The 86,010-nt window shown below is 72.4% G+C and carries 78 protein-coding genes (1 of these 78 running past the window's edge); 31 read left to right on the forward strand and 47 right to left on the reverse strand.

What is annotated here, in order from left to right; genetic code table 11:
* From ACIQOE_RS36160 to ACIQOE_RS36170, 3 genes are all read right to left on the reverse strand, one after another.
* Positions 1-358, reverse strand: the start of a protein-coding gene (locus ACIQOE_RS36160; protein WP_401416135.1) for an anhydro-N-acetylmuramic acid kinase. The gene continues 863 nt to the left of window position 1, outside the view; 358 of the gene's 1,221 nt are visible here — the first part of the coding sequence; it begins with the start codon at positions 356-358; the stop codon falls past the left edge of the window.
* 136 nt (positions 359-494) lie between these two features.
* On the reverse strand, positions 495-2,060 hold the full coding sequence (locus tag ACIQOE_RS36165) for a sodium:solute symporter (protein WP_362650466.1): 1,566 nt from the start codon (positions 2,058-2,060) through the stop codon (positions 495-497).
* Between the two features lie 8 nt (positions 2,061-2,068).
* Positions 2,069-3,070 (reverse strand): N-acetylglucosamine kinase, encoded by a 1,002-nt coding sequence (locus ACIQOE_RS36170; protein WP_401416137.1) that lies wholly within the window; start codon positions 3,068-3,070, stop codon positions 2,069-2,071.
* A 211-nt stretch (positions 3,071-3,281) separates the two neighbouring features.
* Between ACIQOE_RS36170 and ACIQOE_RS36175 the strand changes: the two genes are divergently transcribed.
* Both ACIQOE_RS36175 and murQ read left to right on the forward strand, forming a co-directional pair.
* A complete protein-coding gene (locus ACIQOE_RS36175) occupies positions 3,282-4,226 on the forward strand; it encodes a MurR/RpiR family transcriptional regulator (RefSeq protein WP_351324516.1) in 945 nt (314 codons plus the stop codon).
* A gap of 66 nt (positions 4,227-4,292) precedes the next feature.
* Positions 4,293-5,210 carry an N-acetylmuramic acid 6-phosphate etherase gene (gene murQ / locus ACIQOE_RS36180; protein WP_401416139.1) on the forward strand — a complete coding sequence of 306 codons (918 nt, stop codon included), beginning with the start codon at positions 4,293-4,295 and terminating at the stop codon, positions 5,208-5,210.
* Positions 5,211-5,339: 129 nt separating this feature from the next.
* Here the strand turns inward: murQ and ACIQOE_RS36185 are convergent, their stop codons facing one another.
* Positions 5,340-6,302 carry a right-handed parallel beta-helix repeat-containing protein gene (locus ACIQOE_RS36185; RefSeq protein ID WP_365556159.1) on the reverse strand — a complete coding sequence of 321 codons (963 nt, stop codon included), beginning with the start codon at positions 6,300-6,302 and terminating at the stop codon, positions 5,340-5,342.
* A 364-nt stretch (positions 6,303-6,666) separates the two neighbouring features.
* On the opposite strand from ACIQOE_RS36185, the gene ACIQOE_RS36190 reads away from it, so the two are divergent.
* The gene (locus ACIQOE_RS36190; protein ID WP_351324520.1) at positions 6,667-7,125 is read left to right on the forward strand and encodes a MaoC family dehydratase; all 459 of its coding nucleotides are present in this window, start codon (positions 6,667-6,669) and stop codon (positions 7,123-7,125) included.
* 16 nt (positions 7,126-7,141) lie between these two features.
* On the opposite strand, the gene ACIQOE_RS36195 is transcribed toward ACIQOE_RS36190, so the two are convergent.
* Positions 7,142-8,257 (reverse strand): sulfotransferase domain-containing protein, encoded by a 1,116-nt coding sequence (locus ACIQOE_RS36195; RefSeq protein WP_401416240.1) that lies wholly within the window; start codon positions 8,255-8,257, stop codon positions 7,142-7,144.
* Positions 8,258-8,582: 325 nt separating this feature from the next.
* Here ACIQOE_RS36195 and ACIQOE_RS36200 point away from each other — a divergent pair, with 325 nt between their 5' ends.
* A complete protein-coding gene (locus tag ACIQOE_RS36200) occupies positions 8,583-9,671 on the forward strand; it encodes a phosphatidylinositol-specific phospholipase C domain-containing protein (RefSeq protein ID WP_351324522.1) in 1,089 nt (362 codons plus the stop codon).
* Positions 9,672-9,812: 141 nt separating this feature from the next.
* Here ACIQOE_RS36200 and ACIQOE_RS36205 read toward each other — a convergent pair whose 3' ends face one another.
* Positions 9,813-10,574, reverse strand: coding sequence for a hypothetical protein (locus tag ACIQOE_RS36205; RefSeq protein WP_401416143.1), 762 nt, complete (start codon positions 10,572-10,574; stop codon positions 9,813-9,815).
* A gap of 202 nt (positions 10,575-10,776) precedes the next feature.
* Here ACIQOE_RS36205 and ACIQOE_RS36210 point away from each other — a divergent pair, with 202 nt between their 5' ends.
* Positions 10,777-11,592 (forward strand): class I SAM-dependent methyltransferase, encoded by an 816-nt coding sequence (locus ACIQOE_RS36210; protein ID WP_365573323.1) that lies wholly within the window; start codon positions 10,777-10,779, stop codon positions 11,590-11,592.
* Between the two features lie 46 nt (positions 11,593-11,638).
* Here the strand turns inward: ACIQOE_RS36210 and ACIQOE_RS36215 are convergent, their stop codons facing one another.
* The 4 genes from ACIQOE_RS36215 to ACIQOE_RS36230 form a co-directional block, all read right to left on the reverse strand.
* A complete protein-coding gene (locus ACIQOE_RS36215; RefSeq protein ID WP_351324526.1) occupies positions 11,639-12,721 on the reverse strand; it encodes a glycoside hydrolase family 25 protein in 1,083 nt (360 codons plus the stop codon).
* A gap of 258 nt (positions 12,722-12,979) precedes the next feature.
* Complete coding sequence (locus ACIQOE_RS36220) at positions 12,980-13,711, reverse strand: SDR family oxidoreductase (RefSeq protein ID WP_401416146.1); 732 nt, start codon at positions 13,709-13,711, stop codon at positions 12,980-12,982.
* Between the two features lie 19 nt (positions 13,712-13,730).
* A complete protein-coding gene (locus ACIQOE_RS36225) occupies positions 13,731-14,606 on the reverse strand; it encodes a DUF427 domain-containing protein (RefSeq protein ID WP_401416148.1) in 876 nt (291 codons plus the stop codon).
* A gap of 42 nt (positions 14,607-14,648) precedes the next feature.
* Positions 14,649-15,518 carry an alpha/beta fold hydrolase gene (locus ACIQOE_RS36230; protein WP_401416151.1) on the reverse strand — a complete coding sequence of 290 codons (870 nt, stop codon included), beginning with the start codon at positions 15,516-15,518 and terminating at the stop codon, positions 14,649-14,651.
* A 154-nt stretch (positions 15,519-15,672) separates the two neighbouring features.
* On the opposite strand from ACIQOE_RS36230, the gene ACIQOE_RS36235 reads away from it, so the two are divergent.
* The gene (locus ACIQOE_RS36235) at positions 15,673-16,188 is read left to right on the forward strand and encodes a CGNR zinc finger domain-containing protein (protein WP_401416154.1); all 516 of its coding nucleotides are present in this window, start codon (positions 15,673-15,675) and stop codon (positions 16,186-16,188) included.
* 108 nt (positions 16,189-16,296) lie between these two features.
* Here ACIQOE_RS36235 and ACIQOE_RS36240 read toward each other — a convergent pair whose 3' ends face one another.
* Entirely contained in the window at positions 16,297-17,148 is an 852-nt protein-coding gene (locus ACIQOE_RS36240; RefSeq protein ID WP_401416156.1) for a methyltransferase, read from the reverse strand.
* A 292-nt stretch (positions 17,149-17,440) separates the two neighbouring features.
* On the opposite strand from ACIQOE_RS36240, the gene ACIQOE_RS36245 reads away from it, so the two are divergent.
* The 3 genes from ACIQOE_RS36245 (at position 17,441) to ACIQOE_RS36255 (ending at position 20,494) form a co-directional block, all read left to right on the forward strand.
* Positions 17,441-18,109 (forward strand): hypothetical protein, encoded by a 669-nt coding sequence (locus tag ACIQOE_RS36245; RefSeq protein ID WP_351324534.1) that lies wholly within the window; start codon positions 17,441-17,443, stop codon positions 18,107-18,109.
* Between the two features lie 391 nt (positions 18,110-18,500).
* Positions 18,501-19,391, forward strand: coding sequence for a CAP domain-containing protein (locus ACIQOE_RS36250; protein WP_401416159.1), 891 nt, complete (start codon positions 18,501-18,503; stop codon positions 19,389-19,391).
* A gap of 137 nt (positions 19,392-19,528) precedes the next feature.
* Positions 19,529-20,494 carry a DUF1152 domain-containing protein gene (locus ACIQOE_RS36255; protein ID WP_365556176.1) on the forward strand — a complete coding sequence of 322 codons (966 nt, stop codon included), beginning with the start codon at positions 19,529-19,531 and terminating at the stop codon, positions 20,492-20,494.
* Positions 20,495-20,507: 13 nt separating this feature from the next.
* Here ACIQOE_RS36255 and ACIQOE_RS36260 read toward each other — a convergent pair whose 3' ends face one another.
* Together ACIQOE_RS36260 and ACIQOE_RS36265 are read right to left on the reverse strand one after the other, a co-directional pair.
* The gene (locus tag ACIQOE_RS36260) at positions 20,508-21,119 is read right to left on the reverse strand and encodes an FAD-dependent monooxygenase (RefSeq protein ID WP_365556178.1); all 612 of its coding nucleotides are present in this window, start codon (positions 21,117-21,119) and stop codon (positions 20,508-20,510) included.
* Positions 21,120-21,276: 157 nt separating this feature from the next.
* Positions 21,277-22,254, reverse strand: a complete 978-nt coding sequence (locus ACIQOE_RS36265) for a helix-turn-helix domain-containing protein (protein WP_363019958.1) — start codon at positions 22,252-22,254, stop codon at positions 21,277-21,279.
* Between the two features lie 361 nt (positions 22,255-22,615).
* Here ACIQOE_RS36265 and ACIQOE_RS36270 point away from each other — a divergent pair, with 361 nt between their 5' ends.
* A complete protein-coding gene (locus ACIQOE_RS36270) occupies positions 22,616-23,566 on the forward strand; it encodes a LysR family transcriptional regulator (RefSeq protein WP_401416162.1) in 951 nt (316 codons plus the stop codon).
* Positions 23,567-23,581: 15 nt separating this feature from the next.
* On the opposite strand, the gene ACIQOE_RS36275 is transcribed toward ACIQOE_RS36270, so the two are convergent.
* From ACIQOE_RS36275 to ACIQOE_RS36285, 3 genes are read right to left on the reverse strand one after another with little or no spacing between them, the layout of a single operon-like run.
* On the reverse strand, positions 23,582-23,989 hold the full coding sequence (locus ACIQOE_RS36275) for an arsenate reductase ArsC (protein ID WP_365556184.1): 408 nt from the start codon (positions 23,987-23,989) through the stop codon (positions 23,582-23,584).
* Positions 23,990-24,012: 23 nt separating this feature from the next.
* Positions 24,013-24,750 (reverse strand): MIP/aquaporin family protein, encoded by a 738-nt coding sequence (locus ACIQOE_RS36280; RefSeq protein WP_365556186.1) that lies wholly within the window; start codon positions 24,748-24,750, stop codon positions 24,013-24,015.
* Entirely contained in the window at positions 24,747-25,121 is a 375-nt protein-coding gene (locus ACIQOE_RS36285) for a metalloregulator ArsR/SmtB family transcription factor (protein ID WP_365556187.1), read from the reverse strand. Before ACIQOE_RS36285 ends, ACIQOE_RS36280 begins: the two co-directional genes overlap by 4 nt.
* Positions 25,122-25,225: 104 nt before the next feature.
* On the opposite strand from ACIQOE_RS36285, the gene arsM reads away from it, so the two are divergent.
* On the forward strand, positions 25,226-26,023 hold the full coding sequence (arsM, locus tag ACIQOE_RS36290) for an arsenite methyltransferase (RefSeq protein ID WP_401416166.1): 798 nt from the start codon (positions 25,226-25,228) through the stop codon (positions 26,021-26,023).
* Positions 26,024-26,073: 50 nt separating this feature from the next.
* On the opposite strand, the gene ACIQOE_RS36295 is transcribed toward arsM, so the two are convergent.
* A complete protein-coding gene (locus ACIQOE_RS36295; protein WP_401416168.1) occupies positions 26,074-28,740 on the reverse strand; it encodes an ABC transporter substrate-binding protein in 2,667 nt (888 codons plus the stop codon).
* Between the two features lie 208 nt (positions 28,741-28,948).
* A complete protein-coding gene (locus tag ACIQOE_RS36300) occupies positions 28,949-29,434 on the reverse strand; it encodes an HIT family protein (protein ID WP_401416171.1) in 486 nt (161 codons plus the stop codon).
* Positions 29,435-29,561: 127 nt separating this feature from the next.
* On the opposite strand from ACIQOE_RS36300, the gene ACIQOE_RS36305 reads away from it, so the two are divergent.
* The gene (locus tag ACIQOE_RS36305) at positions 29,562-30,332 is read left to right on the forward strand and encodes a maleylpyruvate isomerase N-terminal domain-containing protein (protein WP_365556194.1); all 771 of its coding nucleotides are present in this window, start codon (positions 29,562-29,564) and stop codon (positions 30,330-30,332) included.
* 149 nt (positions 30,333-30,481) lie between these two features.
* Positions 30,482-31,345, forward strand: a complete 864-nt coding sequence (locus tag ACIQOE_RS36310; protein ID WP_399009049.1) for an LLM class flavin-dependent oxidoreductase — start codon at positions 30,482-30,484, stop codon at positions 31,343-31,345.
* A 35-nt stretch (positions 31,346-31,380) separates the two neighbouring features.
* Here ACIQOE_RS36310 and ACIQOE_RS36315 read toward each other — a convergent pair whose 3' ends face one another.
* The 3 genes from ACIQOE_RS36315 to ACIQOE_RS36325 form a co-directional block, all read right to left on the reverse strand.
* Complete coding sequence (locus tag ACIQOE_RS36315) at positions 31,381-31,725, reverse strand: ANTAR domain-containing protein (protein WP_351324552.1); 345 nt, start codon at positions 31,723-31,725, stop codon at positions 31,381-31,383.
* A gap of 209 nt (positions 31,726-31,934) precedes the next feature.
* Complete coding sequence (locus ACIQOE_RS36320; protein WP_365556198.1) at positions 31,935-32,552, reverse strand: NAD(P)H-binding protein; 618 nt, start codon at positions 32,550-32,552, stop codon at positions 31,935-31,937.
* Between the two features lie 53 nt (positions 32,553-32,605).
* On the reverse strand, positions 32,606-33,442 hold the full coding sequence (locus tag ACIQOE_RS36325) for an inositol monophosphatase family protein (RefSeq protein ID WP_401416176.1): 837 nt from the start codon (positions 33,440-33,442) through the stop codon (positions 32,606-32,608).
* A gap of 127 nt (positions 33,443-33,569) precedes the next feature.
* Here ACIQOE_RS36325 and ACIQOE_RS36330 point away from each other — a divergent pair, with 127 nt between their 5' ends.
* Positions 33,570-34,490 (forward strand): LysR family transcriptional regulator, encoded by a 921-nt coding sequence (locus ACIQOE_RS36330; protein WP_401416179.1) that lies wholly within the window; start codon positions 33,570-33,572, stop codon positions 34,488-34,490.
* 71 nt (positions 34,491-34,561) lie between these two features.
* Entirely contained in the window at positions 34,562-34,717 is a 156-nt protein-coding gene (locus tag ACIQOE_RS36335) for a DUF6131 family protein (protein ID WP_351324556.1), read from the forward strand.
* Between the two features lie 205 nt (positions 34,718-34,922).
* On the opposite strand, the gene ACIQOE_RS36340 is transcribed toward ACIQOE_RS36335, so the two are convergent.
* Both ACIQOE_RS36340 and ACIQOE_RS36345 read right to left on the reverse strand, forming a co-directional pair.
* Positions 34,923-35,945, reverse strand: a complete 1,023-nt coding sequence (locus ACIQOE_RS36340) for an NAD-dependent epimerase/dehydratase family protein (protein WP_401416182.1) — start codon at positions 35,943-35,945, stop codon at positions 34,923-34,925.
* Between the two features lie 77 nt (positions 35,946-36,022).
* A complete protein-coding gene (locus ACIQOE_RS36345; RefSeq protein WP_351324560.1) occupies positions 36,023-37,072 on the reverse strand; it encodes an aldo/keto reductase in 1,050 nt (349 codons plus the stop codon).
* Positions 37,073-37,146: 74 nt separating this feature from the next.
* Here ACIQOE_RS36345 and ACIQOE_RS36350 point away from each other — a divergent pair, with 74 nt between their 5' ends.
* Positions 37,147-37,683 carry a TetR/AcrR family transcriptional regulator gene (locus ACIQOE_RS36350; RefSeq protein ID WP_401416186.1) on the forward strand — a complete coding sequence of 179 codons (537 nt, stop codon included), beginning with the start codon at positions 37,147-37,149 and terminating at the stop codon, positions 37,681-37,683.
* A 120-nt stretch (positions 37,684-37,803) separates the two neighbouring features.
* Here ACIQOE_RS36350 and ACIQOE_RS36355 read toward each other — a convergent pair whose 3' ends face one another.
* On the reverse strand, positions 37,804-39,948 hold the full coding sequence (locus ACIQOE_RS36355; protein ID WP_401416189.1) for an MMPL family transporter: 2,145 nt from the start codon (positions 39,946-39,948) through the stop codon (positions 37,804-37,806).
* A 220-nt stretch (positions 39,949-40,168) separates the two neighbouring features.
* Positions 40,169-40,675, reverse strand: a complete 507-nt coding sequence (locus ACIQOE_RS36360) for a helix-turn-helix domain-containing protein (RefSeq protein ID WP_351324565.1) — start codon at positions 40,673-40,675, stop codon at positions 40,169-40,171.
* Positions 40,676-40,855: 180 nt separating this feature from the next.
* Here ACIQOE_RS36360 and ACIQOE_RS36365 point away from each other — a divergent pair, with 180 nt between their 5' ends.
* Positions 40,856-42,805 (forward strand): hypothetical protein, encoded by a 1,950-nt coding sequence (locus ACIQOE_RS36365; protein WP_401416191.1) that lies wholly within the window; start codon positions 40,856-40,858, stop codon positions 42,803-42,805.
* A gap of 184 nt (positions 42,806-42,989) precedes the next feature.
* On the opposite strand, the gene ACIQOE_RS36370 is transcribed toward ACIQOE_RS36365, so the two are convergent.
* The gene (locus ACIQOE_RS36370) at positions 42,990-44,576 is read right to left on the reverse strand and encodes an MFS transporter (protein WP_401416193.1); all 1,587 of its coding nucleotides are present in this window, start codon (positions 44,574-44,576) and stop codon (positions 42,990-42,992) included.
* Between the two features lie 131 nt (positions 44,577-44,707).
* On the opposite strand from ACIQOE_RS36370, the gene ACIQOE_RS36375 reads away from it, so the two are divergent.
* Positions 44,708-45,295 (forward strand): helix-turn-helix domain-containing protein, encoded by a 588-nt coding sequence (locus tag ACIQOE_RS36375; protein ID WP_399009068.1) that lies wholly within the window; start codon positions 44,708-44,710, stop codon positions 45,293-45,295.
* A gap of 11 nt (positions 45,296-45,306) precedes the next feature.
* On the opposite strand, the gene ACIQOE_RS36380 is transcribed toward ACIQOE_RS36375, so the two are convergent.
* The 6 genes from ACIQOE_RS36380 to ACIQOE_RS36405 form a co-directional block, all read right to left on the reverse strand.
* Positions 45,307-46,377 (reverse strand): DUF6215 domain-containing protein, encoded by a 1,071-nt coding sequence (locus ACIQOE_RS36380; protein ID WP_401416196.1) that lies wholly within the window; start codon positions 46,375-46,377, stop codon positions 45,307-45,309.
* Between the two features lie 122 nt (positions 46,378-46,499).
* Positions 46,500-47,003 (reverse strand): nuclear transport factor 2 family protein, encoded by a 504-nt coding sequence (locus tag ACIQOE_RS36385; RefSeq protein WP_351324571.1) that lies wholly within the window; start codon positions 47,001-47,003, stop codon positions 46,500-46,502.
* A gap of 210 nt (positions 47,004-47,213) precedes the next feature.
* Positions 47,214-49,277, reverse strand: coding sequence for an NAD-binding lipoprotein (locus tag ACIQOE_RS36390; RefSeq protein WP_401416198.1), 2,064 nt, complete (start codon positions 49,275-49,277; stop codon positions 47,214-47,216).
* A gap of 202 nt (positions 49,278-49,479) precedes the next feature.
* Positions 49,480-50,436 carry a hypothetical protein gene (locus ACIQOE_RS36395; RefSeq protein WP_365572584.1) on the reverse strand — a complete coding sequence of 319 codons (957 nt, stop codon included), beginning with the start codon at positions 50,434-50,436 and terminating at the stop codon, positions 49,480-49,482.
* A gap of 94 nt (positions 50,437-50,530) precedes the next feature.
* Positions 50,531-51,709, reverse strand: a complete 1,179-nt coding sequence (locus ACIQOE_RS36400) for a DUF2306 domain-containing protein (protein ID WP_365556223.1) — start codon at positions 51,707-51,709, stop codon at positions 50,531-50,533.
* Positions 51,710-51,805: 96 nt separating this feature from the next.
* Positions 51,806-52,336, reverse strand: coding sequence for a PadR family transcriptional regulator (locus ACIQOE_RS36405; protein ID WP_351324579.1), 531 nt, complete (start codon positions 52,334-52,336; stop codon positions 51,806-51,808).
* A gap of 180 nt (positions 52,337-52,516) precedes the next feature.
* On the opposite strand from ACIQOE_RS36405, the gene ACIQOE_RS36410 reads away from it, so the two are divergent.
* Positions 52,517-52,999, forward strand: a complete 483-nt coding sequence (locus ACIQOE_RS36410; RefSeq protein WP_390632823.1) for a hypothetical protein — start codon at positions 52,517-52,519, stop codon at positions 52,997-52,999.
* Here the strand turns inward: ACIQOE_RS36410 and ACIQOE_RS36415 are convergent.
* Positions 52,993-55,170, reverse strand: a complete 2,178-nt coding sequence (locus ACIQOE_RS36415) for an acyltransferase family protein (RefSeq protein WP_401416201.1) — start codon at positions 55,168-55,170, stop codon at positions 52,993-52,995. The two genes, ACIQOE_RS36410 and ACIQOE_RS36415, sit on opposite strands and share 7 nt — an antisense overlap.
* Before the next feature lie 181 nt (positions 55,171-55,351).
* Between ACIQOE_RS36415 and ACIQOE_RS36420 the strand changes: the two genes are divergently transcribed.
* On the forward strand, positions 55,352-56,053 hold the full coding sequence (locus ACIQOE_RS36420; protein ID WP_365556227.1) for an RNA polymerase sigma factor: 702 nt from the start codon (positions 55,352-55,354) through the stop codon (positions 56,051-56,053).
* Positions 56,054-56,100: 47 nt separating this feature from the next.
* Positions 56,101-56,940 (forward strand): CU044_5270 family protein, encoded by an 840-nt coding sequence (locus ACIQOE_RS36425; protein WP_365572575.1) that lies wholly within the window; start codon positions 56,101-56,103, stop codon positions 56,938-56,940.
* Between the two features lie 64 nt (positions 56,941-57,004).
* Here the strand turns inward: ACIQOE_RS36425 and ACIQOE_RS36430 are convergent, their stop codons facing one another.
* Complete coding sequence (locus ACIQOE_RS36430) at positions 57,005-58,318, reverse strand: FAD-binding oxidoreductase (protein ID WP_401416203.1); 1,314 nt, start codon at positions 58,316-58,318, stop codon at positions 57,005-57,007.
* Positions 58,312-59,211 (reverse strand): LLM class flavin-dependent oxidoreductase, encoded by a 900-nt coding sequence (locus ACIQOE_RS36435; protein ID WP_401416205.1) that lies wholly within the window; start codon positions 59,209-59,211, stop codon positions 58,312-58,314. The genes ACIQOE_RS36430 and ACIQOE_RS36435 overlap by 7 nt, the downstream gene beginning before the upstream one ends.
* Before the next feature lie 64 nt (positions 59,212-59,275).
* On the opposite strand from ACIQOE_RS36435, the gene ACIQOE_RS36440 reads away from it, so the two are divergent.
* On the forward strand, positions 59,276-59,620 hold the full coding sequence (locus ACIQOE_RS36440; RefSeq protein ID WP_351324588.1) for a helix-turn-helix domain-containing protein: 345 nt from the start codon (positions 59,276-59,278) through the stop codon (positions 59,618-59,620).
* An 18-nt stretch (positions 59,621-59,638) separates the two neighbouring features.
* On the opposite strand, the gene ACIQOE_RS36445 is transcribed toward ACIQOE_RS36440, so the two are convergent.
* From ACIQOE_RS36445 to ACIQOE_RS36455, 3 genes are read right to left on the reverse strand one after another with little or no spacing between them, the layout of a single operon-like run.
* Entirely contained in the window at positions 59,639-61,849 is a 2,211-nt protein-coding gene (locus ACIQOE_RS36445; RefSeq protein ID WP_401416207.1) for a xanthine dehydrogenase family protein molybdopterin-binding subunit, read from the reverse strand.
* Positions 61,846-62,835 carry an FAD binding domain-containing protein gene (locus ACIQOE_RS36450; RefSeq protein ID WP_401416209.1) on the reverse strand — a complete coding sequence of 330 codons (990 nt, stop codon included), beginning with the start codon at positions 62,833-62,835 and terminating at the stop codon, positions 61,846-61,848. Before ACIQOE_RS36450 ends, ACIQOE_RS36445 begins: the two co-directional genes overlap by 4 nt.
* A complete protein-coding gene (locus ACIQOE_RS36455; protein WP_351324593.1) occupies positions 62,822-63,352 on the reverse strand; it encodes a (2Fe-2S)-binding protein in 531 nt (176 codons plus the stop codon). The genes ACIQOE_RS36450 and ACIQOE_RS36455 overlap by 14 nt, the downstream gene beginning before the upstream one ends.
* Before the next feature lie 272 nt (positions 63,353-63,624).
* On the opposite strand from ACIQOE_RS36455, the gene ACIQOE_RS36460 reads away from it, so the two are divergent.
* Both ACIQOE_RS36460 and ACIQOE_RS36465 read left to right on the forward strand, forming a co-directional pair.
* Complete coding sequence (locus ACIQOE_RS36460; RefSeq protein ID WP_401416211.1) at positions 63,625-64,473, forward strand: oxidoreductase; 849 nt, start codon at positions 63,625-63,627, stop codon at positions 64,471-64,473.
* A gap of 74 nt (positions 64,474-64,547) precedes the next feature.
* Positions 64,548-65,435, forward strand: a complete 888-nt coding sequence (locus ACIQOE_RS36465; RefSeq protein WP_399009084.1) for a helix-turn-helix domain-containing protein — start codon at positions 64,548-64,550, stop codon at positions 65,433-65,435.
* 64 nt (positions 65,436-65,499) lie between these two features.
* Here ACIQOE_RS36465 and ACIQOE_RS36470 read toward each other — a convergent pair whose 3' ends face one another.
* The gene (locus ACIQOE_RS36470) at positions 65,500-66,144 is read right to left on the reverse strand and encodes a TetR/AcrR family transcriptional regulator (protein WP_365556246.1); all 645 of its coding nucleotides are present in this window, start codon (positions 66,142-66,144) and stop codon (positions 65,500-65,502) included.
* 222 nt (positions 66,145-66,366) lie between these two features.
* Between ACIQOE_RS36470 and ACIQOE_RS36475 the strand changes: the two genes are divergently transcribed.
* On the forward strand, positions 66,367-68,772 hold the full coding sequence (locus ACIQOE_RS36475) for a PAS domain-containing protein (protein WP_401416214.1): 2,406 nt from the start codon (positions 66,367-66,369) through the stop codon (positions 68,770-68,772).
* Positions 68,773-68,837: 65 nt separating this feature from the next.
* Here the strand turns inward: ACIQOE_RS36475 and ACIQOE_RS36480 are convergent, their stop codons facing one another.
* Complete coding sequence (locus ACIQOE_RS36480) at positions 68,838-69,488, reverse strand: lysophospholipid acyltransferase family protein (RefSeq protein WP_365556249.1); 651 nt, start codon at positions 69,486-69,488, stop codon at positions 68,838-68,840.
* A 68-nt stretch (positions 69,489-69,556) separates the two neighbouring features.
* A complete protein-coding gene (locus ACIQOE_RS36485; protein ID WP_401416217.1) occupies positions 69,557-70,303 on the reverse strand; it encodes a beta-glucanase in 747 nt (248 codons plus the stop codon).
* A 546-nt stretch (positions 70,304-70,849) separates the two neighbouring features.
* Between ACIQOE_RS36485 and ACIQOE_RS36490 the strand changes: the two genes are divergently transcribed.
* The 4 genes from ACIQOE_RS36490 to ACIQOE_RS36505 all read left to right on the forward strand — a co-directional run bounded on the left by ACIQOE_RS36490 (position 70,850) and on the right by ACIQOE_RS36505 (position 76,783).
* Positions 70,850-71,944 carry a DUF1996 domain-containing protein gene (locus ACIQOE_RS36490; protein ID WP_351324605.1) on the forward strand — a complete coding sequence of 365 codons (1,095 nt, stop codon included), beginning with the start codon at positions 70,850-70,852 and terminating at the stop codon, positions 71,942-71,944.
* A 13-nt stretch (positions 71,945-71,957) separates the two neighbouring features.
* On the forward strand, positions 71,958-73,724 hold the full coding sequence (locus ACIQOE_RS36495) for a discoidin domain-containing protein (RefSeq protein WP_362649371.1): 1,767 nt from the start codon (positions 71,958-71,960) through the stop codon (positions 73,722-73,724).
* A gap of 82 nt (positions 73,725-73,806) precedes the next feature.
* Positions 73,807-74,847 carry a LacI family DNA-binding transcriptional regulator gene (locus ACIQOE_RS36500; RefSeq protein ID WP_351324608.1) on the forward strand — a complete coding sequence of 347 codons (1,041 nt, stop codon included), beginning with the start codon at positions 73,807-73,809 and terminating at the stop codon, positions 74,845-74,847.
* A 229-nt stretch (positions 74,848-75,076) separates the two neighbouring features.
* A complete protein-coding gene (locus tag ACIQOE_RS36505) occupies positions 75,077-76,783 on the forward strand; it encodes an MFS transporter (protein ID WP_351938165.1) in 1,707 nt (568 codons plus the stop codon).
* 66 nt (positions 76,784-76,849) lie between these two features.
* Here the strand turns inward: ACIQOE_RS36505 and ACIQOE_RS36510 are convergent, their stop codons facing one another.
* The 6 genes from ACIQOE_RS36510 to ACIQOE_RS36535 all read right to left on the reverse strand — a co-directional run bounded on the left by ACIQOE_RS36510 (position 76,850) and on the right by ACIQOE_RS36535 (position 83,991).
* A complete protein-coding gene (locus ACIQOE_RS36510) occupies positions 76,850-78,988 on the reverse strand; it encodes a LamG domain-containing protein (protein WP_401416221.1) in 2,139 nt (712 codons plus the stop codon).
* Positions 78,989-79,119: 131 nt separating this feature from the next.
* Positions 79,120-79,950, reverse strand: coding sequence for an arylamine N-acetyltransferase (locus ACIQOE_RS36515; RefSeq protein ID WP_401416223.1), 831 nt, complete (start codon positions 79,948-79,950; stop codon positions 79,120-79,122).
* Positions 79,951-80,088: 138 nt separating this feature from the next.
* Positions 80,089-81,762: an esterase-like activity of phytase family protein gene (locus ACIQOE_RS36520; RefSeq protein WP_401416226.1), complete on the reverse strand. Its 1,674-nt coding sequence runs from the start codon at positions 81,760-81,762 to the stop codon at positions 80,089-80,091.
* 96 nt (positions 81,763-81,858) lie between these two features.
* Complete coding sequence (locus ACIQOE_RS36525) at positions 81,859-82,797, reverse strand: L,D-transpeptidase (protein WP_362649492.1); 939 nt, start codon at positions 82,795-82,797, stop codon at positions 81,859-81,861.
* A gap of 205 nt (positions 82,798-83,002) precedes the next feature.
* Complete coding sequence (locus tag ACIQOE_RS36530; protein ID WP_351324616.1) at positions 83,003-83,248, reverse strand: DUF5133 domain-containing protein; 246 nt, start codon at positions 83,246-83,248, stop codon at positions 83,003-83,005.
* A 197-nt stretch (positions 83,249-83,445) separates the two neighbouring features.
* On the reverse strand, positions 83,446-83,991 hold the full coding sequence (locus tag ACIQOE_RS36535) for an EF-hand domain-containing protein (protein ID WP_401416228.1): 546 nt from the start codon (positions 83,989-83,991) through the stop codon (positions 83,446-83,448).
* 290 nt (positions 83,992-84,281) lie between these two features.
* Between ACIQOE_RS36535 and ACIQOE_RS36540 the strand changes: the two genes are divergently transcribed.
* On the forward strand, positions 84,282-85,100 hold the full coding sequence (locus ACIQOE_RS36540; protein WP_365556260.1) for a ricin-type beta-trefoil lectin domain protein: 819 nt from the start codon (positions 84,282-84,284) through the stop codon (positions 85,098-85,100).
* A gap of 83 nt (positions 85,101-85,183) precedes the next feature.
* Positions 85,184-86,010, forward strand: an 827-nt coding sequence (locus tag ACIQOE_RS36545; protein WP_401416242.1) for a ricin-type beta-trefoil lectin domain protein, incomplete at its 3' end; no start/stop codon positions are given.

Raw genomic sequence — 86,010 nt, forward strand, 5'->3', positions numbered from 1 at the left:
AGGCGGGCTGGCCGAGTTGGAGCGTGCCGCGGACGGTGCCGTCCTCCACCCAGTGGTACATGGTCTGGCCGTGGGAGACGACGAGGTCGGCCGTGCCGTCGCAGAGTTCGCGCAGCGCGCGGCCGGCGGCGTCGGCGAACGCCTGGCCGATGCCGGTGTCCAGCGCGCAGACGGTCCGGACGGTCGTCCCGGCCGGCGGGAGGGTCGCCGCGATCAGGGCGCGCAGGTCGTCCTGGTAGGGGACGGAGAGGTGTCCGAGGGGCCGCAGGAGCAGGGTGTCGCCGTCCAGGGTGAGGTCCGCGGCGGCGGCCTCGATGGCGTCGTACGAGGTGCCCGACATCAGGCCGATCACGCGCACGGTGCCTCCCGGTGCGCGGTCCGCCGCGCGGGCGGGGTCGGCTGCTGCTGCGGCATGGCTGCTCCCTGAGGTGGTCGGAACGGGGCGGGTGCGGGGCCGCGGCGGCGGCCCCGCACCGGGTGGGGTGGACGCGCCGTCACTCCTGGCCGGCGGCGACGGCGACCCGCTCGGGGCCGGGATCGCCGTCGCCGGCGGGCAGTTCGGCCGGTTCGGGGGCGCGGTGGAACAGACTCATCACGCCGCCGACGACGAGGGTGATGACCACGCCGATCGGGACGAGCCACTGGGCGGCGATCGCCGTGGGCACGGTGGCACCGGCGACGGTCACGTCGATCTTCACGCCGCGCACGATGTAGGTCATGACGCCGACCGTCACCAGGAAGGCCACCACGGAGTCGACCTCGTTGGCCCGCCGGACGAGCCTGCCGAGCAGGAACGCGCCGAGCAGGGCGCCGTAGGTGTAGCCCGCGATGGTCAGGCCGGTGAGGTAGACGTTGCCGGTGCTGGCGCTGAAGGCGCAGGCGAAGATCGCCATCAGGACCGCCCACACCAGGGTCATCACCCGGGCGAGCTTCAGCAGCGACTCCTCGGAGGGGGTGCTGCGGAAGAAGCTGTGGATGATGTCGGCGACCGTCGAGTTGGACATGGAGTTCAGGGCCGAGGACAGCGAGCCCATCGCGGCGCCGAGTATGCCGGCCACGAGCAGGCCCGAGATCACCACGGGCAGGCCGTGCAGGATGAAGTTCGGGTAGAGGTTGTCGGAGCTGGCCAGGCCGAGCGACTTGAAGTCCTTGCCGTTGTTGTACGACCAGAGCAGGGCGCCGACGAGGGAGAAGGCGGCGAACTGGAGGGTGACGAAGATGCCCGAGGCGATCATGGCCTTCTGGCCGTCGCGCAGCGAGCGGGTGGCCAGGACGCGCTGGACGATCAGCTGGTCGGAGCCGTGGCTGGCCATCGCGAAGATGGCACCGCCGATGATCGCCGTCGGAAGGGCGAACGGGCTGGTGAGGACGTGCGCCAGGTCGAAGTTGGTGTCGAAGAGCTTGAAGTGGCCCGAGTGCAGGGCGCTGGAGAAGCCGTCGGCGCCGACGTGGCCGGAGAGCACCGCGATGGCGAGGATCGCGCCGCCCAGGTACAGGCCCATCTGGATGGCGTCGGTCCAGATGACCGCCTTGATGCCGCCGAGGTAGGTGTAGACCACGGTGATCACCGTGAGCACGATGATGATGACGCGGTATCCGGCGTGCACGCCGAACTCGTCGAGCAGCAGCTTGATCGGGATGGCGGAGGCGAAGAGCCGGACGCCCTCGGCGAGGAGCCGGGTGAAGACGAACGTCACGGACGCCAGGCCCTGGAGTTTCAGCCCGAATCTGCTGCCGAGGTACTGGTAGGCGCTGACGAAGCCGCCGCGCTTGTACAGCGGGATCAGCACGGTGGCCACGACGACGCGGCCGATGACGTAGCCGAGGGCGAGTTCGACGTTGCCGAAGCCCTGCCCGCTGTACGCCCCGCCGGGCACGCTGATGACGGTGAGCACGCTGGTCTCGGTGGCCACCACGGAGAACGAGACGGTCCACCACGGCATGTGGCCCTCACCGACGAAGTAGTCCTTCGCGGTCTTCTGCCGGCCGGCCAGGCGCAGTCCGATCCAGGCGATCGCCACCAGATAGACGACGATCACCACGAGGTCGAGTTGGCGCACGCTCACTCCTAAACATCGGCCGGCGGGGAGACCGGCGGGGAGAGGACAGGGGTAGGGGACGTCGTCCGCCGTACGCGGACGACGTGGGGTTCGTGCGGTGCCGACGCGTCCAGCGCCAGCAGGCGTGCGCCGTCCAGCGGGTCCCCGAGCGGGGGCACCGCCTTCAGGGGGCGCGGGGACCCGGCGAGCGCCGACGTGAGCGGACCGAGGAGCGGGTCGCCCAGGCCGGTGAGACCGCCGGTGATCGTGACGGGGAGGACGTCGTCGCCGCCGACGCGGCGAGCGGCGGCGAGCACGGCCTCGCCGAGTGCGGTGGCCGCCTCCCGCACGATCGCGGAGGCCGCCGGGTCGCCCGCGGCGGCGGCGCGGGCCACGTCGGGGGCGAAGGTCGCGGCGGTGCGCGCGGGGTTGCCGTCCCGGCCGAGCGCCGAGGGCAGCCGGTCGGGGTCGCCGAAGCGTGCCCGGGCGGCGGCCAGCAGTGCGGTGTCCGGGCCGCGGCCGTCGTGGGCGCGCAGTGCGGCGCGCAGTCCGGCGGCGCCGATCCAGGCGCCGCTGCCCTCGTCGCCGAGCCAGGGACCCCAGCCGTCGACGCGGGCGTAGGAGCCGTCCTCGCCGATGCCGATGGCGACGGAACCGGTGCCGATCGCGAGGACCACTCCGGTGCGCCCGCCGAGGGCGCCGGCGTGCGCGGTGACGGCGTCGCTGGTGACGGCCACCTCGTCCGCGGGCAGGTCGTCGAGGAGCCGCCCGGCCAGTTCCCGTGCGGCGTCCGGCGCGGCGGCCGCTCCCGCGGCCCCGACGCAGACCGACGCGAGCCGCAGCGGTCCGGGAAGGAGCGGCAGGACGGCGGCCCGTACGGCGGCACGGGCCAGTTCCACTCCCTGGTCGGCGGCGAGCCCGGGAGCTCCGGGCACCTCGTGGACGCCCGGGGCGGGATCGGCGCCGTCGTGCCACAGCACGGCACGGCAGCCGGTCTTGCCCAGGTCCACCGCCACTGCTGCTGTCTTCACGGCACACCTTCGTGTCTGCACGGATCCGTCGCGGCTGACGGTCATGGGACGGCCACAGGCACGATGACCGGCGCGGATCGCGGTGCAGCGAGTATCGGAAGGCCGACATCCGTATGTCAATAAGTAACGTCGTGCAATTGAGTACGTAAATTTTTGACGCACCGCGAACGGCATGGTTACTGTGTCGCCACCCACTCAGGAGGGACGGCCCATGGCCCGCCAGGAACCACCCAGAAGCGCCCAGCCCGCAGAAGACAGCTCGCCTGCCGCGACCCTGGCGCGGATCCGCGCGGCCCTGCCGTCCCTGGCCCCGTCGGAACGTCGGGTGGCCGAGGCCGTCCTGGCCGATCCCGGGCAGGCGTCGGAGCTGTCCATCAGCGCCCTCGGCAAACAGGCCGACACCTCGGTGGCGACGGTGATGCGCTTCTGCCGCGCGATAGGCGTCGGCAACTACCCCCAGCTGCGCCTGGCGCTGGCGGCGGCCGCCGCCCATGAGCACGCCGTGGGCGGCGAGCGCCCGGCTCCCGGCACCGACATCAGTGCCACCGACAGCCTCGCCGACATCGTCGGAAAGATCATCTACAACGAGGTGCGCGCGCTGGAGGACTCCGGGGCGGAACTGGACATCGAGGTGCTCGGCCGCGCGGTGGACGCCCTCGCGGGCGCCCGGCGCATCGACATCTTCGGCGTGGGTGCCAGCGCGTTCGTGGGCCAGGACCTCCACCAGAAGCTGCACCGCATAGGCCACATCGCGTTCATATGGACGGACCGGCACGCGGCCCTCACCGCGGCGGCCCTCCTCGGGCCGGGCGACGTCGCCCTGGCCGTCTCCCACTCCGGGGAGACCGAGGACACCGTCGAGCCCCTCCAGGCCGCCGCCGAGCGCGGCGCCACCACGATCGCCCTCACCAACGTCCCGCGCTCCACCCTCGCCGAGAACGCGGACCTCGTCCTGACGACGTGCGCCCGGGAGACCCCCTTCCGTTCCGGGGCGACCGTCAGCCGCATCGCACAGCTCGCCGTCGTCGACTGCCTGTTCGTGGGTGTCGCCCAGCGGTCCTTCGACGCCACGACCGTGGCCCTCCAGAAGACCTACGGGGCCGTACAGCGCCGCAAGCGCCGGCAGCCGCCGCGCCGGACACCGTCCGGCACCTGACCACCACCCCTCCCCCACCCTCTCCCGCACCGCCTTGAGCACCACCCCCGAAAGGACGACCGCGCCGTGGACCTCAGCACGCTCGGCTCACTCGCCGCACTCGGCACCGAGACCCGCAACGAGCGGACCGCCGACCTGGACCGCATGCCGGTGACCGAACTGCTCTCGGTCATGAACGCCGAGGACCAGACCGTCGCCCTCACGGTGCGCGACGCGCTCCCGCAGATCGGTGCCGCCGTGGAGGCGATCACCGAGTCCCTGCGGCGGGGCGGACGGCTCATCTACATAGGCGCCGGCACCAGCGGCCGGATCGGCCTGCTCGACGCCGTCGAGTGCCCGCCCACCTTCGGCACCTCCCCCGAGCAGGTCGTCGGCCTGCTCTCGGGCGGCCCCGGCGCCTTCGTCGTGGCGGTCGAGGGAGCCGAGGACGAGCCCGCGCGAGCGGTCACCGACCTGGACGAGATCGGCGTGAACGACCGGGACACCGTCGTCGGGCTCGCCGCGAGCGGACGCACCCCGTACGTCGTCGGCGGGCTGCGGCACGCGGCGGCCAAGGGCGCGGTCACGGTGTCGGTCGCCTGCAACCGGGACGCGGTCGTCAGCCGGTACGCCGACTATCCGATCGAGGTCCCCACCGGACCCGAGGTCCTCACGGGGTCGACCCGCCTCAAGGGCGGCACCGCCGAGAAGATGGTCTGCAACATGCTCTCGACCGCGGCGATGGTCCGCATCGGCAAGGCCTACGGCAACCTCATGGTCGACGTGAAGGCCAGCAACGACAAGCTCGTCGACCGCGCCCGCCGCATGGTCGCCGAGGCCACCGGCGCCGACCACGACAGCGCCGCCGAGGCCCTGCGGGCGGCGGGCGGTCACGCCAAGACCGCGATCGTCATGCTGCTCGCCGGCATCTCCGCGCAGGAGGCCGCCCGGCGCCTGGACGCGGCCCGCGGCGACACGCGGACGGCCATCGGCCTCGCCGGCTGAGGGCGGGTTGCCGTCGCGCCGGGCGCCTCGGCGGCGGTCGCGGAACCACCGGACCGCCGGCCCGCCCGGCGGTGGACGGGGCCGGCGGTCCGCGCGGCCGGCTACGACGTGACGGCTACGGCGTGACGGCTACGGCGTGACGGCTATGTTCGTCAGCCCCTTGCCGCCGGTCACCGTGTTCCCCGCGTACACCGTCGTCCGGCAGGACGAGGTGGCGTTCGTGACGTCGATGGCCAGCTGGGTCGATCCCGTCGCTCCGCTCAGGGACGACTTGTTGTCCCTGAAGACGGTGCCGCAGCCCCAGCCCGACTGCTGCGTGTGGGTCTGGTAGCCGTCGTTCATCGTCTTCGTGCCCGTATTGCCTTCCACGAGCACGTTGTTGCCTTTGACGTCGACCCAGGAGTCGTCGTAGTTCGCGTTGGTCAGGCCGCTGCCGTCGAAGGTGTTGCCGACGATCTGCGCGCCCGTCGTCCCCTCCTTGATGTCGACGTTCTCGCCGCCGACGTCCGGGCCGATGGTGTTGTTGCGGATCTGCACGTTGTCGCTCTTGTCCGAGAGGGTGTTGGCCGTCCCCACGTACACGCCCTCGCCCATGCCGCGGCCGTCGTTGCCGGTGTCGTAGATCTTCGAGTTCTGGACGAGGCCGTCCGGGCTGGAGTTGCGGAAGTGGACGCCTTCCATGTCCAGGCCGTGCACGGTCACGCCGTCGACGATCACTCCGCGAGCGGAGTCGATCATGATGCCCTTCTGGCCGCCGGTGACGGTGATGCCCTTGACCGTCCAGTACGAGGCGCCGTCGAGGTGCAGGCCGTAGCCGCCGCTCGCGGTGAGGACGGCCTTGGACGAGCCGGTCAGCACGATCCGCGCGCTGGACCCGGCCGCCTTGGTGGTCTTGAAGTTGCCGGTGTACGTGCCGTCGGCCAGATGGATGGTGCCGCCCGAAGTGACCGCGGAGAGCGCCGACTTGAGCTGGGCCGCGGTGGAGACCTCGATGACGGCCGCCTGGGGTGACGCCGTGGCGGGCGCGGACAGCGCGGCCACGGCGGCCGCGGCGGCGGCCGTCGCGAGCAGTGTGCAGGAACGCTTGCGCATGGGGGGTGCCTTCCTGTGACTCACTCGTTCATGTTCATGAATCTCGTACGCATTCATGAACTCGGATGGCGACGACAGTAAAAGCGCGCCCATCCGGCGTCAAGGCATCGCGCACGGCACGGAGCGGAAGGGGCCGGGCGGCCGGAGGAGGCGCAAGCGGAGTAGTCCCGTCACCCGCGCGGCGCCGGTGACGGTCGCGGAGCGCCCCCTCTGAGCAGCCCTCTTGCGCCGGCGGCGCACCGCCGCGGCCGGTCGCGGGGCCGCTCCCGCTTCGAGGCCGCGCCGACGTGGAAGTGATCCCCGTGTCCTGGCCGGTCCGCGACCGGACCACAGCCCGGTGCCCGCGCTCCTGAAGAGGTGCTCAGTGACCTTCGGCAGATATTTCGAGGACTTCGAGGTCGGCCAGGTCTTCCGCCACTGGCCGGGCAAGACCGTCACCGAGTACGACCATCACCTGTTCTCCCTGCTGACCATGGTGCGGCACCCGCTGCACCTCGACGCCCACTACGCGAAGACCGCGACGCGGTACGAGCAGCCGCTGGTCATCGGAAGCTACGTCTTCTCCCTGCTCCTTGGCCTGTCCGAAGCGGACGTGGCCGGGCGCGCCATCACGCACCGCGGCTTCGAGAAGATCGAGCACCACGCGCCCCTGCTGCACGGCGACACCCTCTACGCGGAGAGCGAGGTGTACGCGAAGCACGCCGTCCCCGACCGGGAGGGCCGGGGACAGGTGGGCGTGGAGACCCGCGGCCACAACCAGGACCGTACGCTGGTGATGACGCTGCGCCGGGACCTCGTCGTACCCACCCGGCCGCCGGGCTGACCCGCTCCGGGAACCCTTATGTCCGGAGCGACGGGTCGCGGACGAGCCAGGTGCGGAGTCCCTCGGGCAGCCGCCGCACCGCCCGGTCGTGCAGGGCGAGTTCGTCCTCGGAGCACAGGGTGCGCCACTGGCCGCTCGTGCCTTTGTGGAAGAAGTTCCACGAGCCGAGGGCGGAGCCGGAAAGGCCCGAGTCCCAGATCTCGTCCTCGTTCACCTTCATCTCGGCGAAGGTGCAGGCGTGCACCAGGTCGGGCCAGACGCGTTCGTCCACGGTGATGCCGAGGAATTCGGCCAGCCGCCGCATCTCGCCGTCGAGGTCGTCCAGCATGTCCTGGTAGTGGAGCAGACGGATGTTGGGCTCGGAACGGTATTCCCACCACGAACTCAGGTGACGGGTAGGGGAATTGTAGGGCCAGCCGTCCGATTCCCAGGGATAGGCGCTGCGGGTGAAGAACTCCCGCCAGAAGGCATGGACGTCCTCGGGGACTTCCGGCGGCCGGAACGACGAGAGGTTCTCGCCGCCGTGCGCCTGGGCGGCGGCCGCGAGCGCGGCCCGCGGTCCCGCGGAACTCATGCTCCGGGCGTGATGGTGGGTGGACAGCGCGAGGTCCCGCAGGTCACGCCCCACCACCACGTACCGCACGTGCGGATGGAACGGCAGCGCGTCCAGGGGCAGATGCGTCTTGACGAAACGTCGGTGCCGCTGCTCGGAGAGCGTCGCCAGGACGTCGGCGAGGGGGACCATCGCCATGTCGAGCCAAGGGCTGATTTCCATGAGCGGACGCGGCAGGCGGACGCTCTGGAAAATCAAGGACGCCACGATCCGCTGGGCCCAAGTGGTGCCCGCTTTGGTGGCGGTGGAGATGACGATGTCCCCGTGACGGGGCTCGAAGGAATTCCACCGCGTGCTGTCGAGCAGAGGACTTCGGTAGACACGCGAGGGCGGATACGAGGACGTCGGCACGGCGAATTCTGACCCGTTCTTCCGGTGGCTCTCGACGGACGCCTCCACTCCCCCGGATCCGGTCCCGCTCTCCGGGAAGTCTTTCGGCGGCGGACTCCGCCATGGAAGGCAATGTCCTCCGGCCGCCGCAAGCGACGCGGACCGGAACCACTCGATGAGGTGCCGCATCACGTCCACCTGACGCACCGGCCGACCCGGACGACCCGACCTAAAGAACCCGGCCGACGGAACCCGGCCGATGGGACGGCCGGCTGGACGGGCGAGGACTCCCAGCCGCTGAGCCCCAAGGACCACCGCATCAAATCCGGCCACTGCGACGCTAGTTGGCCACTCTTGCGCGCAGCGGGGCCGGGATCGGGTGATGACGGGTGCGGAACGCCGCCGGAGTGAATGGATGTGACAGAGGGAATCCGGCCTGCGTTACATGTCATGTCTCTGTCGATTCATGAGTGGCGGCCAGAGTTCCTCCGGGACATCACCCACAGGAGGACACGTGACCGGTCAGCAGAACCGTCGGCGCTCCATCGGGCTGCGCACGGCGTTGATGGGCACACTCACCACGTGCCTGGCGCTCGCGGGCAGCGCGGGCGGCACGGCAGCCGCCGACACCACCGGGCCGGAGGCGCTTCCGTTCTCGGGAGCCACCACGTCCGGTCTGCACAACACCTACGACCCTGCCGCCTTCACCTACCTCGCGCAGAGTCTGGACACGGGCACCTCGATGATCGAGCTGGACGTGTGGGACGACTTCTTCACGCAGGAGTGGAAGGTCAGTCACGACAGCCTGACGAGCAACAAGAACAACTGCGTCAACGCGTCCACCCCCGCCGACCTCTACACCGGCAGCGCCAACAAGGACCTGGAGAGCTGCCTCGACGACGTGCGGGTCTGGCTCGGTGCCCACCCCGGCCACGCACCGCTCATCATCAAGCTGGAGATGAAGGCCGGCTTCCAGTCCACCTTCGGGATGAGCGCGGCCAAGCTCGACCAGTCGATCAGCGCCCACCTCGGCAACCTGGTCTACAAGCCGAACGACCTGCTCAACAAGCCCGGTGGCGGTCAGTACGCCACGCTCGACGACGCGGCCAACGCGAACAACTGGCCCACCAGACAGGCACTCGCCGGCAAGGTCGTCTTCGAGATCATCCCGGGCACCGTCGAGGAGGGCAACCCGACCGACACCCTGTGGACGGACAAGGAGTACGCCAGCTACCTGCGCGACCTGCACACCCAGGGCAAGACCGCGCAGGCGAACATCTTCCCGTCGGTCCACAACGCCCAGGCCGGAGACCCGCGCACCCGCTACTCCGACACCTCGCTGCGCCCGTGGTTCGTGGTGTTCGACGGTGACGCGTCGACGTACCTCAACGGCTCGATCGACACGAGCTGGTACGACACCCACCACTACCTGCTGTTCATGACCGACTCGCAGAACGTCCAGCCCGCCCTGGACGCCACGAACCCCCCGGTGGCCGACGCCAAGGCCCGTGTCGCCCTGCTCGCCAAGGCCCACGCGACCGTCGCGTCCAACGACTGGCGCGGGCTGTCCGACGTCCAGTCGATGGTGACGCCCCGGGGCTGACCCGGGAGGCACCCGCGGTCCGCCCGGACCACGGCTCCGGCCTGGCGAACAGGTCCGGGCCGAAGGCATGGTCCGGGTCGGACCGCCGGCCGCCCTTCCGTACGGCGTTCACCGCCCGGCGGCCATCGCCGAGGCCGCGGATCAGTAGCGGTGGCCGGGCCAGTGAGGGTCCTCCCAGCGGTCGTCGCCGGTGAGGCCGAGCAGCCGTATGCGGTGGAGCAGCGTCTCCGCCACACCGTGGGCACGGAGCCGCGCGGGCGCGGCACGGACCAGCCAGGTGGTCAGCTCGACGCGCTTGGCCTCCTCGTCCTCCCAGGTGTACCAGGGCAGTTCGTCTCCGAGCAGGTCGTGCTCCCACTCCGTCACCGTCGCGGCCAGGTGCGCGTCGGCCGGGCGGCCGGTCAGCCTCTCCCATGTGGCGAGCCACGGGGTGAGCGTGCCGGACGCCTCGGTGATCACGATCAGCACCTCGGAGGCCGGTACCGCGGGAGCGGGGTCGGTGAGCGTGGCCTCCCACCAGGCGTGCAGGAAGTCACGGACCGCTTCGGCCTGCCCGGTGGGCCACTGCTGCCATTGGCCGCGGGCGAACGAGCGGCCGGCGTCGTCCGGGCCGCGGTACGGGTCGGTGGAGCCTTCGACGAGGACCCTGGCGAACTGCGGCAGGATCCGGCGCAGTACGGAGGCGTGGTCGCTCCAGTCGGGAGCCGGCCAGGTGCGGTTGAGGAGGTCGAGGTCCAGTTCCGTGTCCGCGACCTTGAGCTGGGCGACTTCTTCCGCGCTGCCCCAGTGGCACTCGCAGTTGTGCTCGTCGGGGTGGGCCGTCATCCCCGCGAAGACGGCGGCCAGGGAGTCGAGGGCGGTGGTGAGGCGAAGCCGTGCGGCCGACCGGTCCTGATACGTCATGTCGTTCGCCTTCGGGGACTCCGGAGGTTCCCGCCTCCGAAGATCGTCAACCTACCCGAGTGGTGCGCGGGCCGCCATCGACTTCGTGTTCCGGCCCGCGTCCCGCTCGCGCCCCGGTCCGGGCCCGCCCGTCGGGCCGTGCGGGTGCGGTCACTAGGCTGGCGCGGTGACTGAGGAGCCGGAGCGGGTGCAGCCGTCGGGAGTGTGGGCGACGGCGGTGGGGGTCGCCCGGGTGCGGGCGCGGGAGACCGAGCGGCAGGACGCGCTGTTCCGCGACCCGTTGGCGCGGGCCTTCGCCGCCGCCGGCGGGCATGGGCCCTCGGCTGTGCCGCCGCCCGGTGACGAGGCCGCGCGACGCCGTCGGCTGGGCGTGGCGTTCTCCATCGTCATCAGGACGAAGTTCCTCGACGACCTGCTGGAGGGGGCCTCCGCGTCCGGGGTCCGCCAGGTCGTGCTGCTCGGAGCCGGCATGGACAGCAGGGCCTTCCGGACGGACTGGCCTGAGGGCACCCGGCTCTTCGAGGTCGACACCGCCGTACCGCTGGACTTCAAGGCCTCGGTGCTGCGTCAGGAGCGGGCCGTCCCGCGCTGCGAGCGGATCACCGTCCCGGTGGATCTGCGTGACGACTGGCCGGGCGCGCTGGCCGCGGCGGGGCACGACCCGGCCGAGCCGACCGTGTGGATCGCCGAAGGTCTGCTGATCTACCTGCCCGAGGACGCGGTGGAGCTGCTGCTCGCCCGGATCGGCGCGCGGTCGGCGCCGGGCAGCCGGATGGGTCTGACGCTGGGCTCGCGTGGGGTGATCGAGCGCTTCGGCGCGGACGCGGAGCCGGGGTCGGCCGCGTCCCTGTGGGTGTCGGAGATGCCCGACGACCCGGTGGCCTGGCTGGCCGGGCACGGCTGGGAGGCCACGAGCCACACCTTGCGCGAGCGTGCCGCGGCCTACGGCCGTCCGGTCAGCACCCCGCCGCAGCACGACGAGGGACCCGGCGGACTGATCTCGGCGGTCCGCCGGTAGCGCGCCCTACGACCTCCCGCTGGTTCCGTGCGCGGGCCGGACCGGGTCAGCTCGCCGGCCAGGAGAGCGCGGTGAGGACCGCGGACTGCACCGTGACCGGCGTGCCGCCGTTGTTGAAGAGGCGGACGCGCATGCCGCGGCCGGCCGCCAGGTGCTTGGTGAGCGGGGTGACGTGGAAGGTGTCACCGCGGGTGCCCACGGCCTCGTCGATCGGGTGGTCGGCGATGTGCTGGTCGCCCTCGTACTCGGACATGCGGACCTGGACGGTCTCGCCCACCGGCAGTCCGGCGATGCGCAGACTGACCGAGCCGGTGAACCGGCAGGCGCCGCGCACGAACACGCTCCCGCCGGTGGCGTGCTCGTTCGCCGTGTCGTTCCACTCGGTGGTGAACTCGATCGAGTCCCAGGCGCCGGGGGCGAGTTCGTAGGCCTGGGCGATGCCGAGGTTCACTTCGTCGGGCACGGGGTCCTCCTCGTCGGTGCTCGCCGTCGTACCGGCGGCCCAGGCGCGCAGGGCGGCCTCGGAACGGTAGGCGATGGATCGGTCCAGCGGGGTGCTGGTGAACTGCCACAGCAGCGGCTTCCAGCCGGACGGTTCGGGCTGGGGCGCGGCCTCCGCGCGCGGGTAGTCGGCGGCTCCCCACGGGTAGGCCGGGTACCACAGCGGCAGGCCGCCGGGGACGTGGCCGGCGGCGAGGTCGTCGCCCGAGGTGTAGATCCCGATCCGCTGCTTCGGGAACGCCGCCTGCACGGCCGCGGTCCAGGTCGCCACCCAGGCCCGGATCTGCGCGGCCGAGCGGCCCGCGTAGTTGCGCCGGTCCGGGTAGGCCTCCAGGTCGAGCCAGTGCGTGTACGTCGGGTGCGCGGCGGCGTAGGGTCTGGCGGCGCTGACGTAGTTCGCCGCCTCGGTCCTGGGGTCCTGGTTGGGCCACGCGAAGTGGTAGCTGCCTGGCAGGAGCTGGGCGGCGATGATGCCGGAGATGTGCTGCGGGAAGCGGCTGTCGTGACTGTGCTCGCCCTCGCTCGCCTTGGCGAATCCGAAGGCCACGCCGTCCCGTTTGTGCGTCGCCCAGTTCTGCGGTGCCTGATGCTCGGAGACGTCGATGCCCCGGCACGTGGACAGGGCCATCAGGCACCGCCTTCCGTCGTGCGGACGGACTCGGACGCGGTGGTGTCCCGGTCGGGCGACGGGGCGCCGATGTCGGTGGGTTCGGGCTGGGGCATGGTCGACTCCCTGTGCTCAGCCGTGGATTGACCACGATTGCACCGTCAGGACGGGAACACGCCCATAAGACCGCTTTTGTTCAGCATTTGGATCTTGTTTTTCGTAGCGCACCCACAACTGATCAGGCCGTTCGAGCGACGCAGGCGCCACCGCGGTCCCGCGTCAGGCGCCCGTGGCGACCCGGAGGGGCTGGCCGCCGTCGACGGGCAGACAGACGCCGGTCAGGAAGGTGTTCGTCAGGGCGAAGAGTACGGCGTGGGCGACGTCCTCGGGGGTGCCGATGCGGCCCGAGGGGTTGCCCGCGGAGAGCCGGGCGAACAGTTCGGCCTTCTTCCGCTCGCCCAGGGGGTCCCACGCTCCGGTGTCGATGGTGCCGGGCGAGACGGCGTTGACCCGGATCGGCGCCAGTTCCACGGCCAGGGACCGTACGACGGTGTTGACGGCACCGTTGGTCGCGGCGACGCCGAGGAAGCCGGGGTCGGGTTCGAGCGCGGCCACTCCGGAGAGCAGCACGAAGGAGCCGTCCGCCGGCATGGTGGGCGCGAAGTGCTTGGCGAGCATGATCGGCCCGACGACCTTGGTGTGGAAGGACAGCAGGACGGCCTCCGGTTCGAGTGCGGAGACCAGCCCGCGGGCCCGGGCGGAGGCGGTCGAGACGACGTGGTCCACGGGGCCCACCTCGGCCGCGAGGGCGCTGATCGAGCCCTCGTCGGTCAGGTCGACGGTGGCGACCGCGGCCTCGGTGTCGTCGTAACTCCCGCGCAGCGCCTCCCGGTCGCGGCCGGCCGCGACGACCCGGCCGCCCTCCGCCAGGACCGCCGCGCTCACCGCCCGGGCGATTCCGCTGCCGCGGCCCACCACGAGAACGGTCTTGTCCTTCAGGTTCGTGGACATGGGAACTCCTTGTTCGTCGTCAACGGGTCGGGTCTCGGCGGGCCTTGGCCTCTTCGGCGTCCAGGCCGCGGTCGGCGCCGTGCGGGACGACGCCCTGTCCGGGTTCGGGGCGCAGGAGTTCGCCGTCCAGACGCACCTCGACCTTGTCGGCCTCGAAGGACACCAGGCCGCCGATCCGGTCCACTTCGCGGTAGGCGTCGCGGTAGGTCCAGGCGGCGCGGTGCGCGTCGCCGATGTCGTAGTAGTCGCACAGGCCCTTGTAGGGACAGAAGGTCTGGCCCTCGACCGGCTTGAGCCGGGTCTCGTCGATGTCCGCGCGGGGGACGTACCAGCGCGGGGCGAACCCGGACTCGTAGAGCACGACCGGTCGTGCGGAGCGGGCGATCACGGCGCCGTCGGCGCGGACCTCCAGCGTGCGCGAGGTCGTGCGGATGTCGATGCGGTGGTAGGCGTCGGCCGCGTGCCCGAGGATGCGTTCGTCCTCCTCGTAGAAGGCGTCCACGGCGCGCCAGGCGAAGGCGAGCCGGCCGTCGAGGGCGCGGGCGTGCGGGGGCAGCGCGGTGAACGCCCAGGCGGCGCGTTCGGTGGTGCGCCCGCCCGCGCTCACCGCGTACCAGGCGGTGTCGCCCAGGTCCTGGTGGCGGGTGACCCTGCCACCGTCGACGAGGGCCGTCTGCTCGACGTCCTCGCGGGGGAAGTAGGCGACCGGGTAGCGGCCGGGTTCGTGCAGCAGGACGACGTCCTCGCTGTCGGCGATCCAGCTGCCGTTGAACCGCACGCGCATACGGCGGCGCAGCCGCTCGGCGAACAGCAGGCGCTCGGGCAGCGGTTCGGGGGTGAGGAAGTGCCCGATCGCGCCGGTGGAGAGGGGGCCTTGTTGCCAGGACAGTCCCATGGGACTTTCCTTCCGGGTACGGGGACGGGGCGGGCGCGGCCGTCAGGCGAGGGCGCGGGCCAGGAAGTCGCGGATGTGCGCGGTGATGGCCTCCAGGTGGCTCTCCAGCGCGAAGTGTCCCGAGTCGAGGAGGTGGATCTCGGCGTCGGGCAGGTCCTGGGCGAAGGCACGGGCGCCGTCGGGGCCGAAGATCTCGTCGTTCGCGCCCCAGACCGCGAGCAGCGGGACCTGCGAGTCGGCGAAGTACCGGTGGACCCGCGGATACAGGTCCACGTTGGTGGGATAGTCGCGGAAGAGCTTGAGCTGGATCTCGTCGTTGCCCGGCCGGTCCAGCAGGGCCTGGTCGTGCACCCAGTTGTCCGGGCTGACCAGGCTCGGGTCGGCGACTCCGTTCAGGTACTGCCAGCGGGTGCTCTCCAGGGTGAGCGCGCCGCGCATGGCAGCCTCGGTCTCGGGTCCCGGGGCGTCGGTGTAGGCGAAGACGTCGTCCCAGAACGGCTTGACGAAGCCCTCCTCGTAGGCGTTGCCGTTCTGCGTGACGATCGCCGTGACGCGGTCCGGGTTCCGCAGGGCCAGGCGCCAGCCGATGGGTGCGCCGTAGTCCTGCACGTACAGGGCGAACCGGTCGACGCCCAGCTGTGCGAGCAGGCCTGCGGTGACGTCGGTGAGCGCGTCGAAGGTGTACGGGAACCGGTCGAGGCCCGGCATGGCGGACTGCCCGAATCCGATGTGGTCGGGAGCGATCACGCGGTAGCGGTCGGCGAGCGCCGGGATCAGGTTGCGGAACATGTGCGAGCTGGTCGGGAATCCGTGCAGGAGGACCACGACGGGTGCCTGCGGATCGCCGGCCTCCCGGTAGAAGACGTCGAGGCCGTCGACGACGGCGGTGCGGTGATGGACTGCGGAGACCATGCCCTAACCCTTCTCTCACACTTGACTGGTTACCCACTCAGTCGAGCACACTCGACCTAACCAGTCAAGTAGAGATGAAGGGTTAGACTTCCTGCCGTACGGACGGTCCGGTATAACCTTTCAAGCGAATCTGTCAGGTTAGGAAGAGGTGGCGATGGCAAGCAGCCCCGATCAGCAGGTCACGCTGCTGGAACTGCTCAACAGCACACCCGTCGTGGACGGCGCGGTGCAGGACCTGCTGGCAGATCCGGAGGCGGCCAGGTCCTGGCAGCGCGCGCACGGGGGCAGCGGCGGCAAGGAGGAGCGCCGGTATCTCCTCCAGGCACGCGATCTCCTGCAAGGCGTGGTGACCGGCGGCCGTCCCGCCACGGACCTGGCGCCGCTGCTCGCGGACGTCACCTCGCACCCCGAGCTGTCCGCCGCCGGCGTGACGTGGCACCTCGACGTGCCCGCGCCGCGCCGGCTGGCGGTGACGGCGGCCCTGGCCTGGAGCGCGCTCCAGGAGACGCTGCCGGGACGGCTGCGGGCGTGCGACAACCCGGAGTGCCGGCTCTATCTCATCGACCGCAGCAAGACCAACCGGGCCCGCTGGTGCTCGATGGCCGTCTGCGGCAACCGGATGAAGGCACGCCGCCACCACCAGCGCACGCGCGAGGCCGCCGCCGGGTGACAGCGGCGCCGCCCGCTCGGGCCGGGTCGCGCCGGGGAGCCCGGCGCGGTGCCGGTGGTGGGCGCCGTCGAGTTCGCCGGGCGGCGGGCGCGTGCACCGGCCCCGGTGTCACCGCGGCCGGTAGGCGGTGGCCAGTACGGAGACGGTGACCTCGTCGGGCAGGAGGCCGCCGCCGTCCAGGTCCGCGCGGGTCAGGTGACGTGCGCTCGGTGTCATCGCCACCAGATCCAGAGCGTCCGCCGCGGCCAACGGCACGGCGTACTCGACCTCCTCGGTGACGGTGTCCTTGAAGAAGGGGTCGAGCGCCCGGTGCAGGCGCCGCTCCTTGGCCGGGTCGACGGTGACCGCCGCGGGCAGCCGGTCACGCAGCTCGGCCAGGTGCCGGCCGGTGGGGCGGACCACGATCAGCCGTCCCGTCGGGCGCAGCACACGGCGGAACTCGGCGGGGTTGCGCGGCGCGAACACGTCCAGCACGACATCGGCCGCCCCGTCCGCCAGCGGGAAGGGACGGAAGACGTCCCAGGCCACCGCGGCGGCCCGGTCGTGGGCCCGGGCCGCCGCGCGCAGGGCGCGCACCGACGTGTCCAGACCGAGGCCGCGCGCGCCGGGCAGGTGATCGAGCACCCCGGCCAGGTAGTAGCCCGTGCCGCACCCGACGTCCACGACCGTGGCCGCCCCGGAGACGGCGTCGGCCGCCAGGCGGGCTCCGGCCGCGCGGATCGGCGCGTAGGCGCCGGTGGACAGGAACCGGTTCCGGGCCCGGACCATGGCCGCGTCGTCGCCGCTGGTGGCGCGGGCACCGGTGCACAGCCCCGCGTAGCCGTGGCGGGCGATGTCGAAGGTGTGGCCCACCGGGCAGCGCAGTGCGCCCCGGCCGGGGCGCAGCCGGCGGGTGCGGCACGTCGGGCAGCGCAGCAGGTCGAGGGAGAGTTCGAGGGCAGGGGGAAGCGGCACGGGCACGAGGCACTCCTGGCGTCAGGGAAGGGAAGGGGCCGTGCCCGCGCGCGCTCGCGCATCACCGCGGCCGGAAGGACCACACGGCGACGGGAGCGTGACGGACGCGGGCACACCGGGGAGGGCGACGCCGTCCGGCCTCGCCCTCAGTGCCTTCCGGTCACAGGAAGCAGTGGTGCGGGGTACTCGTGAATGCCACGTCGTGAGTCTAGGGGCGGGTGCGAGCAGCGCGGACGCCGCCCGTACGTCCGGGAAAACCACTGGCCGGAAGATCACCGCACGCCGGGATACTGGGCCGGTGAGCGATGCCATGGCCGACTTCGAAGCGGCCACCGAACCGTTGACGCGAAGGGTCCACCTCGGCCTGCGCGCGGGCAGCCTCGACTCGCGGGACGTCGTCGCCCTCGCCTGCGAACTGTTCGACTGGTCCCTCCGTACCGACGCCGTCGTGGAGGTCGTCGAACGGGATCCGGCCGAGGTGCCGCGGGCGGAGATGACCGTCCTGGCCCGGCGCATCCTGGACGACATCGGCTTCGACCCCGGTTTCGACCTCGCCCCCGAGCGCCTGGAGACCTTGCGTGCGGCGCTGAGGATCGTGGCCCGCGACCTGGTGACGCGGGGCATCCGGGGCGAGCCGGAGATCGAGGTCCTGGAGGACTGCCACCCGGTGGGAGCCGGTGTACGCCTCGCGGACGGCGAACGGCTCGACCGGGGCGGACCGGTCCAGCCGTCCCAGTGCGACGACCCGACCACGGCGCTGACCGCTCTGGCGGTCCTGATCCAGGAGAGTCTGCTGGAACGGACCTGGCAGGTCTGGCCGGTGTGCGCCCGCCACCGCCTCGGCGCGCACGGCTCGGAGCGGGAGGGCGCGGCCGTGTGGTGGTGCGCCGGGGACGGCGGGCACACGCTGGCGCGGGTCGGTGAGCTGTCGCGCACGGCCGGCCGCCGGGGCCGCCACCCTCTCTGACCCGCGACATCTCGCCAGGACCTGAGCCGTAATGCACCGGTTCCGTGACATCCGTCACAGCGGTCCGTGATCTAGGCGTGCCGGATAGTAGCGATCACCCTGACGACATATGGGATTTGTCCGTCTTGGGACGCGCACGCATCGCCCCTTGATCCACGCCTCTGCGCCCGCGAGCCCCCTTCGGCCGTTCCGCCCACGGGTAACGGTTCTGACGGACCGACAGCGATCCCCACGAGGCCCGGGAGACCCGATCAGCGCACCCCACCCCGCCGACAGGGGCCGGCCGAGCCTACGAAGCGACGTAGTACTCAGGCCCTTTGCGCTCACTGTGAAGGCATCCCAAGAATGACGAGCCGCAGGACACCGCCGCAGCTCGGGAGCGGAATCAGACATGGGTAAACATCGCAAGAACGCGCATTTCCGGCGGATAGTCGTCGCGGCGGTCGCCGTGGGCGCCGTGGGCGTACCGTCCGCCGCCCTGGCCTGTACGGACTGGCCGAACGGCGGCGGACAGCGCTCCGACAGCGCCGCGAGCAGTGCGCCGAAGGACCTGCTCGACCAGAAGAACTGGTGGAACGACGCGAGCTGGGGCCGCCCCTGGAACACCGACCAGGCCGGCGAGCCCGCGCGGACGGCATCGAGTACCACCGGGACTCCGAGCGCCTCCACCGGCACCACGAAGACACCCCCTGCCGGCAAGGGCACCGCGAAGCCCGCTCACCGGCACGGAGGCACCGAGAAGACCACCGCGCACCGGCCGAAGGCCCCGGCGCCCTCGCACACCGTACGGATCAGCGTGCCCCGGCCCGCTGCCACCGCGGCACCCAGCCCCCGGAGCACCACCACCGCTCCCGCGGCCCCCAAGCCGTCGAGCACCCCGAAGGCCAGCGCCACCGCCGCCGCGTCCAGCGTCGTCGCGCGCATCGTGGACCTCGTCAACGCCGAACGCGGCAAGGTCGGCTGCTCCGCGCTGACCCTGAACACCACCCTGTCCAAGGTCGCGCAGGCGCACAGCGAGGACATGGCGCGGCACCAGACCATGTCGCACGACGGATCCGACGGCTCCTCCCCCGGCGACCGGATCACCGGCGCGGGCTACACCTGGAGCTCGTACGGCGAGAACGTGGCCTACGGGTACGCCTCCGCCGACCAGGTCATGGCGGGCTGGATGGCCAGCCCAGGCCACAAGGCCAACATCCTCAACTGCTCGTTCAAGGAGATCGGCGTCGGCCTCGCCGAGCCCGGCAGCTACTGGACCCAGGACTTCGGCACTCCCCGCTGAACCGGACCCGCCGTCCGTGACGGTGTACGCCGGTGCCCGCGCCGTCAGTCCCGGCGCGGCGCCGGCCGCCGCTCGCACGGAAGCCGACGGCCAAGACCGCGGCGGCTGCCGGCCCGCCCACCTGTTAGCGTCCTGCGGTGATCTCTCTGGGGGAGCCCGCGTTCTTCACCCGGCTGCGCGACGCGCGGCGGGTGCTCATAGCCGGTGCGGGCGGCGGCTTCGACGTGTACGCCGGGCTGCCGCTGGCACTGGCGCTGCGGTCGGCGGGCAAGGAGGTGCACCTCGCCAACCTGTCCTTCGCCGATCTGTACGGCCTGGATCTCGACGTGTGGGTGGACCAGGACGTCGCGGCCGTCGGGCCCGGCACTTCCCTGAGGGGCGACTACTTCCCGGAACGCACGCTGGCCCAGTGGCTCGCGTCCCAGGACCTGCCGTCGACCGTGTACGCGTTCCCGAGCATCGGGGTCACTCCGCTCCGGGAGGCCTACCGGACGCTCATCGCGCATCTCGGCGGTGTCGACGCGGTCGTCCTGGTGGACGGCGGGACCGACATCCTGATGCGCGGCGACGAGGACGGGCTCGGTACTCCGGAGGAGGACATGGCGAGCCTGGCCGCCGTGAGCGGGCTCGACGAGGTCCCGGACCGGCTGGTGGCCTGCCTCGGCTTCGGGGTGGACGCGTTCCACGGCGTGAACCACTCGCTCGTACTCGAGAACCTGGCCGCGCTGGACCGGGACGGCGCCTATCTCGGCGCGTTCTCGCTGCTCGGGACGGGGCGCGAGGGCGCGCTCTATCTCGACGCGGTGGCGCACGCCCAGCGCCACACCGCGAGCCGCCCGAGCATCGTGAACGGATCCGTCGCCGCCGCGGTGCGCGGTGACTTCGGCGACGTCCGGTTCACGGAACGGACCAAGGGCAGCGAGCTGTTCGTGAACCCGCTGATGGCCCTGTACTTCTGCGTGGACCTGCCCGGTCTCGCCCGCCGCAATCTCTACCTCGACCTGTTGGAGCGGACCTCGCTGATGCGGCAGGTGAGTTCGGCGATCGAGCGGTTCCGCGCCACCCTGCCCCGCCGGCGGCCGCCGCGGGCGTTCCCCCACTGAAGCCTGCGCCTGCTCAGGCCGAGGCTCCCCGCTCCTGGGAGAAGAGGCCGATGACTCCGGCGGGGGCGTCGGCACCGAAGACGAGGTCGACGGTCCGGTGGGCGGCGGCCGCCTTGTGGCTGCGGGGGAACATCCGGCTCTCGTAGGCGGTGAGGGCCTTCTCGGTGTCGTCGGGGTGGGCCGCGAGCGCCTCGCCGAGTTCGGCGCCGTCGAGCATCGCGAGATTGGCTCCGTCGCCTCCGGGTACGGTGGCGTGGGCCGCGTCGCCGAGGAGGGTGACGCCGGGGACCCGGCTCCAGCGGTGGTCGTCCGGCAGCTCGTGGATGCTGCGCAGGACGGGCGCGGAGTCGCCGTCGGTGATCAGGGCCCGCAGTTCCGGCGCCCAGCCGTCGAACTCCGCGGCCACCCGCGCCTTCGCCGCGGGGACGTCGGTGAAGTCGATGCCGTCGAACCACTCCGCGGGCCGGTGCAGCACGACGTAGGTGTGGATGACGTCGCCCGCCTCGCGGTGGGCGAGGAATCCCTTGCCGGGGACGAGGGCGTACAGGGCGCCGTTCCCGACCAGGCCGGCCACCCGCGGATGGGCCGTGTCCACGTCGTGGAGGCAGGTGTCGACGTAGCTCATGCCGTGCTCCGCCGCCCCGGTGGATGATCGAGCGGTACTCGTCCGTGAGCCCGGCCATCTCCAGGGCCAGTTGGCCGTCCTCCTCGTGCAGGTCCAGCTGGCCTCCGCCGTGCGCCTCACCTGCCGTCCGCGACCGGACGCCGGGAAAGGCGCCCCGTCAGCCCGCGTCGAGTATCCGCAGGCCGAGCGGGGTCGCGGTGTGGACGACGTACTTTCCCGTACGGTGGCTGCTGACCAGGCCGCTCTCGCGCAGGACGGCGATCTGGTAGGAGATGCTGGACTGCGCCACCCCCACTGCGTGGGCGACGTCCGAGGACGTGCGGCCGTCCCTGCGGGCGACCGTGGACAGGATGGCGGCGCGGGTGCGTCCGAGCAGGCGCGCGGTGCCCGTTCCCCAGGTCTGGGCCAGGTCCCAGGGCCGCTTGGCCACCGGATAGACGAGCACGGGCGGGAGTTCGGGGTCGGCCAGAGCGGTCGGGCGCCGCCAGCAGAAGAAGGACGGGACGAGAAGGAGACCTCGGCCGTCCAGGGACACGTCACGGTCGACCGGGTAGTCCACCTCGAGGACCGGGTCCCGCCAGCGGGCGAGCGGGGCGAGGCCGTCGAAGAGTTGCTGCACACCACCGTCCAGCAACGCCGCGGTGCGGACGTCGACATCGGCTCCCACCAGGGCCCGGACGCGCGGCCAGTGGGGCCGTAACAGCGTCTCGAAGTAGGTTTCCAGGGAGCCGGCGATCACGGCGGGTCCGGTGTCGTCCGGGCGTGGGGTCGTGCCCGGTCTGCCGATCTGACGCTGTGTCGCGTCCAGGCGGACGAGCTGGCTCATGAATTCACGGCGTGGCGTGCCGCTGATCGCGTCCAGTGCCGCCGGCAGTTCGTCGGTGGCGGCGGGCGTGAGGAAGTCGGGTATGTAGCCGGTGCTGGGTATCAGCCCGCGCAGCGGAAGCAGCGCCGCGCGCAGTCTCTCGTCGCGCTGCAGCCGGTTGCGCGTCGCGGCCCGCCACGCGCCGAACGCCGTCGGGCCCTCGTCCGTCTTCAACCGGCAGACGCTGCAGATCATCTCCCAGGCGGGGTCGGGGTTGCGCAGGATCCGGATCTTCTTCAGGTCGTCGGTGGCGAAGTGCAGGCGCAGCACGGATGCCTCTTTCGCGATGGGCAGGGTGGGGGGACTGCGGCTCGACGGATACGTCGAGCGCCTGGTCGTCTGCCGGTGCCGTCACCGCCGGCGTGCGGGCGGTCACGGCACCATGCCCCTCTCGGGTCATCGCGTACGAAAGTGAAGGAACGGTCCGGACTCACGGCCGTACCGCACGGTAAGCGGACTTCTCCGCCGCAGGACAGGTGAATGGCGCGCAAGAAACTTCCCCCTGGAATTCCGCGGCGGGTCAGACCGCGAATCAGCGCTCGTGTCGCTCCCCCATGCTCACCCGCACCAGGACGGCCGCGCCAGACGGACGCCGGCGAGGAGAAGTCGATGGTTCGATAACGTCGTCTCTATGGTTCCCGGGGACGGTCGGCGCCGAAGACGACGTGAGCCGAGCATTCACCAACTGCGCCTGCTGCTCGCCGTGGCGGAGGAACTGCACTTCGGGCGGGCGGCCGCACGCCACTTCATCTCGCAGCCCGCGCTCAGCCAGCAGATCCGCGCCCTGGAGGAACGCCTGGGCGTCCCCCTGATCGAACGCCTGGGCGGCGGCGTACGGCTGACGTCCGCGGGCAGTGCGGTCGCCGAGCAGTCCCGGGCGGTCGTCGACGGGCTGGAGCGGCTGCTGCAGGTGGCCGACGCGCACGCCGGGGCGATCACCGGAAGGCTGCGGGTCGGGTCGCTGGGCGCCGAGGCCGCCATGCCGCACGCCGGTGCCGTGCTCGCCCTGCTGCGTGACCAGCACCCGCATCTGGAGGTGGAGGTGCGCAACGTCGGCTTCATCCAGCAGTTCGACTCGCTGTCCAACGGCGAGGTCGACGCGGCCTTCCTGCGCGGCCCCCTGCCCTCGGGATTCCAGAGCCTCCAACTGGCGACGGAATCGAGGGTGGTGTGCCTGGCGGCGGACGATCCGCTGGCGAGCGAGGAGACCCTGACGCTGGCTCAGCTCGCGGACCGCCTGGTCGTCGACATGCCGCGGGAGGTGCCCCGCATGTGGTGGGACCACCTCACCGTCAATCCTCGTCCCGACGGAACTCCGGTGCGCTTCGGGCCCGTTGTGCGGGACACCGAGGCCATGGTCCTGGCGGTCCTGCAGAAGCGGGCGATCACCTTCCTGCCGGCCTCGGCCCGTCGCCTCTACCCGCGGCCGGGGCTCGTCTACGTGGACGTCCCCGAGCTGGGCGACTCGGTCTCCTACCTCGCCTGGCTCCCGGCCAACCGGGACCTGCCCGCCGTACGCGCCCTGCGGACGGCGGCCCGCGCGGCGCGGCAGCAGGGCGAGCAGCCCGCCACCGGGGACTGAGCGCCGGGCCGCTGGTCAGTCCCGGGTGACGTCCGCGATCAGGTCGCGGACGCGCTTCTCGATCGCGTCGCGGATCGGGCGGACGGCGTCGACACCCCGGCCCGCCGGGTCGTCGAGCTGCCAGTCGAGGTACCGCTTGCCGGGGAAGACGGGGCAGGTGTCGCCGCATCCCATGGTGATCACGACGTCGGACGCCCGCACGGCCTCCACGGTGAGCGTCTTCGGAGTCTCGGCCGAGATGTCGATGCCGACCTCGCGCATCGCCTCGGCCACCGCCGGGTTGACGGTGTCGGCAGGTGCGGAGCCCGCGGAACGGACCTCGATGCGGTCGCCCGCGAGGTGCGTGAGGAAGGCGGCGGCCATCTGGGAGCGGCCGGCGTTGTGGACACAGACGAACAGCACCGAAGGGCGCGCGGAGTTCATGACGGAGGCTTTCTCGGGCGTGATCAGGAGGAGACGGGATCGGGTTCGCCGACGGGGGCGTCGGCCCGGCTGCCGGCGGGGGAGGTTCGCGGGCCGTTCACGACGGCCACGGCGCCGAGTCCGAGCACGGCACCGAGCAACTGGGCGGCGATGAAAGGGAGTACGGAGGCCGGGGCGATCCCGGCGAACGTGTCGGTGAAGGCACGGCCGACGGTCACCGCCGGGTTCGCGAACGACGTCGAGGAGGTGAACCAGTAGGCGGCCCCGATGTAGGCGGCCACGGCGACGGGGGCGAACCCGGCCCGGCCGACCCTGCCCAGACCGAGGACCAGGAGGATCAGACCGGCCGTGGCGACGAGTTCGCCCAGCCACAGGTGTCCGGCGGACCGGTCGTGCGTGGAGAACCGCACCAGCGGCTCGCCGAACATCGCGTCGGCGAGGACCGCGCCGCCGATCGCGCCCGCGATCTGGGCGGGCACGTACGCGACGACGTCCTTGAGCGTGAGTCCGTCCGGTGCGTCGCGTTCGGTGAACCAGGCGGCGAGCGTGACGGCCGGGTTGAAGTGGGCGCCGCAGACCGGACCGAACAGGGCGATCAGGACTCCCAGGCCGAAGACCGTGGCGAGGGAGTTGGCGAGCAGTTGCACTCCCACGTCATGGGACAACCGGGTGGCCTGGACACCGGAGCCGACCACCACCGCCACGAGCAGCCCGGTCCCGATCGTCTCCGCCGCGACGCGGCGGCCGAGCGGAGCGTTCACGTGCCGGCTCCGGCGCCCCGCGGGACGGCCAGGAACGCGGCGAGCCGGTCCAGCACGCCGGGCAGGACCCGGTAGTACACCCAGGTGCCGCGCCGCTCGCAGTCGATCAGTCCGGCCTGCCGCAGCAGTTTGAGGTGGTGGGAGATCGTCGGCTGGGACAGGTCGAAGGCCGGGGTCAGCTCGCACACGCAGACCTCGCCGCCCTCGCCGCTCGACGCGATCATCGACATCAGGCGCAGCCGGACCGGGTCGCCCAGGGCCTTGAAGAGCTTCGCCAGATCGGCCGCCTGGTCCTCGTCCAGCGGCGCGGCGGACAGGCCCGGGCAGCAGGCGGCGCCCTGGCCGATCACCGCAAGCTGTTGATTCGACATTCCTCTATGTTGACGTTTTTCGATGCAGGACGCAAGGTTGCATCAATGGACATCGATACAGCCTGTTCCACGGTGTGCTGTGTCCCGCGACCTGGGAGTGACGCATGAGCGAGCAGTTGAGCGAGGAGTTCACCGATCTGCGGGAGACCGTCCGCAGGCGCTACGCGGCCACGGCCGTGCGGGTCACCGAGGGCGGTGCCGGCTGCTGCGGACCCGAGCCGGTCGAGGTCGACGAGAACTTCGGGTCGGCCCTGTACGGCGCGGACGAGCGCGAGGCGCTGCCGGCGCAGGCCGTCGCCGCCTCGCTCGGCTGCGGCAACCCGACCGCCGTCGCCGAACTCCGCGCGGGCGAACGCGTCCTCGACCTCGGTTCCGGCGGCGGCATCGACGTCCTGCTCTCGGCCCGCCGCGTCGGGCCGACCGGCAAGGCGTACGGACTGGACATGACCGAGGAGATGCTCGCGCTGGCCCTGGCCAACGCGGCGCGGGCCGGTGCGACGAACGTCGAGTTCCTCAAGGGCACCATCGAGGCGATCCCGCTGCCCGCGCGGACGGTCGACGTCGTCATCTCGAACTGCGTCATCAACCTGTCCGTCGACAAGGCCGCTGTCTTCGCCGAGGCCTTTCGCGTGCTCCGGCCCGGCGGCCGGCTCGGTGTCTCCGACGTCGTCGCCGACGACACCCTCTCCCCCGGCCAGCGGGCCGAGCGCGGTGACCACGTCGACTGCATCGCCGGCGCCCTGTCCTTCGCCGAATACCGCGCCGGTCTGGATGCGGCGGGCTTCACGGACGTCGAGATAACGCCGACCCACGCGGTCGCCGACGGCCTCTTCTCCGCCGTGGTCCGCGCCGCCAGGCCCGCGACGACCGGTCCCTCACGCCCTGACAGCCACGACGGTTGAGGGCACGGCCGTAGGCCGAGCGGCAGCGCGCCCGGTCGCCGGTGACGGGGTCAGGCGGGCGGTGATCCGGTGCCTCCTCGGGGACAGGGGAAGGTGTCCGGCGCGGTGCCCCACGTCAGGCGGTTCTGCCGGTCGGGCAGGATCCCGCAGCTGAGCAGCGTGGTCGTGGTACCGCCCGGTTGCGTGATCTCGCGGATGTAGACGGCCTTGTCGGGCGGGTACTTGTTCTTGCCGTCCAGTTGCAGCACGCCCGAGGCGCCCGGGTAATCGGACACGCCGTGGGCGGTGAGCCACAGGTAGATGTCGTTGGGCTGGACGTCCCGCGAGGCAGGCAGCAGGTTCTCGATGACCTTGGAGACGATGCCGACGGTGTCGAACCCGCCCGCCGCGTCGGCGTCGGCGCTCAGCTGCCCGAAGACGTCCGCGAAGTCCTGCGTGAACTGGGCGTACGGGTCACGCGGGTCCGACGTGGGGGCGTTGGACGTCTCGTAGAAGAGCGTCATGTACGGGTAGGCCTGTGCCGTGCGCGCGGGGCGGAGCTGGAAGTCGATGGGGGCGCTCTCGGCGATCAGGGGAATGGTGGTGCCCTCGGGTGGCTGGCAGTGGCCGCCGGCGCTCTGCATGGCGTTGAGGAGGCTGGGCAGCACGCCCGACCGTGCCAGGTAGACGACGATGCCGTGGGTGGCGGAGACCTTGTTGCACACGTCGGTGGCGATGCTGTCCGGTGTGGTGGCTCCGGGTTTCTCGCTGTAGGTGACCTCGTCGATGCCGCCGTATCCGCGGTAGGCGCGCAGGAAGACGTTCCTGAGGTCCGTGCTGAAGGAGGTGTCGGTCGGGTCGTAGACGACGACGGCGTGCGGGGTGCCGCTGGTGAGGCGGTGGATCCGCGGGGAGTGCCGGATGAAGTCGGCGAACACGGGTCCCAGGCGCGTGTTGGGGGCCGAGATCTGGAAGTAGCGCTGCGGGGAGCCGGGTCCGACCATGGTGCTGCCGGACACGCCGTTGGCGATGACGGGAATCCCGGCCCGGTCGAGTTCCTGGACCGCCTTGAGCGACTCGGGACGGCTCTGGGTGATGCCGATGACCGCGGCGATGTGGTCCGTCCGCTGCCTGCTGATGATCATCTGTGCGATGTCCGGGTCCTTCGGCGCCGCACGGTTGCGCGCGCCGTACTGGAAGTACTGACCGGTGTTGGCGATGAGCAGGCGGACGGGCATCTTGTTCTGGCGGACCCCGGCGTTCAGTCTGTGCTGCTGGGCGATCGCACCGCGCAGGATCTGCAGGCCGAGCGGCGGATCGTCGTAGACGCCCTTCTGCAGGCTCAGGGGTGCGAGGAAGACCAGGGTGCGGTAACGCCCGTCGGGAATACGGGCGTTCTCCTGCGCGACCTGGCGCTCCAGGTCGCGCAGTTCCCTGCCGGGGTCTCCGGGGACCGCCAGGTCGCACTGCTCGCCGTCGGTGACACCCACGCGCTCACCGGTGCGGACCGTGAGGCACGAAGGAGGCGCGGGGTGCGCGGTGCCCGGCCAGAGCGAGGAGGGCGCCAGGAGGAAGGCGGCGGTCGCGAGCGCCAGGACCGGCACGACCGAGGGCCGCACCCAGTCGAAGGGACGGTCCTCCCGGGCCGTGACCCGCGCACCGGTCTCGATCTTGTTCTTGGCCGTGCCCTCGGTGTCGTTGTCGGCCGGCAGCAGGACGAGCCGTACGGGCTCGCGGCTGTCCTCGCGGAGCACGGCGAACACCTTGTCGGCGATGCCGTTCGGCCGGTCGAGGTCCGCGTCGAGCGGTACGGCGTAGTCCGGTGCGGGACCCGCGCAGCCGGCCAGGACGAGCAGCGGCCGGGTCGGATGGTCACCGGCCAGTTCCGCGAACGTGCCCAGGAGCGCCCGGCCGGGTCCGTCCGCGCCGTCGATCTGCGGGATCAGGAGGACGAACGACCAGGGCCGCCGCGACCGCAGGTGGCTCAGCCGGGACCTGCGCCGGGTCGCCGTGCGCAGGTCGGTGAGGAGGGCGCGCAGCAGGATGCGCCGCACGCGCGGGTCCTCGCGCTCCAGCTCGCCGTCGCGGCAGAAGGAGAGCGCGGCGTCCAGGAAGTTGGCGGTACGGAATTCGCCCGCCACCCACTTGAGGCCCCGGTGCCGCAGGTACCAGCGGTAGAACAGCTTGGGAACCCCGACGGCCAGGCCGGCGACGAACCACTGCAGCCAGCCGGTCAGCACGTGCCCGCCCAGGAAGTCCGCCGCGTGCGCGCCGGCGCGCAACGTCCGTCGCCGCTTCAGGAGTTCCGCGTACAGGCTGTCGACGACGGGCTGCTGCTGGGACCGCAGGTCTCCGGTGCCGCGCTCCGACTCCAGCACGGCCCGGCAGGTGTGGAAGGCCGGGAGCCGCAGGTGCCCGGACGGCATGGTGAGCTGGAAGCGCAGGGCCACCCGGTCGATCGCCGGGAGGAAGCCGCCGCGCAGTTCCGCGTCGTCGACCACCGCGTGCGGGACCTGGCCGCGTGTGTTGCCGTGCCCTCGGGCCAGCCGGTGTTCGTACTCGCGGATGACGTAGGCGGGCCATCGGGGGTCGCCGCCGTCCTGCCTGCCGAGCACGAGCGCGGGGACCCGCTCCGCGCCGGATCTTCTGGCCGCGAAGGTGTCGAGCTGACGTATGAGACGGTCCGACCACCTGGGGTAGGCCGGTGTGGAGCCCCTGGGGGCGGGAGAGTTGGTCAAGCGGACCTCCCCGGGTGAGAGCAGGGACGTCAACATGCCATGAGCACATGGCTCACCAGCACGTTCTCTCCGCCAGTGGCCCTTACTGCCCGCTTCGGACCGTTTCGGCGTCGACGGCTGGCGGCATCATGCCGGTGGGCGTCCGCGGCTTGACGGGGGTTCGTCAGGGGTCCCGCGCGGGAGCGGAGGCGGTCGTAAGGCGCGCCTCTTACGGTCGCTCCCCCGAACCAAGCCGGTCCAGTTCTTCGCCGACGGCAGCGCGCAGCGTGTCATGCTCGGGGCCGAAGCCGTACCGCTCGTCGCTCCAGCGGTCGGGGGGATACAGCCATACGGGCTTGCTCACCAGGTCGGCCGGTTCCCACTCGTACCTCGGCCAGACGTGGGCGTGCAGGAACGGGTCCGAGTTTCCGAGGATCTCCAGGTTGACCCGCCGGAAGCCGGTGTCGAACCGGCCGCACGCCCGCTCGACCGCCTCTCCCAGCAGGTCCATGCCGGAGAGGAACGACAGGCGCGCGGCCCTCGGCAGGTCGGACAGGCGCCGGACGCCCGGTTCGTCCGTGAGGAGGACCGAATAGCCGGGCAGGAACTGCACGTCGCCGATCACCGCGAAGCCGGACGGGAGCCGCCGCATCACGGTCGGGTTCTCCCCTCGGAGCGCGGCGCCGATCCGGTCCGTCCGCCAGTCCTCGCTCATGAACCGAGCCTACCGATAACGCCCGACGTACCTGACGGCCCCTGCGCACTGGCCGACGGGGCATCGGTCCGGGTCCCGGCACGGGCCGTGCGGTTTGGCGTGGGCCGGGCGAGGCTACCTATGGCGCATGATTCCCTCCCGCGTCGACGCCGTGCTTCCGGAGCTGGCCCCCTTCGTCCACGCCGTGCAGGCCAGGCGTCCCGACGACGGCACCTGGTGCGAGGCGTGGTCGGTCCGGGACGTCCTGGTCCATCAGGCGGGCAACGCCGAGGAACTGGCGCGTGTGCTCCAGGCGTTCCTGGCGGGGGCGCCGGTCAGGACACGCGGCTTCGACCGTGAGGAGCCGTACCGGCGGCTGTCGGACACCGAACTCTGGGCGGCCTTCCTGAGCCGTTGCGAGAAACTGACGGAGGTCGCGGCGGCCGCGGCCCAGGACCTGTCTCCGGAGACGGAGGTGGAGTGGACCGGCCGCACGGTCAGGGTCCCGTTCTTCGCGGAGCACATGCGCGAGGAACTGATCCTGCACCGCTGGGACCTGACCGGCGACGACAGTACGGCGGTACGGGCACTGACCGAGCCCTGGATGACCGAGCACAGCGTGGTGTCGGTCGGCCGGCCCCTGCTGGAACGCGGCCGCGCGGGCCTGGACCTCGGCGCCGAGGGACGGGTGGAGGGGCGGCTGCGCACGCCGGGCCTGGACGACGTGGTGGTGAGCGCCGACGCCGACGGCGGCACGATCCGGCTCGCGGCTCCCGAGGGCCCGGCGACGATCGAGAGCGACGCCGCCGTCCGCGTTCTGCTGCTGTGGGGCCGCCGTCCCGCCGACCCCTCACGCTGGCACAGCTCCGCGGGCCCGGAAAAGCTGCGCCGCGTACGGGCCCTGCTGGGCGGCTACTGACCGGCGGCCCGTCGGACCGCGATGGCGTGACCTGACCGATCGCTCGGGAGGTCCGACCGTCCGGCCGAAGCCGACGTGCCCGGCTCCGCGCACACGGCGGCGCGCTGCACCCTGTTGCCGCGGCCTGGCCGGCTGCGCATCCTGCTGGGATGCGCTTCTCCGTCAACATCCCGAACTTCGGCGACTTCGCCGATCCCCGTACGGTCGCGAACCTTGCGGCCACCGCCGAACAGGCCGGCTGGGACGGGCTCTTCGTCTGGGACCACGTACTGCACCGACAGCACCAGGGGCGTCCGTTCGCGGACCCCTGGATGCTGCTCACCGCGGCCGCGCTGGCCACCTCCCGGATCCGGCTGGGCACGCTGCTGACCCCGGTCCCCCGCTACCGACCGCAGCAACTGGCCCGCCAGGTGGCCACCTTGGACCGGCTGAGCGGCGGCCGGGTGATCTTCGGCGCCGGCCTGGGCGGTCCCGTCGAGGACGAGTACCGCAGCTTCGGCGACACCGCCGAACCGCGCGTCCTGGCCGAACGGCTCGACGAGGGACTGGACCTGCTGGTCCGCTTCTGGTCCGGCGAACCGGTGGACCACCGCGGCCGGCACTACGAGGCCCGCGATGTCACGCTGCTGCCCGCCACCGCGCAGCGGCCCGCCCCGCCGGTGTGGATCGGCGGTTTCTGGCCTCGTCGCGCGCCCATGCGCAGGGCAGCGCGGTGGGACGGAGCGGTGCCGCTCTTCGAGACGGCCCGGCACGGCCACGCGCCGGACCCGGCCGAGGTGCGCGAGCTGGTCGGCTACGTGCGCGGGCACCGTACGGCCGGAGCCGACCGGCCCTTCGAGTTCGTGGTCGGCGGTGTCACACCCGCGGACGCGGCGGGGGCCAAGGACGTGATCGGGCCGCTGCGCGACGCGGGTGCCACCTGGTGGGACGAGCGGCAGGTCCAGGGCGGCCCCGACCTGCACCGCCTGCCTCCGGTGCTGCGGCGCGTCCAGGCGGGACCTCCGGTGATCTGATCCCGGGGCCCGGCGGGGTGCGGGCCGCGCGCCCGTCAGGAGGAGCCCACCTCCGTCAGGGCCTGCTCCAGGGCCTGGTGGACGGCATCGGGCAACGGGCCGCCACCCGGCCAGTTCACGATCAGCGCGGCCACCTTACGCAGCTTGGTGTTGGTGTGCTGGGAGACCGTCCGCAGGACCTCGAACCCCTGCTCGGGGGAGAGTTTGCCCAGGGAGATGACCACGCCGATGGCCTGGTCGATGACGGCGTGCGAGGCGATCGCTTCCTGCAGCTGGTCGATCTCCTCCTTCAGCTGGGCGATCTGCCTGGCGACTTCCGCCTGCCGGACCAGGCCCGGCATGTCCCTGGGCACGGGACGCCCGTTTCCCGAGTACTCCATCGTGATCACAACTCCGCGGTTCTCCCCTGCCCGGACGGCCGTCACCGCCGGGCAAATGCTTGCAGGACGACAAGCATTTACCCGCCGACGCGAAGGTCATCAAGGCAGACCCGGAAGCATTTAGTGACCCTCGCCACTTCGTCTGCCCGCTGCGGCGGACGTTCCCGCCCCGCCGACCCCCTGGAGTGGGGGCCGGCGCCGCCGTCGTGTCAGCGTTCCAGCGGTACGGCGATCCGGCCGGTGAAGAGCGGGGTCCCGGCCTCGTCGAGCATGGCGGCGGCGACCGTCTCCCGGCTGACGCGCGCGGGGAAGAACCGCTTGGGTGCCTCGTCCAGTCCGACCGTGCGACGCTCCGCGCTCGCCGGGCCGCTCATGAAGGGACCTGAGTGGAAGACGGTGCCACCGGCCTCCAGCACGGCCGCGTCGGCGGTGACCTTGTCGGTCAGTTCCGCGCCCATCGCCTTCAGCAGGGTGCGGGTGGCGAGGCCCGCGGCCTGCGCGGACGGGCCCGTGCCGTAGGCGCCGAGCCAGATGATCCGGCCCGGCCGCGCGTCCAGCGCTGCACGGGAGCCGGCCGTGAGCACGCCGGGCTTGTCCCCCTTGGCCACGCCCAGTCCCGACAGGACGACCTCGCTGCCGTCCAGGGCCCGCGCCATCCCGGCGGGATCGCGGACGTCCGCGGCCACGCGGATCAGCCGCGGCGAGTCCGGCACGGTGATGCGCGCCGGATCGCGCGCGATCGCGGTGACGGTGTGTCCGCGCTCGACGGCCTGGCGGGTCAGCGCGAGCCCGACGGCGCCGGAGGCGGCCAGGATGGTGACGTTCATGGCAGGTTCCGCTCTTTCCCGAGTTCGTGGGTGTCCGGTGACCGCGTGTCCGGTCAGGCGATCGTCGTCAGGACCCGGACGGCCGGGTCGTGCAGTGCCGGGGCGGCGGCCAGGACGGTGTCCGCGCCCGGGGTCCACGGCGTGCCGTCGATCCGGGTGACCACGCCGCCGGCCTCGGTGACCATGAGGGCGCCGGCCGCGACGCCGGGCAGGACCGGTTCGTACTGCCAGAACACGTCGTTGTGACCTGCGGCCACCAGGAGCATGGGGAAGGTGGACGGCACGCTGGCGCGGACCAGCAGGGCGCTGCCGAGCATCGCCGTGATCGACTGGCCGATGCGGCGGTAGGTGGCCTCCTGGTCGGCCTCGGCCTGTCCCGTCACCACGATGGCGGCGTCCAGGTCGGTCTTCGCCGAGACCTTCAGCACCTCGCCGTTGAGGCGGGCGCCGCCACCGCGCAGCGCGGTGTAGGTCAGGTCGCCGACGGGCTGGCGTATCACCGCGAGCACCGTCCGCCCGTCGCGGACCAGCGCCACGGTCACCGCCCATTCGGGCAGTCCGTGCACGTGGTTGACGTTCCCCTCGACCTCGTCGACCACCCACCATTCGCCCGGCGGCAGTTCGGCGGTCTCGTACGCCTCGGTCAACCAGCGCGCCTCGGGGCGCAGCGCGGTGAGGGCCGGACGGAGGATGTCGAGCGAGACCTGTCCGTCGGCCGTGCCGGTCCGGAACATGTCGTGGCGGTCGGCCGGGCGGGACGCGGTCGAGTACCTCGCCTCCAGGGCGCGGCCCGCCTCGGCGGCGATCTCGGCCACGGCGGCGAGCAGGGCCCGGTCCTCGGGGGAGGCGGCCGGGAGGGCGGGGGTGGCGGTGGCGGAGGGAGTGGTCATGATGCGGCCCTTTCGAATCCCGAATGAGGTGCCCGGACCCGCTCGGTCCTGGACGCCTCAAACGCTACGAGCGCAGTGACATGATTGCCAGTGCACTCTTGTAAGGCCATCAGTTACCGTGGTGCATGTGGATCTGAACCTGCTGGTGGCCCTGGACGCCCTGCTGGAGGAGAACAGCGTCGCGGCGGCGGCCGAACGCCTGCACCTGTCCCCGCCCGCCATGAGCCGCACCCTCGCCCGCATCCGCAAGGCGACCGGCGACGACATCCTCGTCCGCACCGGGCGCACCATGACCCCGACCCCGCGCGCGCTCGCGCTGCGCGAGGAGACCCGGCTCCTGGTCATGCGCGCCACCGCGGTGCTCACCCCGGTGACCGAGCTCGACCTGGCCACGCTGGAACGGGACTTCACGCTGCGCTGCCACGACGCGCTCGTCTCCGCCCTCGCCCCGCTCCTGACCGCGGCCGTCGCCGGCACCGCGCCGAACGTGTCGATCAGGTTCCTCGCCGAACCCTCCGGCGACGTCGCGGACCTCGCGCGCGGGCAGACCGATCTGGAGGTCGGGGCCGCCGCGCCGGACCGGCCCGAGATCGCCGGCAGCGCCGTCGGCACCGACCGGATGGTGGCCGTGATGCGCGCGGACCACCCGCTGGCCACGGGCCCGCTCACCCCCGAGCGTTTCGCCGAGGCCGAGCACGTCACCGTCTCCCGCCGCGGCCGGCTCACCGGCCCGGTCGACGACGCGCTGGCCGCGCTCGGCCTCCGCCGGCGCGTCCGCGCCGCACTGCCCACCAGCGGCGCGGCCCTCGAACTCGCCGCCCGCAGCACCCTGGTGACCGCGGTCGCCGAACAGGTGTGCAGGCCGGCCTGGAGCAGGCTGGGGCTGCACGCCCGCGCCCTGCCCTTCGACCTGCCTCCCGTCCCGGTGGTCGTCGCCTGGCATCACCGGTACGACACCGACCCGGCCCACACCTGGCTCCGCGCCGAACTGCACACCGCGCTCCGCGCCATCCTCACCGAGCCCGCGACTCCGCCGTACGGCAGCTGAGGAAATCGTCCGCGTAGCCCCCGGGAAGCGGGGTACTCGGAGGTTCCGGAAGATTGCCCGCTGGAGGAATCATGATCGCTCTCGGTGTCATCCTGCTAATCGTCGGATTCCTCACTGGAATCGGAATCCTCTGGACGATCGGCATCATCCTGCTGGTCATAGGCCTGATCCTGTGGGTCCTGGGATCCGTGGGCCACGCGGTGGGTGGTCGCCGCCACTACTGGTGACGCTCGCACTTCCTTCAGCGCCCGCCACGACGGCCCCGCGCCGTACGACCCGCGCTCGCCGGACCCGTCCCCCGGCGCACCGACCTTGACAGAGCCGACGAGGCGGCACAGGGCCGAACCCCCACGGGTTCGGCCCGTCGTCCGTTACGGGGCCGTTTCACCGGAGCGGTGGACGGTTTCACCGGAGCGCTGCACGGCGCACGGGTCATCGCCCGATGCCGAGGGCCAGCAGGCTCTCCGCGGTCTCCGCGATGGTGTCCCCGACGGGTCGCGCCCGCCAGCCGAGAAGCCGTTCGGCCTTGGCGCTCGTGGCGGCGAGGTCCCGGCCGAGCTGGTGTCCGAGCAGACGCATCTCCGGATTCACGACGCCCAGCGCGCGGGCGAGCCACAGGGGCAGTTCGCGGGTGGGGACCTTCGCCGCGCGTTCGCCGAGCCGCTCCCGCAGGACGTGCGCGATCTCGACGACCCGCATGCTCGGAACGGCGGTCGCGAGGAACCGCTCGCCTGCCGCCGCCGGATCCGTCATGGCACGTAGATGCAGGTCCGCGACGTCGCGGACGTCGACGAAGCCCATGCCGAAGGGCGGGCAGGCCGGCACACGTCCTTCGAGCATTCTGCGCACCACGCGCAGGGACGGCGGGTCGTCGGGGCCGAGCAGGGGCCCGAGGACCCCTACGGGCTGGATCGCCGTCAGCTCCGTTCCGGCGCCTTCGCCCGCGGCGAACCGCCAGGCGGCACGCTCGGCGAGCGTCTTGGACCGCTGGTAGGGCGGGACATCGCCGTCCAGGTCGGTCCAGTCCTCCTCGGTGAACTCGGTTGAGCGCGGCGGGTGCCCCATCCCGACGGCGCCGAAGGCACTCGTGAGGACGACCCGGCGCACCCCGGCGGCACGCGCGGCGCGCAGCACCCGCAGGACTCCTTCCCGTGCCGGGACGACCAGTTCGTCGTGGTGCGCCGGCGCGTGGCGCAGGGTCGGCGAGGCGACGTGGAGGACGAAGTCGCATCCGGCGACCGCGTCGTCCCAGCCGTCGGGGTCCGCCAGGTCTGCCCGTACGACCGTGAGGCGGTCGTCGTCGAACGGCGTGGCGGCGTGCAGCCAGGAGCGCAGTGCCGGCTCCCGTCGCGGGTCACGGACGGTGGTGCGGACGGTGTGACCGGCCTCCAGGAGGGTCAGAACGCACCAGCTCCCCAGGAAGCCCGTCCCTCCGGTGATCAGTACTCGTGTCATCTTCTCTCTGTCTCTTCTGCGTCTCTTGGGCTCGCGGGTGGCATGCCGGAGGCCCGTGCGGGTCTCCGGCGGGACGGTCAGGTGAGGGCCATGCCCGGGACGCGTTTGCGGATGGCTTCCATCTCCGCCTCGTCCGAGACGCCCTGCCAGTCGTGGCGCGGGGTGTACGGGGCCTGAAGGGCGCGCACTTCGTCCTCGGTGAGGTCGAGGTCGAGGGAGGCCACGGCCTCGTCGATCTGCCGGACGGAACCGGCGCCGACCAGCGGTGCGGTGACGACCGGCTGGTGGCGCAGCCAGGCCAGCGCGACCTGGGCGCGGCTGGCCCGGTGGGCGTCCGCGACCTGCCCGACGGCGTCGACGATCGCGCGGTTGGACGCCTCCTGCTCGGGTGAGTAGAGGGTGTCCGCGTAGGCTCCGTCGCTCTGGGAGCGTGCCGTCGAGCGGGCGTCGTCCCAGGCGCGGGCGAGGCGGCCGCGGGCCAGCGGCGACCAGACGACCGTGCCGACGCCCTCGTCCAGGCAGAGCGGGATCATCTCCCGTTCCTCCTCGCGGGCGAGCAGGTTGTAGTGGTCCTGCATCGTCACGAACCGCGCCCAGCCGTTCTGCTTCTGCAGGTGCAGCGCCTTCGCGAACTCCCAGGCGTGCATGGACGAGGCCCCGAGGTAGCGGACCTTGCCCGCCTTCACGAGGTCGCTCAGCGCCTCCAGCGTCTCCTCCCACGGGGTGCCGTGGTCGTTGCGGTGGATCTGGTACAGGTCGATGTAGTCGGTGCCGAGGCGGCGCAGGGAGTGGTCGACCTCGGTCATGACCGCCTTGCGCGACAGGCCGCGGCCGTTGGGTCCGACGCGCATCGGGTGGCGCAGCTTCGTGGCGATGACCACGGCGTCGCGGTCGGCGAAGTCCTTGAGCGCGCGGCCCAGGATCTCCTCGCTGGAGCCGTTGGAGTACATGTTCGCGGTGTCGAAGAAGTTGATCCCGGCGTCCAGCGCGTGCTTGACGAGCGGACGCGCGTCGGCCTCGCCCTTCGACCAGACGGGGTGGCCGCGGTCGGGTTCGCCGTAGGTCATGGCGCCGATCGCGATGGGTGAGACGTCCATGCCGGTGGTGCCGAGCTTGATGTACCGCATGATGCCCCTTAAGGTAAGCGGAGAACTCTCCGAATAACTTAGTGGAGAGTTCTCCGTTTAGCAAGTGAGGTCCTGTGGTCCGTTCAGACGCCCGAGAGAACCGGGCACGCATCCTCGCCGCCGCCCGCGAGGCGTTCGCCGAGGACGGCGGTGCCTCGATGAACCAGGTCGCCCAGCGCGCCGGTGTCGGCGCGGGGACGCTGTACCGCAACTTCCCCACCCGCGAGGCGCTGGTGCTGGCCGTCTACCAGGACGAGGTGACGCGCATCGTCGCCACCGTGACCGACCTGCTGGACCGCGTACCGCCGCTGGAGGCGCTCCGCCTGTGGACGACCGACCTCGTCGAGGCCATGCGCAGGAAGCACGGCCTCGGTGACGCCCTCAGCCCGGGCGCGCACCAGGCCGTCACCGAGCAGAGCTACGGCCCGGTCGTCGCCGCGATCACCGAACTCCTCGACGCCGGCAAGAAGGACAAAAGCATCCGCGCGGATGCGGACCCCGGCGACTTCCTCCAGCTCACCGGCGCACTGTGGCGCGCCGCGTCCAGCCCCGTGGACCGGGCGCCCCACATGCTCGCGCTGATCCTCGACGGACTGCGCACGCACCGGTAGGAGGCGGCAGCCGCGGTGCGCCGGTCCTGCGGAGGACCGGCAGCAGAGAACCGGCCCACGGCCGCGGTCGCGACACGGAGGTGTCGGCGTGCGCGGCGGGCGGGCCGGTTCGTGGAGCCGTCAGACGGCCTGCGATCCCTCCGGTTCAGGGGTGCGCGACCGCTGGGCGCGGCCGGTGCCGAGCCGGCCCGGCCACCACGCCGTCTCCCCGAGGTCCCGGACCAGCGCGGGCACCAGCAGGGACCGCACCACCAGGGTGTCGGCCAGGACGCCGAAGGCCACGATGAACGCGATCTGCACCAGGAAGGTCAGCGGGATCACCGCCAGCGCGGCGAAGGTGGCCGCCAGCACCACACCCGCCGACGTGATCACGCCGCCGGTGCCCACCAGCCCGCGCAGCACGCCTTCGCGCGCGCCGTGCCGCAAGGACTCCTCGCGGACCCGCGACATCAGGAAGATGTTGTAGTCGACGCCGAGCGCCACCAGGAACACGAACCCGTACAGCGGAACCGAGGGATCGGTGCCGGTGAACCCGAAGACGTGGCGGAAGACGAGTGACGACACTCCCAGCGTGGCGAGGAAGTTGAGGCCCACGGTGGCGACCAGCAGCGCCGGGGTGAGCAGTGAGCGCAGCAGCAGGGTGAGGATCACGAAGATGATCGCGAGGACGACCGGCACGATCAGGGTGCGGTCGTGCACGGCGGTGCGCTGGGTGTCGTAGCGCTGGGCGGTGTAGCCGCCGACCTTCGCGTCCGCGCCCGGCAGCGCGTGCAGGGCGGTGCGCAGCCGGGCGACGGTCTCCTCGGCGGCGTCGCTGTCGGCGGCGGAGTCGAGCGTGACGTCCACCCGCACGCGCCCGCCGACGACCTGCGGGTCGCCGCCGGGCCGTCCCGACGCGCTGACCGCGGACGCCGAGGCGACGCCGTCGGTGGCACGGGCGGCCGCGAGCACCCCGTCGAGCCGGTCCGCCGCGGCGATGACCACGGCCGGGTTGCCCGAGCCGCCGGGGAAGTGCCGGGCCAGGGTCTGCTGGGCGGCCACCGACGGCGCGTCGTCGACGAAGGTCTCGTCGAGGGCGATGCCCTTGGAGGCGAGGGTCGGGGCGAACGCGGCGCACAGCAGCAGGCCCGCCAGCGACACCGCCCAGACCTTGCGGGGCGCCCGGTCGACGAGCGCGGCGACACGCCGCCACACACCGTGCCCGCCACTCCGCCACGTTCCGCGCGCGTCGGACGCGCCGTCGGCGGGCCGGGGCGCGGCGGGCCAGTAGGCGGCCCGGCCCAGCAGGACGAGCACGGCGGGCAGGAACGTGAGCGAGGACAGGACCGCGCAGACGATGCCGATCGCGCCGACGGGTCCGAGCGCCCGGTTGTTGGTGAGGTCGCTGAGCAGCAGGGCCAGCAGGCCGAGCGCGACGGTCGCGGCGCTGGCGACGACCGCGCCCCAGGACCGGCTCAGCGCGGCCCGTGCGGCGGCGAACCGGTCGGCGTTTCCGGCGAGTTCCTCGCGGAACCGGGCGGTGATCAGCAGGGCGTAGTCGGTGGCGGCGCCGATGACGAGGATCGAGAGGATGCCCTGCACCTGCCCGTCCACCCGGACCAGGTCGTGGTCGGCGAGGACGTACACGATCGCGCAGGCCAGGCCCAGGGCGAACACGGCGCCGAGGATGATGACGAGCGGCAGCAGGACGCTGCGGTAGACGAGCAGCAGGATGACCAGCACGGTCACCAGGGCGACGACGAGCAGCAGTCCGTCGATGCCGGCGAACGCGTCGGACAGGTCGGCCTGGGCGGCGGCCGGTCCGGCCAACTGGACCGTGGCACCGGGGACTCGCTCGGCGGCCGTGCGGACCCGGTCGAGGGTGCCGGGCAGCCGGTCGCCGAGGTCCGGCCGCAGTTGCACCACGCCTTCGAGTGCGGCGCCGTCCTCGGACGGCAGGGCCGGCGACACCCGGCCGACGACGCCGGAGGTGCCGGTGAGGGAGGCGAGCGCGCGGGTGGCGGCGGGCTGCCGGTCCCGCACGGAACCGCCCGTGCCCGCGGTCCAGACGACGATGACGGGCAGCGTCTCGTCCTGTCGCAACTCCTTCTGAGCGGCGACGACTTGGGTTGATTCGGCGCTGCGCGGCAAGAACGCGGCCTGGTCGTTGGTGGCGACCTCGCCGAGCCGGCCCGCGTAGGGGCCGAGGGTTCCGCCGACGCCCAGCCAGACGATCAGCAACAGCAGCGGCACGAGGAATCGGGCTCGGCGCGAGGTGCGGGACATGGCTCTCCTGGCGGCGCGGACGAGAACGAACGGCGGACATCGCAGATATCTCAACGAAAAACAATCTCAATGATCAAGATATATGGATGCCGGTCGATCGTAGGTGACGCCGTCTCTTCTGCCCCCGAGGGGCCGCCGGATGCGGCCGCGGGCAGCCGGACGCGACGAGAACCGGACGGACACGTGCGTCCTGGCGGGCCGGACCGTCGTGGTCCGCCGGTCAGCCGCCGGGGGACCTCAGCGGGAGGAGTTCCTCGTTCATGGCCGCCAGGAACCGCAGTACGACGTCCAGTTCCTCGTCGGTGAAGCGGGCGCGGGCGGCTTCCGCCGCCTGGGCCAGCGGCCGGAAGTAACTGCGCGCCGCGGCCTTGGCGTCGGCCGCGTAGTACAGGTGCACCACCCGGCGGTCGGCGCTCTCGCGGACCCGGCGGATGTGCCCGGCCCGTTCGAGCCGGTCGAGGCAGGCGGTGACCGCGCCCGAGGTCAGTCCCAGGTGCTCGCGCAGCCGCCCGGGAGTCATCGGACCGTCGGAGTCGAGGATCGCGGCGAGCGCCTGGACGTCCGTGGCGTGCAGGCCCTGTTCGCCGGCGAAACCGTGGACCAGACGGTTGATCTCGCCGTTCATCCGGCGCAGCCGGACCGCGAGCGTCTGCAGCTCCGTCCGCGCGGGCCCACCGGAGGGTACCGCCGTGGAAGCGGGCCGCTGCTGGTCGTCTGCTGTGGTCACGCGGCCAGCCTATAGAAGGCACCGGCACCCGCCCGGCTCACGGCACCGCGCGGCCGACACGCCCGGAACGGTCCCGCCCGCCGCAGGTCACGGGCGCGCGGTGACCCGTTCCGGATTCACTCGTTTGACGGAGTGGCATACCACCGCGTCATCTCGTCCCGTCCGAAAGCGTTCAGCCCCATGCACCTTCGCTCGCCCAGACGTCCCGCACGCGGTGCCAGGCCGCCGGTCCTCGAGGTCGAGTCCGTCCTCGTCGAGCAGTACGGGGATCTGGTCCGCCTGGCACACCTCCTGCTGCCCGCCGCCCTCGGCCGCCACCGCCGCGTGGTCCTCGCCCACTCCCTGGTGCAGCGGGCGCTGACCGGAGCGCGGCCGGGCCCCGGGGCGAGAGTCCCGCACCCGCGCACGGAACGGCCGGGGGGCGTGCCCGTCGAACAGGCGCTGCTCGTGGCCGTGGTGCGCGGCGCGCTCCCGTACGACCACGGTCCGCGCCGGCACCTGATACCGCTGCTGCCCAGGCTGCCGCTCGTGGTCGGCCTGAGGCTCTTCCCGCGGTCCGGCGGTGCGGACGAACTCGCCCTCGCCCAGCGGCTGTCCGGGGTGCCCGCGGCCTGCCGTGCCGCGTTCCTGCTGCGCTCGATGCACGGCCTGGACGACAAGGCCGTGCACGAGGTCCTGGCGGGCGCCGGCGTGCCGGACCCGGACGCCGCCCTGCGCGCCGCTGACCCCCTCGGCGAGAGCGCGGGACCGGTCGCCGCCGCGCTGCTGGCGTCTCCGGAGTTCAACGCCTGCGCGCTGCAGGCCAGTCCCACCGATCTGCTGCGCCGCAGACGCCGGGTACGGCTGGGCCTGGCCGCCGCTGCCGTCTGCTCGATCGCGGGAGCGGGACTGGCCGTGACCCTGCCCGGCGGCCCGGCGCCCTCCGACGGCACTCCGGCGTACGCGGTACGGGCCGCCTACGGCCCGGCGGACCTGCCGCGCACCGGTGACACGGTCTGGGACAACACCTCGCGCGTCGACTTCACGGCCTGGCCGGCCCGCGGTTCCCGGCTGCACGACGAGGCGCTGCTCGGCCGCGCCCTGTCCGCGTGGGCCCGCCCGGCCCGCACCGGCACCCGGCTGACCCTCGCCCCCGGCACGCGCCCCGACGCACCGGTGACCGCACCCCGGTTGCTGTACGCGGGCGAGGTCGGCGGCACCGCCGTGGTGCTGCTGTACGACGGCGAACGCCTCGCCCGCTACGGCGAGTCCGGTCCCGGCCGGACCTCGCTGAGCGTGGCCGGGGTCGACGAGGCCGACGTGACGTCCGCGGCGGCGGTGGCCCTGACCGCCTCCCAGGGGTCCGCGCGCTATCTGCTGGCGCCGTGGGTCGCCGAGGCGCAGACCCGCGACCTGCTGCGCCCGGACGTTCTCGCCAGGCCGCTCGCGGTCGCGAAGGACGGGGTCACCGCACCGGTCCCGGAGATTCCGGCCGGCGGCTGCGCGAGCCGTCCGGTGCTCCAGTTGCGGTCCTCGGAGCGCATCGCCGAGCACCACGCCTTCCTGCTCGCCGGAGTCGGCGACCTCTCCCCCGTGCACCTGACCTACACGCCCCTGCCCGGCCACGGGAATCCGCCTCGTCAGCCGCGGGAGGCCACCGGCGGTCCCGCCCTGGTCGCGTGGGCGCACCAGGCCTGCGGGCTGACGTCGCTGCGCGGGGCCGGGGTACGGGCCGTGAACGCCTGGGACTTCGCCGAGCAGGACCTGCCCGACGGCGGCGGACAGGCCGTGTGGACCTGCGCCCGCGCCGACTCCTGGCGCGGACCCGGCGATGTCACGGTGGGCCTGCGCACCAGCCGGGACGCCCCGGCCGAGCAGATGCGGACGGTGGCGCGCGCCCGGTCCACCGCCGCGTGCAGCCGGTTCGGCCAGCATGTCGTGGCCGCCGCGGGCTGGCGGTCGCCGCGCGGGCACTGGTTCGTCCTGGCCGCCGGGAGCAGGGCGGTGACGGCTCTGCGTCTGACCGGTGACGTGACCGCCGCCCGGGACGGCCGCACGCTGGCGCTGCCCGCGCCGGAACGGCCCCACGTCACGGTACGGGCCCGGCTCGCCACCGGACAGGACCTGGACGGCCTGAACCAGCCCGGCTGACCTCCGGCCGGAGCCCGGCGGCACCGCCTGGCCGTGGCCCACCGAGCCACGGCCAGGCGGACCCGGTCGCCCGGACGCTCTCGGCACGAACTCCCCCTCCCCGGCCGGGATCACGGAGCCGGCGACGCCCGTCCTGGTCCTCGCGCCCGCGTCCGTCGCGACGCCGTCGATGTGCGGGCCGGGCTCAGCGGGCGGGCGCCGCGGTCGCCTCCGTCCCCTCGACGGCGGTGGCCGGGTTCCGCGGGCCGCGCAGTGCGACGTACAGGAGGAGGGCGCCCATGACGGCGACGCCCGCCCACATCGCCTGCTGCCAGCCGTCCACGAAGGACTGCTGGGCGGCGCGGAGCAGTTCGGGCCCGTGCGGGCCGGTGCCGTCGGCCGCCTCGACGGCGTTCGCGACGCCTTCGCGGGCGGTGTCCGCGGCGCCCTGCGGGATGCCGTCGAGCCTGCCGTCGATGGCGTGGCGGTAGCCGGTGGACAGGAGAGCGCCGAGCAGGGCGACGCCGAGCGCGGTGCCGAACTCGCGGGTGACGTCGTTCAGCGCGGAGGCGACGCCCTGCTTCCCGGGCGGCAGGGAACCGGTGATGGCCTCGGTGGAGGGAGTCATGGACAGGCCCATGCCGGTCCCCATGGCGAGCATGCCGGGCAGGATGCTCAGGTAGCCGCCGTCGACGGAGACCAGCAGTGCCATGAGGGCCAGACCGAGGCCCGCCAGGGAGATTCCCGCGGCCATGACCGGGCGCGCGCCGACGCGTGCGGCGAGCTTGGGAGCCACGCCCGAGGTGATCATCATCGTGACGGCCATGGGCATCAGGGCCACCGTGGACAGCAGGCCCGACCAGCCGAGGACGGCCTGGAAGAACGGGAAGAGGACCACCGCGATGCCCGCCTGGACGCCGAAGACGACCAGCAGGGTGACCGATCCCGTGGCGAGGGCGCGCTCACGGAACAGCCGTACGTCCAGCAGCGCGGCGTCGCGACGGCGCAACTCCCAGGCCACGAAGCCGATACCGGCGGCCAGACCGGCGGCGAGGGCGGTCAGGGTGGCGGGGGCGGTCCAGCCGCGTTCGGGGCCTTCCTGGAGGACGAAGATGAGGCCGACCACCGCGACGGCGGAGAGCAGGGCCCCGGTGGTGTCGAAGCGGTGGGCCGAGGTCTCGCGCGAGGCCGGAACGGACTTCACCGTCATGACCAGCGCCACCAGGACCAGGACCACCGGCAGGAGGAACAGCCGGCGCCAGTCCGCCACGTCCACGAGGAGCGCGGAGAGGAACATGCCGAGGATGCCGCCGCCTCCGGCGACGCCGGTCCACACCCCGATCGCCTTGCCGCGCTGTTCCTCGGGGAAGGTCGAGGTGATGACGGCGAGCGTGATGGGCATGATCATCGCGGCGCCGACGCCGGCCGCCGCCCTCGCGACGAGCATCACCTCGGCGGACCGGGCCAGGCCCGCCACGACGCTCGCGACGCCGAACACGCCGAGCCCGGCCACGAGCATGCTCTTCCGGCCGAGCCGGTCGCCGACGGCACCGAGCGGCAGCAGCAGCGCGGCCAGCGTCAGGGTGTAGATGTTGATGATCCACAGAACGGTGCGCTGGGAGGCGCCGAACTCGACGGCCATGTGGGTCTGCGCCACGTTCAGCCCGGAGACCGAGGCGATCACGGCCATCAGCGCGACGGAGACCGCGATCAGGATCGCCCGCAGCCGACGCGCGTCGGGAACGCCCCGGCCGCCGGGTTCGGCGACCTCTACGGACTGGTTCGTCATCATGGGTTCCTCTCGGAGGGGCAGCTCCGAATCGGCGCCGGACAGGGGCCGGCCGCCGGACAGGAGCGGGAGTGTGCGAAGCGTGCGCCGCCCACGCTAAGCACGCCTTGCCACGGAGGCATACGATGTTGCCCATGACGCAAGAAGATGACGGGCTGGACGGCCTGGTCCGCAAACGCATCCGGGCCCTGCGGGTGGCTCAGGGCTGGTCACTGGAGGAACTGGCCACCCGCGCACACCTCAGCCAGTCCTCGCTGAGCCGCATCGAGAACGGGCAGCGGCGCCTCGCCCTGGACCAGCTGGTCACGCTGGCCCGCGCCCTGGACACCACGCTGGACCAGCTCGTGGAGACTGCCGACGCCGACGTCGTCACGAGCCCCATGGTCGACGGCGCCCACGGCCTGATGCGCTGGCCCGTGAAGGCCGACCCGGGCATGAGCGTGGTCCGGCAGCGCATCACCGAGCCGCCGCCCGAGAACCCGGCACGGATGCGCGCCCACCCGGGACGCGAATGGCTCGTCGTCCTGTCCGGCACCGCCGTCCTGCTGCTGGGCCACCGCCGGTTCCGCGTCGAGACCAACCAGGCGGCCGAATTCCCCACGATGATGCCGCACGCGATCGGCGCCGACGGCGGTCCCTGCGAGATCCTGGGCATCTTCGACCGCGACGCCCGGCGCGGCCACCAGCGCGAGACCGGCGACCGCGACGCCCCGGAGAGCTGACCGTCAGGTCGTCACGCGGATCGTTCGGGGATCCTCGGGAGGATCTTCTCGGCGATGCCGAGGAGGGCGCTGTCGTCCGGAAGCTCCCCGGACTGGCTCCACACCGTGATGTCGCAGGAGCCGCCCCGGTCCTTGCGGTCCAGGGCCACGGACAGGGTCCTGGCCAGCGGACCCTGGCCGACGGGTCCGCCGGATCCGCCGCCGCTCCCGAGGTTGATCTCGATCCTCATCGTGTGGTCCGAGGAGAGCACCGCGGGCCGGTCGAGGACCGTGAGCGTCCTGATGTCCCGTTCGTCGCCGTACTTCATGAGCTTCACGTACTGATCGGTCGTCAGCTCGTTGTAGGTGGCCGACACGTTCACGGTGTACGTGTCGAAGGTGATCTGGGCCTCCGGGTTGGCGACCTTGCCGCCGGTCAGCGGCGCGGTGTTGTCGCTGCTGGTGGCCGCGGTGGCGATCTCCCCGGGCGTTCCCAGCAGTTGGGCCAGGTCGGGGCTGTTGAGCGCTTCGCACAGCGCTTCGCCCGTCACGGGCTGCGGCGTCCGCCGGTAGGCCTTCGGCAGTTCCCGGTGCTCCGCGGCCGGACAGGCGGCGGCTTCCGGAGTGCTCTCGCCGGACGGCATCACACGCGGAGCCAGCCACAGCGCGGCCCCGAGCACACCGAACAGGGCAATGGCCGCCGCGGCCTGGCCCCACGCGTTGGGCTCCTTCTCCTGAACGTACGGGCCGGGCTGCGGGCCGGTCCCAGGTACGGGCTGGGGCTGGGGCTGAGACGGGTGAGGCTGGGGCTGGGGCTGGGGCTGGGGCTGCGGGTGCGGGTGGGCGACGGCAGCCGTCACCGTCGTGTTCCCCTCGCCGGCGGCCCCGGTCCGCCTCCGCTCCCGGCGCGCACGCAGGGCCCGGATCACCATGACGACATGGACGGCGGCGAACACGAGGAACAGGACGCCGAGACCGGCCAGGACCAGACGGTGATCACGAACGGCGAGATACAGGATACGTACGCCGAAAACGGACCCGATCGCGATGAACACGGGCTCGCGGACCCAGAAGGGCAAGCGGCGGAGGATGAAACCGAGCACCCGGCGATCTCACCAGAACAAGATCATGCATGCCGTGATGGAAGCCACAGTTCCGGGCCCGCGATGAAGTCGCCGGGCCGCCACCCGGTGAGCCGAGGACTCCCGAGGTCTTCCTCGTCCGCTCACGAGGTCGGCGGGGTCCAGTCGGCGGGAAGGCCGGACTGGGCGAGGACCGCGCCGAGGCTGTAGAAGTCCTGGTCCGCGGCGATCCGGTGGCCGTCCGTGGTGAGCAGGACCGCCAGCGGTACGGCGAACGGCTCGGGGGCACCCTTGATGTGGCCGGCGTACACGCCCTCGACGGTGATGTGGCGGCCGTCCCGGTACGCGGCGCGGACGGTGACGTGGACGTTCTCGATGAGGCCGTCGGTGCGGGCCTTCCACCCGGCGATCTCCTGACGCCCGTGGAACGTCACGCCTATGGCCTGGTCGGTGTAGGTGCCGTCGGCGGTGAACACGGCACCGAGGGCGTCGGGGTCGGTGCCGTTCCAGGCGGCGGACCACTCGGCGACGACGCCGGGCAGGTGCCGGCCGGCGGGCTGCGCGGCGAAGGCGGTGGTGCCGAGAGCGGCGGTGGTGACCATGGCGCCGATCAGGGTGGCGACGGCGAGGTTCGAACGGAGCTTCATGACGACTGTCCTCCTGGTGTCGGTTCGTGGGGCGACGGGACGGGAGGCGGGCGAGGGAGCAGCCAAGCCCCACTCACGGACGCAATCTCCTGTCGCGTTCGTTAGAAGTTCTAACACAAGGAAGAGGTGATAGGCAATCACGTCCGCTAGAGCCTCTAACGCACCCTGCTGACGCACGGTCTCTGACGGGACATGCCTGCCGTCCGCCCGTCAGCGCAGCCCCGCCTCCTCGCCCGGCCCGCCCGGTCCAGCCGGCTCGCCCGGTCCAGCCGGTCCGGCCGGTCCGGGCGGTCCTCCCGGTTCGGACCGCTGGGGTCTCGGGCCGGGCAGGATCCGCCGTTCGGGATCGGTGTCGTCGCGCCCCGGGCCCGCCGTCAGGACCAGCACCTCGTCCTCCGCCTGCCACACGCGTCGTTCGGACTTGCCCGGGGCCAGCCGGACGGCTCCGTACCTGCGGGCCGTCCGCGGGACGTGGGCGTGATAGCCGATCGCGCACTCGCCGCGTTCCAGCGCCGCCGCGACCACCGTGGCGAACGCGGCCTCGCGGCCCGGGAGTACGTAGTGGTCGGCCGTGCGCAGGGCGAGTGCTCCGCCGCGCACCGTGAAGATCTCCTCGAAGACGGCGGCGAGTTGGGGGTCGTGCGCGATCTGGGCCATGACCAGGGCGGTGAGTTCGCCGCGGACGACGACGTCGGAGGCATGGCCGAGCGGGGCGACCCTGCCGCTGCGGCGGTCGTGGAGTTCCGCGACGACCGGCAGCACCCGGCCCGTCCGTTCCTCCCACGACCGCAGGGTCAGCAAAGCCAGCAGGGTCGGGGCGTCGGAGCCCTCGGGGGCGGGCCCGTGGTCCGTCCCGAGGGCGATCACGCTGTCGTAGCCGGAGAGTTCGAGGCCATGCAGGGCCTCGGGGGCGGCCAGGTCCCGGGTGTGGTGCGTGACGGTGAGCGCCGGTGCTTCGGCGTCGGAGTCGAGGGGGCGGTGCCGTGCGAGGGCGAGTTCGAGGTCGGTGCCCGGGTCCGTGACGACGTCGAGGGAGGAGCCCGGCCTGACGGTCCGGCACAGCGCGTCCACGATCATCGGGGCCCGGCGGTTCCAGCCCAGCAGCAGGAGTCGCGCGGCGGGTTCGGGAGCGGGCCCGGACGGTGCGAGGGCCGTCGTGTCGACCGGTGCCCAGCGGTCAAGGAGCGGGACGGGCCGGTCGTCGTGGGCGACGGTGACGAGCCGGTCGCCCGGTTCCACGACCGTCCGCGGCGCCGGGGTGAGCAGGGGGCGGCCGTCCGGGCGCAGCAGTCCGACGGCGCAGGAGGTGTCGAGGCGGAGGGCGACCTCCTCGAAGGACAGTCCGACCGCGTCCGGCACCTCGGTCACGTGGAACTCGGCCCCGGAGAAGTCGAGGAGGTCGCGCAGGGCCGACGGCATCCCCGGGCGCCGCGCGGACTGGACGAGCAGCCGTGCGGCGGTCCGGTCGGTTTCGAGGACCGTGCCGCGCAGACCGACCGCCAGCCGGGCGGCGGGCAGGTAGCGGCCGTCGTGCACCGCCGCCACCACGCGCGGCCCGGGTGCGTCGGCCAGGAGGGTGTGCAGGGCCAGCAGGGTCCGTACGGTCGTCAGGTCGCCGTCGGCGTCCTCGGCGGGCAGCACCACGACGGCACGGGCCGCGGCCGGTGTGACCAGGGCCAGGTCGTCGGGGTCGGTGAGCGTGCCGCTGCGGCAGACCAGCCGGACGTCCTCGGTGACGCCGAGGGCGGCGGTGAGCGCCGCCTCCGTCTGGGCCGGGTCCCGGTCGGCGAGCACGGTGATCACGTGCCGTCCGCCGCCGGCCCGGCCGGCGGTCAGTTCGCGGACGACGGTGACGATCTGGTCGTTCCAGCCCACGACCACGTCGTGGTCGCGTTCCAGCACCCGGGAGCGGCCGCGCCGCAGTTCGGTGAGCTGTTCGCCGAGGCCCGTGGTGACGACTCCGACGACGGTCGACACGCACAGCAGGGCGATCAGGCCGAGCAGGACGGACAGCAGCATCCGCGGCAGCGTGCCCGTCACGGCGCCGAGGCGGAGGGTCTCCGCGCTGGTGCGCCACACCTGGGCGAGGCGTCCGGAGACGGAGTGCGGCGCGTCGGGGTCGGTCCACACCAGCAGGGTGCTGACGGGGACGACGACGGCGAGGCAGCAGAGGGCGAGCCAGCCGAGCAGGGTCCCCGTGCTGCGGGCGAGTGTCCTGTCGAACAGGTACCGCGCCCGGTGCCGTAACGGAGTCCGTTCCTGCCGTCGGTCCACATCTGCCCCCTGCTCCGCGCGCGTCTCCGGGAGTCGAAGCGTGCCGGGCCCGAACACTGCGACACGCCGTCCGACCGGGACGTTCACACTTTCGGGCAGGCCCGGGGCGGTCAAACCCGTCGGGGGCGGGCGGGTTTGGCCGGCCGCTGCGGGCGGGAATCAGGACGGGCTCAGCGGGGTTCGGGCGAGGCGCGGGACGGGTTCACCGCGGGAGCGGGCCCGGTGCGGCCGGCGGTGTCGCGGAGGTGCCGCGGGCCTGTGCGGCGAGCAGCAGCCGGCCGCTCGTCCCCGCGGTGAGCAGGCCCGCGGTCATGACGGCGAGGCCGGTGCCGGGCCCCGAGGCCCAGTCGACGTCGGCGCCGCGCACGGCGAGCACCACGGCCATGGCGGCGGCGGTGCCGGTCAGGGCGAGCAGGGCGGGACGGGTGCGGTGGAGGTCGTCCTCCGCCAGCGCGGCGAGCACGCCGACGCCGAGGGCGAGCGCCCACACGCCGAGGGCCTGGGCGTCGAGGCGTCCGGTGCGCCAGGGGACGAAGGCCGACCAGAAGGCGGGCCGCAGCAGCAGGCCGGTGCCGATGCCGAGCCATGAGGATCCGAGCACCGCGAGCGCGGGCTTCGACCAGGCGGGCAGCGGGAGTCCGCGCCCGGCTGCGGGGCCTGCCGGGGTGAGGCGCTGCCAGGACAGGGCGGTCACCGTCCACGCGCACAGCACGCCGAGCACGAGGAGCCAGCCGATGCTGAAGAACACCGAGAGGACGGGTCCGCCCACGGCGACGTAGAGGCGTCCGGCGTTCAGGACGCTGACGGTGAACAGGCCGAGCAGCACGACGGCGGTGGGGACGAGCAGGGTGCGGGTGTCCTGCCAGGTGCGGGCGCGGCCCACGGTGAACAGGGCGGGCGCGGTACCGAGCATGGCCGCGCCGATCAGGCCCTGGCTCAGGGACCGGGGTGAGGGCCAGGCGCCGAAGGCGTGCCCGGTGAGCGCGACGCCTGTGAGGACCGTGCCGACCAGGAGGTTGACGACGGCCACGGCGACGGCGAGCAGGGCGAGTCCCGCGGTGAGCGGCCGCCCCGCTCCGGTGGCGTTGGCGGCGGGCGGCGGGGTCGGCACCGGGGTGGTCCGGTCGGCGGGCTCGGACGGATCGGTGGCGTGCGGCATGGCGTTTCCTTCCGTGGCGGTGCGGTGGGACGCCGGCCGCACCGGGTGCGCGGGGCTCAGCGGGGTGGAGATACGGCGTGGTCGGTGTCGTCTCTCAGACCGTGGACGCGGGCCGGTGCGGGGCGGCCGGTGCGGTGGACGGGGCGGTGCGCCTGAGGAGTTCGCGGGCGTACAGGACGCGCAGGCTCGTCACGGCGGTCGCGGCGAAGGCGAGCATGCCGCAGCCGACGGCCACTGCGGAGGTCAGTGCCGTCAACCGGTCGAGTTGCAGGCTGCGTTGCAGCACGAGGACGGAGCCCGCGGAGAGCACCGGGGCCAGGCACAGGGCCGTGAGGTGGATGCGCCACTCCTCGCGGGCCCAGGTCCGGCCGGTGCGGCCGGACCGCCGCGCCCCGGCGGCCATGACCGCGTACGTCGCCGCGTAGGGCAGCAGATAGCCGCCGAGCAGGCGCTGTCCCGCCGCTCCGAAGTCGAGGAAGGCGGTGACCAGCCAGGCGAGTGCCGCCGCCGCGGCGAGATGTGCGAGGACGAGGACCGGCAGCGGTGCCCAGGAGCCGGTCAGCCCGGCGACGGTGCGCCGCCGGTCGCGGGCCCGGGACGCCAGGAGCGCCCCGAACGCCACCACGGACCCGAGGTGCATGATCGCCACCCGGTTGATCTCGGTCATGGGCAACTGGGGCCACAGCCACGGCAGGGCACCCCACTCGAGGCGCAGCAGCGGCGCGGTCAGCAGGAAGCCGTAGCACAGGAACATCCAGCGCTGGTGCAGGTCGGGCAGTCCCGCCACGGCGGCCAGGATGCCGAAGGTCACGCTGAGCACGGTGCCCACGAGGATGGTGGCGAGGACGATCCAGAACGCCGCGCCGCTGAAGGCGTCCCGCGGTGCGGTGCGGGCGAGGTAGAGCGCGGCGCCGGCCATCGAGGCGTACACCGTCACCGCGAAGGCGACACCGAGGACGCGGTGGGCCCGGGTGCGGCGGCGGGCGGCGGTGTACAGCTGGGCGGGGCCGAGGAGCATCAGCAGGCCGCCGAGGACCGAGTGCACGATCATCGGCACCAGGCTGTGCCGGTACGGGGCGATCCGGGTGGCGAGCGCGTCGGTGACGTAGCGCGGCGAGACGGCGCGGCCGAGCAGCCACTCGCCGAGGGCCGGTGCGCCGGGCACGGCGTACGGCCACAGTTCGGTCGCGGCGATCGGGGCGTAGGCCAGGCACACGACCGTGACGACGGCCGCGGCGATACGGCGCCGGCGGGCGGGCGTTGGTGGACGCACTGCGACTCCCTGGGGGCGGTACCGGTCCGGCGGATCCGCGATAGTCCAGAGTGGACTATCGCGGGTTACCGACGGTAGAGGTGTCCGCCACCGGGGTCAACGCTCCGTCGTGCGTTCGTCCCTGTCGCGCACCCACTCCCAGAAGCCGACCATCATGCGCTCGTAGCGGATGCCGAACTCCAGCGCCTCCCGCTGGCCGGGGGTCAGCAGTTCGCCGACGCTCCCGGCCAACTGCTCGTACTCGTCGAGCGTCTTGACGTGCTCGCCGAGCTGGGTGGGCGCGAGCACGTCGGGGCGGCCGCCGAACCAGAGCTTGAGGATGCCGCGTTCGCGTGCCTCCACCGGCACGAAGGCGGGGTCCTCCAGCCAGGACCGCAGCGCGGTGCGGCCCTCCCCGGTCAGCGCCAGGACCCGGCGGTTGCGCCCGCTCTCCCGTCGGACCTCCGTCAACAGGCCGCCCTCCCGGAGCCGTTCGCACTGTGCGTAGACCTGCGCGTGCGGTACCGACCAGAACGGTGCGACGGTCCGGGCCGCTTCCACCTTCACGTCGTAGGCGCTGGCCTCCCCGAGCTTGTCGATGATGCCCAGGACGAGGAACGAGGAGGTGGTCAAGCGCGCGTCAGCCATGCCGCGACCGTATCCCCCGTACGTCCGCCCACGGGTCCCGCACGGGCCGCGTGCGATCCAAGAACGAGGCGGCGAGGCCTACTTGTCCCGCCGCCGTTTCCCGCTAGCGTGGGGGCCGCCAGGTCAACAGGTCCGCCTCTCCCCCACCAGAGGTCCGCCTCTCCCCCACCAGGAGGCTCCGTGTCCATCCGTCCTCGCCTGCTCGCCGTCCCCGCGCTGCTCACCGCCGCCGCGCTCGCCCTCGCGGCTCCGGCCGCCCAGGCCAGCGGCACCAAGATGACCCAGTCGGCCGCGGCCTCCAAACTCTCCGCCGCGGGCATCACCTGGAGCTCCAGCGGCAACTGCACCACCCGCTCGAACTCCACGTGCACGTCGTTCGACCAGATCAACTCCGGCACGGTCGACGCCATGGTCACGCTGAAGCGGGCCAGCGGCTGCGCCGTCAACATCACCGGCGGCACGGAGGTCGGCCACGCCTCCGGTACCTACAGCCACTACAACGGCTACAAGGTCGACCTCGCGCACAACTCGTGTCTCGACGGCTACGTGCACAACAGCTTCACCTACATCGGCTACCGCGGTGACGGCTATCCCCAGTGGCAGGCGGCCTCCGGCAACCTGTACTGCGACGAGGGCAACCACTGGGACGTCACGGTCTACTGAGCCACGGGTCCGTCCCGGCCGGTCCGGCCCGCGGCGGATTCCACCGCGTCCGCGAACAGCGGGGTCAGCGCCTTCGCGTAGGACTCCGCCAGGTGGCTCTCGTCGCGGTAGACGAACGTGTCGCCGACCACCAGCGGGCAGCGTCCTCGCGTGGGGCACAGCCACGGCTTCGGGTCGAGCAGCGCGACACCCGTCCGGTGCGCCGCCCGGCGGCTCGCCTCCCTGAGGAGGGGGGCCTTCACGGCATCCCGCTGGTCCTGTTCGCAGGCCGGCAGGTCCAGCGGGTGGCCGGCGGCGCATTCGACGGCGTCGACCCGTGGCCAGGGCGTGTCCAGGAGGGCCAGGACGTGGTCGGCGTCCCGGGCCAGTCGCCGGTAGACGCGCTCGTACCCGGACTGCCAGTCGCGCAGCGGTTCCCGCAGCGGGTGCGCGGGCTTGGCGGCCTCGGACGAGGAGGTCACCACGAGCCAGGGCCGCAGGTGCCCGATCCGTGCGAGCGCGTTCTCGCGCCAGCGGTCGCAGGCCCGGTACGGCCGGTTCTGGGCGACGATCGTCACCTCGCTCGTCTTGCAGGACGACTTGGTGAGCGAGACGAGCCGCCAGCCGTGGCGCCTGCCGAGGTCCTCCAGCGCGGGGAACCACTGGGCGGCGTGCGAGTCGCCGAAGAGGACGACGACCCTGCCGGAGGTCCCGGCGCCGTACTCGCAGGCCGGTGACCGGTCGCCCGCGTACCCGACGTGACAGGCGTCCCGGTAGACGGCCGAGCGCTGGTCCTTGATCTTCGTGAGTGCCGGGGAGAGATTGCGGGGCAGGGCGGTGGCCGCCTCGCCCAGCAGCTCGGTGAGTCTGCCCTCGGGGTCGCGGGCGGTGGCGAGGGCCTGCTCCAGGTGCACGGCGCGGGCCGCCGAGCTGACCGGAGGCGGGAAGGCCGCGGCGACCAGCGAGGCGGTGACGACGGTGGCCGTCAGGCCCAGGCCGAGACCGAGGGCTGCGGCGGGACGACGGCGCAGCGAGCGGTGGTGCCTGATCGGGTTCTCCACCAGCCGCAGGGTGAGCCAGGCCGGCAGCAGCGCGGCGAGGGCCAGTCCGAGGGAGAGCTGCGGAGTGGCCGTACGGGTCAGGGCGGCGGGGCCGATCACGAGGAAGGGCCAGTGCCAGAGGTACCAGCCGTAGGAGAGGCCGCCCGTCCAGGTCGCGGGGCGCAGTGCGAGCAGCCGGGAGCCGAGCGGGCGACTCGCTCCGCAGCCGCCCGCGACGATCAGCACGGCGCCGCCGACGGGCAGCAGCGCGTACGGGCCGGGGAACGGTGTGCTGTCGTCGTAGAGCAGCGCGGCGGCGGCGACGGCACCGAGTCCGAGCCAGGTGCATATCTCGGCCGCCGCGCGCGGCAGTCGCGCGCACGCCGGTGCGGCGAAGGCGAGCAGGCCGCCCGCGCCCAGTTCCCACAGCCGGGTGTGCGGGCCGAAGTACGCCCATGACGGCGACGTTCCGACCGCGCGGGCGGCGAGCACGCAAGAGAGCAGGCACAGTGCCGCGAGCGGGAGCACGCGCAGGCGTCTCCGGCGCACGAGCTTGAAGGCCGCCAGCAGGATCACCGGCCACAGGAGGTAGAACTGCTCCTCCACGGACAGCGACCAGTAGTGCTGGAACGGCGACGGCGAGGCCCCCTCGCGCAGGTAGTCCGTGCCGGAGGCCGCCAGGTCGATGTTGACGCAGTACAGCGCGCTCGCCACCGCGTCGTGCAGGAACTCGCCGTATCTGATCTTCGAGGCGAAGAACCGGCAGCCGGCCAGGGTCACGAGGGCGACCAGGGTGGCCGACGGGAGGATCCGCAGCGCCCGCCTGGCGTAGAAGCGGCCCAGGGACAGGGAGCCGGTGGTCCGGGCTTCCTGGAGGAGGCCGCAGGTGATGAGGAATCCGGAGATGACGAAGAAGGCGTCGACGCCGGTGTATCCGCCGGCGAGGAACGGGATCCGGGCGTGGGCGAGGACGACGAGCGTCACGGCCACGCCCCGCAGTCCCTGGATGTCCTGGCGGAGGAGGGACCCGGCGCCCGGTCCTGAGGGCTGGGGGCCGCCGTGTCGGGGCTCGGGGAGAGGGCCGGAACGCGCGGCGGGCACCCGGTCGCGCGGGGCGCCGGGGGTGGTGGAAAAAGTGGATGCGTGGCTCACGCAGGGGACTGTCCGCTCGCGGAGCGTCGTCCCTGTGAGGACGCTCACGGGCCCCGCGGCACACTCACTCACATCTGGACACACTGTCCAACACACTGTCTGTTACGTTGGCAAGGCCCCCACTTCCCCGACTGTGACCCACGCCATAGGAACTCTCCATGGCGTGCGGACAGGGCCAGACGTGAACGACTCCCTTCGCACCCGCATCAGAGCGGGTGATCAACATGCCTTCGCACAGCTGTTCCGTGCGCATGGCTGCGCGCTCTACCGCTATGCCGCCCGCCTGACCGGCGACAGCGGCTCGGCGGAGGACGCCGTGTCCCTGACCTTCCTCGAAGCCTGGCGGCTCCGGGAGCGACTGCTGCCGGCCGACGCCCTCCCGGTCACCGAGGGATCCGAGGGATCCGAGGACGACCTGCGCCCATGGCTCTTCGGCATCGCCACCAACGTGCTGCGCAACGTACGGCGGGCCGCGCGCCGGCACGACGCGGCACTGGCACGCCTGCCCCGGCACGACACCGAGGACGACTTCTCCGAGAACCTGGTCGCGCGTGCGGAGGACGCCGAACGGCTCGCCGCCGCCCGTGCCGCGCTCGGCAGGCTCCGGCCGCGAGAGCGGGAGGTGTTCGCGCTGTGCGTGTGGTCCGAGTTGAGCTACGCGGACGCGGCGGCGGCGCTCGACGTGCCCGTGAGCACGGTGCGTTCGCGGCTCTCCCGGGCGCGCGGGCGTCTGCGCCGCCTGGCGCAGGAGGAGCTGGCGCACCGTTCAGGGGTCCGCCGGAGCGCCGGAGCGAGATCTTTTCCCCTGACCGGACAGCAAGGGGTGGGCGGGGCCGCGGTGGCCCGGCCGGCACAGTCACAGTCGCAGGAGAAGTACGGATGAATTCCGCCGAACGTGCAGAACTGGCAGCCCTCTTGCCCCCTCCGGAGGTGAGCGGGCCGCCGTCGGCCCGCATGCTCGGGCTCGAAGAGGGCCTGCTGCGGGAGATCGGCCGCGTGCCGGCCGCCGGGCCGCGGCCCCGCTCGCGCCGCCTCGCGGTGCGCGCGCTGCCCGTCGCGGTCGCGGCAGCCGTCGTCGGCGCGGTCGCCACGGGCGGTCTCGGCCGAGGTCCGGACGAACCGCGGACGGACCGGACCGCGGTGGTCGTGCTCGACCGCATCGCCACCGCCGCGGCGGCCGCGAGGACCACACCCGTCCGCGACGACCAGTACGTCTTCACCCAGGTGCAGGGCGTCCAGAAGATCATGGACAAGGGCGAGGACGTCTTCCGCAGGTCGGAGTGGAAGGCCGCCGGCGGAGACCGGTCCGGCCTGGCCCGGATCACCGTGCTGTCCGGGCCGTCGGGACGCGGGACGCGGGACATGCGGCTGGACGCGAACCCCGACGCGGTCACGTACCGGGAACTCCGTCGGCTGCCCACCGCTCCCGCGGAGCTGTACTCCCGGATATGGGAGCGGACCGAGGGTCAGGGGCCGACGCACGAGGAGGCCGCGCTCGAACACATCGGCGCGATGCTGCCGACGGCGGCGCTCCTGCCCGAGCTGGACGCGGCGCTCTACCGCGCGGCGGCCCGGATTCCCGGCGTGACGTTCGTACAGCGGGCGCACGACGCCGCGCATCGGGAAGGGATCGGACTCGCCTTCGGCTCCGGCGGCGACCGGCACGTGTGGGTCTTCGACCGGACCACCCTCGGCTACCTGGGTTCCGACGAGGTGGCCCTGCTGAGGACTGGTGTCGCGGACACGCCCGGCGGGTCGCCGACGGGCTGAGCCGGTGCCGGACGGCGGACGCGTTCCCGCCCGCCGTCCGGCCGCCGGCGCAGGAGAGCGTGCTTCAGCTCCCGGCACGGGGGCGCAGGACGCCCTCCGGGTCGTAGCGCTTCCACAGGTCGCGCACGCGGTCACCGGTCGGGCCCGGGTAGGCCTGCCGGAACGTCGCGCGGCCGGGGCCGGACTCGAAGTTGACGTAGGCGCCGTCGACGTACGGAGCCAGGTGCGCCCAGCCGGTGGCGAGCCGGTCCCGGTCGTACGGCGGGAACGCCGAGGCGACGGCCAGGACGTTCTGGTGGCGGTGCGCGAACGCCGTGGCCGCGGGGTCGGGATCGTGGGTCGCGCCGCCGAGCGACCGCAGCTGCACGAGAACCGGGTCCGCGGCCGTCGTGGCGCGCACCAGGGCGTGCGCCGCGTCCCGGGACAGGCCGGTGAGCAGTCCGTTGGTGGTGCTCGACGGCATCTGCGCCGCGTTGGTGTGCAGGTGGGCGGTGGGCACGAGGTCGGTGTAGCGGACCATCCCCGCCTGCTGTACGGCGACTTCGCCGATCCCCAGCAGCGGCTCCAGGGCCTGCTGGACGGTCCTCTGGTCGTCGGAGGCCACGACGGCGGTGATGAACGCGGCGGCGGTGGCGCCCTGTGACGCCAGCACCACCGAGGTCGACAGCTCGCGCGGGGCCCCGGTGCTGACGTCCGCCCAGCGCCGCAGGGTCTCCCCCGCCGGGTCGACGGCGGCGACCAGCTGTGCGTAGCCGACCGCGCCGAGTTCCATCGCCTCGATCTCGAAGGCGACCGCGATCCCGGCCCCGGCTCCCGCGCCGCGCATCACCCACAGCAGGTCGGGATCGGTCTCGGCGTCGGCGCGCACGAGCGTTCCGTCGGCGAGGACCACGTCGACGGCCCGGATGCGGTCGATCGTGAGGCCGTACCGTCGCACGAGCCAGCCGACACCGCCGCCGGTGGCGATGCCTCCGACGCCGACGTTGCCGTGGTCGCCGGAGCTGATGGCGAGGCCGTGCGGGGCGAGTGCCCGCGCCACCCCGGCCCAGCGCGCGCCCGCCTCGACGCGGACCAGCCGGGCGCCGCGGTCGAGGACGTCGACCCGGTGCAGTGCGCTGAGGTCGATGACGAGCCCGTCGTCGTTGGTGCCGGTGCCGGCAAGGCCGTGGCCGCCGCTGCGGACGGCCACCCGGAGCCCTGCCTCCCGCGCGGTCCGCAGGGCCGCCGCGATGTCGTCCGCGGACTCGGGCAGGACCACCGCGGCCGGCCGGCCCACCGTCGTGTACGTCGACCGCAGGCGCGGGTAGCGCTCGTCGCCGGGTGTGACGATCTTGCCGGCGAGCCGGGCCGGCGCTGCACCGAGGAGGTTCTTCACCACGCGCTCCGGATGGCTTCGGCGCGTTCGCGCACCGCCGGGACGACCTCACTGGCGAACACGGCGGCCTGGCGCTCCGGTTCGGCCACGGGCCACAGGACGAAGGTGTCGAATCCGAGGTCGACGGCCCACTCCGTGAGGGTGTCCGTCCAGCGCTCGACGTCGCCGACGAGTCCGGGGGCGCCGGTGCGCTCGCCGATCGCGCCGATCACGTTGTAGACGCGCCGCACAGTCCGCGGGTCGCGGCCCGCGGCAGCGGCGGCCTCGTCGATGATCTCCTGCCTGGAGGGCACTTCCCGCGGTGTGACATAGATGTTGAGGGGCGAGATCCAGCCGTCCGCGTGTCGCCCGGTGAGGGCGAGCATGCGGCGCTTCTGGGCGCCGAGCCACAGTTCGACCGGCCTCGGCGGCATCGGTCCGGCCTGGTAGCCGCCGATGGAGTGGTAGGGGCTGTGGTGGCGAACGGCCTCGCCGTTCAGGCCCGCGCGCAGCAGCGCCAGGGACTCCTCGGCGTACGCCACCATGTCGGGGCCTCGGCGTGCCGGGCCGCCCATGGAGGCGATGGCGTCGGGTATGCCACCGCCGCCGACACCGAGCCGGACCCGTCCGTCGGTGAGCGCGCTCAGCGAGGCGGCCGCCTTCGCGAGCATCACCGGCGGCCGGAGCTGCAGGTCCGCGACGTCCGTGACGAAGCCGATGCGTTCCGTCAGTGCCGAGAGGTGCGAGATCAGCGTCCAGGCGTCCAGGTGGTCGGGCTGGTAGGGGTGGTCCTGGACGGCGAGGTGGTCGAGGTCGAGGCGCTCCGCGGTGAGCGCGAGCCGCCGGGTCCGCGGCCAGGACCCGGCGGCCGGATCGAGGCTCAGCCCGAAGGAGAGGGGGCGCAGGTAGTCGGTCATGCGTCCACCCTGCGCCGGGGACGCGGCTCGACAGAGCGTCCGGTAAGTAGCTAATCTTTCGTAAGTGAGCACCATTCATGACGAGTCCTGTCCGCGTTTCGAGGACACACTCGAACTCATCGGCCGCCGCTGGACGGGCTCCGTGCTGCAGGCCGCCGGGCGGGGCGCGAGGCGCTTCGGCGAGTACCGGGCGATGATCGAGGGGATCTCGGACCGGCTGCTCTCGCAGCGCCTCAAGGAGCTGGAGAGCGCGGGCCTGGTCGAACGCACGGTGATCCCGAGCACGCCCGTGCAGATCCAGTACCGGCTGGCCCCGGACGGCGAGACGCTGGTGGCCGCCCTGATGCCGCTCGCCCACTGGAGCACGAGGCGCTCCGGCCCGCGAGCCTCGGTCCGGCCGGCCGACTGAGTCCCGGGCCCCGCCGCCTCAGCCCATCAGCTGGTCGATCGTGAACGGAAGCGACCGCAGGCGGCGGCCCGTCGCGTGGTGCACGGCGTTGCCGATGGCCGCGGCGAGCCCGACCAGGCCGACCTCGCCCACGCCCTTGGTGCCGGTGTCGGTCGCCCGGTCGGAGCCGCCGCAGAAGACGACCTCCACATCCGGGACGTCCGCGTTCACCGGCATCAGGTAGTCGCCGAACGTCGCGTTGGCGATGCGTCCGGTCACGGCGTCGGTGACGGTCTCCTCGAAGAGCGCCTGGCTGATGCCTCCCACGGTGCCGCCGACGATCTGGCTGGTGGCGGTCTTCTCGTTGAGGACGCGACCGCCGTCGATCGCGGAGACGACGCGCGTGACGCGCAGCAGCCCGAGCTGCGGGTCGATGCGCACCTCGACGAACTTGGCGCCGAAGGCACCGGCGGCGGCCATGCCGAGCCGCCGCGCGTCGGGCGGGGTGCTGCGGCCGTCCGCGCTGAGTTCCTCCAGGCCGTGGCGGGCGAGGATGTCGGCGTAGGACTCACCGGCACCGGCATCGCCGGTGAGACGCAGCCGGCCTCCGGCCGCCGTCACGTCGTCGGGCCGGGCGCCGCGCAGCGGGGAGGCGTCGTCGTCCCGCACCACGTCGAGGAACTCCGCGACGAGGTTGCGGCACGCCGTGTGCACGGCGTTCGAAAGGGCCCCGGTCAGTCCTGACCCGCCGGCCATCGGGGCGTAGGGCATGTCGGAGTCGCCGAGATCGAAGCGGACCTTCGCGATGTCCAGGCCGAGGAGTTCGGCCGCCAGCTGCGTCATGACCGTGTAGGTGCCGGTCCCGATGTCGGTGGCGGCGCTGCGCACGTAGGCCGATCCGTCGCGGCGCAGCGACGCCCGTGCCTGGCAGGGCACTTGGAAGAAGGGGTACGACACGCTCGCCATGCCGAGGCCGACCAGCCACCGGCCGTCGCGCAGCGAGCCGGTCCCGGGCGGGCGGCGGGACCAGCCGAATCGGGCGGCGCCCTCGGTGTAGCACTCCCGCAGGGCGTTGCTCGACCACGGCAGGCCGAGGACGGGATGGGTGTCGGCGATGTTGCGCAGGCGCAGGTCGAGCGGGTCCATGCCGAGGGTGTGGGCCAGTTCGTCGATCGCTGACTCCAGGGCGAAGTTGCCCTGGGCCTCGGCGGGCGCGCGCATGGATCCGGGACAGGGGATGTTGAGCCGGGCCTGCCGGTCGCGGGTGACGACGTTGGGGCAGGCGTAGGACACCGCCGAGCACAGGGAGACCGGCTCGTAGTCGTCGTCCTCCATCGCCACCGACGACAGGCCGTGGTGCTCGATGGCGACCAGGTCGCCTGCCGAGGTGGCGCCGATCCTGATGTGCTGGACGCTTTCGGGGCGGTGGCCGACCGAGGTGAACATCTGCGGGCGTGTCAGCACCAGTTTCACCGGGTGCCTCACCTCGCGGGCCGCCAGTACGGCCAGCACGGTGTGCGGCCAGACCCGCAGTCCCGCCCCGAAGCCGCCGCCGACGAAGGGCGCGAGGACGCGGACGCCGCTCTCCGGGACACCGAAGATCCGGGCGATCGAGGTGCGGACGTTGTGCGGCCACTGCGTCGAGTCGTGGATGGTGACGGAGTCGCCGTGCCAGGAGGCGATCGTGGTCATGAGGCCGAGCGGGTTGTTGGTGTTGTCCGGGGTGGTGTACTCCCCTTCGACCACGGCGTCGGCCTGCTCGAAGCCCGCGTCCGGGTCTCCGCGCCGGGTGTCCAGACCCCACGGGTTCTCGACGGTCTCCGCGCGGGGGTCCCGCACGTCGAGCAGCGGTTCGGCGGTCTCGTACGTCACGCGCACCAGGGAGGCGGCGTACCGGGCCCGCTCCGGGCTGTCCGCGACGACGACGGCGACGTGCTGGCCGTGGTGCAGGATCCGGTCGTCCTGCAAGGGGGCCGGCGGGGACTTCCCGAGCAGGGTCACGGGTCCGCGTTCCAGCCGTGGTGCCGTCAGGTACGTGATGACCGTGAGGACGCCCGGGGCGGCCTGTGCGGCACAGGCGTCGATGGCGCGGATGCGTCCGGCCGCGATCGTGCTGCCCACCAGCGCGGCGTGCACCAGGCCCGGGTAGCTGAAGTCGTTCGGGTAGTGCGCCGTCCCGGTGGTCTTCAGCGGGGCGTCCACCCGGTCGATGCCCGCTCCGACCGAGGCGGGCGTCTGGAGGGTCGTCATGGGGGGCCTCCCGTGACGGTTTCGAGGGCGCGGATCAGCGTGCGCTTGGCCAGTTCGACCTTGAACGCCGTGCCCGGCAGGGGCACGGCGCCCTCCACGGCCGCCTCCGCCGCCGTCCTGAAGTTCTCGGCGTCCACCCGGCAGCAGCGCAGCAGGGTCTCCGTGTCCCAGGCCCGCCAGGGGATCGTGCCCACCCCGCCGAGCGCGACCCGGGCCTCGGTGATCATGTCGCCTTCGAGTCGTACGGCGACGGCCGCGGAGGTGAGGGCGAACTCGTAGGAGACGCGGTCGCGCACCTTCAGGTAGTGGGAGCGGGTCCCCTCGGGGAGGAGGGGGATCTCGATCTCGGTGATCAGCTCGCCGTGCGTCAGGATGTTCTCGACGTCGGGCGTGCTCCCGGGCGGCAGGTAGAAGCGCGTCAGCGGGATCGGGCGCGGTCCGTCCGCGCCGAGCACCCGGACGACGGCGTCGAGCGCCATCAGCGGGACGGCGAGGTCGGAGGCGTGCAGGGCGATGCAGTGCGCGCTGGTGCCGAGGATCGCGTGCATGCGCTGCGTTCCGGTGATCGCGGCGCACCCGGAGCCCGGGTCCCGCTTGTTGCACGCGGCGACCGCCGGGTCCCTGAAGTAGCGGCACCGGGCGCGCTGGAGCAGGTTCCCCCCGATGGTGGCCATGTTCCGCAGCTGCGGCGACGCGCCGAGCAGCAGGGCCTCCCGGACGACGGGGAGCCGTTCGGTCAGGACCGGGTCGGCGGCGAGTTCCTCCATCGTGGTCAGCGCTCCGACGTGCACCGACGTGGCCGTGTGCCGGATGCCCCGCAGCGGCAGCCGCGTGACGTCGACCAGACGGCGCGGACTGAGGACGCCGTCCTTCATCAGGTCCAGCTGGGTGGTCCCGCCGGCGAGGTAGGACGCCCGCCGGTCGCGGGAGACGGTCATGACCGCTTCGTCCGCGGCGGCGGCGCGCTCGTACTCAAAGGGATGCATCGGGTTCCTCCGACGCGACCTCGCGGATCGCCGCCCGGATCCCGGGATACGCCCCGCACCGGCAGATGTTGCCGCTCATGAACTCGCGCACGTCGGCCTCGTCACCGGCCCGGCCCTCGGCGATCAGGGCCACGGCGGACATGATCTGCCCCGGGGTGCAGTAGCCGCACTGGAAGGCGTCGTGCCGGGCGAACGCCGTCTGCATCGGGTGCGGCGCGTCGCCGTCGGACAGCCCCTCGACGGTGGTGATCTCCCGGCCGTCGTACTGGGCGGCCAGCGCCAGGCAGGCGAGGATGCGCCGTCCCTCGGACAGGACGGTGCAGGCGCCGCAGGCGCCCTGGTCGCATCCCTTCTTGGCGCCGGTGAGGCCGAGATGGTCCCGCAGCGCGTCCAGGAGCGTCACCCGCGCGTCGATCCGCAGGCGGTAGACGTCGCCGTTGACGTGCAGGGTGACGTCCACGTCGGGAATGCCGGAGGCGGCCTGTCCGGGGCGCGCCGTGGTCTCGACGTCCTTCATAGCGCCTCAGTCCTCCGATCCAGCCCGGAGGGAAACGCTGCACCGTCCGGGGCGGTATCTGTCCCAGACTAGAACCGGATCGGCACGCCCGCCCTTTCGGAGGTGCCCGGCCGCGCGGACGGGCGGCGCGGGCGCGGGAGCGGGATCCTGTGCACATCTTTCCCTGGCTGGCCGTCCGCCGTCGGCACACGATGGAACCGCGCGCCGCGCCGTGCCCGACGCACGGCGCCCCGCGCCACGCACCACCGATCTACTCGTGAGGGAGATTTCCCATGACCGTCTGGTTCATCACCGGCGCCTCCCGTGGTTTCGGCCTCGAAATCGCCCGCCAGGCCCTGGAACGCGGCGACAGGGTCGTGGCCACCGCCCGGCGGCCCCGTGACATCGAGGAGGCGCTCGCCGGTCACGGCGACCGGCTGCTCGCCGTCCCGCTCGACGTCACCGACGAGGCGCAGGCGGCCGCCGCCGTACGGTCCGCGACGGACGCCTTCGGGGCGATCGACGTCCTGGTCAACAACGCGGGACGCGGAGTCCTCGGCGCGGTCGAGGAGACCTCGGACGCCGCCGCCCGCGGCGTCTTCGACACCAACGTCTTCGGGCTGCTCAACGTCACCCGGGCCGTCCTTCCCGTCATGCGGGAACAGCGCAGCGGCCGCGTCCTCAACCTGAGTTCCATCGGCGGCTTCAGGGCGGCGGCCGGCTTCGGCGTGTACTGCTCGACGAAGTTCGCCGTCGAGGGTCTGTCGGAGGCCCTGCACGACGAGGTCTCGCCGCTGGGGATCAAGGTGACGGTCGTCGAGCCCGGATACTTCAGGACCGACTTCCTCGACGGTTCGAGCCTGCACGTCGAGGAACGGGTCATCCCCGACTACGAGGGGTCGGCCGGCGCCGTCCGCGGGGCCGTCCCGGGTCTCAACCACGCCCAGCCCGGCGACCCCGTCAAGGGCGCCACGGCCATCCTGGAACTGGCCGACGCCGCCGAGCCGCCGCTCCGCGCCCAGCTGGGCAGCGACTGCGCGGACGCCATGCGGCAGAAGGTCGCGGATCTCGCCGCGGAGGCGGAGGCGTGGCGGCACCTCGCGCTGTCGACGGACCACGACGACGTCGCCGTCCGCGGATGATCCGCGAACCGCTGGCCCGGGGGTCGCGGGAGTGACCGGGCCGTGCCAGGACCCGGAGCGTTCAGGGGTGTGCGATGGCTCAGCTGAGTGAGTACCTGCGGGCGTGCCGGGCCCGGGTCACCGCGGAGGAGCTGGGACTTCCGGCGGTCGGCCGGCGCCGGGTGCCGGGGCTGCGGCGGGAGGAGCTTGCCTCGCTCGCGGGCGTCAGCGTGGACTACATCGTGCGGCTCGAACAGGGGCGGGTGCGCTCCGCCTCGCCGTCGGTGCTCCTGTCGCTGGCCGGGGCCCTGCGGCTGCGGCCGGACGAGACGGAGTACCTGCTGCGCCTCGCCGACGACGACGCGGCCGTCACCGGCAGGGCGGCGCGGACGGCACCGAAGGGCCAGCAGGTGTCGTCCGCGACGCGGGTCCTGCTGGACGGTCTGGTGAACGTCCCGGCGCTGCTCCTCGGGCGGCGCATGGACGTCCTCGCCTGGAACCGGCTGGGCGCGGCGCTCTTCACCGACTTCGGTGACCTGCCCCCGCGGCAGCGGAACCACATCTGGCTGACCTTCCTGGACCCAGGGATCCGGGGGCTGTACGCGGACTGGACGAAGGTGGCGCAGGAGTGCGTCGCGTACCTGCGCATGGACGCCGTGCGCTACCCGGACGATCCCGACCTCGCCCGGCTCGTCGGCGAACTGTCCTTGAAGGACGAGGACTTCGGCGCCTGGTGGTCCGATCACCGGGTGCGGGCCCAGCGGCAGGGCCGCAAGAGGTTCAGCCACCGGGTCGCGGGCGAGCTCGAACTCGACTTCCAGGTGCTCGACGTCCGGGGCGGAACCGACCAGTCGCTTCTGGTCTACACCGCCGAGCCCGGCTCGCACTCGGCCGAAGCCCTGGCGTTCCTGACCAGTTGGTCCGCGGCGCGGGCCCCCGGGAGCCGGCCGGAGCTCGGTTCCGACAGGGAGCACCGGGCATGAACGCCCGCCGCGGCGCGGCCGGTTCGGCGCGGATGCGTTCCCGGACCGGACCGGCGCCCGGTCCCTACGCCGCGGAGCGGGGAGGCGAGGGCCGCCGGAAGACGCCGTACCAGTAGGTCAGCGCGAGTTCCCTGGCGACCGCCGCGTCGGTCGCGCCCCCGTCCCCCGCGACCTGCCGTGCGATGACCTGGCCGCCGCCCCGTACGACGTTCTTCGCGGCGACGGCGGGATCGATGTCGGCCGCCGTGCGACCGGCGTCCCGCTCGTCCTCGATGACGCCGACCGCGTTCGCTATGAACTGGTTCTGGTAGGCGTCCCACGCCTCCCGTACCGCCGGGTCGTACGCGGCCACCTCGTGGATGGCGGACAGCAGCGTGCTGTACCTGCGGTAGTGCTCCAGGATCCGTTCGTAGGTGCGGATCAGTGCGTCCAGTCCTCCGTCGGGGCCCGTCGGACGCCAGGACGCGGCGATGGCATAGCTCTCCCGCTTGAGCGTGCCGCTCAGGCGCAGCAGCACGTCCACCTTGTCGCGGAAGTAGAGGTAGAACGTCGACCTGGAGATTCCCGCGGACCTGGCGATGTGCTCCACGCTCAGTTCGGTGTACGTCGCGCCTTCCCCGAGCAGCTCGTCGATGACCGCGAGAATCCGCTTCTCGAGGACGGCCCGCCGGTCCGAGGCGCTGGAAGGTCGACGCGTCGTGGAAGCCATGTCGTCATCCTAATGGCGCAGGCCGCGGCGTTCCGGCCCGCTGATCCACGGTCCGGCGAGGGTGCCCCGCACGGCGTCCTCGTACACGGTGTGCCGTCGATCGGACATCACGTCCAACAAGCCGTCCGCTCTCTGGCATACGACGGGTCCTGCGCCCCGGATGCCCCGCCCAGCGACGTTTGCCATGCTGAATTGGCCGGGGTATGGAAGGAAGTGGCTGAGGTGAGCGCCACCGAGGAGACACCGCGACATCCACCCGAGTCCGGTCCCCTGACGGCCGACGTGGTCGTCGATCAACACGGTGTGATCACCCGATGGAGCGCGGCGGCGGAACGGTGTCTCGGCTTCACGGCCGCGGAGGTCGAGGGCTCGGCGGCCGCCGGCTTCCTGGCCGCCGGGCAGGCGGCGCGACCGGACGGCGGCGACCGTGTCCGCCGGGGCCGGGAGACCCCGGTGGCCCTGCGCTGCCGGGACGGCCGGGTCGCGACCTTCCAGGTCCGCATCTGCCCGACCGCCGAACCGCCCGGCTGCTGGAAAGTGGCCCTGACGCCCATGACGGAGATCTCCGAGGCGCGGGCGGTGGACGACGCCGTCCTCGACGCCCTGTTCACCCGCTCCCCCACCAGCCTGTGCGTGTACGACCCGCACCTCAGGCTGCGACGCTTCAATCCGGCGGCGCGCGGGATGCCGGGCGTCTTCGACGAAGGCTCCATCGGGAGGACGCCGTACGAGATCTGGCCGGAGTCGAACGCCGACGCCTACGAGCACGACATGCGACGCGTCCTGGAGACCGGCGTCCCGCGGCTCGACTTCGAGAAGCGGGGCCGCCCGCCGGACGACCATGAGCACGAGCACGTCTTCCGGAACTCCATCTTCCGGCTGGAGGATTCCTCGGGTCATGTCCTGGGGCTGGCGACCACCGCGGTGGAGATCACCGAGCAGCGCCGGGCCGAGCGGCAGATCGCCCTGCTCGCGGAGGCCAGCTCGGTGATCGGCACGTCGTTGGACGTGATGGAGACCGGTCAGCAACTGGCGGACGTCTGCGTGCCCCGGCTCGCGGACGCCCTCACCATCGACCTGTTCGCCCCGGTCCTCGCGGGCGAGGATCCCGCGGCCGCGACGCCCGCCCTCACGGCGAAGGACCTGCTGCGCGTCGGCATGCGTTTCGCCCACGACCGGTTCGGCCCCACGGCGACCGCCCGCCCCGGATTCCCCTACCCGTCCGCGGTGACCGCGCTGGTCAGGACCCGTGAGGCGCGGCGCGCGGTCACCGATCTGCCCGCCGACGACGGTGAGCCGCTGTACCGGGGCACGGGCGGCACGCGGTCCGCGCATTCCCTGGTGATGCCGGTGAGCGCGCGGGGGACCGTGCTGGGTTTCGTGTCGTTCTACAAGTTCGGAGAGAGCGACCCGTTCACCGAATTCGACGTCATGACCTGCCGCGAGCTGGTCTCCAGGGCCGCGCTCGGCATCGACAACGCCCGCCGGTACACCCGTGAGTACAACACCGCGCGCGGCATGCAGCGCGACTTCTCGCCGCAGGGCATCGTGGATCACGGCGCGGTGGAGACGGCTCACTACTTCGCCCCCACCTCGTCGGAGGCGAACTGGTTCGACGTCATTCCCATCTCGGGCGCCCGGGTCGCGCTCGTCCTCGCCGCCACGGACGAGGCGGGACTGCGCGGCGCGGCCACCATCGGCCGCCTCGGCGCCGCGGTGCACACCCTCACGCACCTGGATCTGGGCCCGGAGGAGGTGCTGGCCCGGCTGGACGGCGTGGTGACCAGCATTTCCGGCCTCCAGGGGTCCGGCACCGGTACCGGCGGGACCGACACGGCGGCCGGGGACCTCCGGTGCGTGTACGCCGTGTACGACCCGGCCACCGGCGGGCTCGCCCTGTCGAGCGCCGGGCACCGCCTTCCGGTCATCGCCCGGCCGGACGGGACGATCGACGTCCCGAGCGAGCCGGTCGGGCCCGCGCTGGGGACGTCGGAGATGCGCGGCAAGGCGGAGGAACTGCGGCTGGAGGCGGGCAGCACGCTGGTGTTCTCGTCGTCGTTCGCCGATTCGGCCGCCGCCGGTTCCGTTCCTTCCGCCGACGCGCGGGGACGGCTGATGCGGGTGCTGTCGGCCGCGGCGGACGTCCCCCTCAAGGACCTCAAGGAGAGGGTGCTGGAGACCATCCGCCCCGGTGCGTCTCCCGCCGAGGGCGAGGTGCTGCTGCTGGCACGCACCCAGCGGCTCAGCGACGACGACTTCGTCACCTGGGAGTTCCCCGCGGACCCGGCCGTCGTCGCGACGGCACGCAGCCTGGTCGAGCACCAGCTCTGCATCTGGGGCCTGGACGCCGCCGTGTTCACCACCGAACTCGTGGTCAGCGAGCTGGTCACCAACGCGATCCGCTACGCGAGCGGGCCCTTCGGCCTGCGGATGATCCGGGACCACCACGTGCTCATCTGCGAGGTCTCCGACACGAGCGCCACGGCCCCGCACCTCCGCTACGCGCGCTCCAGCGACGAGGGCGGACGAGGTCTGTTCCTGATCGCGGAACTGACCGACCGCTGGGGCACCAGGTTCGGCGACGCCGGAAAGACGATCTGGGCGGAACAGGATCTCCTGGCGGCGTGAAGACCGACGCCACCCCCCTGGGCGCGGCCGTCGTCCTCGCGGCCGGGCCCTTGCCTGCGCGTCGTTCAGGCAGGCTCGCCGAGTCGCGCGGCCGCCGTTCGCCAGGCGGCGGTGACCGCGGTGTGGGCCTGCGCGGTGCGCGTGGTCCGGTCGCCGGTCAGGGTGATCGGCGCACCGACGTGGACGTGCACGGGCGGGCGGCGCAGTGGTGCGGTGACCAGTCCGGCGATCTGCTTGCCGGTTCCACCGGAGGTGATGCGCCGGGCTCCGGCCTGGCCCACGGGGACGACGGGCGCTCCGGTGCGTTCGGCCAGCCGGGCCAGACCGCTGCGGAAGGCGGCGGGCGCGGCTTCGGCGGCGTCGGTACGGCGCGGGAGTCCGCCCTCGCCGTAGATGAGGACCATGCGGCCCTGGTCCAGGGCGGCCGCGGAGAGGTCGAGGCAGTGTGCGGCACGCGGGTCGCCGCGGTGTACCGGGATGTGGCCTTCGCGGGCGAGTGCGCGGCCCAGCACCGGGATGCGCCACAGACCGGCGGCCGCCATGACGGCCGGCTCCGCGCCCAGGCGGCGCAGCGCGGCGAGCACGACGGCCGGATCGGCCAGTGAGGTGTGGTTGACGACGACGATGCTGCCCGGCGCGAGCGCGGCACCGGCGTCGGCGGTCACGGTGAGTCGACCGACGGTCTTCACCAGGACGTCGGCGAGGCGGCTGAGCATGTGTTTCTCCCGGTCTCAACGATGATCCTCATCTTCGAGGTCCGGGGGGTGCCGTGGCGTGAGTGCCGCTACTCAGGCTCGCCGGCGGCCGTACTCAACCCTGGCCGGGCGTCCGTCTCGGTCGCCGGTTCGTCGTCGTCATGGGATGCGGCGGCGTGCGGGACCACGGGGCGGTGCACCGTCAGGTTCTCGACGCGGTAGGACAGTTCGGTGGTCTTGGGGTCGGGGCGGGGGTGGTAGCGGCCGGCGCAGACGGAGAGGTTGACGATGAGGTACGCGTACCAGCCGGATCCGACGCCGCGTCCGTCGGCGAAGACCTGGGTGCCGTTCAGCGTCCAGACGACGCTGCGCCGGCCGAACGTGACCCCGAGGTCGACGACCGCGCCCGGACGTACCGCCGGGTGGCGCAGGTAGGTGTGGCCCTCGCGCACGTGGTTGGTGAGTTCCAGCAGGTCGGGGTTGTCGGGGTGGTACTCGAAGACGTCGACCTCGTTGCCGCCGTCCCGCCAGGTCCAGATCGCGGGCCAGGCGCCCAGTCCCGTGGGCAGGCGGACCCGGGCCTGGAGCTGGTCGCCGGTGCGGACCGCGAAGGCCTCGGCGCTTCCTTCGGTGGTCAGCAGGCCGGTGTTCCACCAGCCGTCGGTCCTCCGGGTGGCGCGTAACGTGCCGCTGCGGGAGTAGGCCGGGTCCGAGGTGAGGTAGTCCAGTTTGTTGTCGTCGGGGTTGGTGGGGCCGCCGTTGGGATAGGCCCAGGAACGTCCGGCCACCCATTGGCGGGCGGAGGTGAAATCGGCCGTGAAGACCACATCGCTCACGTGCGTGCTCCCTCGGTGGCAGACGCGGCGTCGGATGCCGCAGTGCTGCCCGGCCCGGCCGCCGGTCATGCGCTGACCGGCACCTCCTCCCCGATCGTCGCACCTGCGGGTGAAGGACCCACCGCCCGTGACCGAACAAGCGACTGACGCACGAACACATGCTCCGGCTCGCGTCCGCGCCGAGCCCGTCACGGAAAGCACCACGGCGCCGACCGTGACGACCTGGACGACCGGGCTCCGCCATGACCCCTCCTCCGGCCTCGGTTCCGTCGAGGTTCCGTCCGGACAGCCAGCCTCACGCGCTTAGTTCATGACTTGAGTTAACTCATGAGTTTCAATGTTCGGCAAGGCCCCGGGATCCGGAATCTTTCCTCGCCCTCTTCTGCCGGATCCCTTGACACCTTGATGACATGCCCTCAACACTCCTCGGCGGGAGAGCGCTCTCCCACCTGTCTCCCGGCACCCCCGACGTCCAGCACGTGCGACGCCACGTCACGGGGGCGGCCGGCGACGACCTCTGACACCCCCACCCAGGAGGAGGTCTCCATGCCACGGAGATCGAAAGGCCTGTCAGCCACGCTGATCACCGGCGCGCTCCTGCTGACCTCGCTCGGCCTCGGCGGCATCGCCGTCAGCGCCGGTGCGCCCGCACCGCACAGCGCCGCCGCGGACGCGTTCGCGGCGACCCACTCCGGTCACGCCATGGCCGCGTCCACCGCCACCTCCCCGGAGGACCCGGACGGCGACGGCTACATCCCCGCCAACCCGCCGGTCACCGGTGTGACGCCGTCCACCCAGGACCCGCCGCACCGGTACTTCCACGAGTTCCAGGCCAACTGCTCGGTCACCCACACCAAGCCGGACGACCCGATCGTGTACCCGCAGCAGCCGGGCAAGTCCCACGACCACACCTTCATGGGCAACACGACGACCAACGCCAACAGCACGACCGCCACGCTGTCGGCCGGCGGCACCACCTGCAAGGCCCCCGGCGACCTGTCCGGGTACTGGATGCCCACGCTGTACAACGGCGACCAGCAGATCCTGCCCGTCGGCCCGCAGGTCATCTACTACAAGTCCGGTGTCACCGACTACACCAGCGTCCGCCCCTTCCCCAAGGGACTGCGCTTCGTCGTCGGCAGCCCCATGCAGAGCGCCGACGAGTTCCGCCACCACCCCGGCTTCGTCGAGGGCTGGGAGTGCGGTGACAGCTACTTCAACACCGAGTTCCCCGCCACCTGTCCCAACCGCGCCGACGTCCAGCTCAACATCCGATTCCAGGCGCCCAGTTGCTGGGACGGCAAGTACCTGGACACCCCCGACCACAAGAGCCACATGGCCTACCCCGTGGTCAAGCCCGGCACGAACGACAACATGTGCCCGGCCGACCACCCGGTGGCGCTGCCGATGATCGAGTTCAAGATGGCGTTCCCGGTCAACGGCGACATGTCGAAGGTGCGGCTGTCCAGCGGAACGGGGCACAGCTTCCACTACGACTTCTTCAACGCCTGGGACGACCGCACGCTCAAGGCGCTGGTCGACCACTGTGTCGTCGGCGGTCTCCAGTGCGACGCGCGTGGTTACGACGAGACCCATCCGGAGGCGGGCGCCGCGCTCGACGAGCACTACCGACTGCCCTGAGGAGCCTGCCGAGATGACCCCACGCACCCGCATCCGTAACCGAACCCGCACCCGCCGCGTCGCGGCACCCCTCACCGCCGGCGTGCTGGCCGCCGGACTCCTCGCCGCCCTGCCCGCCGCCCAGGCCCACGCCGCGGGCAGCGTCGTCAAGGTCACCGGCGGCCAGGGCGCCTGGCAGCTGACGGTGGACGGGCAGCCGTACCAGATCAAGGGCCTGACCTGGGGCCCGAGCGTCTCGGACGCCGAGAAGTACATGCCCGACCTCAAGTCCATGGGCGTCAACACCATCCGCACCTGGGGCACCGACGCCACCAGCAAGCCGCTGTTCGACTCCGCGGCCGCGCACGGCGTCAAGGTGATCGCCGGCTTCTGGCTCCAGCCCGGCGGCGGACCCGGCAGCGGCGGCTGCGTCAACTACCTGACCGACACCGCCTACAAGAACCAGGTGCTCGACGAGTTCCCCAAGTGGGTCCAGACGTACAAGGACAACCCCGGCGTCCTCATGTGGGACGTCGGCAACGAGTCGGTCCTCGGGCTCCAGAACTGCTACAGCGGCGACGAACTGGAGCGCCAGCGCAACGCGTACACCACGCTCGTCAACGACATCACCAAGAAGATCCACGCGATCGACCCCAACCACCCGGTCACGTCCACGGACGCGTGGGTCGGCGCCTGGCCCTACTTCAAGAGGAACGCCCCGGACCTCGACCTGTACGCCGTCAACTCCTACAACGCGGTCTGCGACGTCAAGGCCGCCTGGCAGCAAGGGGGTTACACCAAGCCCTACATCGTCACCGAGACCGGCCCGGCCGGCGAGTGGGAGGTGCCCGACGACGCCAACGGCGTTCCGCTGGAGCCCGCCGACCAGGCCAAGGCCGATGGGTACACCCGGGCCTGGGGCTGCATCACCGGGCACAAGGGGGTCGCGCTCGGTGCCACGATGTTCCACTACGGCACCGAGTACGACTTCGGCGGCATCTGGTTCAACCTGCTGCCCGCCGGCCAGAAGCGCCTGTCGTACTACGCCGTGAAGCGGGCCTACGGCGGCGACACCAGTCACGACAACACCCCGCCCGTCATCTCCGACCTGACCGTGGAGGGCGGCGCCGGCCAGGTGCAGGCCGGGCGTGACGTCGTCCTCGCCGTGAAGGCCACCGACCCCGACGGCGACCGGATCTCCTACGAGGTCCTCGACAACAGCATGTACATCGACCAGAGCAAGAACCTCGCCTCGCTGCCCTTCACCGATCTCGGCGGCGGCCGTCTGAGGTTCACCGCGCCCGACCGGCCGGGCGTCTGGAAGGTGTACGTCAAGGCGACCGACGGCAAGGGCAACGTAGGGGTCGAGACCCGCTCGATCCGGGTCGTCCCGCCGGTCCCGTCCGGCACCAACGTGGCACGCGGGAAACCGGCCACCGCCTCGTCGTACCAGCCGAGTTACGGTGACTGCCCGTGCACCGCGGCCAACGCGGTCGACGGCAACCAGGCCACCCGCTGGGCCAGCGACTGGAGCGACCCCCAGTGGCTCCAGGTCGACCTGGGCACCCGCACCACGTTCCGGCACGTCCAGCTGTCCTGGGAGGCCTCGTACGCCAAGGCGTACACGATCCAAACCTCCGACGACGGCCAGAACTGGCAGACCGTGCGCACCGTGACCGACGGCAACGGCGGGATCGACGACTTCGACGTCACCGGGACCGGCCGTTACGTCCGCGTCAACGGCACCGCGCGGGGCACCGGTTACGGCTACTCGCTGTACGAGTTCGGCGTCTACGCCTGACCACAGGGCTCTCCCGGAGTGCGGCGACGCGCTCCGGGAGAGCGCTCTATTGCCCGGTCGGCGGGTCCGTTAGGGTGCCTGCATGAGCAGACGGGCCCCGACCCTGGAGGACGTGGCCCGGGAGGCCGGTGTCTCCCGGGCGACCGTGTCCCGGGTCGTCAACGGCATCCGCAACGTGGATCCCGGGATACAGGAAGTGGTCCGCGGGGCCATCGAGCGGACCGGGTACGCACCCAACCGGGCCGCGCGCTCGCTGGTGACCCGGCGGGCCGAGACGGTCGCGCTGGTGGTCTCCGGCGCCGGGGACACCACGGCGGCCGGCCAGGACGCCTTCGCCACCTCGGTGTTCGCGGACCCGTTCTTCGGACGGGTCGTCAGCGGGATCGTCGGCTTCCTGCGGCCCCGCTCGATGCACCCCGTCCTCATGTTCGCCGAGTCCGCCGCGGCCCGCGAGGAGGTGCTGACCTACCTGCGGCAGGGCCGGGCCGACGGCGCCCTCGTGGTCTCCACCCACGCGGACGACCCGCTGCCCGCCCTCCTCGCCGACGCCCGGCTGCCCGCGGTGCTCTTCGCCCGCCCCTCCCGTCCGGTCCCGCTCAGCTACGTGGACCTGGCGCACCGGGACGGCGGGCGCCTCGCCGCCGAGCACCTCCTCGCACGCGGCTGCCGCCGGCCCGCCACGATCTCCGGTCCCCTGGACGTCGCCGCGAGCCAGGAGCGGCTCGCCGGCTTCCGCGACACCCTCGCCCGCCACGGCCACCCCTACATCCCGGTCGCCGAGGGCGGGTTCACCCTGGACAGCGGTCTCGCGGCCATGTCGGACCTGCTGGACCGCCACCCCGGCACGGACGGCGTGTTCGCCGCCAACGACCTCATGGCGCAGGGCGCCTGCCAGGTCGTGCGCGAGCGCGGCCGGCGGGTGCCGGAGGACGTCGCGGTCGTCGGCTTCGACGACTCCGCGATCGCCGTGTCCTGCCGGCCCCGCCTGACCACGGTCCGCCAGCCGGTCGAGGAGATGGCCGCGGAGATGGCCCGGCTGCTCCACGAGCACATCCAGGGCGGCCGCACCGAACCCACGTCGGTCGTCTTCGACCCGGAACTGGTGCTGCGCGACTCGGCCTAGGGCTGGTCCGACGCCGACGCCCGGACCGTCCGCGCCCCGCTCGTCGTGGGATTCGCGGGTCCGGCCGTGAACGGGTCCTCCCGGTACGGCGTTTCGGGGGTGCAGACCCCCTAGGCGTACCGACCAGTCGGTACTACCCTCTGGCCACGCTGTCGGAGCCGGGCCGGCGCAGGGCCCTGTCGTGCCGACGCGAAGCGCCCGGAATCCGGGTATCCCTGGGAGGAGCCGTATGTCCGCCGCCACGCCACCGACCGACGCTCACAGACCCGCGCCCGACGCACCCGCCGCGGAGGTCCGCGGCCCGCTCGCCCGGCTGTACCGCCGTGAACTGACGGACTATCCGCCCACCGGCCGCCGCATGGCGTACCTCGCGATCGTGGTCGTCACCACCGTCGTGCTGTACTACATGCTCTACATCCAGTACGCGGTGGCGACGTCGATCATCACGCACTTCGGCATGACCTACCGCTACTTCATCTGGGTCTCGGTGATCGGCAACGCGGTCGGGGCGTTCGCCTCGCTCGTGGCGGGTCTCGCGGACCGCTGGGGCCGGGCGAACCTGGTGGTCTACGGGCTGCTCGTCGCCTCGCTGCTGGTCTTCTTCGGGCTGCCGAACGCGGCGAACCAGTCCACCTATCTGGTGCTCTTCGCGCTCGTCAGCTTCATCGAAGGCATCGTGCTGGTCGCCACTCCGGCGCTCATCAGGGACTTCTCCCCGCAGCTCGGCCGGGCCACCGCGATGGGCTACTGGACGATGGGCCCGGTCATCGGCTCCCTGGTGGTCACCACCGTCACCAGCAACACCCTGGACAGCGCCACCTGGCAGGACGAACTGCGCTATTCGGCGATCGCCGGGTTCGTCGTCTTCGTCGTCGCGATCCTCGCGCTGCGCGAGCTGTCCCCGGCGCTGCGCGACCAGATCATGGTGACGCTGCGGGACCGGGCGCTCGTCGAGGCCCGCGCCAAGGGGCTGGACACCGAGGCGCTGCGCCGCGGCGAGTGGCGGCAGATGATGCGACTGGACGTGCTGGGCTCGGCGTTCGCCATCGCCGTGTTCCTGCTGCTGTACTACGCGGCCGTCGGCAACTTCGTCGTCTACTTCTCGACCGTCTTCGGCTACAGCGAGCAGCGCACCAACGCGCTGGCCAACTGGTACTGGGCGGCGAACGCCATCGCCCTGGTCCTGGTCGGCCTGGCCTCGGACCGGCTGAAGGTGCGCAAGCCGTTCATGATCGTCGGTGCGGTCGGTTCCATCGTGATGACCGCGGTCTTCGCCACCCGCGCCACCCACCTGACGACCGGCTACTACACCTTCGCCTGGCTCTTCGTCGGCATCGGCGTCTTCAGCGGCATCGCCTACGCGCCCTGGATGGCGAGCTTCACCGAGACGGTGGAGAAGCACAATCCGGCGGCGACCGCGGCGGGCCTGGCGGTGTGGGGCTGGACCGTGCGCATCGTGGTCGCCGTCTCCGCGGCCTTCATCCCGGTGCTGGTCACCTCCGTGACCCCGCTCGTGGAGCACGGCGCCGAGGTCAAGGCCGCCTCCGCGCAGGCCGCGCCGGCGCTGGCCGTCGTCGGTGCGCACCCGGACCTCTTCGCCGAGCTGGACAAGTACACCCCGGCCACCACGCCCCCCGAGCTGAGCGCCCGCGCCGTCAAGGAGGTCGGCGCGGCGGACCTCGCCGTCGTGCAGAAGGCGGGGCCGCAGCTGAAGGTCCTCAAGGAGTACGGCGCCACGGTCCAGAAGGCGTCGAAGGACGGGCCCGGCGAATGGCGCACCTGGTGGTGGATCTGCGTCGGCGGCCAGGTCCTCTTCGTGCCCTTCGTGTTCGTGATGGCGGGCCGGTGGAGTCCGAAGAAGGCGCGGACGGACGCCGAGGAGCACCAGGCGGCCGTCAACCGCGAACTGGCCGCTCTCGCCGCGCCCCAGGAGTGACCCCACGGTCGGCGGCCCGCCGGAACACCGCGTTCCGGCGGGCCACCGCTCCGTTGTGACACGGTGTCAGCACAGGCAGGGGTCCGTGGTGTGGCCCAGGGCCATGACGTCCCTGTCCCTGAGTGCCCCCGCATAGGCCTGGATCTCGTCCACGTCACCGTGCAGGTACTCGCCCCAGCCGTCGCCGGCCTTGCCCCGGCCGACCTGGAGGGCGCCGGTGCTGTGCCACCCGTCGGGCAGGGTCGCGGTCGCCTCGGCGTTGGTGTAGCCGTCCGCGTAGAGCTTGACGGTGTCGGTGCCGTCGTCGTAGACCACGGCGAGGCGGTGGCCCTGGCCCTCTCCGCCGTCGGCGGCCTCGATCTGCGAGACGACCCGCTCGGGTGCTCCGGCCTCGTCCTTCTCCGGCATCACCAACTGCCAGGCGTGCGTGGCCGGTTCGTACCGCACCTTGAACGCGTCGGTGTGCTCGCCGGCCTGCGAGAGCACGGTCATCGGGTGCGCGGGCTCGGAGTCCGCGAGGCGTACGACGACACCGAGGGTGAAGCTGTCGGCGGTGTCCACCACGGGACCTTCGGCGGCCGCGTACCCGGTCTCGCCGTCGAGGGCCAGGTGTCCGTCTCCGGACAGTGGCGGCGGCGTGTAGGTGCAGTCGGGGTCGATCTCCGGTATGCACGAGCTGTCCGAGGCGTGGTAGATGGCGGCGCCGGGACCGAGGTGCAGGGGCGTCCCCTGCGACTGCTCGGGGCTCGCGCCGTCCGTCGCGTCCTCCAGCGACCAGTGGCCGAGCAGTTTCGGTGTGCGGCGCGCCAGTTCGGTGGCCTCCTGCGGTACCACGACCCGGTCGTAGACCCGGACGTCACCGACCTCGCCGTGCCAGCGGTCCCGGTAGCCGGCCGTCCCGCGGGCCCGTCCGATCTGGAACGCGCCGGCCGCTTCGGCGGGGGTCGCCTGCGCGGCCGTACCGACCTCGTGGCCGTTGACGTAGAGGTGGGCGAGGCCCGTCTCGGCGTCGTACAGGCCGAGCAGATGGGTCCACTCGCCGGTCTCGGGGGCGCCGCCGGAGACGCGGGTGCCGCCGATCGTGAACGACCAGTCCTGGCCGCGCAGTCCGAGGGTGAATCCGGGACCGCCGTCCGCGTCCTGGCTGGCGACGGTCATGGTCCGGCCGGTCTCGGCGGGACGTGTCCACGCGCTGACGGCGAAGGTCTTGCGGGTGTCGGCGGCGGGGACGCCCGGGGTGAGGAAGCCGTGGCCGCTGCCGTCGAGGGTGACGGTGGAGGTGGTCTCGGTGCCGCTGGGCGCGGCGGCGCCGAAGGTGACGCCGGTTCCGGCGCGCGCCGCCGTGCCGGTGTCGGCCGCGGCCGAGCGGGAGCCCGCCGGATCGTCCAGTGTCCAGCGGCCGACCGGGGCCCGGCCGGACTTCACGTTGAAGCCGTAGCGCGTCGGTGCGCTGACACGGCCCGAACGGTCGACGGCCTGCACCGTCAGCGTCTGGGGAGCGGCGGTGAGCGGCAGGAACGTGATGGTCGCGGGCCCGCCCGGCTGCTCGGCGTCAACCGTTCCGTAGGGACCGCCGATGAATCCGTACGTGTAGGACACGACGTCGTCGGAGGGCGACCGCACCGTGAAGTGGCCGTACACGCCGACTCCGTCCACCCAGAACTCCTGGTCGGGAGTGGGGTAGTCGGGCGAGGTGATCGTCACCGGCTGCGGGCTGGTGTCGTCGTACACGAAGGAGCAGACGGAGCCGTCGCCCTCGTCGCTCCACGGCGAGGTCGCCTTGCCGTCGTCGGCGCGGACGTGCCAGGAGACGGGTGTGTTCGCCGGGATGTCGGCCGGCGCCGTCCAGGAGAAAGGCATGCCCGAGGACAGCGTGGCGGTGGTGTACGAGCGGTGCTGCTCCACGCCCGCCGCGTCCGTCCACCACGCCTCGAACTCGCCCTTGAGGGGGCTGCTCTCGGCGGGCTGGTTGTCCTCCTCCGGGTCGTACAGCGCAGCGGTCAGCCGCGGCGGCGCCGACACGTAGGCGGTGTCGGCGCCGGTCGCGCAGGCCTTGCCGCCCGACTGGAGGTCCTGGACGCGGGGCTGGAGCGGCGGCAGGTTGTCGACTCCCCAGGCCGTGCCGGCGGTCGCGGCCAGCAGCGCCGTCACGCAGCCTACGACCGCCGTCCGTGCGTGTCTTCGTGTCCTGCTGCGGTTGCTCAAGTGCCCCTCCACCGTGGGTGTTCGGCGCATGTGGATCACATGCGCCGGATGAAGGTAACAGCGGGCACCGACAACGGCCCGGGAATTTCCCGTCGCGGCGGCGGCCTCGACGCCGGCGGAAAAGGCGCTGATCAGCCCAGCACCCGGACCCCCTCGGGTACGACGATGCCGAACTCCTCGTCCACCACGCGCCGGGCCTCGGCCTCGTCGTCGAGGGTGTGCGCGGTCACCGTGCCGTCGGCCAGGGTCTCGGTGAACACCGCGCCGTCGAGGGCGAGATGGCGTTCGCCGGTGGTGCGCTGGAGGTAGGGGCGCCGGGTGAAGGGCGAGCGGGGGTTGGTGGCGACGTGCCAGTTGAAGACCTCGAAGTCGGAGGCGGCAAACGGCTCCTCGGTGAACGCGTACTGGCTCACCCAGTCCTGCGTGGTGAAGTCGTAGGCCTGGAGCGCCCACAGGTCCAGCGGGCCGTCGTGCGGGAGGCGGGCGAACCGGTGCCGGCGGCCCGCGCCGTCGTGCTCCGCGCCGAGGACCAGCGGCAGCGGCTCCAGCAGTGCGCCGGCCGCGCCGAAACCGACGTCGGCCAGGTACGGCGTCGGCTCGCCGGGCACGCCCACCCGCAGCATCATGTGCGTGCGCGGCCTGCTCTCCACGCTCGGCGCACCCAGCACGACCCGTCCCGCGAGCCCGGTCACGGCCAGGCCGAGGCCGGTCAGGGCCAGCCCGAGGAGGGTGTTGTGCTCGTAGCAGTAGCCGCCGCGGCGCCCCCGGACCAGCTTGGCGACGAGGTCCTCGGGTGCCAGGGAGGGGGCGCTGCCGGCGAGCGGCTCCAGGTTCTCGAAGGGCAGGGACAGGGCGTGCGCCCGGTGGACCCCGCGCAGGGTCGCGAGGTCGGCGCGCCTGGCCCCGTCCCACCCGATGCGTTCCAGATAGGCGTCGAGGTCGAACCGCTCGGTTTCGTACATGGCACGAACCTATGCGACGTCCCGCGCCGCAGGCGTGGAGGGTCGTGAACCCGCCCGGCGCCGGTCGGCAGGTGGCGTACCCTCGGCGCGATGTCCGGCCCCCGCTCACCGGCGTGCGGTGAGCGGGGGCCGCGTCGGTCAGTACACGCGGACGGTCACCGTGACCGTCTTGAGCACGGCCGGCAGCTTGGTGGTGTCGACCTTCAGGATCTCGCCGTTGTCGGTCTGCCCCGTGGACGGCAGGACCTTCTGGTGGACGGTCCACTTCCCGTCGGGATCGACGGCGATGGTGTCGATGCCGAAGTCGTCGTCGTTGGACAGGTACAGCGTCCGGCCGGCGTCCGTGGTGGCGACGCCCTCGACCTTGTCGTGCGCGAAGAAGCGGCCGCTCGGGTCGAGCTGGCTGACCAGCGTCCCGAGGTCGAGGTACGGCTGCTTCTGCGCGACCTGGACGCCGGCCGCGGTGAGCGCGCTGAGCGCGGCGTTGGTGCCCGCCTTGCCGACGAACGCCTCGGGCGACTTGCCGCCGATCGTCAGCCCGCTGACGTCGGTCGCGCCGTTGATGTCGACCTCGTAGAGCGACTTGCGGGCGAACGGCTCGACGTTGCCGTCCCGTTCGTCGACGACGAACTTCGTGGCGGACAGCGCGGTGATCTCGCTGCTGGCGTCGCCCGTGGTGGCCGGGTCGTCCAGCAGGTACAGGTACTGCTTGGTCTTCAGCGTGCGCAGGTCGACGGTGACGATGCGGGTGGGCGCGAGGTTGGACGCCTTGGTGCTGCCGAGGTCGGGCTGCTGCAGCGCGGCCTGCATGACACCCACCAGGGTCGAGCCGTCCGGCGTGACCGTCAGGCCCTCCATGCCCTTGTTCTTCGAGCGGTTGGCCAGTTCGGCGGGCAGGTAGCCGAGGATCTTGTGGAACTTGTTGTCCTGGCTGTCCTTGTACGGGGTCAGCCGGCCCAGCTCGTAGCCGTTGGCGTCGAAGTGCGTGAGGTACGGGCCGTACTCGTCCGAGACCCAGAACGTGCCGTCGGGCAGCGCCACCAGGCCCTCGGAGTCGTAGCCGTAGGGGTCCCGCTCGACGGGCACGGGAGTGCCGCCGGCCGCGTTCGTGGCGTCGACGTCGTCGATCACCTCGCTCGTGTCGTGCGGCGGACGGCCGCTGTAGCGCACGCCGCCGAGGCTCTTCGGCCCCTTCAGGGTGATCGTCCTGATCAGCTGGGCCTTGCCCTTGTGGAGCTTGAACTCGCCGAGCTGCGGCGTGAAGTCGGTGAGCATCTCCGACTTGTTGCCGTCCGGGGCGTCGGCGTTGGGACCGCGGTCGGTGAGGCCGTAGAAGCGGTCCGTCCGGCCCGGCACCGGGGCGAGCGCGGAGCCGTATCCCTCGCCGGAGATCCGGGTGGTGGTGCCGCCCGGTCCCGCCACCGTCGCGAGCGAGGGCAGCGGGTTCCCGTTCGGCTGGGTGTCCTTGAACAGCTGTACGGCGTCGGTCGCCGTGTACGTGAAGGTGTCCGTGCCCTTGAATCCGGGGCTCGGCGTGTACGTGAAGGTGCCGTCCGCGTTGACCGTCGCCGTGCCGTGGGACGGATCGGTGTGCCGTACGACGGCGGTCGCGCCGGAGTCGTTGCGCAGCACGTCTCCGGTCACCTTGTCGTGACCGGAGAAGGAGTCGGCGGCCGCGTCGAAGTCGTGCGTCGGGGCCGACAGCCAGCCGTGGGCCTGAGCCACGACGGTGCCGGTGCCGGCCACGGCGACGGTCACCGCGATCGCTATGCCGATCCGGGTGCGCTTGCGCAAGCGAGGTCTTGAGGTCATGCCCATGAACTTGTAGGCCTGGGATGAACTCCGAGTCGTCTTTCGGTGAACCCGCGGTTCAGAACGGGCCTGTTTTCGCTCCTGAGGCGCCCGGGATCAGAGCGTCCCGGTGGTCTGCTCCCCCGACGCGCTGCCCGCGAGCCACTGGTCCCAGCCCAGGTTGAAGTCGGCGTAGCCGTTGTCCGCCGAGGCCTTGGCGCGCGGCGAGCCGGTGATGGTCACCGGGTCGCCCTGCTTGACCTGCCCGTAGAACCACTTGGCGTCCGACATGGACAGGTGGACGCAGCCGTGCGAGCCGCGGGCGCTGCCGCTGCCCGGGTTCGGGTCGCCGGTCGAGTAGTGCACGTAGGTGCCGGACTGGGTGAGGTGGACGTCCCAGGGCAGCGTCAGGTCGTAGTAGTTGGGGCTGCCCTTGTCGCAGCTGATGCCGACGCTGCAGGAGGTCATGTGGACCTTCTCCTGCTTGTCGATGACGGCCATCGTGCCGTTCCACGTCGGGTACTGGGCGCTGCCCGCGTTGATCGAAAGGGTGCGCACCGGACGGCCGTTGCGGGTCACCTTCATGGTGTGGGCGGTCACCGAGACGTCCGCGCGGACGTCGTCGCCGATCTTGAAGGTGTGCGTGTAACCGTGCACGCCGTAGCGCCCGTTGCCGTTGCTGACGCCCTTCATGTCGGCGTCGATCTTCACCGTCGTACCGGAGGGCCAGTAGTCCTTGGGCCGCCAGTCGGCGCGCCGGTCGCCCATCCAGTGCCAGGCGCCGGCCACCGGCTGCGAGGCACTCACCTTCAGGTGCTTCTCCACCGTGGCCCGCGCCTTGGCGGCCACCGGGTCGGTGAAGATCACCGAGATCGGCATGGCCACACCGACCGTGGTTCCGGTCTGCGGGGTGATCGTGTCCAGCAGCATCGGCGGGCCCGCGGGCTTCGTCGGGCTGGGTGAGGCACTCGTACTCGGCTTCTGCGACGGCTTCGCGTCGTCGCCGCTCGCCTTGTCGCTGCCGCCCCCGCCGCACGCACTGGCACCCACCATCATCATGCCCGTGACGAGTGCGATGCCTATGCCGCCCTTGCGCCGCCCCACCGTGTGCCCCACTCTCTCGTTCCTCGGCCCTCGCGAGGCCGCTCCGACTATCTCTCAGACAGTCATCGCCCGGCCCACGGTTGCCCGTCCCGTGTAAAGCGTGTCTCAAGATTCCGTGTGCGCGGCGGCCGTCCGCCGCCGCGCGGGCCTCGCGTACCTACGCGGCCAGGGTCTCGTCCTGCCGGGTGCCCTCCTCACGGGCGGACAGGTACCCCTGGAGCAGCCGGTCCGCGGTGCGCAGGGCCTGGTCGGCGCCGGTGGCTCCGGTCATCACGCACAGCGTGTACGTGGCGTCCTCCAGCAGGCGGCTGGTACGGCCGGTGGGGCGCACGTCGTGCTCGATGCGCGCGTCGGCGAACCGGGCCAGCGCGGCCCGCAGTTCCTTCTCCGCCGGATGAATCATGGAGATTCCCTCTCCCCCAAGCTCAGCTCGCGGACGCGTGGGCGCCACTCACGAGACACAGGTTGCACGGGTGGCGCCCGGCGCCACCGTTCGGCGCCGGATGGCGCCGAGTGATCCTCCGTGTGCCCCGGGATCAGAGGTCCATACCCGGATGTCCGAGAAGTCGGGGCACTGTGGCGCAAAGCCGCCGGGCTCGCCTACCGGCCGTGCGGCAGTTCACCGCACATCAGGTTGCCGGGTTCGCGCGGGTCGTCGCTGGTCCAGAACTGGGTCCACAGGGCGGCGAACTCCGGCCGGTCCAGGTAGCCGTCGCCGTCCTGGTCGAGGCGGTCGAAGACGTCTCCGGTCTCGATGGCCCGCCCGTGCCAGGTGTCGATCATGTGCCGGTGCTCGTCCCGGCCGATGCGCCCGTCGCCGTTCTCGTCGACCGCGTCGAAGACGGTGTCGGCGGTGGCGGTGACCGCCTCCGGGACGGTGGGCAGCAGGTCGACCATGTGGAGCAGGTCGTCCATGTCGATCCTGCCGTCCCCGTCGGCGTCGACGGTGGCCGACAGCTGCCGCCACCACCCCCGCATCACGTTCTCCACCCGCGCCGCCAGCCCCGAGTCCGCTCTGACCCGTGGCAGCCGTCCCCAGCGGACCGCGAGCGCCGCGAAGTCCGCCTCCTCCAGATAACCGTTGCCGTCCGCGTCGAACGCCTCGAACATCGCCCGGAGCTTGTCCCGCTGGAACTCACTGGCCATCACACGCCTCCTCGCGCAGTGCTGAGGAGATGCTGTCCGCCGGCACCGCTCCCCCAACGGCGCACCCGATCACTGGCGCACACGCCGACGCCACCGCCAGCCGGGCCGATGCCACGCGCGCCGGTTTACGCGTCCGGCCGGACGGTGCGGACTCCGGCCACATCTGACATGTTCACATCTTGACGTAGTTGGTATAGACCTTTTACCTTCCCGATGTCAGGTTGTCCCGACGTGCGTCCCCGGTGTCCGCCACACCCACGCGCCGCCTCGGAAAGGCTTCCCCACCCCCCATGACCGCTCGCTCGCCCTTCCTCACCACCGCGTTACGCGGAACCCCCGTCATCGCCCTCCTCGCCCTGTCCCTCGGCCCGCTGACCGCGGCACCGGCGGCAGCGGCGACCGGCCAGATCACCGGCCTCGCCGGCAAGTGCCTCGACGTCGCAGGCGCGGGCACCGCCGACGGCACCCCGGTGCAGCTCTACGACTGCAACGGCACCGGCGCCCAGCAGTGGACCACGGGCGCCGACCACACCCTGCGCGCCCTCGGCAAATGCCTGGACGTCACGGGCAACTCCACCGCCGACGGCGCCAAGGTCCAGCTGTGGTCGTGCACCGGCGCCGCCAACCAGCAGTGGACCGTCAGCGCCGCCCACGACATCGTCAACCCGGCGGCGGACAAGTGCCTCGACGTCACCGACCGCTCCTCCGCGAACGGCGCCCGGATCCAGATCTGGACCTGCACCGGCGCCACCAACCAGAAGTGGAACGCGCCCGCGCAGCAGACCGGCGAACAGTGCTGGGCCACGCACTACGGCCCCCAGCCGCCCGGCGCCCTCACCGCCAGCGGCGAGGTCTTCGACAACACCGCGGACACGGCCGCCACCTCCCTCTCCCGCCAGCCCCAACTGCCCTTCGGCACCCGCGTCCAGGTCACCAACGTCGCCAACGGCCGGTCCCTGACCGTCCGGATCAACGACCGCGGCACGTTCGCCCAGACGCCGCAGGAACCCAAGTGCCTCGATCTCACCGACGGCGCGTTCAGCCGGCTCGGGGGCGTCCTCGACCCCGACGCCGGACACATCGTCGTGACCCAGCAGGTCCTCGGCTGAGCCGCCCGCCCCGGCGGGCCGGTCACACACCCCCACCCCCCTCACCCCACCTCAGGAGCACCCCCATGCGCCTCCCCGCCCTCATGTCCCGCCTCCGCGGGCACACCGTCCTCGGCAGACTCACCCTGGCCGTCGTCCTCGCCGCGGTCCTGTCCGCCCTGTTCACCGTCGTCCCCGCCCAGGCGGCCACCGGCCAGATCACCGGCCTGGCCGGCAAGTGCGTCGACGTGGCCGGCGCGAGCAGCGCCAACGGCGCCGCCGTCCAGCTCTACGACTGCAACGGCACCGGCGCCCAGAGCTGGTCCAACAACGGCGACGGCACCCTGCGCGCCCTCGGCAAGTGCCTCGACGTGGTCGACCGCGGCACCGCCGACGGGGCCGCCGTCCAGCTCTGGGACTGTTCCGGCGGAGCCAACCAGCAGTGGGTCGTCACCGCCGCCCACGACATCGTCAACCCCGCCGCGAACAAGTGCCTGGACGTCCGCGGCAACAGCAGCGCCAACGCCACGCGCCTGCAGATCTGGACCTGCACCGGCGCCGCGAACCAGAAGTGGAACGCGCCGGCCGGCAGCGGCGGTGGCGGCAACCCGTCCGGGTTCGTCGTCAGCGAGGCGCAGTTCAACCAGATGTTCCCGAACCGGAATTCCTTCTACACCTACCAGGGCCTGACCGCCGCGCTCGGCGCCTACCCCGGCTTCGCGAACACCGGCAGTGACACGACCAAGAAGCAGGAGGCGGCGGCCTTCCTCGCCAACGTCAACCACGAGACCGGCGGACTGGTCTACGTCGTCGAGCAGAACACCGCCAACTACCCGACGTACTGCGACCGGAGCCAGTCCTACGGCTGCCCGGCCGGACAGGCCGCCTACTACGGCCGCGGGCCCATCCAGCTCAGCTGGAACTTCAACTA

The sequence above is a fragment of the Streptomyces sp. NPDC091282 genome (assembly GCF_044757385.1).
GTDB classification, from domain to species: Bacteria; Actinomycetota; Actinomycetes; order Streptomycetales; family Streptomycetaceae; genus Streptomyces; species Streptomyces gramineus.

Bases quoted from the DNA above. Each gene is read 5' to 3' on its own strand.
- ACIQOE_RS36175 (WP_351324516.1), top strand. From the start codon at position 3,282: ATGGCCCGCCAGGAACCACCCAGAAGCGCCCAGCCCGCAGAAGACAGC.
- ACIQOE_RS36185 (WP_365556159.1), bottom strand. From the start codon at position 6,302: ATGCGCAAGCGTTCCTGCACACTGCTCGCGACGGCCGCCGCCGCGGCC.
- ACIQOE_RS36195 (WP_401416240.1), bottom strand. From the start codon at position 8,257: ATGCGGCACCTCATCGAGTGGTTCCGGTCCGCGTCGCTTGCGGCGGCC.
- ACIQOE_RS36205 (WP_401416143.1), bottom strand. From the start codon at position 10,574: ATGACGTATCAGGACCGGTCGGCCGCACGGCTTCGCCTCACCACCGCC.
- ACIQOE_RS36215 (WP_351324526.1), bottom strand. From the start codon at position 12,721: ATGGCCCTGTCCACGTGCCGGGGCATCGACGTCTCCGAGCATCAGGCA.
- ACIQOE_RS36220 (WP_401416146.1), bottom strand. From the start codon at position 13,711: ATGTCCACGAACCTGAAGGACAAGACCGTTCTCGTGGTGGGCCGCGGC.
- ACIQOE_RS36225 (WP_401416148.1), bottom strand. From the start codon at position 14,606: ATGGGACTGTCCTGGCAACAAGGCCCCCTCTCCACCGGCGCGATCGGG.
- ACIQOE_RS36230 (WP_401416151.1), bottom strand. From the start codon at position 15,518: ATGGTCTCCGCAGTCCATCACCGCACCGCCGTCGTCGACGGCCTCGAC.
- ACIQOE_RS36235 (WP_401416154.1), top strand. From the start codon at position 15,673: ATGGCAAGCAGCCCCGATCAGCAGGTCACGCTGCTGGAACTGCTCAAC.
- ACIQOE_RS36250 (WP_401416159.1), top strand. From the start codon at position 18,501: ATGGGTAAACATCGCAAGAACGCGCATTTCCGGCGGATAGTCGTCGCG.
- ACIQOE_RS36260 (WP_365556178.1), bottom strand. From the start codon at position 21,119: ATGAGCTACGTCGACACCTGCCTCCACGACGTGGACACGGCCCATCCG.
- ACIQOE_RS36270 (WP_401416162.1), top strand. From the start codon at position 22,616: ATGGTTCCCGGGGACGGTCGGCGCCGAAGACGACGTGAGCCGAGCATT.
- ACIQOE_RS36275 (WP_365556184.1), bottom strand. From the start codon at position 23,989: ATGAACTCCGCGCGCCCTTCGGTGCTGTTCGTCTGTGTCCACAACGCC.
- ACIQOE_RS36285 (WP_365556187.1), bottom strand. From the start codon at position 25,121: ATGTCGAATCAACAGCTTGCGGTGATCGGCCAGGGCGCCGCCTGCTGC.
- arsM (WP_401416166.1), top strand. From the start codon at position 25,226: ATGAGCGAGCAGTTGAGCGAGGAGTTCACCGATCTGCGGGAGACCGTC.
- ACIQOE_RS36300 (WP_401416171.1), bottom strand. From the start codon at position 29,434: ATGAGCGAGGACTGGCGGACGGACCGGATCGGCGCCGCGCTCCGAGGG.
- ACIQOE_RS36305 (WP_365556194.1), top strand. From the start codon at position 29,562: ATGATTCCCTCCCGCGTCGACGCCGTGCTTCCGGAGCTGGCCCCCTTC.
- ACIQOE_RS36310 (WP_399009049.1), top strand. From the start codon at position 30,482: ATGCGCTTCTCCGTCAACATCCCGAACTTCGGCGACTTCGCCGATCCC.
- ACIQOE_RS36315 (WP_351324552.1), bottom strand. From the start codon at position 31,725: ATGGAGTACTCGGGAAACGGGCGTCCCGTGCCCAGGGACATGCCGGGC.
- ACIQOE_RS36320 (WP_365556198.1), bottom strand. From the start codon at position 32,552: ATGAACGTCACCATCCTGGCCGCCTCCGGCGCCGTCGGGCTCGCGCTG.
- ACIQOE_RS36325 (WP_401416176.1), bottom strand. From the start codon at position 33,442: ATGACCACTCCCTCCGCCACCGCCACCCCCGCCCTCCCGGCCGCCTCC.
- ACIQOE_RS36335 (WP_351324556.1), top strand. From the start codon at position 34,562: ATGATCGCTCTCGGTGTCATCCTGCTAATCGTCGGATTCCTCACTGGA.
- ACIQOE_RS36340 (WP_401416182.1), bottom strand. From the start codon at position 35,945: ATGACACGAGTACTGATCACCGGAGGGACGGGCTTCCTGGGGAGCTGG.
- ACIQOE_RS36345 (WP_351324560.1), bottom strand. From the start codon at position 37,072: ATGCGGTACATCAAGCTCGGCACCACCGGCATGGACGTCTCACCCATC.
- ACIQOE_RS36355 (WP_401416189.1), bottom strand. From the start codon at position 39,948: ATGTCCCGCACCTCGCGCCGAGCCCGATTCCTCGTGCCGCTGCTGTTG.
- ACIQOE_RS36365 (WP_401416191.1), top strand. From the start codon at position 40,856: ATGCACCTTCGCTCGCCCAGACGTCCCGCACGCGGTGCCAGGCCGCCG.
- ACIQOE_RS36370 (WP_401416193.1), bottom strand. From the start codon at position 44,576: ATGATGACGAACCAGTCCGTAGAGGTCGCCGAACCCGGCGGCCGGGGC.
- ACIQOE_RS36375 (WP_399009068.1), top strand. From the start codon at position 44,708: ATGACGCAAGAAGATGACGGGCTGGACGGCCTGGTCCGCAAACGCATC.
- ACIQOE_RS36385 (WP_351324571.1), bottom strand. From the start codon at position 47,003: ATGAAGCTCCGTTCGAACCTCGCCGTCGCCACCCTGATCGGCGCCATG.
- ACIQOE_RS36395 (WP_365572584.1), bottom strand. From the start codon at position 50,436: ATGCCGCACGCCACCGATCCGTCCGAGCCCGCCGACCGGACCACCCCG.
- ACIQOE_RS36405 (WP_351324579.1), bottom strand. From the start codon at position 52,336: ATGGCTGACGCGCGCTTGACCACCTCCTCGTTCCTCGTCCTGGGCATC.
- ACIQOE_RS36435 (WP_401416205.1), bottom strand. From the start codon at position 59,211: ATGACCGACTACCTGCGCCCCCTCTCCTTCGGGCTGAGCCTCGATCCG.
- ACIQOE_RS36445 (WP_401416207.1), bottom strand. From the start codon at position 61,849: ATGACGACCCTCCAGACGCCCGCCTCGGTCGGAGCGGGCATCGACCGG.
- ACIQOE_RS36450 (WP_401416209.1), bottom strand. From the start codon at position 62,835: ATGCATCCCTTTGAGTACGAGCGCGCCGCCGCCGCGGACGAAGCGGTC.
- ACIQOE_RS36455 (WP_351324593.1), bottom strand. From the start codon at position 63,352: ATGAAGGACGTCGAGACCACGGCGCGCCCCGGACAGGCCGCCTCCGGC.
- ACIQOE_RS36460 (WP_401416211.1), top strand. From the start codon at position 63,625: ATGACCGTCTGGTTCATCACCGGCGCCTCCCGTGGTTTCGGCCTCGAA.
- ACIQOE_RS36465 (WP_399009084.1), top strand. From the start codon at position 64,548: ATGGCTCAGCTGAGTGAGTACCTGCGGGCGTGCCGGGCCCGGGTCACC.
- ACIQOE_RS36470 (WP_365556246.1), bottom strand. From the start codon at position 66,144: ATGGCTTCCACGACGCGTCGACCTTCCAGCGCCTCGGACCGGCGGGCC.
- ACIQOE_RS36480 (WP_365556249.1), bottom strand. From the start codon at position 69,488: ATGCTCAGCCGCCTCGCCGACGTCCTGGTGAAGACCGTCGGTCGACTC.
- ACIQOE_RS36490 (WP_351324605.1), top strand. From the start codon at position 70,850: ATGCCACGGAGATCGAAAGGCCTGTCAGCCACGCTGATCACCGGCGCG.
- ACIQOE_RS36495 (WP_362649371.1), top strand. From the start codon at position 71,958: ATGACCCCACGCACCCGCATCCGTAACCGAACCCGCACCCGCCGCGTC.
- ACIQOE_RS36500 (WP_351324608.1), top strand. From the start codon at position 73,807: ATGAGCAGACGGGCCCCGACCCTGGAGGACGTGGCCCGGGAGGCCGGT.
- ACIQOE_RS36505 (WP_351938165.1), top strand. From the start codon at position 75,077: ATGTCCGCCGCCACGCCACCGACCGACGCTCACAGACCCGCGCCCGAC.
- ACIQOE_RS36515 (WP_401416223.1), bottom strand. From the start codon at position 79,950: ATGTACGAAACCGAGCGGTTCGACCTCGACGCCTATCTGGAACGCATC.
- ACIQOE_RS36520 (WP_401416226.1), bottom strand. From the start codon at position 81,762: ATGACCTCAAGACCTCGCTTGCGCAAGCGCACCCGGATCGGCATAGCG.
- ACIQOE_RS36525 (WP_362649492.1), bottom strand. From the start codon at position 82,797: ATGATGGTGGGTGCCAGTGCGTGCGGCGGGGGCGGCAGCGACAAGGCG.
- ACIQOE_RS36530 (WP_351324616.1), bottom strand. From the start codon at position 83,248: ATGATTCATCCGGCGGAGAAGGAACTGCGGGCCGCGCTGGCCCGGTTC.
- ACIQOE_RS36535 (WP_401416228.1), bottom strand. From the start codon at position 83,991: ATGGCCAGTGAGTTCCAGCGGGACAAGCTCCGGGCGATGTTCGAGGCG.
- ACIQOE_RS36540 (WP_365556260.1), top strand. From the start codon at position 84,282: ATGACCGCTCGCTCGCCCTTCCTCACCACCGCGTTACGCGGAACCCCC.